Genomic DNA, 115,343 nt, shown 5'->3' with positions numbered 1-115,343 from the left:
ATCACCCAGCTCGCCGTGGCCACCGGCATCCCCAAGTCCACCGTCTCGCGTCTCGTGGCAGACCTGGTGCGGCAGCGGTACCTGGTGCGCGGCGAGAGCGGCGTGATGATCGGGATGCGGCTGTTCGAGCTGGGAGCACGCGCCAGCACGCCGAGGCGCCTCAGCGTCGCAGCTCTCCCCGTGCTGGCCGAGCTGTCCCACGCCACCGGCGAGCACCTCAACGTCGCCGTGCAGGAGGGCTGCGAGATGCTCTCGATCATCTCGGTGCGTGGACGGCTCCGGCCGGTGCCCTCGCGCGCCGGCGTCCGCGTGCCCTCGGTGACGACCGCGCTCGGCAAGGCGGTGCTCGCTCACACGACGGACGAGGACGTCCTTCGTGCCGTGCTGGCCGAGCTCGACCCGTCGACGCGGCACCGCTTCGAGCGGGAGCTGGTCGGCGTCCGGGCCGACGCGGTCGCGATCGACCGTTGCGAGACGTTCCCCGGGGTCGTCGGTGTCGCGAGCCCGATCCTCTCGCCGGACCGCCTCCCGGTCGCCGCGATCTCGGTGGCGGGGCCGGTCGCCGACATGGATCCGAGCCGGGTCGCGCCTCTCGTGCGTCACGCCGCCCTCGTGCTCACGCATCGGCTCGCGTCGCGGGTCGCCTGATCCATGAACGCGGCGAAGCCCTCGGACGCGATCGGCGTCCTCGACCGCGTGACATGCATCCTGGAGGCGTTCGACGAGGACGATCGCGGACTGGGACTGTCGGAACTGGCCGTGCGCGCGGGTCTTCCGAAGTCGACCGTCTCCCGGCTGGTCGCGACGCTCGTCCAGCAGCGATACCTCGAACGCGACGGGAAGCGGATCCACCTGGGTTTGCGGCTGTTCGAACTCGGTCAGCTCGCCGAGCAGCCGCGTGAGCTGCGGATCGCGGCCCTGCCCGTCCTGGCGGAGCTCCGCAACCGGACCGGCAGCAACGCCCAGCTCGCGATCCGCGACGGTGACGAGATGGTCTGCCTGGCCGCGATGCGCGCCCCCGGGGCGCCTCCGCTGATCCCGCGCACCGGCGGGCGGGTGCCCGTGCACACGACGGCGCTCGGCCGGGCTGTCGTCGAGGTCCGGGCGCCGGCGTCGCACACGACTCCGGGCTCGGCGGCGTCCGTGCGGTCGCCGTCGCGATCGTCGACTCGTCGGGGCGCGTGGTCGCGGCACTCGCGGTCTCGGGGTGGGCGGACGGACTCGACGTCGATCGCGCCGCCGGCGCCGTCGATGCGGCGGCGCTCGCCGTCGCCCGTCGCCTCCGGCTACGAGGGCGCGACGTCTGAGCCGGGCTTCATCTCACGGGGCGCAGGTGCGCTGCGGTCGGTCATCGTCGACACGACCAGGTCGCCGATGAGGCGGCGGTGCGAGTCCTGCAGCGCCGGATCCAGCATGTCCCGCCCGAAGATCGCGGCGAAGGTGTGCCGGTTGGCGACGTGGAAGCAGGCGTAGGCGCTGATCACCATATGCACGTCCAGCGCATCGACGTCGTCGCGGAAGATGCCATCGCGAACCCCTCGCTCGATGACCTCCTGCAGCACCGTGATGGCGGTGGCGTTCTCGCGCAGGATGGTCTGCGATCGGCGCAGGTGCTCGGCGCGGTGGATGTTCTCGATGCTCACGAGCTGGATGAACGCCTCGTGGGTCGTGTGGTGGTCGTACGTGGCCTCCGCGAGCGTGCGCAGGGCGTCGTCCGGTGACAGCTCGTCGATGTGTATGCCGCGCTCGACGCGTCGGATCTGCGCGTAGACCCGCTCCAGCACCGCAAGGTACAGTCCCTGCTTCGAGCCGAAGTAGTAGTAGATCATGCGCTTCGTGGTGCGCGTGCGCGCGGCGATCTCGTCGACCCGCGCGCCGGAGTACCCGTTCGCGGCGAACTCGGCGGTGGCCACCTCGAGGATGTCGTCCTGCGTCCGGGCGGCGCGCTCGGTCATGCCGCTGTCCCGCACCTCGCTCAGTCCACCCGTCATCGCAGGCTCCCTTCGCCGCCGGTGTCTTCCTCGGCACGGATGAGCGCACGGAAGTGTCGCTCCATCCGCTCACGATCGGGCACGGCCCCCGTGATGATTCGGAGACTAGCGCACGCCTGCCCCACGGCCATGCGACCGCCGTCGAGGACCGGGTGGCCCCGTTCGCGCGCCCGCCGGACGAGCTCGGTCTCCAGCGGCCGGTAGACGACGTCCGACACCCAGGCGCCGGCCGGCAGCAGCTCGAGGTCGAACGCGACACCGGGTCGGTGCAGCATGCCCAGCGGTGTGGCGTGCACGACCCCGGTCGCGCGGGCGATCGCGTCCGGAAGCTCGTCCGGCCCGAGGACGGCGACGTCCTGCGCGGGGAACAGGTCGCGCATGCGGACGGCGAGGTCCTCCGCCCGGGCCGGGTCGACGTCAGAGATGTCGAGTCTCGCCGCGCCGTGGGAGAGGAGGGCATACGCGGTCGCGGCGCCGGCACCCCCGCAGCCGATCTGCACGACACGGTCGAACGAGGCGCCGGGCAGGCCCGACTCGAGACCGTCGCGGTATCCCATCCAGTCGGTGTTGTGGCCGATCAGGCGACCGTCGGCGAACACCACGAGGTTCACCGCCCGCAGGTGCGCGGCATCCGTGTCCAATTCGTCCACGAGATCGATCACGAGCCGCTTGCACGGGTGCGTGATGTTCATCGCGGCGAAGCCCGCCGACCGCGTCTCGGCCAGGAGCGCGGCGAGGTCGGCGGGGCGCCGGCCGAGCACGATGAGATCCAGGATGCGGTACTCGTAGTCCAGTCCCAGCTCGCGGGCCTCGGTCTCATGCATGGCAGGCGTGAGGGATGCCGTGATCCCCTCGCCGATCAGGCCGACGAGGTAGCGGCGCGGTCGAGGCGGCTCGGGCGGATGCTGCACCACGTCGGTCACGAGGCTTCCGGGAGCTCGACGTCGACGGTCGCGAGGGACGCCTTCACGCGCGGAGAGATGCGGAGCGTCTCGGTGGGCTCCGGGACGAACCGGAACACGGCGACGCGGCGGATCACGCGCCGGCTCCCTGTCGCGCGGCCCGACGGTGCTGGTACTGAGCGGCCAGGCGCACGGGTGCGTTGAGCGCGCCGTACCCCGCGTACCCGCCGCGTCGCTCGACGACCTCGAGAAACACGGTGCCGATGGGGTGCGTGTAGAAGTGGAGGAACTCGCCGGACTCGTCCCGGTCGTACATGACGTTCAACTCCCTGAGCTCCGCGAGGAGGCCCGGCTCGATCTGGTATCGCGCCTCGATGTCGTCGTAGTAGTTCGCGGGGATGTCGAGGGGACGGAAGCCGCGCCCCCGCGCCGCGCGCGCCAGCGCGAGCACATCGGCGGAGGCGAACGCGACGTGCTGCGGCAGGATCGCGTCGCCGGCGGCGGCCGAGGGGACGAGGTTGAGCGCGATCCGCACCACTCCATCGGCGCTGCGCAGGACCTGGCTGCGCACCAGACCGACGGGTGCGGCGACCTCCACCGACGGGTCGGGGCGCAGATCCAGGACCGAGTGGAAGAACAGCACGGCCGCGTCGAAGTGCTGCCAGGGCTGGGCGAGGTTGACGTGATCGACCCGCTCGATCATGGGCGGCTCCCCATCGGCGGCGGCGCCGAACTCGCTCACCCATCTCGGCTCGGGCCCGCGCGCCGCGCCGAAGAAGACCTCCGAGCCGTCCGGTGCGCCGACACCGACGAGCGGCTCTTCGCCGACATCCTGCTGGCGCGGGATCTCGGGGGCGAACAGCTCCCTCGCCCGGCGCAGCGACGTCGCCGGATCGTCGACCGAGAGCCCGAGGCCGGCTACGGTCGGCCGTGGCCGGTCCGAGCCCGGTTCCCCGAGGACGACCCGTGCGTCGCCCTGCGACCACAGCTCGACCGTCTTGGTGCGGTGCTCGCCGTGCGAGCGGAAGCCCAGTTGCCCGAGGAGGCGCCGGAGCTCCGGCAGCTCCGTCGTCCTCAGCTCCACGTAGCCCACGTCGGCGGGCGGTTCGACCCGGGGCAGCGACGCGATGGGCATGCGGGCTGCACGGCCGCCCCCTGCCTCGGCGCCGAGCGACACCGCCGCCTCGTGCTCGAGCCAGCGCAACGAGCGCCTCGCGTCGATCGCGGTCTCGAGGGGGTCGGCTTGGCGGAACGTGTCGTTGAAGATCTCCAGCGAGACCGGACCGGTATACCCCGTGCGGGCGAGGTGCGCCATGAACGTGCCGAGGTCGAAGCCCCCCTCACCGGGGAACAGCCGATGATGCCGGCTCCACGAGAGGACGTCCATCGAGAGCAGCGGTGCGTCCGCCATCTGCACGAAGAAGATCTTCTCCGCCGGGATCGTCTCGATCGCTTCCGGGCTGTGGCCTTTGGAGAGGATGTGGAAGCTGTCGAGGCAGAGGCCGATGCGCGGGTGATCGGCGAGACGGACGATGCGCGCCGCCGTCTCGTAGCCGTCGACGAAACGACCCCACGCGAGGGCTTCGTAGGCGACGCGGACTCCGTGGCGTTCGGCGAGATCCCCGAGGAGGCGCAGTTGAGCGGCGGCGAGCTGTTCATCGCCGCTGCGCGCCGTCGCCACATTGCTGCACAGCAGCATCGTGTCGATGCCCAGCCGGTTCATGAGGCCGAACTTCGCTGCCGCGCGACGGAGGTTCTGGTCGAGAAGCTCGGGACCGACCCCTTCGAAATCCCGGAAGGGCTGGTACAGGTCGAGCGAGAGCCCGAGCCCTGCCGCCCGCGCGCGGATCTCCTCCGGGGAGCGGGGCGAGGCGATCAGATCCGGTTCGAAGATCTCGACGCCGTCGAAGCCGGCCTCGTGCGCCGCGACGAGCTTCTGATCCAGGGTGCCGCTCAAGCAGACCGTGGCGATCGATGTGCGCATGGCGCCTTTCTGGAGCACCGGCGCTGGTACTCGCATGATTCTCTGAACAGCATTGCAGGGTTGTGTACTAACTAGTACGTTCGAAGCAAAGGCGATCGATGACGATTCAAGCCGCTGGGAGGGGATGCTCGATGGGGAGTCTCGCCGAATGGAACACGTTTCCCGCTCGCACGGGCGGGCCGGTCTCGGTGCTCGATCGCATCGTCGCGATCCTGGACGCCGTGAAGGCGTCGGAGGGATCGCTCTCGGTCACCGATCTGGCACAGCAGACGGGTCTGCCGAAGTCCACCGTCTCGCGACTCGTCGCGGAGCTGGCCGCGCAGCGCTACCTCGAGCGCACGCAGGAAGGCGTGACCCTCGGGATGCGCCTGTTCGAGCTCGGCGCACGCGCGAGCCTGCCCCGCCGCCTCATCGGCGCGGCCGCGCCGGTCATCAGGCAGCTGCGCGAGATGACGGGCGAGCGCGTCGGGCTCTGGGTGCACCAGGGCACCGACATGGTGTCGGTGGCGGCGGTCGCCGGGCGGCTGCCGATGCTTCCGACGCGCGCCGGCATGCGTACGCCGGCCCTGACCACCGCGAGCGGCAAGGCCTATCTCGCGTTCTGCTCCGATCCCGGTGTGGTGGATCGCGTGAGTGCGTCGCTGGCCGATGCCGACGCCGACCACTTCCGCGACGAGCTCCTGCACGTCCGATCGGCCGTGGTCGCGACGGACATGGAGGACTCGTATCCCGGCATCCTCGCTGTCGCAAGCCCCGTCCTGTCCGGTGATCGCGTCGTCGTGGGCGCGATCTCGGTCGCGGGGCCCAGCGGCGGCATGGACCCCGATCGGATCGCACCGCTCGTGCGTGCCGCGGGCACCAACGTCACCCGCCGGCTCACGGCGGCGGCGTAGGCGATGCGCACCGCCGCCTGGACCGACTCGGTCAGCGTGCTCGACCGGGTGACGGCCGTCTTCGACGCCTTCGGGGAGGATGACGAAGGTCTCGGGATCTCGGAACTCGCCCGGCGCGCCCACCTTCCGAAGTCGACGGTCTCGAGGATCGCCGCCGACCTCGTCGCGCAGCGCTTCCTCGATCGCGACGGCGACCGGCTGTACCTCGGCGTGCGCCTCTTCGAACTGGCCGAGACCGTCCAGCTGCCGCGGCGGCTCCGCCACGTCGCTCTGCCCGTGATGAACGAACTGCGCGACGTCACCCGGCACAGCGTGCGGCTCGCCGTCCTCCAGGGATCGGACGTGCTGTTCATCGCGATCATCCGCGGCGAGGCGACCGCCGCACCGACGGCGAGGGTCGGCGGCCGTCTGCCGGCACACGCGACCGCGCTCGGGAAGGCGCTCCTGGCGTACTCGCCCCGTGGCGTCGTGGAGCAGCTCGTCCGCTCAGGACTGCCCTCGCGCACGCCCGCGACGATCTGCGATCCGGCCGGCCTCGCACGGGAGCTCGCCGACGTGCGCCGCCTCGGCGTGGCAGCCGACAACGAGGAGTGCCATGCCGGCCGCGCGTGCGTGGCGAGCCCGGTCCTCGGACCCCGCGGTGAGCCGGTCGCCGCGATCTCGGTGGCGGGCGCGGCGTCGGAGATCGTCGCGACCCGCCTCGGTCCGGCCGTCCGCGCCGCCGCGCTGACACTGAGCCGGCGCATGGACCCCGGTCCTCACGACTGACGCCGGACGCACGAACGGGGCGGATGCCTCAGCATCCGCCCCGTTCGCCGGCTTGCGGTCTCAGCCCGCGGTCTCGCGGATGGCCTGGTACGCCTCGAGGCTCTCGCCGGTGAAGTAGCCCTCGAAGAACTCCTCGGCCTGGCTGATGAAGGCATCCATGTCGATGTCCTCCTGCTCGACCACCGTGAAGGCGTCGTCCGCACGGTACTCGTCGAGGATCTCCTCGGTCGCCTCGTCGACGCAGTCGCGGTTCTCGGGCCGGATCTCGCGGATCGTCTCCTCCAGCAGCGCCGTCTGCTCCTCGCTCATCTTCTCGTACGTCTTGTCACTGACGAGGATCCAGTGGATGCCGACGTTGTGGTTGTTGAGGATGGCAGTGTTGAGCACCTCGTCGTAGCTCGACGAGTGGGTGGCGACGATGGGGTTCTCCTGCCCCACGGCGATCCCCTGCTGGAGGGCGGTGTAGACCTCCTCCACGGCGACCGACACCGGGTTGGTCACGCCGAGCGCCTCGGCGTTCGCGAGGAAGATCGGCGAGTTCGGGAACCGGATCGGGACGCCCGCGAGGTCGTCGGGGCTCGTCACCTCGACGTCCTTGGTCGTGAACGTGCGGTTGCCGAAGAACCAGCCATCGACGATGTTCACTCCGGTCGCCTCGTGGAAGTCCGTGAACAGCTCCTCCGAACTGTCGTCGATCCACTGGAACGCGTGCTCGACGTCGTCGAACGCGTACGCCGCGTCCACCACGCCGATCGGCTCGTAGGTGGCGCTGAGCGCGGACGCGCCCTGCAGGTCGATGTCGATGTCACCCGCCTGGACCTGCGGGAAGCGGTCCGCGTCGGGGCCCAGCTGGCTGGCCGGATACAGTTCGACGGTGAAGCCGATGTCGGCCTCCTCCAGGCGCTCCTTGAGCAGTTCGACGCCGCAGAAGTAGTTCGGCGTCTGCTCGTTCTGGCTGGTCGCGACGGTGAGGGTGACCGGATCGTTCTCGGACGCACCGCCGTCGTCGGTCGCGTCGGGGGTACCGCCGCCTCCGGCGCAGCCGGTGACGACGAGGGCGGTGGCGGCGAGCACCGACGCGGCGATTCGGCCTCGGCGCGTCGAGCGGGCTGTGCTCATGGGACTCTCCTCTGATTGTGCGCACGTCCTTGTGCAAGCGATGACGTGTCATTCGGTGGCCGGAGCGGGACATCCGGTCGAGGCGCTCGCTCGCGGCGAGATCGTCATCGACCACGCTGTCACGTCTCCGGTCCGGTGGCAGTGCCGACTCTTACCGAGATCGAACGGTTCGCAAAGCGATGTCCCGTCGAGTGGAACGCGCCGTGGCCCGCAGGTCTTCGCCGCTGAATGGAACGACCACCGTGCGCCGTTCCGCGGAGGCATACGCTCGGTGCCGATCGGCGTGGACGCCGCTCAGGCAGGGAGGCTCGGTGACCGCATCAGAAAGCGCCGCACTGCGCATGGGCGTGATCGGCGCCGGCTTCATGGGGCGCCAGCACATCGATCTCATCCGGGCGGCTCCGGGACTTTCGCTGGCCGCGGTCGCGGATCCGGTCGTGGCCGATGGTGCATTCGGCACCCGCACCTACGATGCGGCCGGACGGATGCTGGAGCACGAGCACCCGCACGCGGTCATCATCGCCAATCCGAACGCGCTGCACGTCGACACCGCCATCGAATGCCTCGAGGCCGGCGCGGCGGTCCTGCTCGAGAAGCCGGTGGCGCTGGACTACGCCGAGTCCCTCCGGCTCGTCGGGGCGGTGCAGCGTCTGGACGGACGGCTCCTCGTCGGTCACCACCGGCGTCACCATCCCGCCGTCGCCCGGGCCCGCGCCGCCGTGGACAGCGGCGCACTCGGGCAGGTCGTCGCCGTGAGCGGCCTGTGGTCTGCCCGCAAGGAGGACGCGTACTTCACCGAGATCCCCTGGCACCGCCTGCCCGGCGCGGGCGTGACCCTCCTCAACGTCGTGCACGACCTCGATCTGCTGCGCCACCTCTGCGGTGAGGTCGCCGAGATCCAGGCGATGCACAGCTCGCACGCCCGCGCCCTCGCGGTCGAAGACACCGTGTCGCTGAACCTGCGGTTCGAAAGCGGTGCGGTCGGCAGCTTCCTCGCGTCGGATGCCGGCGTGTCGCCGTGGGGCTGGGACCAGGCGACCGAGGAGACGGCGGCCTTCCCGTTCCTCCCGGACGGCGTCGCGTACCGCATCGTCGGCACCCGCGCGGCGCTGTCCGTGCCGAATCTCGCGAAGTACGCGTATGAGCAGGGCGTCCCTGCGGACTGGCACTCGCCTCTCTCGCGCACCTATCTCCCGGTCTCCCCGCGCGGGTCCTTCCAGGCGCAGCTCGACCACTTCGCCGACGTCGCGCGCGGCCTCGCCGACCCACTCGTCTCAGCGCAGGACGCCGCGCACACGCTGGCGCTGGTGGAGGCATCCGCGCTCGCCGCCCGGACGCGACGCAGCGTCGACGTGGCGCAGTTCCGCGCCGAGGTGGAGGCAGGGGAGCGGCCATGAACCGGACCGGCGGCGCAGCGGCGTCGTCCGGCCGGAGCGGTCGGGAGTACGACGCGATCGTCGTCGGGGGAGGCCTGGCCGGACTCGCGGCGGCGCGCACCCTCGCTGCGCAGGGGCGGCAGGTGGCCCTGGTCGAGAAGAACGAACGCCTCGGCGGCAGCTCGATGCTGAGCGGGGGTTGGTTCGCGCTGTCGGGCACCGCGCTCCAGCGCCGCGCGGGAGTGCACGACTCCGACGACCTCTTCCTCGCCGACATGCGGGAGACCGGCGGCGGGTACGCCGACGAGTCGCTGCTCCACGCGCTCGTCCGACGCCAGGGCGATGTGGTCCAGACGATCGAGCGAGCGGCCGCGTGGACGGACGAGCTGAAGGTGAGCGCGGGCATGACGGTCGCTCGGGCGCACCTCGTGCGCATCCGAGACCTGCTGGCGCACCTCGAGGCAGAGGCGCTCGCCGCAGGAGCGGTGATCCTCCCCGGTCGATCCGCGCGCGGGCTCGTCACCGACCGGAACCTCGTCGCCGGCATCCGCACGGACGAGGGGCCGCTGCTCGCGCGGTCGGGGGTCGTGCTGGCGAGCGGAGGATTCTCACGGTCGCGCGAGCTGCTCGAGCTCTTCGTGCCCGACCAGGCCGCGGCGATGCCGTACGGCGGCGTCGGCAACACGGGAGACGGCCTGCGCATGGCTTGGCTGCTGGGAGCCGGGCTCGCCGACATCGGACACGTCAGCGGCACCTACGGCCAGCACGCCGACACGACGGACGACGAGCACGAGCTGCTCACCGCCAACTACCTCGGCGCGATCCTCGTCAATGCGCTCGGCGAGCGCTTCGCCGACGAGTCCCAGTCCTACAAGGTGCTGGGCTCGGCGGTGATGAGCCAGCCGGGCGGGACGGCGTTCCAGATCTTCGACTCGGTGGTGCGGGCGCGTTCCAGGCCGGGGGTTCCGCTGTCCGACATGGAGCGCCTCGAGGAGCTCGGCCATCTGGTGAGCGCCCCCACGATCTCGGCGCTGGCGCGCCAGACCGGCATCCCCGCGGAGGCCCTCGAGCGCACCGTCGCGCAGTACAACGAGGCGGTGTCGTCCGGCCGCGACCCGCTCGGCCGGACCCGCCTCGTCGGCGCCGTCGGCGAGCTGACTCCGATCCGCACCGCCCCGTTCTACGCGTATGCCGCCATGACGGCGATGACATCCACCTTCGGCGGGCTCCGTGTCGCCGCCGACACGGCCGTGCTGCGCGTGGACGGCTCGCGTATCGACGGGCTGTACGCCGCCGGAGAGGTCGCGGGCGGCTTCCACGGCGCCTCCTACATGACCGGGACCGCCCTCACCAAGGCGCTGGCGTTCGGTGCAGCGGCGGCCGATGCCATCGCAGCCGGAGGGTGATGCCCCGCCGCGGGGCTCACGCCGCCGGGGACGCGAGCCGATCCGCAGCCCGGATCGCCAGCTCGTACCCGTAGACGCCGGCCCCCGCGATCACGACCTGCGCGACGGTCGAGGTCAGCGAGTCGCGGTGGACGGCGTCTCGGGCGTGGATGTTGGTGATGTGCACCTCGACGATCGGCGTGGTCAGCATGTGGAGCGCATCGAGGAGGGGCACCGAGCCGAAGCTGAATCCGGCCGGATTGATCACGACGACGGCCTGCTGGCGGAATGCCTCGTGCACCAGCTCGACGAGCTCGTGCTCGGCGTTGGACTGCGCGAACCGGAGGTCGAAGCCGCATTCGGCTGCGACCCGCTCGCAGTCCGCGCGAACATCCTCGAGGGTGGCGGTCCCGTAGATTCCGGGTTCGCGCACGCCCAGCATGTTGAGATTCGAACCGTTCAGCACGAACAGTCTGCGCGTCATCCCTCCTCCCCTCGCGTCACATCAGCCCGAGCAGCGTCGGCAGCATCGTGACGATCACCGGGAACAGCGTCAGCAGCAGCAGCACGATGCCCAGTGGAACCAGGAACGGCAGGATGCCGCGGAACAGCTCGCCCATCGGCCTTCGCGTGATGGAGCCCACGACGAAGAGCACAGCGCCCACCGGTGGCGTCAGCGAACCGATCATCAGGTTGATGATCATGATGACGCCCAACTGGACCGGTTCGATGCCGAACTGTGCGGTGATCGGCATCAGGATCGGCACGAGCACAAGGATCACCGGCGGCGCTTCGAGCGGGATGCCCAGCAGGATCAGGAGCAGGTTGAGCATCAGCAGGAACACCAGCGGGTTGTCGGTGAGGCCGGTGAGCCACTCGCCCAGCGCGCGCGACACCTGCTCCCGCGCCAGCACCTGGCCCATGAGATTGGAAGCGCCGAGGATCAGGAGGATGCCGCTCGAGATCACGACGGTCTCCTTCGCGGCCTTCCAGAACACCCGCCACGTGAGCGTGCGGTAGAACACCCCCAGGATCAGCATGTAGACGGCGGCGATGCCGGCGCTCTCGGTGGGTGTGAACCAGCCGCTGAAGATGCCGCCGAGGATGATCACAGGAAGCATCGCCGGCCCGATCACGCGGACGGCGGCCTTGGCGAGCATCGATCCGACGAACGGCTTGCCCACCGCGACGCCGGGATGGCGCCTCACCCAGAAGAAGGTGTAGACCGCCAGGCCCAGCGCCATGAGCATCGCCGGGATGATGGAGCCGGCGAAGAGCGCGCCGGTCGAGATGGACGCGGTCGCCGCGAACAGGACCGCGGGGATGCTCGGCGGCATCACGGTGCTCATGAGGGACCCCGACGCCGTCAGACCGGCGGAGAAGCCGTAGGGGTATCCCGCTTTGAGCATCTGCGGGATCTGCACCTTGCTCGTGGACGCGGCGTCGGCCAGCGCCGAGCCGCTGATCCACGAGAACCCGATCGCGGTGCCCAGGTTGACGTAGGCGAGGTTGCCGGGAAGCCGGGGGAGGAGCGCGCGGGCGAGATCGTAGAGCCGCGTCGCGATGCCCAGATTGTTCGCGATCGTGCCCACGAAGATGAACAGGGGAACGGCGAGCAGCGGGAAGCTGTTGATGCCGTTCACGACGGACGAGATCGCGTAGCCCGCCGACAGGCCATGGCTGTAGAAGTACAGCATGCTCGCGGCGATCATCGAGAACGCGACGGGAACGCGCAGCAGCAGGAAGACGACGAACAGCAGGATGTAGAGCCAGAGGTCCAAGGATCAGCCTTCCATCTCGCCGATGTCGAGCTTGCGTTCCGGCCGGTGGGCGAAGGGGATCTTGAATCCGGAGTGGATCGCCGCCGAGACGAAGCCGACGAGGGCGAAGGCGTACAGCATCCCGATGGGGAGGTTCATCGCGGCGCTGAGCCGGCCCCATTCGGCGTCCAGCTTCACGAACGCCTCGTAGGCGAGGGCGAGACTCGTGGCGACCATGATGACCGCCGAGATCACCCGCAGGGCGACGAACAGCTTCGTCCCGGCCAGAAGCTCATCGAAGATCTCGAGCACGATGTGGCCGTTGCGGCCGACGAGGTAGCCGGTCGTGATGAAGGTCATCGCGATCATCGACATGAGTGCGATCTCTCCGGCGCCGACCCACCCGACGGAGGGGAAGTAGCGTCCGAGCACCTGGTACATGACCCCGAACACGATCAAGGCGAACAGCGCGACGCCGATGGTGATCTCGATCGCCGAGAGCACACGGAGGAATGCCGGATCGGCCGGAACGCCCTGGTTGAGCTTGGGGGCCGTGTAGTAGGTGTTCGTGTGCGGGAAGATCGAGTCGCCGACGCCCGGCTCCGCCGGCTTCTCGGGGGCGTCTCCGGGTTCGCGGCCCTTCTCGGGCTCCGCGCCGGGCTGGTCCGTCATGGCGCCGCCGCCAGGGTGTCAGGGTGCATTGCCAACCTCTCTGTCGATGCCGGGCGGAGCGTGCACGCGTCGCCTCTGTGACTCTGGTCGCTGCACGTCTGCCTGCAAAGACGAGTCTCGCCGAATGGGACACGGCACAGGACACGAGTGCGGACGCCGTTCCGGACGCGCCGATCCGCCCCCGTCGGGTGGCGGGGACGGATCGGGCGGGGTGCGGTCCCGGCTACTTCGTGACCGTCACGGTCGCGGCCGAGGTGAGCTGCTCCTGGACTCCCGCCGCGTTCAGGACGTTCGCCCGCAGGGTGAGCGTCACCTCTCCGGTCGGCACGTTGTTGTCGACGGCGTCCGCCTCGAACTGGACGATGATGCGGTTCTTGTTGGCCGTCACCTTCGACGCCTCGATCGGAGTCGAGGAGAGCGGGGTGAGCAGCACGGCGCCGCTGTCGTACGTGTAACCGGCAGGCAGTTCGAACTTGGCCTTGACCTTGCCGTTCACGCCGGTGAACAAGCCGGTCCCCGAGCCGAGATCGAGCGTGCCGCGCTCGAACGACACCGCTCCCGGCTGGTCCTTCGGGGTGAGGTAGACCTCGATCTTGCCCGTCGGCCGGGGGTCGGTGCAGTCGTTGAAGAAGTACTCGCCGGCACGGTCGAACGTGTGCTGGTAGGTCTCTCCGGGCTGCAGCCTGGCGTTGAACTCTCCCTCGAAGAACTGCGTCGCGCAGTGCGGTTTCTGGTTGGGGAAGTTCGGGAAGGTCTCCGCCCCGGGGTTGCGGAAGGTCACGGTCGTGCCGACGGGCACGCGCAGATGGGTCGGCTGCATGGCGTTCTGGGCGACGCTGTCACGTGCCGCCGCGGTGTCGGCGGTGCGGCTGCTCCGGGCCAGAAGCACGGTGTTGCCGACCGTCGAGCCCTCGACCGCCGCGCCGCTCACGGGCCGGCGGATCGAGAGGGGCGCGGTCATCGGACCCTCCTGGCTCCCCGACTCGGTGATGTAGTCGCCCCCGAGCTTGAACGCCCACAGCGAGTCGCCCTGCGTGACCGAGCTGCCGTACGGGTTGGTCGAGCCGGCGGCGAAGATCGCGACGTACTGCTCGCCGTCGACCTCGTACGTCACCGGTGCCGCGGCGATGCCCGAGCCGGTCTGGAACTCCCACAGCACGTCGCCGGTCACGGCGTCCATCGCCAGAAGGCGCCCGTCGATCTGGCCGACGAACAGCAGATCGGATGCCGTGGTCAAGGGTCCCTGGCCGTGCGACATGTCCGTTCCCAGATGGTTCTGCCAGGCGACCTCGCCGGTCGAGGCGTCGTAGGCGAGGATGCCGCCCGTCTGGTACTGCCCCATGGCTCGCTGCCCGTTGGCCGCTGCGCCGTTCCAGTGCGCCACCGGGTTGGTGCCGTAGGGGAAGTACACGAGGTTCGTGCTGTGGCTGTACGAGTGGTTCGACCAGTCGCCGCCGCCGTTCTGGCTCGTCGTCGACAGGATCGGCACGTCCCACTGCGGGTCGTACATGCAGCCCTCGCGGTGGCCGACGTGACCGTCGGGGTACGTCAGGAACGGCTCGTCCACGGCGACGTAGCTGTCGGGGTTGAACACCAGGTCGCCGTCGGCGTCCGGCTGGTACCCGTTGTAGTTCGGCACCGCGCGCCACGGGTCGCCGGGGACGTTCGCGGGATCGAGCTTCTCCCAGACGAGGCACTCGGGCAGCAGACGCTGCTCGGGGAACGGCTGCGTCGCGGTGTGCGCCTGCCGCGAGTCGGTGATCATCTCCTTCTCGGTCACCGGCAGCACGGGCTTGCCGTTCGTCCGGTCGAGCACGAACTGGTGGCCCGACTTGCTGCCGTAGAACACGACCTTCCGCTCCTCACCGTCCACGACGATGTCGGCGAGGGTCGGCGGGTGCACGTTGTCCATGTCCCACACGTCGTGATGGATGGACTGGTAGTGCCACCGGTAGGCGCCGGTCGCGGCGTCGACGGCGACCAGGGTGCTCGAGAACAGGTTGTCGCCGGGGCGGAGGGATCCGTTCTGCGACGAGGTGCAGCTGCGCGCGTTGCCGAACGTCATGTAGTACGTGCTCAGATCGGGGTCGACGGCGCCATGGATCCACGACGTCGCGCCGCCTTCCTCGGAGCAGTCGGTGCCGTCGGGGAGGACGGGCCCCCAGGTCGCTGAGGCGTCGAAGGTCACGCCGTCGAGTCCGGTGAACAGCTCGCCGCGCTTCGGTCCGCCGAAGAAGTGCCACTTGTACGATCCATCGCTCGCGTCCAGCGCCACCACGGCTCCGCGGTCGCCATCGGCCGCGTGCGCATAGACGATGCCGTCGAAGTACACGGTCGCGACCTTTCCGACGCGGCCGAGGTCCTCGCCGTCCGGGCCCGTCGGCTGCACCGCCCAGACCTCCTGGCCCGTGGCCTGGTCGAGTGCGACGACGCGGTTGCCGCCGGCGAGCGTGTAGATGCGGCCGTCGCCGGCCGACACTCCGCGGCGCGTTCCCGACAGTCCGTAGACGGTGTTCTCCCATTTCCACACCGGGTCGCCCGTGACGCCGTCGACCGCGATCACTCCGCCGCTCGGGGTGTCGAGGTAGATGACGCCGTCGATGACGATGGGCGTCGTCTGCTGTCCGGTGTGGGAGCTGGCGGGCGCGACCGCCGAGACGTGCGTGCGCCAGGCCGGCGCCAGCCGGTCGAGGTTCTCCGGCGTGATCTGCGTCAGCCCGGAGTAGTGCTGGTTGCCCAGGTTTCCGCCGACCGTGGGCATGTTCGCCCCGGTCGGTTCGAGGCCGGTCAGCCCGGCGGGAGGAATCGGTTCGGCGGGTCGTGCGAGTGCATAGGCGGGTGAGGCGGCGACGGCGAGTGCCAGCGCGAGAGCACCGATTCCCGCAGCTCCCCACCTCGTGGTCAGTCGTTTGCGCATCCCTTGCTCCTTGATCATCTTCGATCCGGCGTGCCGCCCGTTGCGGCCGGCGCTCGGACGCTAACCCCGGGGGTCGGACCGGGCAACCGTGCGGCCCACCGAGTGGCACAACCCGGGCCGGCTCGTCCTCCGCCCCGGCCGGATCCCGACGGCCGAACTGCCCAGTGGGACACCCTTTGTCGGCGAAGACGGCGCATGCCTAGCATTCGGCAGTCGGCCCCACGCCCATGGACGGAGTTGTCATGGCTGCTTCAGCATCGAAATCCCTGTCGCTCGAACAGGAGCAGGAACTCGACGAGGTGTTCGCCCGTGCGCGGGCAGCGCTCGCGATCATCGAGACCTTCGACCAGGACCGCGTGGACCGCCTGATCCGGGCGGTCGCGTGGGCGGTGGCGAACCGCTCGACCTTCCACCGGCTGGTGCAGATGGGGATCGCGGAGTCCGGTCTCGGCGACTTCGAGAGCCGCATGAACAAGCGCATGAAGATCCGCGGGGTCCTCCGCGACGCGCTGCGCAGCCCCTCCGTGGGGATCATCGAAGAGGATGCCGAGAAAGGCCTCGTCAAGTACGGCAAGCCGGTCGGCATCATCGGCTGCATCGTGCCGACGACCAACCCCGATCTGACCCCCGCGGGCAATGCGATCTACGCCATCAAAGCCCGCGACGTGGTGGTCTTCTCGCCCCACCCGCGCTCGCAGCACACGACGTTCGAGACCGTCCGGCTGATGCGCGAGGCGCTGGAGGCCGAGGGCGCTCCCGCCGACATCCTGCAGTGCATCACCCGGCCGAGCCTGGCGGCGTCGCAGGAGATCATGCGCCGCGCGGATCTCGTCATCGCCACGGGCGGACAAGGCCTGGTGCGCGCCGCCTACAGTTCGGGGACGCCCGCCTACGGAGTGGGTGCGGGCAACGCCACCGAGTTCGTCGACGAGACCGCAGACATCCGGGAGACAGCGCGCAACTGCCGGATCTCGAAGACCTCGGACTTCGGCTCGGGCTGCTCCGCGGACGGGAACATCCTGGTCCCGGCGGCGCGGTACCGCGAGATGCTCGATGCGCTCCAGGCCGAAGGGGGCTACCTGGCGACGGCGGAGGAACGGAGCGCACTGCAACGGGCGATGTGGGACGAAGAGGGACACCGGCTGCCCGACACGGTGGCCGTGTCACCCCAGGTCCTCGCGGAGGCGGCGGGCTTCGGCATCCCGGCCGACGCGAGATTCATCGTCGTGGAAGGCGATGGCATCGCAGAGGACCGGCAGTTCTGCAAGGAGAAGCTCACGACGCTGATGGCGGTGCACGCCTACGAGGGCGGCTTCGAGGACGGCGTCGAGCTGGCCAAGCAGCTCTACGACATCGGAGGCAAGGGGCACTCGTGCGGCATCGCGTCGACAGACGATGCGCACATCGACTTCTTCGCGCGGCACATGCCCGTCTCGCGCATCATGGTCCGCCAGCCGAACTCGAAGGCCAACGCCGGCTCCTTCACGAACGGGATGCCGATGACCTCGTCGATGGGATGCGGCACGTGGGGCGGCAACATCACCTCGGAGAACGTGTCGCTGCGTCACTACCTGAACACGACATGGGTCTCGCGCACGATCGCGGAGGACCGGCCCTCCGACGAAGAGCTGTTCGGCGACTTCTACGACGCGGCGCTCGAGTCCGCCGACCCGACCCTGGCCACCGCGCCGTGAGCGCCGCCGAGGGGGCCGGCGGCCCGAATGCGCAAGAGTCGGCCGAAGAGCTCGTCGACGAGGCGCGGCGCTGGTGGCAGACCGACATCATCGACGTCCGCCCCGGCGAGATCTCGCTTCGCGGCTACCCCATCCAGGAGCTCATCGGCAACGCCGGGTTCGTCGAGACGGTGTGGCTCATGCTGCGGGGCGAGCTGCCGTCGCGGGCCCACGCCGAGCTCCTCGAGGCGGCGCTCGTGGCATCCGTCGACCACGGGCCGCACGCGCCGTCGATCGCGATCGCCCGGATGGCGACGACGTGCGGGTCGCCGATCAACGGCGCCATGGCATCGGCGATCAACGTGCTCGACGACGTCCACGGGGGCCCGGGGCAGCAGTGCATGCAGCTGTACCTCGAGATCGATGCGGAGCTCGATCGGACGGACGACCTCGGCGCGGCGACCCGGATCGTGCTGCAGCGGCACCGCGAGACCGGCATGCGCTACGTCCCGGGTTTCGGCCACCGGTTCCATCCGCTCGATCCGCGCACGCCGCGGCTGCTGTCGCTCGTCGACGCCGCAGCCGCCGACGGCACGGTGGACGGCCGGTTCGCCGCGATCGGGCGAGCCGTCGAGGAGGCGATCAGCGAGGGCAGGCCCCGCCGCATCCCGATGAACGTCGACGGCGTGACGGCTGTCATCTACTGCGAGCTGGGGCTGACGCCCGAACTCGGGCGCGGCGTCTTCATCCTCGCTCGCTCGGTGGGCATCCTCGCGCACGCCAGCGAGCAGATGACGCAGGGCGGCCGCATCAAGGGCCCGATGCCCAAATCCATCGGCTACACGTACACCGGACCGGGCCGCCGCCCGGTGCCGCCGGCAGACGAGAGAGGAACAACCTCATGAAGGACCTGGTGTCGAACCAGATCGTGCGGTACCTGGAGGCACGCGAGGTCGAGCATGTCTTCGGGCTGTGCGGACACACGAACATCGCTCTGCTCGCAGCGCTGGAGAAGAGCGAGCTCATCTCGTTCGTGAACGTGCGTCACGAGCAGATCGCCGCCCACGCGGCCGACGGCTACGCGCGGGTGACCCAGCGGGCGGGTGTCGTGCTCACCCACCTCGGCCCCGGGCTGACGAACGCGACGACCGGCGTGGCGAACGCGGCGCTGGACTCCATCCCCCTCGTCGTGATCGCCGGAGACGTGCCCACGCACTACTTCGGCAAGCACCCGCATCAGGAGATCAATCTCCACGCCGACGCCGCCCAGTACGAGATCTACCGCCCCTTCGTCAAGCGCGCCTGGCGAGTGGATCAGCCCCACCTCATCGCCGAGGTCCTCGACAAGGCCTTCACGCTCGCCGAGAGCGGACGCCCCGGTCCCGTCCTGGTCGACGTGCCGATGGACGTCTTCTCCGCAGAGGTCGATGTCGCGCTGTTCGACAAGGTGATGGGCAACACCCGTTCGCTCGCACGGCCTTCCCTCGACGAAGCGGTCGCGGAGCGCATCGTGCAGAACCTGCTGGATGCCGAGCGCCCGGTGCTCTACGTCGGAGGCGGCGTCGTCGCGGCCGACGCGGCGGAGGAGCTCGCCGAGTTCGCCGGGCTCCTGTCGATCCCGGTCGCGCACAGCCTGATGGGCAAGGGGGCGGTGCCGGACGACAGTCCGCTGGTCCTGGGGATGACGGGCTTCTGGGGGACGGCGTTCACCAACGAGACGACCCGCACCGCGGACTGGATCCTGGCGCTCGGCACCCGGTTCGCCGAGGCCGACTCGAGCTCGTGGTACCCCGAGTACACGTTCGACATCCCGGGCACCAAGCTCATGCAGATCGACATCGACCCCACCGAGCTCGGTCGCAACTACCCGCTCGAGATCGGCGCGCTCGCCGATCTCAAGGCAGCGCTGACCGTGCTCGTCCGTGTCGCGCGCCGACTGGCGCCGGCGGGAGTGGCGCGCAGCGAGCTGCTGTCGCAGATCGCGGCGAACCGCGCCACGGTCAAGCTGCACAACGCCGACGCGCAGGTCTCCGACGCCTGGCCGATGCGGCCCGAGCGCATCCTCTCCGAGACGCGCGAGGTGCTGCCGGCCGACGCGATCATCACGACCGATGTGGGCTGGAACAAGAACGGCGTCGGGCAGCAGTTCGACATCCTCACTCCCGGCACCTTCCTCACGCCGGGTGGCTTCGCCACGATGGGCTTCGGCGCGCCTGCCGCGGTGGGCGCGAAGATCGCGCGACCCGACCGCGTCGTCGTCTCGCTCGTGGGGGACGGCGGCTTCGGCCAGAACCCCGCCGTGCTCGCCACCGCGCGCGAGGAGGGCGTCCCCGTCGTGTGGGTCGTCATGAACAACAACGCCTTCGGCACGATCGCGGGGCTGGAGAAGGCGGCGTTCGACACGACCTACGGCACGGTGTTCGGCAAGGGCGACGACCCGATGTACACCGACTTCGCGGCGATCGCCGAGGCGTACGGGGTGACCGGAATCAAGGTCGAGACCGCCGCGGAGTTCAAGCCGGCCCTCGAGCGGGCGATCGCGCTGCAGGCTCCGGTCGTGATCGACGTGTCGATGGTGAACGTGCCGACGCCGACGACGGGGCACTGGAACATCCTCGACATCTACTCGCCGGGCGAGGCGATCGAGCACGTCGCCACTCCCTGACGGCCCGCACCGATCCTCCGAGATGGTCCAGTCATGAACCCCGCACCGGGCGCGCAGCGCATATCGATCTCGACGGTGTGCCTGTCGGGGACGCTCGAAGACAAGCTGCGGGCGGCCGCTGCCGCCGGGTTCGCGGGCGTCGAGATGCTCGAGTACGACCTCGTCATGTCGACGTGGTCCGCGCGGCGCCTCGCCGGTCAGGCGGCCGACCTGGGCCTGTCGCTCGAGGTCTACCAGCCCTTCCATGTCGAGACGGTGCCGCCTGATCTGTTCGGGGCGAGTCTGCGTCACGCCGAGCGGAAACTCGACCTGCTGTGCGAGCTGGGCGCGCGCGTCCTCGTCTGCTGCTCGTCGAAGACCGAGCACGGACTGGATGACGACGGTCGCGCGGCCGAGCAGCTGCGCACGCTCGCAGACCGGGCCGAGCAGCGCGGACTGCGCCTCGCGTACGAGGCGGTGCCGTGGGGACGCGTCCGCACCGTTCAGGATGCGTGGCGGCTGGTCCGGCAGGCCGATCATCCTGCGCTCGGGCTGTGCCTCGACAGCTTCCACGTGCTCTCGGCCGACAACGACGCCGCCGCCGTCACCGAGGTGGCCGTCGACAAGGTGTTCCACGTCCAGCTCGCCGATGCGCCGCGGCTGAACTTGGACGTCCGGGAGTGGAGTCTCCACTACCGGATGTTCCCCGGACAGGGCTCGCTCGATGTCGCGGGTTTCCTCCGGGAGATCCTGTCGATGGAGTACGCGGGCCCGATCGCTCTCGAGGTGTTCAACGACGTCTATCAGCAGGAGGACCCGCGGCACGCGGCCACCGATGCGATGCGCTCCACGCGCACCCTCGTCGAGGCGGTGGCCGCCGGCCTGCCGTCGGCGTCCGCGCTGCTCCCGGCCGGCGAGCTGCCTGCCGCTCCGGGACTCCGCGGATACGCGTTCGCCGAACTGGCTGTCGACGAGGTGTCGTCGCCGCTGGTGTCGCGCACGCTCGCCGGTCTCGGGTTCGTGCACGTGGGGCAGCATCATTCCAAGCCCGTTCAGCTGTGGGAGCAGGGGGATGCCCGGGTGCTCCTGAACCTCGCACCGGAGCGCTCCATCGATCCTGCGACGGCGGCGATCTGCGCGATCGCCGTGCAGACCTCGGACGCGGCCGCCTCGATGCGCAGGGCGGAGCGGCTCCTGGCACCGAAGCTCGCGCGGCGCCGCGGGCCGGACGAGAGCGACCTCGGTTCCGTGGCGACTCCGGACGGGACGGAACTGTTCTTCTGCGACTCGACCGCCGGGCCGCACTGGCTCGATGACTTCCGGCCGACCGGGGCGGTGGCCGGGCCCTCGCCGCTGGTGAGGGGCATCGACCACCTCTCGATCACCGAATCGCTCGACGACTTCGACCAGTCGGCGCTGTTCTTCCGCTCCGTGCTCGGTCTCGAGCCGGGGGAGTCGACCGAGATCACCGCTCCGTTCGGCCTGATCCGCAGCTGGTCGGCGACGGATCCGGCGGGGAGCGTCCGGATCGCTCTGAGCACCAACCCGCTGCGACGCGGCGACTGGGCGCCGGGGGTGTCGAGCCCGCAGCTCATCGCGTTCGCAGCCGAGGACGCGATCGCGTGCGCGAGGATCATGCGCGCGCACGGGGCGCCGATCCTGGAGATGCCCGCGAACTACTACGACGACCTCGACGCCAGACTCTCGCTGCCGCCCGAATTCGTGGCGAGCCTGCGCGAGAACTCGGTGCTGTACGACAGGGACGAGCAGGGCGAGTTCCTGCACTTCTTCACCGAGATGCTCGGGGCGCGGGTCTTCTTCGAAGTGGTTCAGCGTGTCGACGGCTACTCGGCGTTCGGAGACCCCCGGAGCGTGCCGCTGCGCATGGCGGCCCACCGCCGGCAGCGGCTGCGCACCCTGGCAAGCGATCCGGCCGAGGTCACGGCCGAGCACCGGCACGACTATTCGCTCGCCCACCTCACCGCCCTCAGCCTGTCACCGCCGGAGCTGGTGGATGCCGCGGCCGCGGGCGGGTACCGCTACGTCGGCCTGCGCATGACCAAGGTCACGGCGCAGGAGCCGCACTACCCACTGGCGTACGATCCGGCTCTGATGCGCGCGACGAAGACGCATCTCGCGGCGACCGGCATCGAGGTGCTCGACATCGAGCTCGCGCGCATCACGTCGGGCGACAGTCCCCGCGACTACCTGCGCTTCCTCGAGGCCGGTGCGGAACTGGGAGCGCGCCACGTCATCACGCAGCTGCCGGATTCGGACTTCTCGCGCAAGACCGACCGGTTCGCTGAGCTGTGCGAACTGGCACGGCCCCTGGGTCTGACGCTCGACCTCGAGTTCCCCTCGTGGACCGAGACGGGAAACCTCGACGAGGCCACGCGGGTGCTGCGAGCGGTGGATCAGCCCAATGCGGGGCTGCTCGTCGATCTGCTCCACTTCGCCCGATCGCACTCCCGCATCGAAGATCTGCGGGGTCTTCCGCCGGAGTGGTTCCACTACGCGCACGTCTGCGACGCGCCGCCGGAGGCTCCTGCGACCACCGCCGGAGTGATCCACGCGGCGCGTTTCGAGCGGCTCTTCCCCGGCGAGGGCGGCCTCGACATCGCCGGCGTCCTCAGCGCCCTGCCCTCCGGCATCCCCTATGCCCTCGAGATCCCGCGCGCGACGCTCGTGGCGCAGGTCGGCCCGAAAGAGCACGCGAGGCTCGCGATCGACGCGACCCGTCGCCACCTCGATCTCAGCGCTGTGCACGCCCGATAGTGCGCGACGCTCTCCACTTATCGGTCCGCTGCCCGGAATTCACTCATCTGAGTGACTCGCGGTCCAAATGGTTGCGAGCGCCCCACAGGGCGAGTTGCGTGCGATCCTCGAGGTCGAGCTTCTTCAGCGCGGACTGCATGTGCGAGCGCACCGTGTGGACCGACACCCTCAGTCGTTCCGCGATGCTCTCGTTGCTGGTGGTGCCGCCGCAGAGCACGGACACGACGCGCCGTTCTGCAGTCGAGAGCCGGTCGAGCCCGTCAGGGTCGGCGGCTCCGCGCCGAACGAACTCGCGCAGAACGGGGGTGGCGATGCGACCGGAGAGGAGGGCCTCCCCGCGCATCGCGGAGTGAATCGCCGCGAGCAGCTGATCCGAGTCGTGGCTCTTCAGCAGGTATCCGATCGCCCCAGCGTCGAGAGCCTCGGTGACGTAGCCGTCGATGGCGTAACTGGTCATCACGATCACCGGGATGGGCGGTTCGGTGGTCGATTGGGCCAGTTCCCGGGTTGCCTTCACGCCGTTCATCCCGGGCATCTGCAGATCCATGAGCACGACATCGGCTCGTTCGCGGCGGGCGACGGTGACCGCGTCCAGTCCGTTGGCGACTTCACCGATCACACGCACGCCGCCTGCTGCTTCGAGTTGCAGCCGGAGACCTTTACGGACGGACCGGTTGTCGTCGGCGATCAGCACTCGGATCGGCGAGGGTCGGGGCGTCATCGTCTCACTCTCCGTCGGGTTGGGCGACCGGGATGACGAACCGCACCGTCCAGCCGCCCTCCGGAGTCGCACCGAACACCAGTGTGCCTCTCAGCAGGTCGATGCGACGGCGGATCCCGCTGAGACCCCAACCCAGACCGAGGCCGGTGACGGGGAGACTTCCCGGCGGTGACGCCGCGTTCGCGATGGTCACATCGAGCCGGTGGGACCGTGCGATCTGCACGTCGACCTCGGAGCCGGGTGCGTGTGTGGCGGCGTTGGTGAGGGCTTCCTGAATGCACCGGTACGCGGTGGCCGAGACGACGGCAGGGAGCTCTTCGACGGGCCCGCTCGTGACGAGCCGGATGTTCATCCCGCGCTTCTGCCAGAAGTCGACGAGGTGGTCCGCCTCTCGCAGATCTCGCGTCGACTCCCGTGGCGTCGCGCCGACTGCGCGAAGATCGGCGAGAGCTCCTGCGAGGCTCGCGGCCGCGAAGCGCCCCTCGTCGCGGACCTCTTCGACGAGTTCCAGCGCGTCGTCAGGACGAGCGGGCGCGATCGTCAGAGCGGCGTCCGCCAACGTGATCAGGCCCGCCAGATGCTGTCCGGCCACATCGTGCAGTTCCTGGGCGATCCGCGTTCTCTCGTTCTGTTCGGCCTCCTCCACGCGCTTGTCGTGTTCCCGCTTCGCGGTCTCGGCCTGCAGCCGGGCCAGTGTGACGCGGCGTGTCTGCTTCCGCCACCACGCGCCGAGCGCGGTTCCGGCGATCGCGGGCGCGGCGATCCGGACCGCCTCGGCCGTCGCGAACGTGACCGCGACACTCACCGTCAACCCGAGCGTCATCGTCCAGAGGAACAGCACGCCGGTCGTGATCAGCACGACAGCGGCCAACCAGACGATCGACACGGTGAGCGATCTCCGCGTCGCGAGCAGGAACAACGCAAGTGCCATCACGAGATACATGCCGATCAGCCACGTCGGCACCGAAAGCCCCGTCGCCAGACCGATGTAGACCCCTGCGCTGATCAGCACCGTGACTTCGCGCCACTGATCGCTGAGCAAGAAGGCAGCCGCTTGCACCGCGCACCCGAGTACGAGGACCGACATCATCAGCGGCGGTGGGAGTGCGAGTGTCCACTCCACCCGGCCATCGGCAAGGGCCGCAAGCGGCTGGACGAGGACCTGGATCGTCGTCGTCACGAAGACGGTGAGGGCGAGCACCACCGCGGATCGTCGCGTGCTGAGAATCCGGTCATCGTCGAGCGGACGTTCGGGTGGGAGTGTCGGACGGCTGTTCTTGCGCGTCGGAGCGGTGTCGGGTGTGGTCACGCTCACGCGAATGACACTAGTTGGTCGTTCGAGGCGGCTGGCTGGATGCCGTGCGTGCGATGGCGCGTACGAGGCGTCGTCTCGTCCTTTCGGATGAACTCTCTCGATGAGGGTTCGGCCGAACGTCCGAACGCACTCTCGTGGTGCCGCACGTTCGTGGTGCGCGACGCTCTCCACAGCCCCGCTCGTCCATACACCGGCGATATGTCGCGATGCGTAGTTTTAGGCACATGGCCTTGCCCCTCGCCCCCGCCCTGCCACGACATCGCGCACCATCGGCGGTCACCGTCTCGGCCGCGGCGATCGCGGCGAACACCGCACTTCTCCGGGAGCACTGCCGCACCCCGCTCATGGCGGTCGTGAAGGCGGACGGCTTCGGGCTCGGCGCCGAGGCCGTCGCCCGGGCCGCTCTCGCCGGGGGCGCGAGCGAGCTCGGCGTCGCCACGTGCGATGAGGCTCTCGCGCTGCGGACGGCGGGGATCTCGGCTCCGATCCTCGTCTGGATGCTCCACGCCGGGGCGCCGCTCGGCGAAGCGATCCGCGACGACATCACTCTCTCGTGCGCTTCGGTGCGGATGCTCGAGCTGGTCGTCGCGGCCGCCGAGGAGGCCGGCATCCGAGCGCGTGTCGAGCTGGAGGTCGAGACCGGGATGCATCGCTCCGGATGCGCGGTGGCGGACTGGGGCGCGCTGTGTGCCGCGGCGCGGAAGGCCGAGCACGACGGCCACGTCCAGGTGGTGGGGGTCTGGACGCACTTCGGTGGCACCGACGACGATCCGGCCGTCTTCGCCGAGCCTCTCGCGCGGCTCGAATCCGCGTGGTCCGCAGCGCACGGCGCCGGGTTGCGACCGCGACGGCGGCACGCCGCATCGTCTCTCGCCGCCGTCGTCAGCCCGGCGGCGCGGCTCGACCTCGTCCGCGTCGGCGCAGCGCTGTTCGGCATCGAGCCGGTGCCGTCGCGAGGGCTGGGGCTCGCGACGGCGGCGCGATGGGAGACCACCGTGGTCCAGGTGCGCGACGTCGCCGCGGGCGAGGCGGTCGGCTACGGGCAGCAGTACCGCACCGCGCGCGCCGGGCGGCTCGCGCTGCTGCCCGTCGGGTACGCCGACGGCGTGCCGCGGTCGGCGTGGCCCGGGGTGACCGTCTCGGTGAACGGGTTGCGGCATCCGCTCGTGGGAGCCGTCTCGATGGATCAATGCGTCGTCGACGTCGGCGGGTCGGATGTCGAGGTCGGCGACCGGGTCGTGCTGGTGGGTGACGCCGGCCTCGGCGAGCCGAGCCTTCGGGAATGGTCGCTCATCCTCGGCACCATCCCGCAGGAGGTGCTCACCGGCCTCGGATCGCGTGTAGCGCGTGTGGTCGGGCAGGAGGCCGAAGCATGATGCGGCGGGTCGTGGTCGTCTCGGGCGGTGCGAGCACCGAGCACGACGTGTCGGTCGCGTCGGGGAGGGACGTGTCGGCCGCCCTCGCAGGACTGGCAGGACACTCGGTCCTCGACGTGCATGTCGATCGCGAGGGCTGGTGGCACGTCGGATCGGAGACCGCGCCGGCGCTGCGATTCGACGAGGTGCTCGACGAGACGCCGCGGGACTGCGTCGTCTTTCCCGCGCTCCACGGCGGCTGGGGAGAAGGGGGCGGCCTGCAGGGTGAGCTCGAGAGCCGCGGCATCCCGTTCGTGGGGAGCGGATCGGATGCCTCCGCACGAGCGCTGTCGAAGATCGAGTGCCTGCGGCTGTGCGCAGCGGCCGGGGTCGGCGTGATCCCCACGGCCTCGGTGAGCCGCGCGCGCTACGTCGCCGATCCGGACCTGGTCGCCGGGATGGTGCGCCGGTCGTTCGACGGCGACCTCGTGGTGAAGCCCGACACCGGCGGGTCGAGCATCGGCGTCCGGATGGTGGGGCGCGGCGAGTCGCTGCGGGGTGCGTTCGCCGAGGCGTTCGAGCACGCGGATCTCGCGCTGGTGCAGCCGCGGATGACGGGGGATGAGGTCAGCGTCGGCGTGTGGGGCGACGGGGAGGCCGCCCGGGCGACGGGTGCGTCGCGCCTGCACTACCCCGAGGGCGGCGACGCCGGCGGATTCACGTACGCCCACAAGTACGAAGGGGCGGGGGCGGTCCTCGAGATCCCGGCACCCTTCCCCGGGCCCGTTCTCGCGGCACTGCGCGACGCCGCGCTGCGCTGCTTCGCCGCGCTCGGATGCCGCGGCCTCGCCCGGATCGACTTCTTCGTCGACGCGACGGGACGCATCCTGCTCAACGAGGTCAACACGATTCCCGGACTGCGCCGCGAGTCGCACTTCCCGCGCCTCGTGGCGGCGGCGGGCACGCCGTACGAGCGGCTCGTCGAGCTTCTCGTCGAGGATGCCGTGGCCACCTCGTCGCGCGAGCGCGCGGCGAGGCGGCGCCAGGCCGTCGCCTCCTAACCCGAGGCGCCCGCGATCCGGACCGGGGCGGGTCCGGTGCTTCCTCTCACCACGAACTCCACGGGCGGAAGCGGGCTCGGCGCGGGCGGGGTTCCCTCGACGATCGCGACGAGGGTGCGCGCGCAGACGGCACCCCATGCGAACACGTCCTGCCGGACGGTGGTGAGGGGAGGGACGATGTAGGGCGCCAGCGGGATGTCGTCGAATCCCACGATCGAGAGATCCGCCGGGACCCGCAGGCCGCGGTCGGACGCCGCCGACATCCCCGCGATCGCCATGAGGTCGTTGGCGTAGACGATCGCGGTCGGCGGGTCGGCGAGGTCGAGCAGCTCATGAGTCGCTCGCGCGCCGGAGGCCCCCGTGAAGTCGGCGTCGATGATCGGCCCGGGCTCGAGGCCGAGGTCCGACATCTCGGCGATCCACGCGCGGCGGCGGACGCTCGAATGAACGTATCGTCGCGCTCCGGCGACGTGAGCGATGCGCCGATGGCCCAGCGCGTAGAGGTGCCGGACGGCTCGACGGACGCCGGCTTCGTCGTCGACGCCGATCGGATCCAGCCCGGTGCCCTGGGGTGTGGTGGGTCCGACGAGGACGAACGGCAGCCCGAGCGCGTCGAGCTCGGACGGCCGGGTGTCGGTCGTGCGCAGATCGGTGAGGAAGACGCCGTCGACGCGCGCCCCGTGCGCGAACCTCACGTACGCGTCGCGCTCGCTCTGCTCGCCGTCCACGACCTGGAGGACGAGGGCGTAGTCGACCTCGGACAGTCCGCTCTCGACCCCCGCCACGAACTGCGGGAAGAACGGGTCGGTGCTCAGCAGCTCCGGCTCGCGGCGGACCACGAGGCCCAGGGCCTGGGCGCGGCTGCGGGAAAGAGCCCGGGCGCGGGCGTCCGGGCGCCAGCCCAGCTCTTCGGCGGCCTGCAGAATGCGCGCGCGCGCCGCCTCGCCGACGCCGGAACGACCGTTGAACACGAAAGACACCGCGCTCTTGGACACCTGCGCTCGCGCCGCGACATCGCCGATGGTCGCGCGACGCTCCGACCGCGGGCTGCCTGTCTCCGTCGACGCAGGAGGGGACGGAGGTTCACCGGCGCGTGCGTTCACATCGCCGATCCTAGCGCACTGTTTAGCGCGATTTAGAGGCGCGGACCCGTGCAGGTTGCGCGGATTGTCCACGGAAGAGTCGGCCCAGGTCGCTCAGTTGACGATCGAGACCAAAACCGGTTTACTAGGGTCGCCGTCCCGGGGTGAGCCACAGGCGCCACCCGAGTTGAAGCGACGTGCAGACAGGGGCCCGAGCAGATGAACGCGATGGTGCGTGCCGGAGTGGAGAGTCCAGCGGAGCGCGTGAGCGCCGACGCCTCGACCACACCCCCCGAGCGCACGCGGCGACGCCGCCTGAGGCTGTGGCTCGGGGAGAGCCCCCTGGGCCTGCTGCTCAGTTCCCCGTATGCCGCATTCGTCCTCGTGATCTTCATCGTCCCGTTCGGCTACGGCATCTGGATGTCGTTCCACGACTTCTACTTCACGGCGCCCGGCGTCGAGGTCCCGCATCCGTTCGTGGGCCTCGAGAACTACGTGACGATCTTCGAGGACCCGGCGGTGCGTCAGGCGTTCCTCAACCTCGGCATCTTCCTCGTCATCAACGTCCCGCTCACCGTCGGGTTCGGGCTTCTGCTCGCGTCGGGGCTCGATGCGGTGGTGCATTGGAAGGGCTTCTTCCGTGTCGCGTACTACATCCCCTATGTGACGGCTTCCGTCGCGACGATCGCGGTGTGGATCTTCCTGTTCAGCGGCAACGGGGTGGTCAACACGCTGCTGGGCGACCTCGCGCCGGTGCCCTCGTGGCTTGCGAACCCGGTGCTGATCATGCCGCTGATCGCCGTCTACGTGACGTGGAAGAACCTGGGGTTCTACATCCTCCTCTACCTCGCCGCCCTTCAGAACGTGCCGAAAGAGCTCCACGAGGCGGCACAGCTCGACGGAGCGGGGCGGTGGGATCGGTTCCGGTCGGTCACGCTCCCGGCAGTGCGACCCGTCACCTCGCTCGTGATCCTGCTCTCGATCATCACGACGGGCCAGATCTTCACGGAGCCGTATCTGCTCACCGGCGGCGGGCCCAACGGCGCCTCGATGACGCCGGCGCTGCTCATGTACCAGAAGGGCATCCAGCAGGGTCAGCCCGACATCGCCGCCGCGATCGGCATGGTCCTGGTGCTGGCCGTCATGATCCTGTCGCTGATCGCCCGCCGCATCACGGAAGGCAAGAACTCATGACCGCCTCCCTCCGAGTGCCGACACGACCCGACGCGAAGCGGGGGAGGGCGCCGGCCGCAGGCGGACCTCTGGCCGGGCTCCGGTTCGCGCTGCTGTTCGCCGGCGCGCTCGTCGCACTCGTGCCGTTCTACTACATGGTCATCGGCGCGCTGCAGAAGGAGCGCGACACGAGCCTCGTCGGTCTGCTCCCGCTGCCCGGCACTCTCACGCTCGACAACTTCGGCGAGATCAACGAGTCGATCAACCTGCTGCAGTCGCTGCTGAACTCCCTCATCATGACCGCCGGCGTGGTGGCGTGCACCCTCGTCTTCGGGCTCCTCGTCGGGTACGCCCTGGCCGTGCTCTCGTTCCGGGGCCGGGGTCTCGTCTTCGCCCTCGTCCTGCTCGTGCAGGCCATCCCGTTCCAGCTGCTCATGATCCCGCTGTACGTGATGATCGTGCGCTACTTCAACCTCGCCGACACGTTCGTGGGAATGATCCTGCCGTTCGCGATCAACTCGGTCGCCGTCCTCGTCTTCCGCCAGTACTTCCTCCAGATCCCGCGGGATGTCTTCGACGCGGCCCGCATCGACGGCGCGAGCGAGGTGCGCATCCTGGTGTCGATCGCGGTGCCGCTGGCACGCCCTGCCGTGCTCACGGCGATGCTCGTCACGTTCATCGGTCCATGGAACGAGTTCCTCTGGCCGTTCCTCGTCACGAAGCAGGCAGCCATGCAGCCGCTCGCCGTGAGCCTGGCGAACTTCTCGCAGTCGAACGGCTCGTTCCTCGCGAACCCGACGGGTGCCGTGCTCGCCGGGGCGTGCGTGCTGGCCGTGCCCGTCGTCGTGCTGTTCCTGCTGTTCCAGCGCCACTTCACGTCCGCCAACCTGGGCTCGGCCATCAAAGGCTGAGCCCGACATCCATCGATCCGGGCCGCACCCTGCCCACGACCACCGAGGTATCCGCATGACCACGTACGACACCGTCCCTCCGACCGCGACCCTCCCGTACACGCTGGACCGGATCGGAACGCTCATGACGGCGGACGTCGACGACCCCTTCGAGGCGGAGGGCGTGCTCAATCCGGCGACCGCGTGGGGCGGCGACGGTGAGCTGTACCTGTTCCCGCGCGTGGTCGCCGCGGGGAACGTCTCGCGGATCGCCCGCGCCCGCGTGATCCTGCGCGACGGGGTCCCGGTCGGAGTGGAGCGACTGGGCATCGTGCTGTCTCCGGACGAGGGGTGGGAGCACGGGCGACGCAACGCCGGGGTGGAGGACCCGAGGATCACGTTCCTCGAACCCCTCGGCGTGCACGTCATGTCGTACATCGCGTACGGTCCGCTCGGCCCGAAGCCCGCGATCGCCGTCTCGCACGACACGGTCTCCTGGCGGCGCCTGGGCCCGCTGCGGTTCGCGTACCAGCCCGAGCTCGACACCGATCTGAACCTGTTCCCGAACAAGGACATCGTGTTCTTCCCGGAGGTCGTGCCCGGACCGGATGGTGCGCCCAGGCTCGCCCTGCTGCACCGGCCGATGTGGGACCTGGATTGGCTGCGCCCCGGCGAGGGCGCTCGCACTCCCGCCGGGATCGACGACGGCCGGCTGTCCATCTGGATCGGGTACGTCGATCTGGAGGCCGCGAGGCGAGACCTGTCCGCGCTGACCTTCGTCGAGGACTCGTCGATGATCGCCGCACCGGAAGCGCCGTACGAATCCGCGAAGATCGGCGCGGGGCCCGCCCCGCTTCGCGTGCCCGAGGGGTGGCTGCTGCTGCATCACGGAGTCTCGGGCCCCGTTCCGAAGGGGTTCGAACTCGCCCACGGCTCGCGCTACTCCGCCGGTGCCATGCTGCTCGACGCGGATGACCCGCGCCGCGTGCTCGCGCGGTCTCCCGCGCCGCTGCTCGAGCCCGAGACGGAGCACGAGGTGAAAGGAACGCTCGGCAACGTGGTGTTCCCCACCGCGATCGAGACGATCGGGGATCGTCGCTTCGTCTTCTACGGGATGGCGGACTCGTCCATCGGCGTCGCGGAGCTCGTCCGGGGCTGAGCGGTCGGGGCGGTCGCCCTTGCCGACTGCCGAGTTTAGTGGGATTTAGTGGGCGGTTGATCTCCGGAACTGGCGGAAAATCAAGGCGGAATCACGCTCGACGCCTCAGTTTCCCAGAACCATTGACACAGTTGACCAGAACCGGTTTACTACTGGTGATCGGTGCATCCCGATGCTGATCACCCGTGCGAAGTGACACACGGACAAGAAGTGCCATGAAACAGCAGAAGGCTCGCCGAGGCGGCTTTCGGACGAAGGAGTTCCTTGCAATGAAGCGTTTTGCGGGCGTCGCAGCACTCGCCGTGATCGCACTGCCGCTGGCGGCGTGCGGATCGGCCGGACAGGCCGACGCCGGGGGGTCTGGGCTCAGCTCCGGGCCGATCAAGATCTGGTACTCGACCAACGAGCAGGAGATGGCGTGGGCGGAGGCCGTCGTCGAGGCATGGAACGCCGAGAACCCCGACGAGCAGGTCACCGCCGAGGCGATCCCGTCCGGCAAGTCGTCGGAGGACGCGATCTCGGCGGCGATCACCGCCGGCAACACCCCCTGCCTCGTCTACAACACCGCGCCGGCAGCGGTCCCCGCCTTCCAGAAGCAGGGCGGGCTGGTGAACATCTCGACGACCTTCGACGACGGTGAGTCGTTCATCGCCGAGCGCTCCGGCGACGCGGCCGAGGGATTCCGCTCGCCCGACGGTGACCTCTACCAGGTGCCGTGGAAGGCGAACCCGTTCATGCTCTACTACAGCAAGGATGCGTTCGCGCAGGCGGGCTTGGATGCCGAGGACCCGCAGCTCGAGACGTATGACGACGTGCTGGCAGCGGCCGCGGCGATCAAGGAGGCCGGCGCCGCCGACTTCATCCTCTACCCGCCGGCGTCGAGCGACTACACGAACGCGCTGTTCGACTTCTACCCGTTCTTCCTCGCCAACTCCGGGGGAACGCAGCTGGTGGAGGACGACGCCGCCGCCTTCACCGGCGCCGAGGGCATGGAGACGCTGGAGTTCTGGCAGACGCTGTATGCCGAGGGTTACTCGTCGGCCGAGGCGTACAGCGGCGACGCCTGGGCCGGTCCGTTCGCCGACGGTGTCGCGGCGATGGGCATCGCCGGGCCGTGGGGAGCGGGGCAGTTCGACGGCAAGGTCGACTACGGCATCGTCCCCCTTCCGACGGCGAACGGCACCGCGCCCGAAGACACCTACACGTTCGGGGACTCCAAGAACGTCGGTCTGTACACATCGTGCGAGAACAAGCAGACCGCGTGGGACTTCGTCAAGTTCACGATGAACGCCGAGAACGACCTCGCGCTGCTCGAGACGACCGGCCAGTTCCCGATCCGCTCCGACATCTCCGACATCGCCGCGGACTACCTGGCCGCCAACCCGGTGCTCGAGACGTTCTCGGAGTCCGTGCCGCTCACCGTCGACGTTCCCAACATCGCCGGCGCCACCGAGATCTGGCAGACGTTCCGCGACGCCTGGAGCGAAGCGGTCATGTCGGGCCAGGGCGACCTCGCCGAGGTCATGCAGCAGGCCGCCGACGAGATCGACGCGCTCGCCGCGCAGAACTGACGCATCATGAAGAACCTCAAGGCGATGACGGGGATCGTGCTCGCCCTGGCGCTCGTCTTCTCGGCCGTCGTCGCCGCGCCCGCGGCGGCGGCGACGCCGGAAGAGGACGTCCGGACGATCGAATCGCGGCTGCAGGAGTACTACCTCAGCCAGGGCGATGAGATCCTCCTGGCCAACGGCATCTATCTGGCCCGCACGTCGGAGGCGCTGGACTACGTCCAGTCGCAGAACGCCGACGGGTCCTGGTCGGACGTCGACTATGCCGATCGCACGAGTTCTGCGAACGGGTCGACCTGGTCGGCCTACATCGCGCTGTACCGCATGCTCGCACTGACGCAGGCGTACCGGGATGCCGATGCGCAGGGATACGGCGATCCCGCGGTGCTCGCTGCCGTCGAGCGGGCGCTCGTGCACTGGGACGCGGTGAACCCGGGCAACCAGAACTGGTGGGAGACCGAGATCGGCGAATCCATCGCCATGGGGCGGATCTCGATCTTCCTCGGCGAGGAGCTGAGCGAGGAGGCGTTCGCCGTCACGCTCCAGCACAACACCGGCAAGCTCGATCCCGTCGGGGCCAACGGCGCGTGGCGCACGTCGAACTACATCTTCGAAGCACTCGCGACCCGCGACATCGCCCGCATCCAGACCGGCTTCCAGACCATCGTGGCGACGATCGCCGTCGACGACTCGGGAGCGGTGAACGAAGCGGTGCAGCCGGATGCCAGCTTCTGGGCGCACGGAGCCCAGCTGTACAGCGAGGGCTACGGAATGGTGCTCTTCACGTACGCGGCGCTGTGGGCGGACGTGGCGAGGGGCACGAGCCTGGCGTTCTCGCGGGATCAGCTGGACTCGATCGCGTTCTACATCGTCAACGGCACCCGGTGGCTGATCCGCGGCGAGATCGGGATGCTGTACCTGAACTACCGGCCCCCGAAGACGATCGCCGGCGTGACCAGCCATGCCTCCGAGTTCATCGAGCCGCTCGAGCGGATGGTGCGCACCGATGCCCTCTACGCCACGAGCTACCAGGCGGTGCTGGACGGCATCCTCGGCAACACGCGCAGCAACGGCATCACCGGCGACAAGTACTTCTGGCGGTCCGAGTTCAGCTCTCACCTCCGCGACGAGTACGGCATCTTCACCCGGCTGAACTCGTCGCGCACCTTCGGCGGCGAGCTCCGCACCGCCTACCGCCCGGAGCTGGGCAACCCGGTCTACTGGAACTCGATGGGGGCGACCGCGATCCAGGTCACCAACCGCGAGTACCTCGACCTCGGCCCCGCCTTCGACTGGTGGCACTACCCCGGCGTGACCGCGCCCTACGAGAAGCGGACCGAGCGCGGGTTCGAGAACCGCACCCGCAACGGCGACGGGGCCGGGTTCACCGGCGGCGTCTCGAACGGAGAGTACGGCGCGAACGTCCTGACGCTCGACACGGCGGCGACGACCGCGCAGAAGAGCTACTTCCTGTTCGACGACGAGATGGTCGCCCTCGGCGCCGGCATCCGCTCGTCGAGCGACGCCGCGGTGCACACGACGATCAACCAGGCAGCGGCCAAGCCGAACGCCGCGGTGGGCGGGAACGCCCTCGAACCGGCCGACGCGCAGGGTATCGGCGACGCGACGTGGGCGTACAACGATGAGGTCGGGTACGTCTTCGCGCCCGGCCAGGACGTGAAGGTGTCGAACAAGCCCCAGACCGGCAACTGGATCGACGAGGACGCGGTCACCCGCGATGCCTTCACGCTGTACGTCGATCACGGGAACCGTCCGGACTCGGCGAGCTACGACTACACGGTGCTGCCCGCCGCGACCTCGGCCGAGGTCGAGGCGTACGCGGCCGACCCCGCCGTGCGGACCATCCGGAACGACACCGAGGTGCAGGCGGTCCGTCACGACGAGCGGGAACTGACCATGGCCGCGTTCTACCGTGCCGGCTCGCTCGAGGTCGGCGGCGGCCGGACTCTGACGGTCGACCAGCCGAGCATCGTCCTCGTGGACGAGCGCGGCGAGACCCCCGAGGTCAGCGTCGCCAACCCGGATCGACCGGGGCTCACCGTGACGGTCGGGCTGACGGGCCCTCGTGCGGACTGGCACGGCACGTTCCTGCTCGGTTCGGGTGCGAACCTCGGCAGGACCGTCACCGCGGACCTCGTCGCGGGCAGCGCGCCCGAGGCATCCGTCTACTCCGCCGGCGCCACCGCCGACGGAGGGTCGGTGGCCGCGCTCGGCGACGGTGACGCCGACACGGTGTGGGCCGCCGACGCCGAGGGCCCGGTGTGGGTCTCGAAGCGACTCGCCCGTGGTTCGTGGGTGACGAAGGTCACGGTCGACTGGGCCGACGCCTACGCGCGGGACTTCCTCATCCAGACGTCGCAGGACGGCGCCGCCTGGACGGATCACACCCATGTCGTCGACGGGACCGGCGGGACCACCGAGGTCGCGATCACCCCGACCCCCGCGACGTTCGTGCGCATCCTGCTGCTCGAAAGCGACGCCGAGGCGTTCGCGATCCGCGAGTTCGGTGTCGAGGCCGGGGTGAACCTGGCCGCCGACAGCGCCACGCGCGCCTCCGGGTACTCGGGGTACAACCTCGTGCACCTGCTCGCCGACGGCGACCCCGCCACGCGGTGGCGGGGGAACAACTCCGATGGAGCCTGGGCCCAGGTCGACCTCGGTCGCCCGCAGACCGTCGCGGCGGTGCGCCTGTCGTGGGAGGCCGCCTTCGCGAAGTCGTACAAGATCCAGCTGTCGGACGACGGCACGAACTGGCGCGACGCCTATGCCACGCCGAGCGCGGGAAGCGACGGCGGCATCGACGTGATCACCTTCGACGAGACGAGCGCCCGCTTCGTCCGGATGCAGACCCTCAAGCGAGCGCTCAACTACGGCCCTTCGCTGTGGGAGTTCGAGGTCTTCGCCGACACGTCCGTGGTGGACGCGCCGACGGTGGCGACGGGCGTGGAGAATCTGGCGCTGAACCGCCCCGCCACCGCCGACAGCGTGTACAACGGCAACGCGACGATCGTCGCGTCCAAGGCCAACGACGGGTCGATGGCGACGAAGTGGTCGTCGGCGCGGGCGAGGGCTGAGCACTGGCTGCAGATCGATCTCGAGAGCGTCCGCTCGGTGTCTCGCGCGATCGTCCACTGGGAGACCGGGACGTCGAACGACTACCGCATCGAGGGATCCGCGGACGGGACGACCTGGATGCAGCTGGCCAGGGTCGAGGCGGCGCAGCCGACGCTGACGCACACCCACGACTTCTCGCCGGTCGACATCCGCTTCGTCCGGGTGGCCGGCCTGCCGGCGACTCAGTACGGGCTGAACATCTGGGAGATCGAGCTCTACGGGGGCTTCACGCTCGAGTGCGCCGCCGCGGTCAGCACGCCCGCGGGCAGCACCGCCACGATCTCGGCGAACGTCAGGCCCGTGCCCGGCGACGCGGAGTTCCGCGCGTACTCGCTGGATGACGAGGTGGTCCGCGTCTCCGGCGCCGGACGCGCCGGCGACGGAGGCCGCATCGACGTCGAGGGCAGCGCCGGACGCGCGGGCGCCACGTCGGTGCTCATCACGCACAGCGCGGGAGACGAACTCGCATGGTGTCCGGTGACCGTGACCGCCGACAAGGCCGGCCTCGTGCAGGCGGTCGAGCAGGCGAACGGGCTGAACAGCGCCGACTACACGCTCGAGAGCATGTCGGCGGTGCTGTCCGCGCTGGAGAGCGCCAAGTCGACCTTCCGCACGGAATCGGCCACGCAGGAGACCGTCGACCAGCGGACAGCCGCCCTTGTCGCCGCGATGGGCGGGCTCGTCGCAGCGCACTCGCCGGTGCTGGCCGTCTCGGTGGAGGCGACGCCCGAGACGCGGGGCAAGAAGGTGCGCCTCTCGGTCTCGGTCACCAACGACGACAGCGTGCGGATGGATGTCGTCGTGGTCACGCCGTACGGCGAGAAGACGATCGAGGACGTCAAGCCCGGCAAGACCGTTCGCGCCTCCTTCAACACGAAGCTCGCCGCGGTGGAGGCCGGTGAGGCGATCGTCACGGCGACCGCGACGGTGGACGGCGAATCCGTGACCGAGACCACGACGGTTCCCTACGAGGCGTTCGCGACGGGGCGCTAGCGGGCAGGGCGCGTCACGCGACCGTCCCCGGTGCCGGACCTGCACAGTCCGGTGCCGGGGCGGCGCGCGTGTCAGGCCCCCGTGGACTCCCGCACGATCAGCTCAGGCTGGAACCTCACGGTGCGCTCGTGCTCGCCGTCCGGATCGTCGAGGTCCTTCAGCAGCAGGTCGACGGCGGTGTAGCCGATGAGGTGCGCGGGCTGGCGGATCGAGCTCAGCGGCACGACCGTCGCAGAGGCGAAGTCGATGTCGTCGTAGCCGATGAGGGCGATGTCGCGCGGCACCTGTACGTCCGACATGAGCGTGAAGGCCTGCAGCGCGCCGACGGCGAGCAGGTCGTTCGCGGCGAAGACGGCATCGGGGCGTTCCGCCGCCGGCCGGGCGCGGATCGCCTCGCCGGCCGCGCGCCCCTGCAGCACCGACAGCGCCGGCATCTCGATCACTTCGAGCGTTGCGCCGGCGACCTCGTCCACCGCCCGCCGCGCCCCCTCCAGGCGATCGGCGACCTGACGGAGGCTGAGCGGCCCGCTCACGAACGCGAGGCGCCGACGGCCCGTCGAGAGCAGGTGCGACGCGGCGAGGCGGCCGCCTTCGACGTCGTCGACCGAGACCGACGCGAAGACGTGCCCGGCGTCCTCGTGGTCGACCAGGATCACCGGCACGCCGCCGTCGTGCAGACGCTGCAGCCGTGCCAGGTCTCCGCCGACGGGGGTCACCAGCACACCGTTGACCCGCTGCTCGCGGAACAGGTCGAGGTAGGCTCCCTCGCGGTCGCTGCGCTCGTCGCTGTTGCCGATCAGCACGCTCATCCCCGACTCCGCAGCCCGGTCCTCGGCGCCGCGGGAGACTTCGGCGAAGAACGGGTTGCCGGCATCCAGCACGATCAGCGCGATGCTGCGGCTGCGTCCGGCGCGCAGCTGCCGGGCGGCGTCGTTGCGCACGAAGCCGAGCTCCTCGATGGCCTGCATCACCCGCTCCACCGTCGCCGGAGACACCTTCGACGGCCGGTTGAGCACGTTCGACACGGTGCCCACCGAGACGGATGCCGCAGCCGCGACGTCCCGCACGCTCACCGTCATCCGAGCCACCTCCTCGCGCGAAACGCTACCGCGTCCTCGCGTCACGCGGCGTATCCGACGAGCAAGCGCTGTCTCGTTGCGCGACCGGGGGCGATCGTTTATGCTTTGAAACGATTCACGCACCACCACTGAGACCGAGGACGATCCCATGACGAGTGAGACCGCGACGACGCGGGTCTGCTTCGAGCTGCAGGTCAAGCCCGAGCTGCTCGACGAGTACCTCGCCCGGCACACGCCGGTGCGGCCCGAGATGCTCGCCGAGATCGCCGCCGCCGGGCGGCGCAACTACTCACTGTTCCTCGGCGAGGGCGGCCGCCTCCTCGGCTACTACGAGACCGACGACGACGCCGCGGCGCAGGCGTATCTCGCGGCATCCCCCGTCGCCGCCCGGTGGGAGGACGAGATGAGCCGCTTCTTCGTGGGGCTCGACGGCCGCCCCGACCAGGCCGCCACCCCGCTCACCGAGATCTTCCACCTCGAAGACCAGATCGCGGATGCCGAGGCATCCGCCCGCGAAGAAAGCACCGCACCATGACGACGCTGTCTCCCCAGATCCTCTCCGCGCTCGAAGGCCAGGGCATCGAGCTGCCCTCGTGGGCCTTCGGCAACTCGGGCACGCGGTTCCGCGTCTTCACGACGGCCGGGACGCCGCGCGATCCGTACGAGAAGATCGCCGACGCCGCACAGGTGAACGCCTACACGAAGCTGGCGCCGAGCGTCGCCCTGCACATCCCGTGGGACAAGGTCGACGACTACGCCGCGCTGCGCCGCCACGCAGAAGACCTCGGCGTGCAGCTCGGCACGATCAACTCGAACACGTTCCAGGACGAGGACTACAAGTTCGGCGCGCTCACCCACCACGACGACCGCATCCGCCAGAAGGCGATCGACCACCACTTCGAGTGCATCGACATCATGAGCCAGACCGGGTCGCGCGACCTCAAGGTCTGGCTCGCCGAGGGCTCCAACTACCCCGGCCAGAACGACATGCGCGCCCGCCAGGACCGTCTGCAGGACTCGCTGCAGCAGATCTACGCGCGCCTGTCCGACGAGCAGCGCCTCGTGCTCGAGTACAAGTTCTTCGAGCCGGCGTTCTACCACACCGACGTGCCGGACTGGGGCACGTCGTACGCGCAGGTCGCGGCGCTCGGCGACCGCGCCGTGGTGTGCCTCGACACCGGCCACCACGCGCCCGGCACGAACATCGAGTTCATCGTGATGCAGCTGCTGCGGCTCGGAAAGCTCGGCTCGTTCGACTTCAACTCGCGCTTCTACGCCGACGACGATCTGATCGTGGGCGCGGCCGACCCGTTCCAGCTGTTCCGCATCATCTTCGAGGTGGTCCGCGGCGGCGGCCTCGGCAACCCCGACGTGGCGTTCATGCTCGACCAGTGCCACAACATCGAAGACAAGATCCCCGGGCAGATCCGCTCGGTGCTGAACGTCCAGGAGATGACGGCGCGCGCGCTGCTCGTCGACCGCGACGCCCTCGCCGCGGCGCAGCAGTCCAACGACGTGCTCGCCGCCAACGCGATCTTCATGGACGCGTTCTACAGCGACGTGCGCCCCGCGCTGGCTGAGTGGCGCGAGTCGCGCGGGCTCGCCGCCGACCCGATGGCCGCATACGCGGCATCCGGCCACCAGCAGCGGATCGCCGCCGACCGCGTCGGCGGCACCCAGGCCGGCTGGGGCGCGTAGGTCCGCCGCCCCCGCCCCGACCCGCCCCGCGCCACTCCCACCCAACCCCCACTCCTACCCCGACCCCGATCCGCCCCCCCGCCCCGACCCCGACCCGCCCCCGCCGTTCCGCAGTCACTTTCTGCGGGACAACACGACCCTGAGACCGCAGAAAGTGACTGCGGAGCATCCGATCCGGAGGAGCACGAGATGAGCGAGCCGTACGCCGGGGCCGACGGGCTCGTGCGCGTGTACCCCGCGCGCGAGCCCAACGGCACCGGCCTGGTGTGGGTGCACGGCGGGGCCTTCGCGTTCGGCGAGCTCGACATGCCCGAGTCCGACTGGGTCGCGCGCGAGCTGGCGGCGCGCGGCACGACGGTCGTGGCGGTCGACTACCGCCTCGCGCCGGTGCCGGAGGGGTGGGAGGATGCCGCGCGCCCGGCGCGCGGCGAACACCACTACCCTGCGGCATCCGACGACGTGCTCGCGGCGTGGTCGTGGACGGTCGACAACGCCGCCCGGCTGCGGATCGCACCCGAGCGTCTCGCGCTCGGCGGCGCGAGCGCGGGCGGCAACCTCGCCGCGGGCGCGACGTTGCGACTGCTCGAGGCCGGGCTCTCGACGCTCCCGGCGCTCGTGATCCTGGCCTACCCGACGCTCCTCGCCGTGCAGCCCGCGCCCGACCCGGCGCTGCGGGCCGCGCTCGACGCCAACCCCGACGCCGACCGGTTCGGCCCGGCAGTCGTGCGCGCGATGTACGCGAACTACCTCGGAACACCTCTCGACGGCGGCTTCGACGGTGCGCCGCTCGGCGCGATCCCCGGGCTCGCCACCCCGGGCGAGGTCGCCGGCTTCCCGCCCACGCTCATCGTCAACAGCGACGTCGACGAGCTCCGCGTCTCGGCCGAGGCGTTCGCCGCGACGCTGCGCGATGCCGGGCGCCCCGTCGAGGTCGTCGCCGAGCCCGGGACGCATCACGGTCACCTCAACCGTCCGCAGGAGGCCGCGGCATCCGTCACCCTCGCCCGCTTCGAGGCCCGCCTCGCGTCGCTTCTCCCCGCCACCCCCACCGTACGCCACGCCTCGGGTCCGCAGTCACTTTCTGCGCCTGAAGCCGCACCCGATCCGCAGAACGTGACTGCGGAGCGGAGGGCCGATCCGCTCCGCAGTCGCGAAACGCGCGCTGCGACCCCCTGACACCGCAGAACGTGACTGCGGAGCATCCGAACCACGAAGGACACGCCATGAAGAACGAGACCGTCGCGCAGCTGATCGAGCGGTCGAACCGCCTCGGCGCCGACCCGAAGAACACGAACTACGCCGGCGGCAACACGTCGGCGAAGGGCACCGACACCGATCCGGTGACGGGTGAGCCCGTCGAGCTGCTGTGGGTCAAGGGCTCGGGCGGCGACCTCGGCACGCTCAAGCCCGAAGGACTCGCGGTGCTGCGCCTGGACCGCATGCGCGCGCTCGTGGACGTGTACCCGGGGGTCGAGCGCGAGGACGAGATGGTCGCCGCGTTCGACTACTGCCTGCACGGCAAGGGCGGCGCCGCGCCGTCGATCGACACCGCCATGCACGGCCTGGTCGACGCCGCGCACGTCGACCACCTCCACCCCGACTCCGGCATCGCGATCGCCACCGCCGCCGACGGTGAGGAGCTCACCGCCGAGATCTTCGGCGACAGAGTGGTGTGGGTGCCGTGGCGCCGCCCGGGCTTCCAGCTGGGCCTCGACATCGCCGAGATCAAGGCGCAGAACCCGCAGGCGATCGGCTGCATCCTCGGCGGGCACGGCATCACCGCGTGGGGCGACACGTCCGAGGAGGCCGAGCGCCACTCGCTGTGGATCATCGAGACGGCGCAGGCGTACCTCGTCGAGAACGGCCGGAAGGATCCGTTCGGCGGCGTGCGGGCCGGCTACGAGGCGCTTCCGGATGCCGAGCGCCGCGCCCGCGCGGCGGCCCTGGCCCCCACGATCCGCGGTCTCGCGTCGACCGACAAGCCGATGGTCGGCCACTTCACCGACTCCGCCGAGGTGCTCGACTTCCTCGCGTCCGAGAAGGCGCCCGCGCTCGCAGAGCTCGGCACCAGCTGCCCCGACCACTTCCTGCGCACGAAGGTCAAGCCGATGCTGCTCGACCTGCCCGCCGACGCCACGGTCGAGGCATCCGTCGCCCGCCTGCAGGAGCTGCACGCGCAGTACCGCGCCGACTACCAGGCCTACTACGACGCCCACGCGACCGCCGACAGCCCCGCGATCCGCGGCGCCGACCCGCTCATCGTGCTCGTGCCGGGCGTCGGCATGTTCTCGTACGGCGCCAACAAGCAGACCGCGCGCGTGGCGGGCGAGTTCTACGTCAACGCGATCAACGTGATGCGCGGCGCCGAAGCGCTGTCGACGTACACTCCAATCTCGGACGCCGAGAAGTTCCGCATCGAGTACTGGGCCCTCGAAGAGGCCAAGCTGCAGCGGATGCCGAAGCCGAAGTCGCACCAGGGCCGCATCGCGTTCGTCACGGGCGCGGCATCCGGCATCGGCAAGGCCATCGCGACGCGCCTGGCCGCCGAGGGGGCGTGCGTCGTCGTCGCCGACCTCGACCTCGAGAAGGCGCAGGCGGCTGCAGCAGAGCTGGGCACCACGGATGTCGCGATCGGCGTCGCCGCGAACGTCGCCGACGAGGCCGCGGTGCAGGCGGCGCTCGACGAGGCCGTGCTCGCGTTCGGCGGGGTCGACCTCGTGGTGAACAACGCCGGGCTGTCGCTGTCGAAACCGCTGCTGGAGACCACCGAGAAGGACTGGGACCTGCAGCACGACGTCATGGCCAAGGGCTCGTTCCTGGTGTCGAAGGCGGCCGCGAGGATCCTCATCGACCAGCGCCTCGGCGGCGACATCGTCTACATCGCGTCGAAGAACTCGCTGTTCGCCGGCCCGAACAACATCGCGTACTCGGCGACCAAGGCCGACCAGGCTCACCAGGTGCGCCTGCTCGCGGTCGAGCTCGGCGAGCACGGCGTGCGCGTGAACGGCATCAACCCCGACGGCGTCGTGCGCGGCTCGGGCATCTTCGCGTCGGGCTGGGGCGCGAACCGCGCCGCGACCTACGGCGTCAAGGAAGAGGACCTCGGCCAGTTCTACGCCAACCGCACGATCCTCAAGCGCGAGGTCGTGCCCGAGAACGTCGCCGACGCCGTGTTCGTGCTCACCGGCCCCGAGCTCTCGCGCACGACGGGCCTGCACATCCCGGTCGACTCGGGCGTCGCGGCGGCGTTCCTGCGATGAAGGGCGGCTCGATGCGTTTCGTCTCGCTTCGCTCGCTCAACGACCGGGGGGTCTCGCTTCGCTCGCTCAACGACCGGGGGGTCTCGCTTCGCTCGCTCGACGACCGGGGGGTTTCACTCCGCGGGCTCGACGACCGGGGGGTTTCGATTCGCTCGCTCAACGACCGGGGGGTCTCGCTCCGCGGGCTCGACGACCGGAGCCCAGCGGTCGTTGAGCGAGGGAGCGCCAGCGACCGAGACGAAACGCGCGGAGTCCTGCGATGACCCGCGGGGTGGTGGCGGCCGTCGACCTCGGGGCGACGAGCGGTCGCGTCATGCTCGGGTACGTCGGCGACGGGATGCTGCGCCTCGAGGCGGTCGCACGGTTCCCCAACGGTCCGGTGGCCGGCGCCGACGGACTGCACTGGGACTTCACCGCGCTGTACCGTCACATCCTCGAGGGGCTCGCCGAAGCAGTCCGGCGCGAACCCGGCATCGCGAGCGTCGGCATCGACTCCTGGGCGGTCGACTACGGGCTGGTGCACGGCGACGAGCTGCTCGGTGAGCCGTTCCACTACCGCGACGACCGCGCCGCGCGTGGTGTCGAAGCCACGCACGCAGTGACGCCGTTCGAGGAGCTGTACCGCCGCAACGGCCTGCAGTTCCTGCCGTTCAACACCCTCTACCAGTACGCCGTCGAACTGCGACTCGCCGACGCCGAAGCCTCCCTGCTCATCCCCGACCTCGTGGCGTTCCTCCTCACCGGGGCGCGCGCGGCCGAACGCACCAACGCATCCACGACCGGCCTCGTCGACGTCCGCACGGGGGAGTGGGATGCCGAGCTCATCGCACGGCTGGGGGTCCCGGCATCCGTCCTTCCCCCGCTCGTCGACCCCGGCGAACGGCTCGGCGCCCTCCGCGGCGAGGCGCGCGAGCGCGTCGGCGCGCCGCTCGAGGTGATCGCGGTCGGCTCGCACGACACCGCCTCGGCCGTCGTGGCCGTGCCGCTCAGCACGCCGAACGCGGCCTACATCTCGTGCGGCACGTGGGGCCTCGTCGGCGTCGAACTCGACGAGCCGGTGGTGACGGACGAGGCGCGCGAAGCGAACTTCACCAACGAGGGCGGCGTCGACGGCCGTGTGCGGTTCCTGCACAACGTGACGGGACTGTGGCTGCTGAGCGAGTCGGTGCGCACGTGGGAGGCCGAGGACGGCGCGCCCATCGACCTTCCGGGATTGCTGGATGCCGCGGCATCCGTCACCGGCGACATCGCGCTGTTCGACGCGAACGACGCGCGCCTGTCGGCCCCCGGCGACATGCCCGCGCGCATCGCCGCGGTGCTCGACGAGGCCGGCGCCCCCGTCCCCGCGACGCGCGAGGCCTTCGCGCGGACGATCGTCGAGAGCATCGCGCAGGCCTTCGCCGACGCGGTCGCGACCGCCGGGCGCCTCACGGGGCGCGAGATCGACGTCGTGCACATCGTCGGCGGGGGAGCGCTCAACCGCCTGCTCTGCCAGGCGACGGCCGACCGCTGCGGGCTGCCGGTGCTCGCCGGTCCGGTCGAGGCGACCGCTCTCGGCAACGTGCTCGTGCAGGCCCGCGCCCACGGCTGGTTCGGGCCCGGCGCGACGCTCGAGGACCTGCGGCGCGCGGTCGCGGCATCCGTCTCTCTCGTACGATACGAACCGCGCAGATGATCGCGCGGCGCCAGAATCCTGTCGTGGCGCACCAGATCTGCTGCGCCACGACAGAGAACTGCCGCCGCACCGGACTGCCGCTGCGCCGGGACAACGGAGGGAACGGATGACCCCGTACGGAGCCGCATTCGACTGGGCGCGACGGCACGTCGACGCGGGACGGCTGCCCACCGCCGTGCTCGGCATCGCGACGGCCGACGGCGTGGTCGCTCTGGACGCGTTCGGGGCGACCGACGGCCGGCCGGCGCGGGTGGACGACCCGTACTGGCTGTTCTCGATCACCAAGGTGCTGACCGGGCTCACGGCCGCGCGCGCCGTCGAGCGGGGCCTCCTCACCACCGAGACGCCGCTGTCGGACGCGATCCCCGAGTTCGGGGCGGCTCGCGACGATGTCGTGCGCCTGCGGCATCTGGTGAGCCACACCTCCGGCATCCCCGAGCCCGGTCTCGACCCGGCACAGGGCCTGCGTGCCGCGCTGCTCGCGCCCGGTCGCGACTTCGCCGCCGGCACGGCGTCGCGCTACTCGACGGTGGCGTTCGACGGCATCGCCGCGCTCGTGCACCACGCCACCGGGCGGGAGTGGGATGCCGACCTCGCGGCGTGGGCGGGGGCTGCCGGGGCGACCGGGCTGACCCTCGACGCGTCCGTCGAACCGCACGCCGTGGTCGACGCCGCCGAGCAGGGCCTCGACCTGCGGAGCTTCGCGCGCCTGCGCAACCCGGGCGCCGGCATGATCGGCACCGCCTCCGACCTCCTCGCGCTCGGCTCGGCCCTGCTGCGCATCGGGCAGGGGGAGACCGGCGGGATCGTGCAGCCGGCGACGCTCGCGATGATGCGGCGGCCGCTGACGGGCGACATCCCCAGGCTCGAGCCGTACGTCGCCGAACGGGGGCAGGACTGGGGCTTCACCTTCAACCTCCGCACCCGCGCGCCCGGCCTCATCGACCGCGACGTGTACGGGCACGGCGGCTGGGCCGGCACCGAGTTCTGGGTGCACCCGTCGGCCGGAGTCGCGTTCGTGCTGATGACGAACCGGGCCGAGCGCCCCGGCGTCGACCTCGACGAGCTCGACAACGCCGTGGTCGCAGCGCTCTGACGTTCCGCAACGACGAAGGCGCGGTCAGCGTCACGCCGGCCGGGAGCAGACTCTTGCGGCTCTTCTGCTGTGACCGCTAACATCCAGATTGATCGATAAACCTCCGGCGCGGGGGCGGTCCCTCCGGACGGCGACGCGCCGGATCCGCGACAGCCAGATACGAATCAGATACGAAGGAGTATCCCTTCCCATGCTCAGTCCACTCACCCGTCGCACGCGCCGGCGCGGCGCCACCGCGTCCCTCGCCGCAGCCGCCCTGTGCGTCGGCGTCGTCGTCGCCGCACCGATCGCGGCACAGGCCGAGGACCAGGACGTCGTCGACGGCCTCGTCCACCACTTCGCCCTCGATGAGACGTCCGGCACCGTCGTGTCGAACACCGGCTCGGCCGGGAGCGCGGCCGACGCCGTGCTCGTCAACCCCGACAAGGCCGCGCGCGACGGCGCAGGCATCCGCTTCAACCCCGACGACTACGCCGACGCGCTGAGCGGCGCCTACGTGCGGCTGCCGAGCGACCTGACGGCCGGGATGCAGGCGATCACCATCGACTACGACATCTGGATCGACCCGGCCAACGTCGGTGAGCACCAGATCTGGAGCCTCGGCAACAAGGTGTCGTGCGACGCCGCCGGCGGCCAGCAGGGGCAGCTCTTCTCGTCCAACACGCAGCGACTGCGGGTCGCCGCCGGCTCGGTGAACGTGCAGCAGAACCGCGTGCGTCTTCCGGAGGGCGTGTGGAAGCACGTCACCTACACGCAGACGCCGAACGCGAACGGCACGACGTGGACCGGCACGCTGTACGTCGACGGCGTGCAGCACGCGCAGTCGACCGCCATCACGACGCCGCCGTCGGTCAACGCCGCGGGCACGAACTGCAACTTCCTCGGTCGCTCGCAGGTGCCCGGCAACTACTCGTTCCGCGGCTCGCTGACCGACTTCCGCGTGTACGACCGGGGCCTCGACCCGGCGGAGGTCGCGTTGCGCGCGGCGCCGGGCAACGCCGAAGGCGTGCAGGCGGATGCCGCGGCCATCGACCTCGGACTGACGAGCGCCGTCGTGGAAGACCTCGTGCTCCCGAAGCTCGGCACGGTCGCGGGCTCGACGATCACCTGGGCGTCGTCCGACTCCTCCGTCATCGAGGTGGTGAACCCGCCCGCGGTGACGAGCGCACGCAAGGTGCCGATCCGAGGCGTGATCAGCCGGCCCGCGCTGGGCGAGCCCGACGCGACGGCGGTGCTGACCGCGACCCTGCGCAAGGGCGGTCAGTCCGTCGCCGTGCGCGAGATCGCGATCACCGTGCCCGCCGAGTTCGACGCGGCCCACTCCGTCGACCGCGACGCGCTCGACCTCGACCTGTACGAGACCGACGACGTGCGCGGCCACATCACGCTGCCCACCGAGGGACGCTGGGGCTCGCAGATCACGTGGGAGTCGAGCTCGGAGCTCATCTCGCCGACCGGCGAGGTGACCCGCCCGGCGTACGGGCACCCCGAGGTCGAGGCCACGCTGACGGCGACCATCGCCCAGGGCGGAGCGTCGGTCGAGAGGGCGTTCGACGTCGTGGTCAAGCCGCTGCCGCGCCACGAGGAGAACGAGCGCTACTTCCTCGGCTACTTCAAGGGCGAGGGCATGGCCGACGGCGAGCAGATCATGTTCGCCACGTCCAACGGCAACAACGCGCTGGAGTGGACCGGTCTCACCGGCGGCTGGCCGTCGCTGGTCTCGCAGCTGGGCGACCAGGGGCTGCGCGACCCGCACATCGTGCGGTCGCCCGACGGCGACACGTTCTACATGATCGCCACCGACCTGAACTGGTACGACCAGGGCGGATACGCGATCAACGACACCCAGTACATCGAGGTGTTCGAGTCCAACGACCTGGTCAACTGGACCCCGCAGCGCCACGTCAAGGTCGCACCCGATAACGCCGGCAACGCGTTCGCGCCGGAGTCGCTGTGGGTCGACGAGATCGGCGCGTACGCGGTGTTCTGGGCGCAGTCGCTGTGGAACGATCCGCTGAACCGCACCGGGCAGGGGAATGCGCAGATGTGGTACAACATCACGCGCGACTTCCAGACGTTCTCCGAGCCGCAGGTCTGGCAGGACCCCGCCCCGCAGTCGCGCATCGACACGACGGCGATCAAGGTCGGCGACCAGTACTACCGGGTGACGAAGAACGAGGCCGGCAACGCCGGGTCCGACCTCTTCTCGGAGAAGCACACCGACTTCCTCGACAGCGACATCCACGCCTGGCAGCTCATCGCGCCGGCCCTCGGCCGGACGACGTGGCAGCCGAACGCGGGGTACGAGGGTCCGGTGATCTTCGAGGCGAACCCCGGCGACACCGCGTGCCCCGGCCAGTTCTACCTGTGGGGAGACCGGTACACCAACGGCGGCGGATACCAGGCGGCGTGCGAGGCCGACATCGAGGCGCCGACCTGGCAGCCGAAGACGATCACCATGACCAACGCGGGCGTGCCGCGGCCGCGGCACGGCACCGTCATCCCGATCACCCTCCGCGAGTGGAACAGCATCCGCGGGATCGAGAACGAGGATGTCGCGACCACCGTCGAGGTCTCGGTCGACGACGTCGTCGAGAACGAGGAGGGGCAGGTCACGGCATCCGTCACCGCCGCCGACGGGTTCGAGACCGGCGGGCAGGTGCGCTTCAGCGTCGGCGACTGGTCCGACACCGTCCTCCTCGAGGACGGCCGGGCTTCGGCCACGATCCCGGCGGGACTCGAGCGGGGCGCGCAGACAGTCACGGCCGAGTTCCTCGGCTTCGACATCCTGCTCCCCGCCCAGGCCGCGGCGTCGTTCGACGTGCTGGCCGCGGTGAACGCGACCGCAGCGGTGACCGAACGCTGCGCGGGCAAGAAGGTCGCGCTCTCCGTCGAGGTGGTCAACACCGACGAGCGCACCGTCCAGGTGCGCATCGAGACCGCGTACGGGACGAAGGACGTCGCGTCGCTCGCACCGGGTGAGCGCGTGTCGCCGTCCTTCGTCACCCGCGAGGCGTCGGTGCCTGCCGGGTCCGCCACCGTGACGGTGTGGGCCGACGACGCAGGGGAGCGCGAGCACTCGGTGTACGACGCCGCGTACGGGGCGCTGTCGTGTAGCCGCTGAACGTACGGGTGGGGGATGCCGCGCGGGCGCCCCCACCCGTGCCCCACGGTGTCAGCGGGTCGATTCCCGCACGATGAGCCTCGTCGGCATGACGCGTCGCACGGGCTCCTCGCCGGCGACGCCGGCAGCGGCGCCTCCGGGGCCCGGAGTGCGGGCCTGCAGACGGGCGAGCATGATCCGGACGATCTCGTCGGCCATCGCGTCGTTGTCGGGGTCGACCGTCGTCAGCCGGGGCACGCTGTACGCGCTCTCGCGGACGTCGTCGAATCCCACCACCTGCACGTCGTGGGGCACACGGATGCCGTGATCGGCGAGCGCGCGCAGCGCGCCGAGTGCGCTGGCATCGGTGAAGGCGAAGACCGCGTCGAACTCGGTGCCGTCGGCGATGACCCGCGACATCGCCTCGTAGCCGTCCGGGAGGTGGAGCCCGGCGTTCACGATGAGGTCGGATCGCACCGGTGCCCCGCGCTCGCGGTGCGCCGTGACGTAACCCTGTGTGCGCAGCGTCTGCACCGAGGGGCTCCCGGCGTTCGATCCGCCCAGCGCGACGACGGCGCGGGCGCCGCGGTCGAGCAGGTGCCCCGTCGCCAGGGCCCCGCCGCCGATGTTGTCCATCAGCACGTGGTCGAACCGCGTCGGCACGGCGCGCTCGCCGAGGAGCACGATCGGCGTCGTCGGGTGGAAACGGTCGAGATCGGCCGACTCGCTCGCGGCGATCGCGAGGATGAACCCGTCGTACGTCTCGAGGTGCGATGCTGCGAGCGACTCGACCTCGGCGGTCATCGCGCCGCCGGTGTTCTCGGTCACGAGACGGATGCCGCTCTCTCGGAACCGGTGCGACAGGCGCTCGGCGAGCTCGCCGTAGTACTCCGACGCGAGGACCGGCACCCCGAGTCCGACGATCCCGGTCGTGCCCCTGCGGAGCGAGCGGGCCGCCTGGTTGAGGCGGTACCCGAGCTCGTCGATGACCTTCGTGACGCGGTCGATGGTCTCGGCGCCGACGCGTTCGGTGCGTCCGTTGACGACGTTCGACACGGTCTGCGCCGAGACGCCTGCCTTCTGGGCGACGTCCTGCATCGTGACGTGCGTGCGGGCGTGCGGGATCTGTGGTCGTTCCATCCGCGTCTGTTCGATCTGAGCCGGTGGGCTACAGCGACTCTATCCGCGGGGGAGGGTCCCGCATGCGGCACAGAGTGCGGCGTGCACACGCGGTGCTGTCGTGATAGCGCGAACAGGACTTGGGCGAGATCTCTTGCGGGCTCATTCTGTGACCGCTAACATGCAAGCGTCCGCCCATCGGATGCCGTGCACGCAGCCGTGCTCACGCACGCCGAAAGCTCGGGTCGCCCATCGGCCCACTCGCTTCCCATGTCTGTACGTGGTGCAGGCGGACCAAGGTTGATCGATCAATGAGGAGGAACCTTGACCAAGGAGATGATCCGTCCCGCGGCCAGACGCCGCCGGATGGCCGGCGTGCTGGGCGCCGCGGTGACCGCCACGGCGCTCATCGTCAGCGGGCTCGCGATGCCGGCGACAGCCGCCGACGAAGAGCTCATCGTGAACGGCGGCTTCGAGAGCGGACTGGAAGGCTGGTTCGTGAACAACGGCAACGCCGCCGACGGGGGCACGCTCTCGATCGTGGACGACGCGTACGCCGGCGCGTCCGCGGTGAAGGTCACCGGCCGCACCACGACCGGCTCCGGCCCCATGCAGGATCTGACCGGCAAGGTGCAGTCCGGCCAGACCTACACGATCAAGGCGCGGGTGAAGTACGACAACGCGAGCAGCCCGGCCACCAAGCAGTTCTTCGCGACCATGCACTACGGGGGCGGCACCTACACGAACCTCGGCAGCACCACGCCCGCCCGCGGTCAGTGGGGCTACATCAACTCGACCTTCACGATCCCCGCCGGCCAGAGCACCGCGACGGCCCGACTGTTCATCGAGACGCCGTGGACGAGCACTCCTTCGGCCGATCCGAACACGCACCTCATGGACTTCGTCGTCGACGACGTGTCGCTCGTCGGAGCGCCGCCGCCCCCGCCGCCGTCGAAGACCATCGAGGTCGTCGGCAAGCTGCCCGGCGAGCACAACCCGCTGATCGGCCACAAGTTCGGCGCCGACGGGTTCGGCTACGCCGAGGACGGCCGCGTCTACATGTTCATGACGAACGACACGCAGGGGTACATGCCCGACCCCGTGACGGGCGTCTCGCCGCAGATCAACTACGGCAATATCAACCAGATCACGCTGATCTCATCCGAGGACCTCGTGAACTGGACCGACCACGGCGAGATCCAGGTGGCCGGACCCCAGGGCATCGCCCCGTTCACGAGCAACTCGTGGGCTCCGGGCTTCGCGAAGAAGGTCGTGAACGGCGAGGAGAAGTACTTCCTCTACTACGCCAACGGCGGCGGTTCGAGCAACGTCATCACGGGTGAGAGCCCGCTGGGACCGTGGAAGAGCGAGCGCACGAGCACGCTCATCAACGGCTCCACGCCGGGCGCCGAGGCCGTCGCGTGGAAGTTCGACCCCGCCCCGTTCGTCGACACGGACGGCACGCCCTACCTCTACTTCGGTGGCGGTCCGGCCTCGACGAGCATGCCGGCGGCCGAGCGGTACAACAACCCGAAGAACATCCGCGTCATCGAGCTCGCCGACGACATGGTGAACACGCAGGGCTCGGCGATGGTCGTCGACACCCCCGTCTCGTTCGAGGCCGCGCACGTCTTCGAGCGCGAGGGCAGGTACTACCTCAGCTACTCGTCGCACTTCGGCGGGAACGACTTCGGAGGCAACCAGACGCCGCTTCCCGGATACCCCGGTGGCGGGCAGATCCCGTACCTGATGTCGGACAGCCCCACGAACTTCCCGAAGGAGAAGTACGTCGGTCTGCTCTTCCCGAACCAGTCGCAGTTCTTCGGCGCGGGCACGGGCGGCAACAACCACCAGTCGGTGTTCGAGTTCGAGGGCAAGTACTACTTCACCTACCACGCCCCGACCCTGAACAAGCGCATCAACGGGAACACCACGCAGGGCTACCGCAGCCCGCACATCCAGGAGATGACGTTCAACGAGGACGGCACCATCCAGCAGGTCGTCGGCGACTACGCCGGCGTGGACCAGGTGCGCGACTTCGATCCGTTCCGCACGTTCGAGGCCGAGACGTTCGGCTGGAGCAAGGGCATCGCGACGCAGAAGATCGACGGCGGCTCGACGCAGTTCGGTCCGGCCGCTGCGAACCTCGTCGTGAAGGACATCGACAACGGTGACTGGACCGGGCTGTCGGCCGTGGCCTTCGGCGACGCCGGTGCGGCATCCGTCACGGTGAAGGTCAAGCCGCTGCAGGCCGGCGGCGCGATCGACGTCCGCACGGGGAGCGAGACCGGTGCGGTCATCGGCACGATCCCGGTGAGCGGAACCGTCGGGGAGTGGACCGAGCTGACCGGCGCGCTGAACGGCGCGACGGGCACGCAGGACCTCTTCTTCACGTACCGCGGCGGCAGCGGCGACCTGTTCGAGCTCGACACGTGGTCGTTCGCCCAGGCGAGCGCGCCGACGCTCGACGTGACCGCCGAGGCCGCGTCGCGGTGCGTCGCCGGCAAGTCGGTGCTCACGGTGAAGGTCTCCAACGGCGAGGACGTGCCGGTCTCGGTCTCGGTCTCGACCGCCTACGGCACGAAGACGTCGGTGACGGTCGGTGCGGGCAAGTCCGTGTCGAACGCCTTCACGACGCGTCTCACCGCCGCTCCGGCAGGAGCCGCGGAGGTGACGGCGACCGCCACGGTCGCCGGCGAGCAGGTCTCGGCTGTCGTGCCCGCGCCGTACGCGGCGCACAGCTGCGGCTGAGAACACCCGCCCGGGGTGGCGGTCCGCAGCGCGGACCGCCACCCCGGGCCCCCGAACCGATGACGGCCGGATGGTCCGGCTGCACAGCGATACGGCGCGGCGACGTCGCCCGCCGGGAAGAGAGAAGAACGCATGAAGACCAACGGAACCCTCGTCCGCACGGCAGCGGGCGTGCTCGGCGGGATGCTGCTGCTGGGCGCCGCCGGTGCCGCGGTCGCCGACGAGCTCGGCGACGACGACGTCCAGGTGAGCGTCGACATCGAGGCGCTGCCGCCCGTGGGCGCCCTGACGATGTCGGTCGCGGCGAACGCGACCGGCCTCACCGAGGTCGACTCCACGGACCCGGAGCTCCGAGAGTTCACGGGACTGCTCCCGACGGTGACGGTCTCGGACGACCGCGAGGAGGTGCCGTCCGACCTGTCGTGGTACATCACGGGTCAGTCGTCGTCGTTCTCGGCGCCCGGGGTGCCCGAGATCGGACCGGAGCACCTGGGCTGGGTCCCGCGTCTGCTCACCGTGGACGACGGACAGGTCGCCGAAGGGCCGGAGGTCGGCACCGTCTTCGACGAGGGCCCCAACAACGTGGGACTCGCCGGCGAGGAACTCCTCTCGCTGGCGCTCGACTCCGGTCAGGCGCGCGCCGTCGGCACCTGGAACGCCAACGCCGACCTGTACCTGAAGACCCCGCGCGACGTCGCACCCGGCAGCTACTCCGCGACGCTCACCCTGACCCTGTGGGAAGACGCACAGTGACCGGCGGTCCGAGGGACTGAGGAGGAACCGTGCCTACGACATCCGCCCTCCGCGCGATGCGGCCGCTCGCCCTGGCGAGCGCGGCCGCCGTCGCCGCCGCGCTGCTGCTCGCCGCCCCGCCCTCGCAGGCGGCTGAGACGTGGCAGCCCGACTCGGGCTTCACGTCGACCGACAAGGGTGACGGCACGTACACCGTGCCGCTGCTGAACGCCGATGTCCCCGACGTGTCGGTGGAGCGCGTGCCTGCGTCCGACAACGACGAGGGGCGCGACCTCTACTACATGATCAGCACGACGATGCACTTGAGCCCGGGTGCGCCGATCATGAAGTCGTACGACCTGGTGAACTGGGAGATCGTCAACTACGTGTTCGATCGGGCCGACATCAGCGACGCGTTCTCGCTGCGCAACGGGCAGAGCTCGTACGGGCAGGGTCAGTGGGCGTCGTCGTTGCGGTACCACGACGGGAAGTGGTACGTCGCGTTCAACACGAACAACCTCGGCGGCTCCTACATCTACGTGACGGACGACATCGACGAAGGCTCCTGGGAGCGGATCCCGCTGGGACGCGCGTTCCATGACCCTTCGCTGTTCTTCGACGTCGACGGGACGCCGTACATCTTCTACGGGTCCGGGTCGACCAGCGCCGTGAAGCTGAGCAGCGACATGAAGACCGTGGTGGCCGAGTACCCGCAGATCCTGCGGACCTCCGACTATCCCGGGTCGCCGTTCCTCGGCGGGCTCTTCGAGGGCGCGCAGGTGCAGTACATCGACGGCAAGTACTACATCGTCATCATCACGTGGCCGTCGGGCCAGGGGCGCCAGGTCGTGCTCTTCCGCTCCGACGAGCTGCTCGGGCGTCACGCGACGGGCGACGGCAGCAACCCGTACGAGGCGCGCGGCGTGCTGAACTCCAACGGGTTCGCGCAGGGGAGCCTGGTGCCGATCGCCCGCGAGGACGGCGGCACCGACTGGTGGGGCATGTTCTTCCGCGACACCTTCCCGATCGGGCGCATCCCGGCGCTGATCCCGGCCACGTGGTCGGACGGCTGGCCGACGTTCGGCAATGCCGGCTCGGTGCCCGTGAACGGCGCGTTCGACAACCCCATCCGGCTCAGCCCCGAGCAGGAGCTGTACGAGCGGCAGAAGAGCGTGGTGGTCTCGGACGACTTCGACAACGACGCTCCGCACCGCGCGTACATGGACGAGCAGTGGACGATCCCGGCTCCGCCGGACGTCGACGAGTCGTTGCTGGGTGTCGAGCTGCTCGCCAACCCCGGGTTCGAGAACGGCACCGAGGGCTGGACGGTGAACGACACGGCGACGCTGACGGCGTCGACGGATGCCGCGACCGGCGCCGGCTCGCTGCTCGCGTCGGGCCGCACCACGACCGGATCGGGTCCTGCGCAGGACGTCACCGGCAAGGTGCAGCACCACGTCACCTATGACATCTCCGCCAAGGTGAAGTACGTCAACCCCGCGAGCCCGGCGACGAAGCAGTTCCTCGTCACCGCGCGGTACGGCAGCAGCACGTTCACGAACCTCGCCAGCGTCACCGCGACCCGGGGCCAGTGGGCGACGATCACGGGCAGCTTCACGGTCCCGGCTTCGCAGAGCCTGTCGTCGATGAGGATCTTCGTCGAGACGCCGTGGACGAGCAATGCCAACGCGCAGGCCGCCCCCGACACGCACCTCATGGACTTCCTCGTCGATGACGTCTCGCTGAAAGGGCGTCCGCTCACCACCGAGCTGGCGCATCCCGACGAGATCGCCCCGAACGGCTCGCGTCTCGCGCTGCCGTGGGAGTGGAACCACGCGCCCGACAACCGGTACTGGTCGCTGACCGACCGGGACGGGTGGCTGCGGCTCACCTCGGGCAAGGTGGTCACCGGGACGTACAAGCATCTCAAGCTCGCGAACGACGACGAGGTCACGTTCCTCGAGGAGGCGCGCAACACGCTGTCGCAGCGCACCTTCGGGCCGCGGCAGTCCGCCGAGACGAAGCTCGACATCTCGGGCATGAAGGACGGCGACGTGGCGGGCCTCGCGGCCTACAACCGCGGCTTCTCCTACGTCGCGGTCAAGCGGGTGAACGGGGTCGACACGGTCGGCGTCGTCAACCGCGTCCAGCCGTTCCCCGCGACGATCGACCAGGCGGCGGTCGAGACGTTCCTCCCGGGGACGACGGCCGACCTGGGCGGTGCGACGGAGGTGCATCTGAAGGCGGATCTCGACTTCGCGAGCCCGGCCGGGCAGCTGTGGACGACCTTCTTCTACAGCCTCGACGGCGTGACGTGGCAGCAGCTCGGCAACCGGGTCGGGCCGCAGACCCTGGACGGCACGCTGACCCACTTCATGGGGCACCGTGTCGGGCTGTTCTCGTACGCGACGCAGCAGACGGGCGGGCACGTCGACTTCGACCACTACCTGCTCAGCGACACGCTGACGTCGCAGGGCCTCCCGCTCGACAAGAGCGACCTGGATGCCGCGATCGCGCACGCCGGCACGCTCGAGGCGGCCGACTACCCCGAGGCGGAGTGGGCGGAGCTCGAAGAGCTGCTCGCCGATGCCGAAGCGGTGAGCGCCGGGGCCGTCGGGACGCAGAACCAGATCGACGCGCCCGAGCGTGCGCTCAGCCTGCAGCTGGCACGCCTCGGGGTGCTGAAGGCGCCGGAACCGACGCTGGACGTGTCGATCACGACCGGCGCGCGGTGCGTCGTGGGCAAGACGGTGCTGACGGTCCGGGTCTCGAACGACGAGGACGTGCCGGTGTCGCTGACCCTGGCCACCCCGTTCGGCACCAAGACGGTCTCCGCTCTCGCGGCCGACACGTCGGCGTCGTACGCGTTCACGACGCGTCAGGCGTCGATCGCGGCGGGCGCGGTGACCGGCGAGGCGACCGCGACGGTGTCCGGCGAACCGGTGTCGGCCCCGCTGGATGCGGAGTTCGCGGCGCACTCCTGCGGCTGACTCGATGATGCGGTGGCCCGACTGCCGGGCCACCGCATCGTCGCGCGATGGCACCGTGGTACGACGTCGGCGCCGGCGAAGATCGGTCTCCGCTCCGACGCGGACGACGGGTGCCTCTTCCTAGCGTGGAACGCATGATCACCGTGCAGAACCTGACCAAGCGCTTCGGCGCCAAGACGGCGGTCGACGACATCAGCTTCGAGGTGCGTCCCGGCGCCGTGACGGGCTTTCTCGGCCCCAACGGCGCCGGCAAGTCCACCACGATGCGCATGATCGTGGGCCTCGACCGCCCCGACGCGGGCGCCGCGACCGTCGGCGGCCGCCCGTACCGCGAGCTGACCGCGCCGCTCACCGAGGTGGGCGTGCTGCTGGACGCGAAGGCGGTGCACCCGGGCCGCTCGGCGCGGGCCCACCTGCGCGCGCTCGCCGCGACCCACGGCATCCCGAACTCCCGCGTGCAGGCCGTGATCGACCTCACCGGTCTCGGCTCGGTGGCCGATCGTCGCGTGGGCGGCTTCTCGCTCGGCATGGGACAGCGCCTCGGCATCGCGGCGGCGCTCCTCGGCGACCCGCACACGCTGATCCTCGACGAGCCGGTCAACGGCCTCGACCCCGAGGGCGTGCTGTGGGTGCGTCAGCTGGTGCGCGCGCTCGCCGCGGAGGGGCGGACCATCTTCCTCTCGTCGCACCTCATGAGCGAGATGGCGCAGACGGCCGACGACGTCATCGTGCTGGGCCGTGGCCGGGTGCTCGCCCACACGCCGATCGGCGAGCTGGTCGACGGCGCGTCGCGGCAGACCGTGCGGGTGCGGGTGACGGATGCCTCGGCCCTGAGCCCGCTGCTGCAGGCCGAGGGTGCGACGGTCGTCGCGCTCGAGCACGACCTCGCCGAGGTCACCGGCCTCGCTGCCGCCCGGATCGCCGAGCTCGCCGTGGGCTCCGGCATCCCCCTGCATGAACTGACCCCACAGCGCGCGTCGCTCGAGGAGGCCTACATGGCCCTCACCGTCGACGCCGTCGAGTACCGGACGGAGACCACGCGATGACCGCCACGACCCTCACCCCCACCCGGCTGGGCCGCGATGTTGCCTTCGGCGGCGTGCTGCGCTCGGAGTGGATCAAGTTCTGGAGCCTGCGCTCCACCTACTGGTCGCTGGGCGCGGCGTTCGTGCTGTCGGTGGGCATCAGCCTGCTCGCGGCCCTCGCGATCGGCGGTCTCACGAGTCCCGACGAGCTCGCGATGACCATCACGGTCGGCCAGCTCGGCACGTTCGGCATCTTCCTGACGCAGCTGGTGTTCGGCGTGCTGGGCGCGATCTTCATCACCGGCGAATACAGCACCGGCATGATCCGCTCGACGTTCGCGGCCGTGCCGAGGCGTCTGCCCGCGCTGTTCGCGAAGGCGGTCGTCCTCTTCACGACCGCGTTCGTGGTGGGCCTCGCGATCATCGTCGCGGCCACGGTCACGGGCTCGATGGCGTTCGCGAGCATGGGCCAGTCCGTCGAGTTCACCGAGTTCGGCACGGAGGTGGCGCTGCCGATCCTGGGCGGTGCTCTCTTCCTGGCGCTCCTGAGCGTCTTCGCGCTCGCCGTCGGGGCGATCGTGCGCGCCGGCGCCGGTGCGATCGCGATCGTGCTCGGCCTCCTGCTCGTGGTGCCGATGGTGCTCGGCGCGATCCCGGTCGAGTGGGTGCAGGACGTCAGCCTGTACACGCTCGCGTCGTCGGGTCCGGGCCTGGCCGCGGCGCAGGCGGTCGACGCCGACTTCTGGCGCGACCTGCTCGTGACGATCGCGTGGCCGGCTGTCGCGATGGCGGGCGCCGCGGCGGTGGTCCTCCGGCGCGACGCATAGGGTCGCTGTATGACCGGCGCGTCCTCGATCCCCGGCTCCCCGATGGGGGGAGCCGGGGATCGGCGCACGCGGGAGGACGCGGTGGACGCCGCCGAGGAGGCACCCGAACTCGCGCTCCCGCGCCCGCCGGGCGTTCTCCGCAGGTTCTGGGCGGCGCATCCCCGGCTCGTCGACATCCTGGTCGTGGTCGTCACGGGGCTCCCCGCGCTCGTCGCGAGCATCGCTCTCGGCCCGCTCGCCCAGGTGCCGTGGTGGGCGGCGGCGGGTCTCGTGGCCGCGGCGGCCGCGGCATCCGTCTCGCTGCTGTGGCGACGCCGGTGGCCGCTGCTGCCGGTGGTCGTGGCATCCGTCGTCTCGGCACTGCCGTCGCCGATGAGCGGCGGCGGCGTGCTGCCGCTGGTCGCCGCCCTTTACGCGCTCGGCGCGTACGCGGCCGGCCGCACGGTGTGGATCGGGTTCGGCATCGCCGCTGCCTCCGGCGTGATCGCGAACCTCGTGAGCACGGCGCCCGACGACGTGGGCCTCGCCGGCCGGATCACCTCGGCGGTGCTCGCGGTGCTGTTCGCACTGGTCGCGGTGCTGATCGGCGTGTCGGTCGGGGGGCGCCGCCGCTACGTCGACTCGCTCGTCGCCCGCGCGCGCGATCTCGCCCGGGAGCGCGACCAGGAGGCCCAGCTCGTCGCGGCCGCCGAGCGCGCCCGCATCGCCCGCGAGATGCACGACATCGTCTCGCACGGGCTCACCGTCGTGGTCACCCTCGCCGAGGGGGCGGCAGCCGTGACGCCGAGCGACCCCGAGCGGGGTGCCGAGACGATGCGACGCGTGGCCGACACCGGCCGCAGCGCCCTTGCCGAGATGCGGCGGCTGCTGGGCGTGCTGGCAGAGCCGGGCGACTCGTCGCCGCTGACGCCGCAGCCGGGCGTCGGCGACCTCAACGACCTCGTGCAGCGCTTCCGCGAGACGGGCATGCCGGTGCGACTGGCGACCTCGGGCACGGTCCCCGCCGACCCCGGGCTCGGACTCGCGGTGCATCGCATCGTGCAGGAGTCGCTCACGAACGTGCTGCGCCACGCCCCCGCCGCGACACGGGTCGATGTGACGGTGACGTGCACCGACCACGAGGTGGCCATCACCGTCGACGACGACGCCGTCGCCCACGCGGCGCCGCGCACCACCGGGTCGGGCCGGGGGCTCATCGGCATGCGGGAGCGGGCGCTCATGTACGGCGGGACCGTGGACGCCGGCCCCCGCCCGAGCGGCGGATGGCGTGTGCACGCGGTGCTGCACGGAGAGGACGACGGATGACGCAGCCCATCAGGATCGGGATCGTGGACGACCAGGAGCTCGTGCGGCTGGGCCTGAGGCTCGTGCTCGACGCCGAGGACGAACTCGAGGTCGTCGCCGAGGCGCCCGACGGCGACGGGGCGATCGCGATCGCGCAGCGCGGCGACGTCGACGTGCTGCTGATGGACGTGCGGATGCCGGGAACCGACGGCATCGCCGCGACGGAGCAGATCACCGGGCAGATCGCGGACCCGGGGGGTGCGCCGCGCATCATCGTGCTGACCACCTTCGACCTCGACGAGTACGCCTTCGCCGCGCTGCGCGCCGGCGCGAGCGGGTTCCTGCTCAAGGACGCACGCCCCGCCGAGCTCGTCGGCGCGATCCGCGCCGTCCACCGCGGCGACGCGGCGCTCGCGCCGAGCGTGACCAGGCGCATGCTCGCGCAGTTCGCGCAGGGCAGGGACGAGACGTATGCCGCCGCCGAGGCATCCGCCGTGCTCGAGGTGCTGACCCCGCGCGAGCGGGAGTTCCTGGTCGCCGTGGCCGAGGGCCTCACCAACGACGAGCTCGCCGCCCGCTTCGTGCTGTCGGAGTCCACGGTCAAGACCCACGTCGGGCGGCTGCTGCAGAAGCTCGGCGCCCGCGATCGCGTGCAGCTCGTGATCCTCGCCTACCGGCTCGGCCTCGTGCGCTGACGAGGGCTAGTACAACCTCTGGCCTGCCGCAATGGCCTGTGGCCCCGGCATCCGTCGTCGTAGCGTCGGCACCATGTCGCGCAACGTGAGGGTCCTGAAATGCGCGCCCGAGGACGTCTTCCGGGTGCTGCGCGATGGCTGGCTGTACCCGTCGTGGGTGGTCGGTGCGTCGCGCATGCGGGAGGTCGACGAGGCGTGGCCGTCCGCGGGTGCGAGGCTGCATCACTCGGTCGGGACGTGGCCGGCGCTCATCGACGACTCGACGGCCGTCGAGGCGTGCGATCCGCCGCGCCGCATCGTCATGAAGGCGCGAGGGTGGCCGCTGGGCGAGGCCCGTGTGACGATCGATGTGAAGGCGCGAGGGGACGGCAGCGTGGTGCGCATGCAGGAGGAGGCGGTGGCGGGGCCGGCGGCCTACGTGCCCGCCCCGTTGATGGACGTGGTGCTGCACTGGCGCAACGCCGAGACGCTGCACCGGCTGGCGTATCTCGCCGAGGGAATGGCGGCCACGCAGTCCCGCGCCACGACGGCGCAGCGCGAGATGGCGCAGAGCGGCGAACAGGCGCGGGGCGGCGAGCCGGTCGCGGGGGACGAGCCCGGGCCCGATGAGATGGTGCCATGACGACACCCCGCCCTGAGCTCGACGCCGTCGTCGTCGGCGCCGGACCCAACGGCCTCGCCGCGGCGGTCACGCTCGCGCGCGCCGGGCTGCGGGTGCACGTGTACGAGCGCGCCGACCAGGCGGGCGGCGGTGCGGCCACCAAGGAGCTGACGCTGCCGGGCTTCCGGCACGACGTGTGCTCGGCGGTGCATCCGCTCGCCTTCGAGTCGCGGTTCTTCCGAGAGTTCGGCCTGCCCTCGCGCGTCGAGTTCGCCGTCCCGGAGGTGTCGTTCGCGCAGCCGCTGGACGGCGGGCGCGCCGGCATCGCGTACCGCGACCTCGCCCGCACGCGCGATGGGCTCGGCGTCGACGGCCGTGCGTACGAGCGGCTGATGCGCCCGCTCGTCGAGCGGGCGTCGGGCGTCGCCGACTTCACCGGATCGTCGCTGCTCCGCCTGCCGCGCGATCCGATCGCCGCGGCGCTGTTCGGGCTGCGGGCGCTCGAGCAGGGGAGCGCGGTGTGGAACGCGAGGTTCCGCGAGGACGCCGCTCCCGCCCTGCTCACCGGGGTCGCCGCGCACACGATCCTGTCGCAGCCGAGCATCGCGGCGGCCGGGGCAGGGCTCTCGCTCGGGACCTACGCGCACGCGCGGGGCTGGCCCATCCCGATCGGCGGCAGCCAGGCCATCGTCGACGCGATGGTCGACGACCTGCGCGCGCACGGCGGCGAGGTCGTGCTCGGGCGCGACATCGTGTCGCTCGACGAACTGCCGTCGGCGCGGGCCACGCTCCTGGACGTCACGCCGCGTGCGCTCCTCCGCCTCGCAGGCGAACGGATGCCGTGGCCCTACCGGCGGGCCCTCGAGGGCTTCCGCTACGGCGGCGGTGTCGCCAAGGTCGACTTCGCGCTCAGCGAGCCGGTGCCGTGGACGCATCCGGCGGTGCGGCAGGCGGGCACCGTGCACGTCGGCGGCACCCGCGCCGAGATGGCCGCGGCCGAGAACGAGGTGAACCGCGGGCGGCTGCCCGAGCGCCCGTACGTGCTCGTGGGGCAGCAGTCGCTGTTCGACCCCGGACGCGCGCCCGAGGGCCGGCACACGCTGTGGACGTACACGCACGTCCCCGCCGGGAGTCCCGCCGACCGCGAGGAGGCGGTGATCGCGCAGATCGAGCGGTTCGCCCCGGGATTCCGCGACACGATCCTCGCCACGAGCTCGCGTACGGCGGTCGACGTCGAGCGGCACAACCCGAACTACCCGGGAGGCGACATCGCGGCGGGAGCGCCGATGCTGCGTCAGCTGGTGCGGCGCCCCGTCCTCAGCCCCGACCCCTGGCGCACGCCCGTGCCGGGGCTCTATCTGGCCTCGGCCTCCGCGGCCCCCGGCCCCGGCGTCCACGGGCTCGTCGGCTGGTTCGCCGCTCTGAGCGCGCTGCGCCACGAGTTCGGCACATCGGCGCTGCCCGATCTCTCGCCTCGGCCCTGACCCGGCCCTAACCCGGCGCGCCGCGCGGCGGGCCACCGGTCGGGCCGCCCACGCCGCTACAGTGCAATCACCGCGACCGCCGCCGATTCGCGGCCCGACCTGGGAGATGTCATGGAAGCAGCCCTCACCGACGTCACGACCCTCCTCCTCTCGAACTTCACCGTCACCCTCTTCGTGCTCGGGCTCATCACGGCGGGGATCGGCATGCTGCGGGCACGGCGCCGCGCCCGGCTCACGGCATCCGTCGTCTGGGGAAGGCTCCTCGATCACTTCCTGCTGCTGTCGGTGGGCGTCAGCTACCTCTACAACTTCGTCATGCACAGCGTGTTCGGCGACTTCACCGCCGAGATCATCGGGTGGGACCAGAGTCCGTTCCAGCTCGAGGTGGCCTTCGCGAGCCTCGGGTTCGCGGCTGTGGGGTTCCTGGCGTTCCCGCGCCGGCAGGGGTGGATGGTGAAGCTCGCGGCACTCGTCGGTCCCGCGCTGTTCCTGTGGGGCGCCGCGGGCGGGCACATCCATCAGCTGATCACGGCGGGCAACGAGGCGCAGGGCAACGCAGGCAGCATCCTCTACACCGACATCCTGATGCCGCTGGCCGGGTTCCTCTTCCTGTGGCGCTTCGTGGTGGCGACGCGGCGCGAGCGGGCGGCGGGCGAAGTCGGCGACGCGGTGGCGGCCGAGACCATCGGCGCCTGAGCGCGCGGGCGTCGGGGCCGACGGCTACTGTGCATCGCATGACCACGGACCGGCGTCTGCTCGACTGGCTGCTCGACTCCGACCCCGCCCTGCGGTGGCAGGTCGAGCGCGACCTCCTCGGGGCGCCGCCCCAGACGTGGCAGGCGACCCGTGCCCGCGTCGCAACCGAGGGATTCGGTGCCGCCCTGCTGGCGGAGCAGGACGACGACGGCCAGTGGGCGGGCGGCGCGTTCTTCCCCGCCGGGTTCTTCGGCAGCCCCGAGGCCGACGAGCCGGGTCAGCCGTGGACGGCCACCACGTGGGTGCTGAAGGACCTCCGGGAGTGGGGGCTGGACGCCGGCGCCCTCGAAGGCACCGCCGAACGACTGGCCCGCCACAGCCGGTGGGAGTACGACGACCTCCCGTACTGGGGCGGCGAGGTCGACGTCTGCATCAACTCCTACACGCTCGCCTCCGGCGCGTGGCTCGGCGCCGACGTCTCGAGACTGGTCGAGTGGTTCCCGGCGCATCGCCTGGCCGACGGCGGCTGGAACTGCGAGGCCGAGGAGGGCGACTCCGTGCGGTCCTCGTTCCACTCGACGCTCAACGCCGTGCGCGGCCTGCTCGCCTACGAGCGGATCACGGGCGACACGCGCATGCGCGCCGCCCGCCACGGCGGCGAGGAGTACCTGCTGTCGCGCCGGCTGATGTACCGCGCGTCGACCGGCGAGGTGGTGGGGGACTTCGTCACGAGGTTCGTCCACCCGAATCGGCATCGCTACAGCGCGCTCGCCGCACTCGACCATTTCCGCGACGCCGCGCTGCTCGAGGGAACCGCGCCGGATCCGCGTCTCGCCGACGCCGTCGACGCGGTGCGCGCCGCCCGGCAGCCCGACGGCACGTGGCTGCAGACGACGCCGCTGCGGGGTCGCACGTGGTTCGGCGTCGATGCCGGCGAGGGCGAGCCCTCGCGTTGGCTCACGCTGTTCGGCACGCGCGTCCTGGAGTGGTGGGACGCCGCCCGCTGACACCCCCGTCCCTCTCTTCGTGGTGCGCCGAAGAAGCTCGCTTCGCGGTGCGCCGAAAAAACTCACTATTCAGTGTTGCCAAGTACCGGTACCTAGTGTTACCGTTTAGTGGTACTCAGCAACACCGAGTAGTTAGGAGGAGGTGATCACGATGGCGAATCAGCTGACCGAGATGCTCAAGGGCACGCTCGAAGGCATCGTGCTGGCGACGCTCGCGGCACGACCCGCGTACGGATACGAGATCACGGCACGACTTCGAGAGCTGGGCTTCTCGGAGATCGTCGAGGGGACGGTTTACGCGCTGCTGGTCAGGATCGAGCAGAGGGGCCTGGTGGACGTGGAGAAGGTCCCGTCCGAGAAGGGTCCACCGCGAAAGGTGTACTCCCTCAACGCACAGGGACAGGACCAGCTCGCCGAGTTCTGGAGGACATGGAGCTTCCTCGCAGGACGCATCGAACAGCTCCACACCGACACCGCACCAGGCACCGAAGAAGGAGAGAACTGATGGCCGCCAAGTGGATCGAGACCCTCACCGGGTCGCTCGAGCAGAAGAAGCAGTACAAGCAGACCATGGCCCGCATCGAGGGCCTTCCCGAACCGTACCGCACCGCGGCGAAGGCGCTCCACCGGTACTTCATGTACTACGGCGGCGTCACCGACGGCGACACGATGGTCACCATGTTCGGCGATCTCGCCGACCTGTGGGACCGCGCGGCCGCCGACGGCACTCCCGTCCGCGAGATCGTCGGCGACGACCCCATCGAGTTCGCCGAGACCTTCGCCCAGTCGTACAGCGGGCGTCACTGGATCGACAAGGAGCGCGAGCGCCTCATCAAGGCGATCGACGCCGCAGAGCGTGAGGAGACGAAATGACCACCGCAACAGCACCCGCGATCCAGGTGAAGGGCCTGGAGAAGGCGTACAAGGACGTGAAGGTTCTGCGGGGCGTCGACTTCGACGTCGCGCGGGGCAGCATCTTCGCCCTGCTCGGCTCGAACGGCGCCGGCAAGACCACCGCGGTCCGCATCCTCTCGACGCTGCTGAAGGCCGACGCGGGCGCCGCCCGTGTGAACGGGTTCGATGTCGCGTCGCAGTCGCAGAGCGTGCGGGAGTCGATCAGCCTGACCGGGCAGTTCGCCGCCGTCGACGAGGTCCTCAGCGGCCGCGAGAACCTGGTGCTGGTGGCGAAGCTGCGCCATCTGCGCAACCCCGGCAAGATCGCCGACGACCTGCTCGCCCGGTTCTCGCTGACCGAGGCCGGCGCCCGCAAGGCCGCGACGTACTCCGGCGGCATGCGCCGCCGGCTCGACATCGCGATGAGCCTCATCGGCAACCCGCCGGTGATCTTCCTCGACGAGCCCACCACGGGCCTGGACCCTCAGGCGCGCATCGAGGTGTGGCAGACCGTCAAGGAGCTCGCGAACAACGGCACCACGGTGCTGCTGACCACGCAGTACCTCGACGAGGCCGAGCAGCTGGCCGACCGGATCGCGATCCTGCACAAGGGCCGCATCATCGTCAACGGCACCCTCGCGGAGCTGAAGCAGCTGCTGCCGGCCGCGAAGGTCGAGTACGTCGAGAAGCAGCCCACCCTCGAGGAGGTCTTCCTCGCCATCACCGGAGACGACGGCGCCACCGATGAGGCCGCCGTTCCCGCTCAGACCACGAAGGAGCGATGATGTCCACCACGCATTTCTTCGGCGACACCGCCATCCTCACCGGCCGTTCGCTGCGCCACATCCTGCGCAGCCCCGACACCATCATCACCACCGCCGTCACCCCGGTCGCCCTGATGCTGCTGTTCACGTACGTGTTCGGCGGCGCCATCGACCTCGGCTCGAAGACGTCGTACATCGACTACATGCTTCCGGGCATCCTGCTCATCACGATCGCGTCGGGCATCGCGTACACCGCGTACCGGCTGTTCCTCGACCTGCAGGGCGGGATCTTCGAGCGGTTCCAGTCCATGCCGATCGCCCGTTCGAGCTCGTTGTGGGCGCACGTGCTGACCTCGCTCGTGGCGAACCTCGTGTCGCTCGCGATCGTCGTGGGCGTGGCGCTGCTCATGGGGTTCCGCACCGGAGCGAGCGTGCTGGACTGGCTCGCCGTGATCGGCATCCTGGCACTGTTCACGCTGGCGCTGACGTGGGTCGCGGTGATCGCGGGCCTCGCAGCGAAGACGGTCGACGGTGCGAGCGCGTTCTCGTACCCGCTCATCTTCCTGCCGTTCATCAGCTCGGCGTTCGTCCCGACGAACTCGATGCCGGCGCCCGTGCAGTGGTTCGCCGACAACCAGCCGGTCACCTCGATCGTCAACTCGCTGCGAGCCATCTTCAGCGGGCAGCCGGTGGGCTCCGACCTGTGGGTGGCGCTCGCCTGGTGCGTCGGCATCCTCGTCGTCGCGTACTTCATCGCGATGTCGATCTACCGGAAGAAGATCAGCTGACGTGACGCTTCACGACACGGACGAAAGCCCCGCGTTCCCTGGCAGCCGCCAGAGAACGTGGGGCTTCCGTGCGTGCCGCGCGGCCGCAGGGGAGTCGCAACCGCCCGACGCGATGCCCGCCCCTCAGCCACGCGCGGCGAGGACACCACCTCGTCGTATGCCGCGCGTGTCACGTGCGATGCGCCGTCGCTCATTCGAGCATCTTCGCGGCCGCGGCGCCCGCGCCGAGAGCGCAACGCCGCAGCGGGTGCGTCTCGGGGCAACACCTCGCAAGCCGGCTCGTCGACACAGGACCTCGCCTCAGATCGAATGTCGGTGCGTGCCCATAGCCTGTGAAGCATGAAGTCTGCTCGCCTCGCTCGCATCGACTCCAAGCTGCCCCGGCGCGGCTTCGCGATGGTCACGATCACCGTCGTCGACGAGCACGGGTTCACGCACCACTACGCGCCGGTCGAGACGCCCACGGGCGCGCTCCGCGATGCCGTCACGCTCATGCACCTTCACTCGACGGCCTCGGACGCCGCCGCGGCGCCGACCGAGGTCGAGGCCGGCTGACACGCGCGCGTGTGCCGCGTCGCACGCTGAAGCGTCCAGCGTCCGTCCGCTCCGCTGCCTCTGGTCACTCCGGTCAGGGGCCCCGATCGAAGTCCAGGTCCACCGGGGGCGCCGGATCGACCACGGCCACCGGGTGCAGGCGCCGCGTGCGCGCATCCAGTTCCGCCAGCACGCCGGGATCGACCAGCTCCGTCACGCCTCGCGCGGCCGGAACCGCCACGATCTGACTGGCCGGTCCGACCAGCATGTCGACGGAGCCGATCGCGCCGTCCTCGTCGAGAGCGGGAATCGTCACGGTCTCGGCTTCCCCGACTTCCGCCAATGCCGCGCTGTATCGCAACAGCGCGATGGCGATCTCGTCCCCCGTCAGAAACTCGCTGCCCGCGTAGATGATCCTCTTCACACGTCCAGTCCTACCCCTCGCCCTCCCAGTGGCACACGGGGTTGCAGCGCGTCCGCGAAAGGGCTACGCAGCGGCGCCCTGCGCCGGTGCCCCGGAGTGCAGGACGACGAGGCGCTCGGTCGCCCGGGTCATCGCGACGTACCGGTCGACGGCCCCTTCGATGCCGTCGCCGAAGCGCTCGGGCTCCACGAGCACGACGAGGTCGAACTCGAGTCCCTTCGCCAGTTCCGGGGTGAGCGAGCGCACGCGGTCGCGCGGCTCGAACGAGGGGTCGCCGATCACGACCGCCGTGCCGTCGGGGTGAGCGGCGAGCCACTCGTCGACGACGCTGTCGCGCTCGGAGACGAGGGCGTGCCGCACCGGTACGCCGCTCGACCGGATCGAGAGGGGCACGTTCGCGTCGGGGATCGCGGCACGGATCACCGGCTCCGCCTCGGTCATCACCTCGCTGGGCGTCCGGTAGTTGACGCTCAGCGACGCGATCGAGACGTCCGCGAGGCCGGCGCGCTCGAGCCGTTCCTGCCACGACTCGCCGAATCCGTGCCGTGCCTGGGCGCGGTCGCCGACGATCGTGAAGCTGCGCGACGGGCACCGCGACAGCAGCATCCGCCAGTCGGCGTCGGTGAGCTCCTGCGCCTCGTCGACGATGATGTGGGCGAACGGGCCGGCGAGCAGGTCGGGGTCGAGCGTCGCGACCACCGCCTCGTCGACGAGGCTGTTGCGCAGATCCTCTCCGTCGAGCCACTGCATCATCTCGTCGCCCGCCTCTTTGAGCCGGTCCACCACCTGCGCCATGTAGGCGCGCTCCGCGGCGAGCGTCGCCTCGCGTCGCCTCCTCCGTCGCGACGCCTCGGGGTCGCCGAGGCGGGTGCGCGCGGCGTCGAGCAGCGGCAGGTCCGACACGGTCCACGCGTCGGGGACGGCCCGCTGCAGCGCCGCCACCTCGCCGGCGGTGAGCCACGGCGCGCAGCGCCGCAGATACGCCGGCAGCGACCAGAGGTCGGCGACGACGACGGATGCCTCGACCAGCGGCCATGCCTTCGCGAAAGCGCGCGTCAGCTCGTCGTGGCCTGCGAGCGCCCGGCGCAGCTGGTGCGGCGGCACCTCGTCGGGGTCGACCTGGTCGACGAGGATGTCGAGCACGGTCTCCCAGATCTGGTCGCGCGCCTCGTTGTGCGGGGTTCCCGGCTCGGCCGAGGCGAACGCCTCGGCCCAGTCGTCGGGGCTCAGCCACAGGTCGGCCCACGGCGTCTCGACGAGCAGCGCCTGTGCGGGCGGCTCCTCGTAGAGGGCGACGGCCGGCTCGATCGCCTCGACCAGTCGCGTATCGGACTTGAGCCGCGCGACCGCCGGATCGGGCTCGGGGAGCGCTTGCGCCCCCTCGGCCACGAGATCGCGCAGCGTGCACGTCTGCACCGACTCCTCGCCGAGGCTCGGCAGGACGTCCTCGACGTAGGACAGGTACGCAGGACTCGGCCCGACGAACAGGACGCCGCCGCGACCGGTGCCCAGTCGCGGGTCGGAGTACACGAGGTACGCCGCGCGATGCAGCGCGACCACCGTCTTGCCGGTGCCGGGCCCGCCGTCGACGACGAGGGCACCGCGCGAGTCCGCCCGGATGATGGCGTCCTGATCGGCCTGGATCGTCCCCAGCACGTCACGCATGCGCGGGGATCGGCTCGCGCCGAGGCTCGCGATGAACGCGGACTGATCGTCGAGCGCGGCGCCGCGCTCGAGCCCTTCGAGGGTGAAAGCCTCGTCCCAGTAGTCGGTCACCCGACCGCCGGTCCAGCGATACCGTCGCCGGCTCGCGAGCCCCATCGGGTTCGCGTGGGTCGCGGCGAAGAACGGCTCGGCAGCCGGTGTGCGCCAGTCCACGAGGAGTCGCCGGTGTGCTGCCTCGGCGTCGAGCCCGTCGCCCGGATCGGCGCTGAGGCCGAAGCGTCCGATGTAGATCGGCGCGGAGCCGTCGGCAGGCACCATGCGCCCCAGACACGCATCGAGCGAGAAGCGGCGCAGCGCGCGCAGCCGCGCCGACAGCCGGTGCACCTCGAGATCGCGGTCGAGGGCTGCTTGACCGCGGCCGCCGGCCTGGCGCCGGACGTCGTCGAGACGCGCGGTGAGCGCCGCGATGGAGCGGTCGAGTGCCTCGGCGACGGCGGTGAAGTGGCGCTCGTCATCGCTGATGAGAGCGGGGTCGGCCTTCTCAGCGAGGCGTTCGGGCAGATGGAAAGGGCTGGTCTCGACGGGATTCACGGCATCGGCTCCTGACATCATCGCGACGTGCGGCGCGTCGCGACCGACAAGTATGCGCCGTCGAGGGGGCCTTGCCGCAAGGCCCCCTGCCCCCGTTATCCTGGAAGTGGCAGGGGAACGCAGGAGGTTCGGGGGTGCGCCCGAGCGACACCATCCAGCGCTAGGATGCCCACGTGCCCCGCGAAACGGTCCTGGGGGGACCGGACCTCCAAGCGGTGCTTCTCGGCAGCAAGACCCACATCCCACCCGTACAGGATGGTGCTGTCAGCAGGCACCGGCTGATCGAGGGTGCCCGCGCGAGCGGGGCGCGGATCGTGGCGGTCACCGCTCCCGCCGGCTACGGCAAGTCGACGATGCTCGCCGAATGGGCAGCCCGAGAGTCCCGGAACGTCGCCTGGGTCTCGCTGGACCGGACCGACGACGACCCGGCCTCGCTGCTGTCGGCGATCGCCGCCGCGAGCTCGCCGCTGTCGCCGGCCGCGGCATCCGTCGTCGCCGACATGCGGGGCATCGGAGCCTCGGCGCTGGGCCGCGCGGCGCCCCTCCTCGCGGCGGCGCTGGCCGCCGCTCCCTCGGACTTCGTGCTGTTCATCGACGACCTGCACCGCGCGTCCTCGGCGGACTGCCAGGACGTGCTCGAGGTGCTGCTCGCGCGCGTGCCGCGCGGCTCTCAGATCGTGGTGGCGAGCCGCAGCGAAGCGCCCCTGCTCGCCCGCCTGCGCGCGGCGGGCGAGGTCTGGGAGGTGGGCGTGGCCGACCTGTCGCTCGATCACGCCGGAGCGCGGGCGATCTTCGACCGGGCCGGTGTCGAACGCGTCGATGATGCCGAGCTCGAGAGCATCCTCGAGAAGTGCGAGGGCTGGCCCACCGGCCTGTACCTCTGCGCGCTGGTCGCCCGCAGCGGCGGGGACGCGGCATCCGTCACCGGCGACGATCGCTATCTCGCGGACTATCTGTACCGCGAGTGCCTGGAACGGCTTCCCGCCGACATGCAGGACTTCCTGCGACGGACCTCGGTGCTGGACGCGATGTCGCCGTCGGCGTGCAATGCCGTGCTCGGCATCGAGGACTCGCGAGCGCGTCTGCACGAGGTCGAGATCGCGAACCTCTTCCTCATCCCGATGGACCGCAACCGCGGGCTGTTCCGCTACCACGCGCTCTTCCGCGAGTTCCTGCAGACCGACCTGGAACGGGCCGAGGGGGCCGGCGCGGTGGCGGCGCTGCACCGGCAGGCGGCGGCGTGGCACGAGGAGCACGGCGCGCCGGCCGTGGCGGTGGAGCACCTGCTGCAGGCGGGCGAGACCGAGGCCGCAGCCGAGCGCATCGCCGATCTCGCGCTCTCCCTCTACGGGCAGGGCCAGGTCTCCACGGTGCGCCGGTGGTTCACGGTGCTCGGTGAGGACGTCGTGCGCGCCAGTCCCGCCCTGGTGGTGTCGATCACGTGGACGGCCGTGCTGCTCGGCGACGTGGCGGCGGGCGAACGCTGGGCGCGCGCGCTCGACGACATCGACGCGAGCGGCTTCCCCGACGCGGACCGCGTGCTGTTCGAGTCGGCTCGCGCGATGGTGCGCGCCGCGATGTGCGTCGACGGGTACGAGAGCGCGGCGGAGGATGCCTCGTACGCGATCGAGCACGAGCCCGCCTCGAGCCCGTGGCGCGACCAGGCCCTGCATCTGTGGGGGTCCGTGCGTCTCCTCGCGGACGACGCCGCCGGAGCCCGCGCCGCGTTCGAGGAGGCCGTGGAGGTGGCGACCGTGATGGGCAATCCCGACACGGTCATCCTCAGCGAACCCGAGCTCGCCCTCCTCGCCATCGACCGCGGCGACTGGTCTCTCGCCGGTACGCACGCCCGGCGGGGAGTCGCCATGATCGACGCGAGCCACATGGACGGCTACGCGACGACGGCCCTGGCGCTCGCCGTCGCGGCGCGCGTCGCGATCCGCGAGGGCGATCGCGAGACCGGGGAGCGACTGCTCGCGCGGGGCATGCGTGCGCGCGTCGGGTGCACCCACCTGCTGCCGTACCTCTCGGTGAGCGTGCGCCTCCAGCTCGCCAAGGCGCACGTCGCATCCGGCGATCGCTCGGCGGCGTGGCATCTGCTGCGCGAGATCGACGATCTGCTGCACAAGCGCCCGGACGTCGGTGCGTTGTCGACGCAGGTCGAGGAGTTCCGGACGTCGATGCAGGGGCAGCCCTCGGCCGGCGGTTCGGTGCCGCTCACTCCCGCCGAGCTGCGGCTGCTGCCGTACCTGCAGACGCATCTGACCATCGCCGAGATCGGCCAGCGGCTGTTCATCTCGCGCAACACGGTGAGCTCGGAGGTCGGCTCGATCTACCGCAAGCTGGGCGTCACCACGCGTGGCGCCGCCGTCGAGCGGTCGATCTCGCTCGGGCTCCTCGGCGGCTGAGCTGGCGCCCGGTCACAGGTCGTCCGGGCTGAGCTCCTCGTCGTAGCCCAGGGCCGCGGCGATGCGCGGCGCGGCCGCGACGACGCGCGGCAGCCCTGCGATCGCGACCATTCCGTCGAGCACTCCGATGATCTCGCCGACCGAGACACCTGCCGTGATCGCGTCGTCGACGGCGGACCGCATCGATGCCGTGGGAGCGGATGCCGTGATGAGCGCGCCGAGCCGCACCAGGGCAGCCGTGCGCGAATCGAGGGCCTGCGCCCATGCCCCTCCCGATGTGCCTTCGACGCGTGGATCGTCGATGCAGAAGCGCCGAAGGAGTTCCATCGCGTCGACCTCGCCGCCGTTGCGGTCGGATCGCGCCGTCATGCACCGAGCAGACCACTTCGAGCGGTGTCCGCGCACCATGCAGATCGCGTGATACGTGATGGTATCGACGCGTCGCAGGGCCCGTGGCGGCCCGTCGCCGGAGGCGTGGAGCGCTTCACGCGATTCGCACGATGCCGCTGTTTCGCGCGCGGCGATATCGTGGCCGCAGCGCGGTCGGGACCTCGACGTTCTCGTCGAGGGCGAATCCAGGCCGTGTGGCGGCCTGCTCGGGGGACCCGGAGCAGAGGACGACAGGAGACGCGCATGCCGGACGGAACTTCGAATTCGATCGTGGGAGCGCCGCTGCCGCCGGCGCGGACGCTCCCGTTCCCGCCGAAGCCCTCGGGGAGCTTCGCCGGGCGCACCCTCGGCGAGTCCACGTACTCGCCGCTGCCGCCGGAGAGTCATCTGAACGAAGGCGCGCCCAACATCCTCGTCATCCTCATCGACGACGCCGGCCCCGCGCTGCCGGCGCCGCTCGGCGGAGCGGTCGCGACGCCCACCCTCGAGCGCCTCCGCGGCGAAGGCATCGGCTTCAACCGGTTCCACACGACCGCGATGTGCTCGCCGACCCGCGGGTCGCTGCTCACCGGGCGCAATCACCACCGCATCGGCCAGGGGCAGATCGCCGAGCTGGCGAACGACTGGGACGGCTACTCGGGCCACATCCCCAAGACGAGCGCCACGATCGCCGAGGTGCTGCGCAACTACGGCTACTCGACCGGCGCGTGGGGCAAGTGGCACAACACCCCCGCCGAGGAGACGACGAAGGCCGGCCCCTTCGACCGCTGGCCCACCGGGTACGGCTTCGAGTACTTCTACGGCTTCCTCGCCGGCGAGGCCTCGCAGTACGAGCCCAACCTGGTGCGCAACACGACGTCGGTGCTGCCGCCCAAGTCGCCCGAAGAGGGCTACCACCTGAGCGAGGACATCGCCGACGACGCGATCGGGTGGCTGCGCAACCACAAGGCGCTCACGCCTGACAAGCCGTTCTTCATGTACTGGGCCACCGGCGCCATCCACGGGCCGCACCACATCATGAAGGAGTGGTCCGACAAGTACAAGGGCACCTTCGACGACGGCTGGGACGTCTACCGCGAGCGGGCGCTCGAGGGCGCCAAGGCCGCCGGATGGGTGCCGCAGGACGCCGTGCTGACGCCGCGTCCCGAGAGCCTGCAGGGCTGGGACGACATCCCCGACCACCAGAAGCCGTTCCAGGCGCGTCTCATGGAGGTGTGCGCGGGCTTCGGCGAGCACGCCGACGTGCAGGCGGGCCGCCTGGTCGACACGCTCGACGAGCTCGGCTACGCCGACAACACGCTCGTCGTCTACATCTGGGGCGACAACGGCTCGTCGGGTGAGGGACAGAACGGCACCATCAGCGAGCTGCTCGCGCAGAACATGATCCCGACCACGATCGACCAGCACATCGCTGCGCTCGAGGAGCTCGGCGGTCTGGACGCGCTCGGCACTCCCGCGACCGACAACCAGTACCACGCCGCGTGGGCCTGGGCCGGTTCGTCGCCGTACCAGGGCATGAAGCTCATGGCCTCGCACCTGGGCGGCACGCGCAACCCGATGTTCCTGCGCTGGCCGGGGCACATCGAGCACGACCCGGAGCCTCGCACGCAGTTCCACCACGTGATCGATCTGGCGCCGACGATCTACGAGGTCCTCGGCATCTCGCACCCCGAAGAGGTCAACGGCATCCACCAGGATCCGATCGACGGGACGAGCTTCGCCTACGCCGTCGAGGATGCCACGGCCGAGGGCCGTCACCGCACGCAGTACTTCGAGATCATGGCGAGCCGCTCCATCTACGCCGACGGGTGGATGGCGTCGACGACCGGTCCGCGACTGCCGTGGGTGCCCGGGGTGCCCCCCGGGATCGCGACGTGGACGCCCGACGCCGACAAGTGGGAGCTCTACAACCTCGACGAGGACTGGAGCCAGGCGCACGACCTCGCCGCGGAGAACCCCGAGAAGCTCGCCGAGATGAAGGAGCTCTTCGCGATGGAGGCCGCGAAGAACGAGGTGCTCCCGGTCGGCGCCGGCCTGTGGGTGCCCGTCTACCACCCCGAGTACCGCATCTCGGTGCCGTACACCCAGTGGGAGATGGGCGGCGACACGGTGCGGGTGCCCGAGTTCTGTGCGCCGGCGCTCGGAAACAAGCCGAACGTCGTGACGATCCAGGCGAACGTGGGCGAGAGCGCGAACGGCGTGCTCTACAAGCTCGGCGGCGCCGGCGGTGGTCTCACGGCTTTCGTTGAGGACGGCGTCCTCAAGTACGAGTACAACCTGTTCCTCGTGCAGCGGACCAAGATCGAGGCATCCGCCCCGCTCCCGGCGGGCGACGTGCAGATCGAGATCGAGACGACGTACGTCGAGCCGAAGCCGGGCGGTCCGCTGAACGTGACGCTGCGCGTGAACGGCGACGAGGTGGCCTCGGGTGTCGTCCCGGTCAGCGCCCCGCTGCTGTTCTCGGCGAACGACTGCCTCGACATCGGCCGCGCGTACGGCGGCGCCGTCTCTCGCGCCTATGTCGACAAGATGCCGTTCGCGTTCGACGGCACGATCGAGCGCGTGAACATCGCGTACAAGCTGCCGCAGCACGCCTAGCCTGCCGCGGTGCACGGCCCCCACGGGATCCTCCCGTGGGGGCCGTGCCGCGTGCACAGGGTAGTTTCGTACGGGGCCGTCATAGCCGCGCACGACAGGAGACGACGACGATGCCGGATCGCGATCCTCACTCGGCGCGCGCCGAGGGGCGAGAGGCGACGATCGAGCGCGTCGCGATCGTCGGGGACGGCCGCGTCGGCCGGGCCGTCGCCGCCGCGCTGACGGATGCCGGCATCGAGGTGTGCGGACCCCTCAGGCGTGACGCGAGCACCCACGGCGAGGCCGTCGTCCTGCTGGCGGTCCCGGATGCCGAGATCGCGGCGGCCGCCGCGCTCGTCGCTCCGGCGACCCTCGTCGGCCATTTCTCGGGCGCCACGACACTCGAGCCGCTCGCGGAGCACGACGGGTTCAGCATCCATCCCCTCACGACCATCACCGGGGCCGGCGCCGCGTTCGACGGCCTGCCGGCGGCGGTGGCGGGGTCGAGCGACCGCGCCCTTGCCGCCGCGACCGCACTCGCCCGCGCAGTGGGGATGCGGCCCTTCGAGGTCGCAGACGACGACCGCGCTGCCTATCACGCGGCCGCGTCGATCGCGTCGAACTTCCTGCTGACGCTCGAGTCGTTCGCCGAGGACCTCGCGGCCTCGGCGGGCGTGAGGCGCGATGCCTTCGCGACGCTGGTCCGGGCGACGGTCGACAACTGGCAGCGCGACGGCGCCGCGGCCTCGCTGACGGGTCCGATCGCGCGCGGCGACGAGGCCACGGTCGCGCGCCAGCGCGCAGCCGTGGCCGAACGCACGCCCGACCGGCTGGGACTGTTCGACGCGCTCGCCGCAGCGACGCGAGAGCTGGCCGCGCGTCCGGCGTCGCGCGCGGGCGCGGACGAGACTCGGTCGGAGGTGCCGTCATGATCGTCGTCCGCACGGTCGCCGACCTGCGTGCCGCGCTGCGCGACCGCCGCACCGGCACGATCGGCTTCGTCCCGACCATGGGCGCGCTGCACGAGGGGCACGTGTCGCTGCTGCGTGCCGCCCGTGGCGGCAACGACACCCTCGTGCTCTCGATCTTCGTGAACCCGACACAGTTCGACGAGCAGTCCGACCTCGCCGCCTACCCGCGCACCGAGGCGGCCGATCTGGCCGTCGCCGAGGGCGCCGGCGTCGACGTCGTCTTCGCGCCCGACGCCGCCGAGATGTACCCGCGCGGGTTCTCGACCGTGGTGAGCGTCAGCGGCCCGGTCGCCGAGACGCTCGAGGGCGCGCAGCGCGGCAGGGCGCACTTCGACGGCGTCGCCACGGTGGTGTGCAAGCTGCTGCTGTCGGTGCTGCCCGATTCGGCGTACTTCGGCGCGAAGGACGCCCAGCAGGTCGCGGTGGTCCGCCGCCTCGTGGCGGACCTCTCGATCCCGGTGCGCGTGGTCGTGTGCCCGACGTCTCGCGATGATGACGGCCTCGCGCGTTCGAGCCGCAACGCGCGTCTTGCACCCGACGAGCGTGCCCGGGCGATCGCGATTCCGCGGGCGCTGTCGGCGGTGACGGATGCCGCGGCCGCCGGTGTCACCGATACCGCGGCGCTGCGTGCCGAGGCGCGGGCCGTGCTTGCCGGCGCAGGCGTCGAGCCCGAGTACGTGGCGCTGGTCGACCCGGTGTCGTTCGAGCCCGTCGTCGTGCGGGAGGGCCCGGTGCTCGTGGCGATCGCCGCGCGCGTCGGCCGCACGCGGCTCATCGACAACGTCGTGCTCGAGCCGGTGCGGCAGCCGGCGCATTCGGGGCGTCCGGCAGATTCGGCACACGAGGGAGGCGCGTGATGCGCAAGAAGGTCACGCTGCGACGGCTCGCCGAGATGAAGGCCGGGCGCGAGCCGATCGTGATGGTCACGGCATACGACTTCCCGACGGCGCGTGTCGCCGAGCGCGCGGAGGTCGACGTCGTGCTCGTCGGCGACTCGGGCGCCCAGGTGGTGCTCGGGCACGACTCGACGGTCGCGGTGACGGTCGACGAGATGCTGGTGCTCGCGGGGGCGGTCCGCCGCGGCGTGCAGTCGGCGTTCGTCGTGTGCGACCTGCCGTTCGGCTCGACCGAGATCTCGGATGAGCAGGCCGTCGCGACCGCCATGCGCTTCGTGAAGGAGGCGGGCGCCGACGCCGTCAAGATCGAAGGCGGCGGGCGGGCTCGCCTCAGCCGCGTGCGGGCGATCGCGGATGCCGGCATCCCGGTCGTCGCACATGTCGGGCTGACTCCGCAGACGGCGGTGGCGCTCGGAGGTCTGCGGGCGCAGGGCCGCACGGCCGACTCGGCCGCGAGGTTCGTGCGCGAAGCACTGGCCGTGCAGGACGCCGGTGCCGCGCTGCTGGTGATCGAAGCGGTGCCGGCGGAGGTCGTGGACGTCGTGCTGCCCGAGATCGGCATCCCCGTCATCGGGATCGGCGCCGGCCGCGCGGACGGACAGGTGCTCGTCCTGCACGACCTGCTCGGCATCACGGAAGGGAAGGCCGCGACGTTCGTCAAGCGCTATGCGCGCATCGGCGACGACATGGTCGAGGGAGTGCAGGCGTATGCCCGCGAGGTGCGCGGCGGCGCATTCCCTGCGCCCGAGCACGGCTACTCGGCCAACGAGGAGGCGCTCGCCGCGGCCCGCGCGGAGCTCGAGGCGCGCGACGGCTCGTCGACCGCGTGGTGAGCGAAGCTCGGTCAGTGAGCTGATCGAGGCTCCGTCAGAGGCCGACCGATGCGCGGTCAGAAGGGTGGTTCGCCCGTCGAGGGTGGGTCGTCGACCGGGAACAGCCAGGGTTCTCGCAGGATGCGGCGGCGGTCGATGAGGTCGGGATCGGGGACGAACCGTACCGTCGGCTCGGGGCGATCGGTGTGCCTGCGGCCCGCGGGACTGGTCCAGACCAGCACACCGGGCGTGGTCTGCTGAACCGTCCATGCGGTGCTGTGCTTGAGGACGTGGTGTCGCCGGCACAGGTGGGCGAGGTTCCGGTGGCTGGTGGGGCCGCCGCGGGCGTGATCGATCGTGTGGTCGAGGTCGCACCGCCGCACCGGCATGCGGCAGCCCGGGAAGCGGCAGTGTTCGTCGCGTGCGCCGAGATACCGGCTCAGGGACGCGCCGGGCCGGTAGCGGTCGACCGCGAGCACGTTGCCGGTGACGGGGGAGGTCATCACGCGCTCCCAGCGGGGCTCGGCGGCGGTCAGAGCGCGGGCCGTGCCGGGGTCGATGGGCCCGTATCCGGCGAGCAGGCACGGCTCGTCGGAGACGCCGGTCATGGTGAGCACGGGGACGGTGACCTGCACCGTGGCCCGAATCGCCGCGAGGCCCGTCCCGGCGACGCAGTCGTCGGGACCGGCGGTGAGCAGCAGGTCAGTGGCGATGTCGGCGCGGAGCTGGTCCATCGTGCGGGTGTCGGCGCCGGTGTCCGTACTGCCGGGCGCGCCGGCCCCGGGTGAGGCGTCGCTCGTGATCGAGGCGCTGGCCCCGCCGGCGGCGCCGTCCCCGCCGGCCGCGCATTCACTGCCGGCCGCGCTGTCGCTCGCGGCCGCGTCGATCCCGCCGGCCCCACCGTAGCTGCCGGCCGCACTGTCGCTGTTCGCGGCGCGGGCGGCGAGGATGGAGTGGCCCTGCGCGGTGAGGCGGTCATGGATGCCGTGGATGAGGACGGCTTCGTGGGTGACGGCGAGGGTCGCCATCCCGTCCGCCAGGTCGATGACACGAACGTCCCGGGTGGCGACGGCGTCGGCGTGCCGTCGTTCGACGGGCCGCTCGATGAACCGTTCCGCGATGGCCGTGAGTGCGGGGGCGAGACGTCTGGGGGTGAGTGCCTCGGCCCGGTCGATCGCGATCCGCACGAACTGGTCGCGGGCGTGCTCGTCGTCGATCGGGTCTCCGACGTCGTGGATCACCGTGAGGTGCTCCCGCGAGATCCTGCCGTGCTCCAGCGCGTCGACCGCGAGCGCGAACCGCGCGCACAGGTCGGCCGACTCCGACAGCAGCCGCGCGACCGTCCACTCCGACACGCGCGTCGATGTGGCGAGCTCGGCGATCAGTGCCCGACGATCCCACTCGAGCCGGCACCGGAGCTCGATGCTCGCTCCCGCCGGGGTCGAGACCCCCGCCGCGGCGTGCGCCAGCAGCCGGATCTCGGCGGCGTCCTCGGCGGCGCGGCGCGCCCGGCCGACCTCGAACGCGTCGACGATGCGGCCGGCAGGCGTGGATTCCGAAGCGGATCCGGGCGAGGGATGCGATGACATGGACGCTCACAGAGGACAGGACGGCACGAACGGTAGGAGACTCCTGCGCGCATTCCGCGCCAGCACCCGCTCATCACTCCGCGGCGCAATCGCCGCACTTGTTCTCGTTCCCCGTCGGAGGGGACTGCCTCAGCATCGAATCTCTGTACGACAGACTATCGGGCGCAACAACTGAAAACAAGAACAAAATCACGCTCAATGGATCGAACGCTCCGGTGCCCGGTTCAGGGGGCGAAGACGCGCCGCGTCATCCGGCGACGCTCGGGTCGCAGGCCCGCGACCAGTTCGCGACGATACAGCTCGGCGAGCCCGTCGACACCGGCCGCGCCGACAGTCCGTTGCCTCTCGGCGCTTGAGCCGTCGCGCAGCAGCCGCTCGAGCAGCTCGTCGACGAGCTCCCGCTCGGTCCCGTCGGCCAGGTGGGGCCGGGTGAAGGAGCGCAGCGCGTCCAGGGCCTCGCGCGCGGGCACGAGCCGGGAGGACAGCGGGTGCACGAGAGTCTCGCGCACCCCGTAGCGTGCGGCGTGCCAGAGTGCGGCATCCGTGATGTCGATGTCGCCCTCGCCGCCCGTCGGCGCCTCTTCGGCGGCCGCCACGATCGCGCGCGTCAGGAGCGCGAGCGCCACGCTCGACCGGCCGTCCAGCTGGGCGTCGAAGACCCGCACCTCGACGGTGGGGTAGCGGGCCGACAGGCGCACGTTCCAGTTGATCGTCCCCGGGTCGGAGGTCGCGCCGACCCCGCTCAGCGCCGCGCGGACGCGATCGTGCTCGTCGGCATCGGCGAAGCGCGGCGGCACCCCGTACGTCGTCCAGCGGCGCCCGTGGATGGAGCGCCAGCTGTCGAAGCCGGTGTCGACACCGTGCCAGAACGGCGAGTCGACCGACACCGCGAGAAGCGTCGGCAGCCAGTCGCGCAGCAGATTGGACGCCCGGATGCCGTACTCGCGGTCGGGGATCCCCACATGCACGTGCAGCCCGTTGATCTGATGATCGGGCGTCACCCCGGCGATGTCGCCGGCGATGTGGGCGTAACGCGCGTCCGCGCTGATCCCGGCGCGCGGCTGCGTGCGGAACGGGGTGCCGGCACCGGCGGCGACCAGGCCCGCGGCATCCGCCCACGAGCGCAGCCGCGCACGGAATCCGAGCACCGCGTCCAGGCCCTCCGCCGCCGACGACAGCACGGGTGAGCCGAACTCGAGCTGCGAGGGGAAGAACTCCTTGCCCACGGCTCCGCCGCCGTGCGCGTGAAGGGCCTCGATCGCCTCCGGTGCGCGGTCGGTCGCGGTGAGCGTGGCGGGGTCGAGAAGCACGAACTCCTCCTCGATGCCGAACGTCGGCTGCATGTCGTCCTCCGTCCGTCGCGATCCCGAGGCGTCCGTCGCAACCCCCCAGGTTCCGGTCGCGACCCTGACGCCGATTCTCGACGTGCGGAGCCCGTCGCGGAAGCGGGTTGACAGCGTCGGGATGGCTGCGGCACTTCCCAATCGCAGCGAGTCGGGGTAGGACGGAGAAGGACCAGAGGGAGTGACGATGGCCGAGAACGGACCGAACGACGCCGAGAGCGACGAGGTGACCGGGGCGCCCGTGGCAGAACCCGCGGGCGCCGTCGAGCACATGCCGACCGCGGAATGCTGGCGACTGCTGGAAGAGACGCCGCTCGGACGGCTCGCCCTCGTGCGCGCCGACGGCACGCCCGACATCTTTCCCGTGAACTACCTCACGCACGAGGGCTCGCTGTACATCCGCACCGCTCGCGACAGCAAGCTGCTGCACATCGCGCATCACCCGGTCGCGGCGTTCGAGATCGACGGCGAGACCGAGGCGACCCGATGGAGCGTCGTCGTGCGGGGTCCGATCGGACGCGTCGACGACGATGCGGAGCTGCGCGAGAGCGGCGTTCGCCGCCTGCGCTCGTGGAGCCCGACGCACAAGCTCTTCGCCATCAAGCTCACGGCCCAGACGGTGACGGGGCGCCGCTTCGCGAAGACGGGCGGACGTGCGGGCCCCGCGCTCGCGTTCGAGTCGTCCGCCGCGCCGCCCGTGCCGCCGAATCCGTCCCGCGAGCAGGCACGCGCCGAGCGGCCGACACCCATCCCGCATCGCACGCCGGCGGCCGACGGGCCGGCCGGCGACGGGCCGGCCGCCGACGGGCCGGCCGGCGACGCGCCGGCGGGCTGAGCGCCCGGCCGAAGCCGTGCGAGCCCCGCGGCTCGGTGTCAGAGGGTCGCGGCCAGCGGGTCGAAGCCCTCGGGCAGCGAGCCCACCGCGTCGAGGGTGCTCGAGACCGCGACGAAGCTGCGCGACTCGGCGGCCTCCTCGATCGAGAGCAGCGTGTCGAGCACGTGGTAGCCGAACTCGCCGGTCGCCACATGCGGGCGACCCTCCCGGATCGCGCGCGCCATGTCGAGCAGGCCGAGGCCTCGGCCGGCGACCACGCCCTCCTGCGGAACCTGGATGATCTCCTGCTCGCGCACCGAGACGTCGGTGAGCGGCCGCGTGATCGTGATGTCGCCGCCGAACGTGTTCGGGTCGGGGATCACGAGAGTCCCCTCGGTGCCGTTGATCTCGACGATGCCGTGGCGCAGGAGCGGGGAGTCCGTGCTGTACAGGCTCTGCGCCTGACCGCCCTGCTCGAACTCCATCAGCACCGACAGCGTCGAGGGGATCTCGACGGGGAACTCCTGGCCGGCGAGCTCGCCGGCCTTCACGGTGCGCGTGGGAACCCCCTGCAGGCCGAGCGCCGCGACCGCGGCGACCGGACCGAACACGTGCAGCAGCGTCGACACGTAGTACGGGCCCATGTCCAGGAGCGGGCCGGCGCCCTTCGCATAGAGGAACGCGGGGTTCGGGTGCCAGAGCTCCGGTCCCTGCCACTGGAACGTCGTGGTCGCGAACAGCGGACGCCCGATGTCGCCGCGCGCGATCGCGCGCTTGGCGGTCTGCACGCCCGGGCCGAGCACGGTGTCGGGCGCGACGCCGACGCGCAGGCCTGCGGCATCCGCCGTCGAGAGCAGGCGCTGCGATTCCTCGCGGTCGATCCCGATGGGCTTCTCGGTCCACACGTGCTTGCCGGCGGCGATGATCGCTTCCGACACCTCGACGTGCACGGCCGGGATGGTCAGGTTGACGACGATCTCGATGTCGGGGTCGTCGAGGACGACGCCGACTCCTCCGGCGCGCGGCACGCCGTACTTCTCGGCCTGGGCGCGTGCGCGATCCTCGAGCACGTCGCCGACGGCGAGCACCCGCACGTCGGGGAAGCTCGTGAGGTGCGTGAGGTACTGGTCGCTGATGTTGCCGGCGCCGATGAGCCCGACGCCGACGGGCGCGCCCGCCATCAGCGGACCGCCTTCTCGGCGAGCTGCGCGTCGACGAAGAGACGGCTCTGCTCGATCGCGTCGTACAGATCGCCGGGGTAGTGGTCGAACTCGACGATGGCCACTTCGAGGGCGGATGCCGCGGCCAGCGCCTCCTCGAGGGGCACGACTCCGTGGCCCGCCGGCACCTGATCGGCGGGCGGGTAGGCGGCGACGGCCTCGGGGTCGAGCGTGCCGTCCTTGACATGGACGGCGATCACACGGTCGCCGAGCGTGCGCAGCAGCGTCGGGGAGTCGACCCCGGCGCGCGCGACCCAGTACAGGTCCACCTCGAGCACGACGCGCTCGTCGAGCAGGTCGGCGAGCACCTCGAGACCGGTCTTCCCGTCGAACGTCGCCTCGAGCTCGTGGGCGTGGTTGTGATAGCCGACACGGATGCCGTGCCCGGCGCCGATCTCGGCGGCGGCGTTCAGCAGGCGGGCGGTCTGTTCGATCTGCTCGATGCTCTGCCAGCGCGCGGGCTCGGTGTACGGGTCGATGACGGTGGTCATGCCGAGGGTCTTCGCGGCCTCGAAGACGACGTCGGGTGCGGGGACGGGGACCGTCGTGCCGCTGCCGTCGGGGTTCACGAACGAGGTCGACGCGAGGAACGCGTGGCCGGTCGGGGCAGCGAGGCCGTGCGCCGTCAGGGCGGCGGCGAGGGCGTCCGCGCGCCGGACGAAGTCGTAGGGCTCGACGGCGGTGAACCCGCGGGCCGCGACCTCGGCGAGCGTGCCGTCGAGATCGGCCTCGAGCGCGGTCTTGACGGTGAACAGCTGGATGGATGTCTGGACCGGCATCGGTCGCGCTCCTTCGTGTCTTCGGCGACGGTGGGGACGGTGGCGCAGGTCTGCCGTCCGTCGTGGCACGACGATAGCATAAAACCTCCACGCGGAGGTTTTTGTCCGGATCGGCCGGATAGGATGGCGCGCATGCCGGAGGAGCGCCCCCCAGCCGCACGCGGCTCATACCCGAAGGGCGTCGCACGCCGCCAGGAGATCCTCGACCGCGCGATCGAGGTCTTCGCCCGCCGGGGGTCCGACAAGACGAGCCTGCGGGCGATCGCCGAGGCGGTCGGCGTCACGCACGCCGCACTGAAGCACTACTTCGGATCGCTCGAGGAGCTGCTGGTCGCCGTCTACCGCGAGTCCGAGCGTCATGAGGCGCCGGGGAAGCCGAAGGATCCCGAGGCGACCCCGGTCGAGCTCATGCGCGACTGGACCGAGGCCAACCACGAGGTGCCCGGACTCGTGCAGCTGTACTCGACCCTCGTGGCCACCGCCCTCGAGGAGGGCCACCCCGCCGCCCGCGAGTTCGCGACCGAGCGCTTCGCCCGCAGCCGCCGCGAACTCGCGGCGCGCGTACGGCACAATCAGCAGTCCGGCCGGATCCGCGCCGACGTCGACCCCGAAGCCGTCGCCGCCCTCGTGATCGCGGCTTCCGACGGCCTGCAGACCCAGTGGCTGCTCGACGCGGACGCGCCGCAGGACGCCGCGCTGGAACTGCTCGAGCGACTGCTGACGCCGCGTCCCGCCGCAGGGCCCGAGGGGCTCACGCGGGATCGAACAGATCCGCCGACCCCATCACCGTGACCGGGTCGATGCGGATGACGACGCGCTTCGGGTTGACCCGCGGCGGGCGGTAGCGGTCGGAGTACAGCGCGACGGCACGGGCGACCGCGTCGGGATCGCGCTCGACGGTCGCGAGACCCGCCACGCTCAGCCACCGCGGCCCCGCGACCTGCGCCACGGTCGCGCGAGGGTCTCGCTCGACGTTGCGCACCTTCTGACTGCGATCGGACGTGATGATGCGTACGACGCCGGCGTCGACGGTGAACCCGACGGCCACCACGTGGATGCCGCCGTCCCGCGCCATCGTCGACAGGGTCGCCAGGTGGTAGTCCGAGATGAACCGGGCACCGTCGTCGTTCAGGGAGGCGAGGCTGCGCATGCGTCCATCCTCCCCTCTGGCGGCGCCGGGTGGGTCACGTCACCGAACAGGAGGACAGGACGTCGAGCACCACCGTGGCGAACGACACCGACCCTGTCTTGGCGACGGATCGCCAGCCGCCGGGACCGACGGCGTACAGCGAGAAGGTGCCCGATCCGATGCCGAGCAGACCGGTGGTCAGGGTCACGCTCGTCGCGCCGGCCGTCAGGGTGCCCGAGCCGTTGATGCCGCCGGTCACGGTCCACTGGTATCCCGACCGGGGCAGCCCTCCGGTGGGCGCCGTCCAGTTGAACGTCACCGGCTGGAGCAGGCCGGCGGAGCAGGTCATCTGCGTCACCGGCGTCACCGTCCCCGCCGTCAGCGTCGCGGCGCTCGCGACCTCGCGGTCGACCCACGCGGCCTCCGTCGAGCCCGGAGCGAGCGCGCCCGCGCACAGCACTCCCACCAGCAGCAGCGACGCCGCCGCAGCGCGCCCCCGGCGGTTCACGAGCGCCTCCGCACGCGCAGGAGCATCTCCGACGCCCGTCGCCGCGAGGAGGGCGCCCGCGCCCACGAGCGCCCAGCGCGGGCCCGCGCCGGTGACCGCGAGCCCGCCGCCGGGCTCCGCCGAGACGTCGTCGCCGACACCCGTGGCCCGCACCACCAGGCGCACATCGGACTCGGCTGTCCCGGCATCCTGCGGCATCGTCACGGCCAGACGCAGCCACAGCTGCTCGTCGTCGCGCAGGGTGCCGAGCGTGCTCGCGACGCCGTCGACGCGGATCGGCCCGGCGGGGACGAGGAGCTCGGGCGCGGGACATGTCCCGGCTGCCCAGCGCCGCGCGCAGCCCTGCACCTCGAGCAGCAGGCCGGCCGCATCGGCGCCGGTGCCCGCGAGCGTGACGGTGATGGTGCCGGGGGTCGAGGCATCCGCCGTCACACCCACCTGCCATACCGCGGTACGCCCCGGCACGAGCGAGCGCATCGCCGGTTCCTCGATCGACACCAGGCGGATCACCGAACCCTGGATCACCGTCTCGGCGACGCCCGTCGCGGCGCGCGCCGGCTGGGGCGTGCCGGCCGCCGCCGCGGCCGTCAGCACGAGCGCCACCGCTGCCCCCACGCCCGCGGTGCGACGCGCGCGACGCGAGCCCGGCGGCGGCGCGCCGTCGCGCGACTCGCCGGCGTCGGGCTCGCCGCGATCCCGTCGACGCCGAGGCCAGAACACCACGACGATCAGCGCGGTCGCGGCGAGGGTCAGCCCTCCCATCACCCACGGCGAGCCGAGCGCCACGAGCACCGGCGCGACGCCCGGCAGAGCGAGAACGACCCGGCGCACCTCGGTCACGCGGTACGGCTCCGGGTCGTCGACCGCGTTCGCATCGCCGCGCATCCGGATGCTTCGCGCGTCGTCCGCGCCGGGGACGCGGTCGACGCCGACCACGCGGTGGGTCACCGGCAGCTGTCCTGCCCGCTCCACCATGACGACGTCGCCGATCCGGACCTCGGGGGCCGGGATGCCATGGACGACGGCCGCCGACCCGGCCGGGATCGTCGGAGACATCGACCCGGTGCGGAACAGCACGATCCGCACGTCGAACAGCACCGCCGCGACGGCGAGCACGATGCACACCGCGCCGAGCGTCGCCGCGACGGCGAGACCGGCATCCGCCGCGCTCGCCCATCGCCGTCGCGCCACCCGGTCGTGCGTCATGTCAGCCGGCCGAGGTCGCCGTGAGAGTCCAGGTGACCGAACCCGTCTGGCCCTGGAAGGAGTCCGCGCTTCCCGGGGCTATCCGCACCTCGAAGCAGAACCCGAGCTCCGCGCCGGCAGCGCCGATGGGGCTCGCGACGGGGGTGGCGGGCACCTGCGACACCGGAAGGTACGACGCGGCGGCGCCCGCGACGAACACCGGCGTCCCGGTGAACGCGGCCGCGTTGCACGTCGACGAGGGGGTGGCCCCCGGCATCCGCACCGCCCGGTATTGGAGCGCGGACGCGAGACCGCCCGACGGGGCGATCGATGTCAGGCTCACCGTGCCGCCCACCGTGGACGCCGGCGTGGTGCGGACGTTGAGCCATGCGTAGAACGACGTGCCGGGCGACATCGCGGTCGCGTTGAACGTCAGCGTCGCGCCGGGCGCCGTCGTCTGGCTCGCGTACGTCGGCGAACCCTGCGACTGCGACTCGGTGCCGAACACGCTCGAACCGAAGCCGCCCGTGGCGTTCTCGGTGTCGGTCCACGCCGCGAGCGTCACCGCCGTTCCGGCGCCCAGCACGATCCCGGCGGCCAGCACGGCCTGGAGACGGCGGCGGTGCATGCGCGCGCGCCGCGCGCGCCTGGTCTGCATCACGGCCGCCCTCAGGGCAGCGTCGCGCCCGACGTCCCTGCGAACTCCCACGTGATGGTGCCGGTGGCCCCCTGCGGCAGGTCGCTGCCGGCCGTCACGACGAAGCACAGGTTCACCGGCGTCGCGGCCGCGGTCAGCTCGAAGGCGTCGACGGTGCCCGGCGCGGTCGCGGCACGATCGGCGACGAGCGCCGTGCCCGACGGCGGCGACGCCGCGGAGCACGTGGCGCCGAACGTGCCGACGTCGTACACCGAGTAGCTGAGGTCTGCGCCGATCGTCCCGCCGATCTCCTGTGCGAGGGTGACGGATGCCGAATAGTCCGAGTCGCTCGACAGCTGCACCGCGAACGGCGCGTACACGACGGCGTCCGGCGACAGCGCGTCGGCGTCGAGCTCGAAGGTCAGTGTCTTGCCCGGCGCGGTGGGGGAGCTGTCGAAGGTCGAGCCGTCGGTGCTTCCTTCGAGGTCGAACTGGCCCGACGAGAAGGTGCCGGTGGCGAACTCGGAGTCGTTCCAGACCGCGAGCGTGATCGCGGTGCCGACGCCGAGCACGACGCCGCCCGCGATGACGGCGAGCAGCATGCGGCGGCGGTCGGATCGAGCGCGCGGGGTGGCGGATGCGGGAGTGTTCATGGGCCTGCCATTCCTTGGAGATCGGTGGTGCACAACGGTCCCCAGCGGCATGGAACTCCCCAGCCATGTGCCGCCAGACTAGGCAGTCGCCTCGGGCACCACAACCGGGTTGACAAAAGCTCAGGAGAAGCTCGGGTCCTCGTCCCCCCGCGCCCCGCGGCGTCGGCGCTCCTCCGCGCGGGTTCCTGCGGCCCCGGGTGCCTCCGCCGCCGGGTGCCTCCGCCGCCGGTGCTCCTCCGCGCGGGTGCCTCCGACGCCGGTGCCCCCCAGTCCAGGCGCTCCGCCGCCCGGGTGCCTCCGCCGCCGGTGCCCCCAGTCCAGGCGCCTGCGGCGCCGGTGCTCCGCAGTCAGTTTCTGCGCGTGGGACGGCACGCGGATCAGCAGAAAGCGACTGCGGAGCACCCGGGACCTCACGCGAGCGGGTACACGCGGCGCAGGGCGAGACGCTGGCCGAGCGTCCACGTGACCGTCACCGCCAGGTAGAGCGCGGCCGCCAGCGGCACGAACATCGCGACGATCGCGGTGGTGAACTGCAGCGCGCCGGCGAGCCGTGCCAACCCGGCGCCCACCGGCAGCGAGGCATCCGCGGAGTCGTTCACCGGCGGGCGGAAGGCGCGCCGCGTGGCCTCCGCGACGCCCGCAATGGCGGCGAGCACGCCCGCGAACACGGCGACCGTGGCAACGGTGACGGTGCCCGACACCGCCGCACCGGCCAGGCTCGTGCCGAGCGCGACGCCGAACAGCTGCTCGGTCAGCAGCGAATTCGCGTGCCCGGCGATCGAGGCGTGCAGGAACAGCGCGTAGACGATCGCCACGACCGGTGCCTGCGCGAGCATCGGCAGGCACCCCGCGAACGGCGAGGTCTTCTCGTCGGCGTAGAGCTTCATCGTCTCGCGCTGCAGGCGCTCGGGGTTGCGCTTGTAGCGCTGCCGCAGTTCGTTGAGCTTCGGTGCGAGGCGGCTGCGCGTCTGCTCCGCCTTCGCCTGCGCGATGCCGGCGGGGATCAGCACGGCCCGCACGATCAGCGTGAGGACGATGACGGATGCCGCGGCCGCCGCCGATCCGGCGACAGGCTTGAGCAGGGCGGTGAGGCCCATGAGGAGGGAGTAGGCCGCGTCGAGGATCGCGGCGATGGGTGGGAAGGCGGAGAGGTCCATGGGTGTCCGTTCGTCGGTGCGGTCGTGGCGTCTGGCCACGAGCGCACGCGGACACGGAGGCACCCGCTCGCAGGAGCGGGGCGCCGGGTGCGGCGGGGCTACGCGGCCGAGGCCGCGTACCCGGGTGCGCGCGGACGAGAATGACCCGGGGCGTCGGGATGGGTCTCGGTGAGCCGCGTCGCATCGTCGATCGCCCGGCGCGGGTGCGGGGCGCTCGCCAGCGCGAGCGCCGGCCGCGCCGACACGGTGATCGCCACGGCGAGAAGTGCGAGGGCGGCCAGCGCGGCGGTGGCGGCGGATGCCGCGGCGATCGCCACCACGCCGGAGCCCGGCGCGGCGACCGTGCCCGCCAGCTCGAACAGCGGGCGCAGGGCGAGGCCCGCGAACTCCGCGATGAGGCGCAGCATCAGGCCGATCGACTCGAGCACGCGCGCCTCCTTCCGCCGCGATCACGCTAACACGCCCGCTCCGACGGGTGCCGGGCCCGCGGCGCCGACCCGTCCCGCCGCGCGGGGCCCGCGGCGCCGGTCCTGCGGCGCGGGTCCTGCGGCGCGGGTCCTGCGGCGCGGGTCCTGCGGCGCGGGCGCTCCGCAGTCAGCTTCTGCGCGTGGGAGGTGCGGGGAGCAGCGGAATGTGACTGCGGAGCAACCGGGGCGCCGCGCCGTGGAGCAACCGGGGCGCCGCGCGTCCGTTGCGCCGGGCGCGGGGCCTGCGGCGCGGGCACTCCGCCGCGCCCGGCCCGCGGCGCGGGCGCTCCGCAGTCAGCTTCTGCGCGTGAGAGGTGCGGGGAGCGGCGGAATGTGACTGCGGAGCAACCGGCGCCGCGCAGCAACGGGGGCGCCGCGCCGCGGAGCAACCGGGGCGCCGGGCGCGGGGCGCCGCGCGGGGCGGGGTGTCGGGGGGATGGGGCAAGGTGGAGGGCGTGACCGAGACCCGCACCGAAGCCCTCGACGTGCTGCGCGCTCTCGTCGGCCGTGACGACGCCGCCTTCCACGACGGGCAGTTCGAGGCGATCGAGGCGCTGGTCGACGGCCGCCGCCGGGCACTCGTCGTGCAGCGGACCGGCTGGGGCAAGTCCGCGGTGTACTTCGTCGCCACACTGCTGCTGCGCCGTCGCGGGGCGGGGCCGACCGTGCTCGTGTCGCCGCTGCTCGCCCTCATGCGCGACCAGATCGCGGCCGCGTCGCGTGCGGGCGTGCGCGCCGTCAAGATCGACTCGACGAACGCCCACGAGTGGAGCGACGTGCTCGCGCAGCTGGACCGCGACGAGGTCGACGTGCTGCTCGTCTCGCCCGAGCGGCTGAACAATCCGTCGTTCCGCGACGAGCAGCTTCCCGAGCTCGTGCGGCGCCTGGGTCTGCTCGTCGTCGACGAGGCGCACTGCATCAGCGACTGGGGTCACGACTTCCGCCCCGACTACCGACGGCTCCGCGACCTCATCGCACGCATGCCCGACGGCGTGCCCGTGCTCGCCACCACCGCGACCGCGAACAGCAGAGTGGTCGCCGATGTGGCCGAGCAGCTCGAGGCCGGCGGCGACACGTCGGCGGCGGCATCCGGAGTCCTCACGATCAGGGGTCCGCTCGCCCGCACCTCGCTGCGGCTGGGCGTGCTGCGGCTGCCCGACGCACCGAGCCGCCTCGCGTGGCTCATCTCTCACCTCGGCGACCTTCCCGGCTCGGGCATCGTCTACACGCTCACCGTCGCCGCGGCGAACGACACCGCGCGCCTGCTGCGGGAGCGGGGCTACGACGTCCGCGCCTACACCGGGCAGACCGACACCGACGAGCGCGAGGAGTCCGAGGCGCTGCTGAAGGAGAACCGCGTCAAGGCTCTCGTGGCCACGAGCGCGTTGGGCATGGGCTTCGACAAGCCCGACCTCGGCTTCGTCGTGCACCTCGGCGCCCCCTCGTCGCCGGTCTCGTACTACCAGCAGGTCGGGCGCGCGGGCCGTGCCACCGAGTCGGCCGACGTGCTGCTGCTGCCCGGCGTCGAGGACCGCGAGATCTGGCACTACTTCGCGACCGCGTCGATGCCCGACCGCGAACGCGCCGAGCGCGTGCTCGCCGCGCTCACGGCTGCGGCTTCCCCGCTGTCGACACCCGCGCTCGAGGCCGTGGTCGACATCCGCCGCACACCGCTCGAGCTGCTGCTGAAGGTGCTCGACGTCGACGGCGCCGTGGAGCGCGTGCGGGGCGGCTGGATCGCGACCGGCGAGCCGTGGGTCTACGACGAAGAGCGCTATCGGCGCATCGCCGCCGCCCGGGTGGCCGAGCAGCAGCACATGATCGAGTACGAAGAGACCGCGGACTGCCGCATGGAGTTCCTGCAGCGCGCGCTCGACGACGAGTCCGCCGCACCGTGCGGGCGCTGCGACAATTGCGCGGGCACGTGGTTCGCGACCGAGATCGCGGCGGGGGCGACGGATGCCGCGACCACGGCACTCGATCGCGTCGGGGTCCCGATCGACCCGCGGCGGCAGTGGCCGACCGGCGCCGATCGGCTCGGCGTGCCGGTCAAGGGCCGCATCACCGCCGACGAACAGGCCGCCGAGGGCCGGGCGCTCGCGCGACTGACCGATCTCGGCTGGGGCGGGCCGCTGCGCGAGCTCTTCGCGGCCGGCGCCGCCGACGGACCGGTGCCCGCCGACCTGCTCGGGGCATGCGTGCGCGTGCTCGCCGGCTGGGGCTGGGAGCGGCGCCCGGTCGCGGTCGTCGCGATGCCCTCGCGTTCCCGGCCGCTGCTGGTGGACTCGCTCGCACGAGGCATCGCCGACATCGGACGCCTGTCGTTCCTGGGCAGTCTCGACCTGGTCGACGGCGGCCCGGCCGGGCGTCCCGGAGGCAACAGCGCGTTCCGGCTGGCGGGCGTGTGGCAGCGGTTCTCGGCTGCGGGCCTGACGCTTCCGGAAGGGCCGGTCCTGCTCGTGGACGACCGCGTCGACAGCGGCTGGACGCTCACCGTGGCCGCGCGCGAGCTCCGGCGCGGCGGCGCCACCGAGGTGCTGCCGTTCGTCCTCGCGCTGCGAGGCTGAATCCGCTCAGCCCTGCGGGGGAGTCGTGCCGGGCCGCCGCGGACGGCGCACCACGAGGAACGTCACGGCACCGGCGGCGAGCACGCCGAGCCCGATGATCCACGGCGCCCACGAGGCCGCCGAGACGTCGGTGTCGCCCGCCGCAGCCGTGGGTGTGGGCGTAGCCGTGGGCGAGGGGGTGGCCGACGCGCTCGCCGTCGGGGTCGGCGTCGGCTCCACGGTCGGCGTCGGCGTCGGGGTGGGATCCGGCTCCGGCGGGGTCGTGGGGTCGGGCGCCTCGGTGGGCACCGGCTGCGGCGTCGTCGGCTCGGGCTCGGGGGATGGCGCCGGCGGACGCGTGGGCAGACCGGTTGGCAGCGAGGTCGGCAGTCCGCTCGGCAGAGCGGTCGGCAGCCCGCTCGGCAGCGACGTCGGAAGTCCACTGGGCAGCGAGGTCGGCAGCCCGCTCGGCAGGGAGGTCGGCAGCCCGCTGGGCAGCGACGTCGGCAGGGATGTCGGAAGGGTGATCGTGCCGTCGCCGCAGCCGGCGAGGAGCAGCGCCGCCGCCGCGATCGCGGCGGCGGCCAGCATGCGCGGGGCCCGGCGGCGCGGGACCGCGCGGGAGGGGCGAGGGTGCGGCATCCGGTCTCCTGTCGTCGCGTCTGACGGCATCGTATGGCTCGCGTTCGACGGGGGAATCATGCGATCCGCGTGGAGTCGGAGCCGCACGGGAAGAATTCTCCACCCGCGCGTCATGAAACGCTGGTGCCTGCGTCTTGACTGGTGTGAGCATCGACACCACCCCCACGCGTCGCGGAAGCGGCGGGTCGCCCTTCCTGACCGTCGGGGCTGCGGCGCGGCTCGCCGGCCTCACCCCGGCCACTCTCCTGCGGCGACTCGGCAGCGGCGATCTGCCCGGCTACCGGCTGGGCCGGCGCTGGTTCGTGCCGGAGGCCGAGTTCCGCCGTCACCTGCGCCGCCGGGCATGGATGGCGCAGACGGATGCCGCGCCCGAGCTCGCCCGTGAGCTCACGCGCGCGCTGCCGACGCGGCTCGGCATCGACGACCTCGAGCGGTTCTTCGGCCTGCGCCGGCCGGTCCTGTACGAGGTGCTGGGGGTCCCGCACTTCGGGGGTATCGGCCCGCGCAAGGACGTCATGACGATCGGGGTGCTGCAGCAGCTGCTGCGGGGAGCGCGCAACGCGTGCGCGCCCTGCCCCGAGCCGGCCACCCTCACCGCGTCGGCGGTGGCGTAGCCCACAAGACCAGCGGTCCGGCCGCGGCACCGGGGGGCGCCGCGGCCGGACCGCTTCGATCTCAGCCCACCGTCTTCTTGTTGTAGTTCTTGCCCGTGCCGTCGGGCTTGTAGTTCTTCTCGACGTTGCCCGCCGCGTCGACCGAGAACCAGCGGATGGTGGTTCCGGCCGGGACGGTGAGCACCTCCGCGCCCTCGCGGATGCCCGCGGACGCGTAGAGCGTCGAGTCGAACGTCGGTGTCGAGCCGTCGAGCGTGTAGAACACCGAGGCCGGCTCGGTGACGTGGAAGGTCACCTCGACCGTCCCGGGCACGCCGCCCCGCGCCGTTACGACCGTGCTCTCCGGGCGCTGCGAGTCCTTGTCGAAGTCGTACGCCACCTGCATCAGCTCGATGAGGCCGTTGGCGTACTCCTGCGACTCGGCATGGGCCGAAGCGCCGTTCGGGTTGGAGTTCTGGAACGGAGGCTGGAACTGGGTTCCGACCTCGAAGTTCCAGGCGTAGATGCCGTACTTGTACCACAGCATGTCGCCGGAGTTGCCGGCGGCCGAGTACAGCACGTCCGAGATCGGGCCGGTGCGCGCCGGGGTCACCGACATGCCGCGGTAACGCTTGATCTCGGTGAGGATGCGCGAGGACGCCCCCCAGAAGTACGCCTCGTCCTCAAGACTCGGGCGGGGTGCCGAGATGCGGCCCGGCGTCTGGTAGGAGCCGGGCGACCACATGAAGTAGTTGCCCGAGCTGTGCAGGTTCATCGAGAACCTGATGTGCGGGTTGTTCGCCGCGATCCAGTCGATGTTGGCGCTCTCGGGCTCGCTCAGCTCGCCCGGGCCCGCGTAGACGTCGCTGGTGCAGATGTCGGAAGCACCGCTGTACCCGTCGGCCAGGCTGAACATGTCGTAGTTGCGGTTGTTGTCGACACCCCACGACGTGCGAGCGAGGTAGTCCGCGTTGCCCGTCAGCGGACAGTGGTTGGTCATGTTCCGTCGCTGCGAGGCGAAGTCGTAGAAGGAGAAGTGACCGCCATCGGGGTTCACCGAGGGCACGATCCAGATGTCGAGGTTGTTCACCAGCTTCTTGCTGCCGGCATCCTGGGCGTAGTTGCGCAGCAGGCGCTCGGCGGCCTCGATCGTCACCAGGGGCGGCACCCACTCGCGGGCGTGCTCCTGGGCGTAGGCGAGGACGCCCGGCTTCGAGCCGTCGCGAGTCTTGCCGATGCGCAGTGCGTACACCGTGTGCGGGTCGCGTGAGACGCCGGCAGGCGCCGACAGACCGTCGGTCAGCGTGATGCTGCCGGCGGCGACCACGCCTGCGCCCGGGTTGCCCCGATAGGTGTAGGCGACGACGAGCGCGGATGCCGCAGGTTCGGCGTTGATCGCGGCGACGACCTCCGCGGCCGTGCTGGTCACCGCCCCGGCTGCGTTCGTCGCGAGCGACACCCGGATGTCGGTTCCGGACACGGTCACCGACAGCGGCGAGTCCGTAGCGCCCGGGGCGGCAGCGGTGACGGTGATGCCGTTGCCGCCTTCGTGGCCCCACGCGCGGGAGTCGACTCCGACGCGGCTCGCGTTCGCCGTGCCCAGGACACCCTGGGCGAGCCGGCGGTAGCCGTTCGTCTGGTGCGGCAGCTCGACGATCTCCGACAGCTCGGGATACTCCGCCGCGAGGAGCTCGATGCGGTCGTAGAGCTCGGTCGGCGTGAGGTACGACGTGATGAAGTCCGTCTGGTAGGCCGGTCCGCCGGCGCCTTCTCCTTCGAGCGGGAGCCAGTCGACGACCTTCGCGGTCGCGGTGTCGCCGCTCGGGCTGGTGATCCGGACGTAGTCCGGGCGCGTCGGCACGACCGCGGCGCCGCGGTGGTAAAGGTATACGCCGGCGTCGACGAACCGTGAGATGTTCTGGCTGCCGCCGCTTCCGATCTCGGTGCCCGGCCCGCTGTCGCGCTGGACGGTCAGCGCCGAGCCGGCGGTCTGCCCGTTGGCCCACTTCGCCTCGACGGACAGGTAGCCCACGCCGAACGACGTGTAGTAGTCGGCGCGGATGATCTTCACATCCGACACCGTGGCGGCCTCGGCGGCCTCGAGGAACGCCTCGTTCTCGGCGACGGCGGAGGCGATGCCCGCTTCGCGCTCTTGGAGCACCTGCACGGTGTCGTCCTCCTCGTGCACCGTGTCGCCGATCGTGAAGCCGCGGGCGTTCAGCCCGGCGACCTGCGAGGGGGTCGCGACCGCGTGAGCGGTGATGGTGCCGTCGGGGTTCAGATGGGCGGCGTGGTCGAGGTCGATGCCTGTCGCGACGAGACGATCGAGCTCGGTGTGGTCCGGCAGCTGGACCTCGACGACGCTGACCTCTTCGTCAGCGGACCGCGTGAGGTCGGGCATCGGCTCGGACCCGACGGCGCTGCCGATGGGCGAGATCGTCGTGAGCGTGAGCCCGAGGAGCGCGGCGGTGATCGCCGTTCCCCCGAGCAGCTTCCTGCGTTTCGTGGTGGACATGTGCCTGTTGCTCCCTTGCATAGCGGACCCGTGCTGTGGTGACCGTGTGATGCGCGCTCACTCTGCGTGTGCGAAGCGCCGGGGTCAGGGAGGTGATGCGGCAGGAAGAGGACTCCGGCGGTGCCGGCACTTACCCGCTGGTGCGTTCAAGAGCCGTCACGTGCCCCCGTTCTAGCGGTAACACCGGCGCGCGGTCAATGGCCCGTCCTCGAATCACTGTGTGCATCCTGCGCAGACCCGGTTCTGCAGAGGCTCACAATTGCCAGATGATCCGGCACATCGCTGTGCGCTGTGACCTAGGCTCGATGACGGCTGTCCGGTCGCCCGGTCGCGGCGCGCTCCGGGCCGTGCGCGCGGGGGAGCCTCGCGCGATCCTGCGTCGACCCTCTAGACTGGCCCGCGTGTTGACCTGTCGCTGTTGTCGCCGCTCCTGCTGAAGCACCCCTTCGCAGCCATCTCCGACCCCTGACAGATCTCCCCGCGCACCCGCGCGGCAACACCGAGGACACATCCGTGCGTTACGCCAAGAGCGTGGCCGACCTCGTCGGCAACACCCCTCTCGTCCAGCTGACCCGCGTCACCGACGGCATCGCCGCCACGGTGCTCGCGAAGGTCGAGTACTTCAATCCCGGCGGTTCGGCCAAGGACCGCATCGCCGCCCGCATCATCGACGCCGCCGAGCGCGACGGCCTGCTGAAACCGGGTGGCACGATCGTCGAGCCGACCAGCGGCAACACCGGAGTCGGGCTCGCGCTCGTGGCCCTGCAGCGCGGCTACCGCATGGTCTTCGTCGTGCCCGACAAGTTCGCCGGTCCCAAGGTCGATGTGCTGCGGGCGTACGGCGCCGAGGTCGTCGTCACCGACACGAGCGTGCCGCCCGATGACCCGCGTTCGTACTACAGCGTGTCGGACCGGCTCGTCCGCGAGATCCCCGGAGCGTTCAAGCCCAACCAGTTCGCGAACCCGAACGGCCCGCTCGCTCACTACGAGACGACCGGCCCTGAGATCTGGCGCGACACCGACGGCCGCGTGACCCACTTCGTCGCGGGCATCGGCACCGGAGGGACGATCACCGGCACCGGCCGCTACCTGCACGAGGTGTCGAACGGCGCCGTGCGCGTGGTCGGCGCCGACCCGGAGGGCTCGATCTACTCGGGAGGGCCGATCCACGGCTACCTCGTCGAGGGCGTCGGCGAGGACTTCTGGCCCGAGTCGTACGACCACTCGGTCCCCAACGAGATCCACCGCATCCCCGATGCCGAGTCCTTCGACATGGCCCGGCGCCTGGCGCGCGAAGAGGGCCTGCTCGTCGGCGGCTCGAGCGGCATGGCCGTCGCCGCGGCGCTGCGCACCGCGCGCGGCCTCGGCGCCGACGATCTCGTGGTGGTGCTGCTTCCCGATCACGGACGCGGATATCTGAACCGCTTCTACGACGACCAGTGGATGCACGACCACGGCTTCGCCGCGCCCGAGCCCCCGGTCGTCGACCGAGCCGAGCCCCCGGTCGTTGAGCGAGCGCAGCCCACGGTCGTCGACCGAGCGCAGCCCCCGGTCGTTGAGCGAGCGCAGCGAGACGAAACGCCCGCACCCGGCGCACAGCCCGCCGCCGAGGCCGCCGGATCGAGTGCGCGCTCCGCGCGCGCATCGAGATCATCCCGAACCACCGACGAAGGAGCATCCGCGTGACCGAGCCCACGAGCGACCGAGGTTTCGAGACTGCGGCGGTGCACGCCGGCCAGGCGTTCGACCCGACGACCGGGGCGGTGATCCCGCCGGTGCACTTCTCGACGACCTACGCGCAGGACGGCATCGGCGGGCTGCGCGAGGGGTACGAGTACGGCCGCAGCGGCAACCCGACGCGCACCGCGCTCGAGACGCAGCTGGCCGCGCTCGAAGGCGGCGCGCACGCGCTCTCGTTCGCGTCGGGCCTCGCCGCCGAGGACGCGCTGCTGCGCGCCGCGCTCCAGCCCGGCGACGAGGTGCTCCTCGGCAACGACGTGTACGGCGGAACGTACCGGCTCATCGCCCGCGTGCTCGGCGGGTGGGGCATCGGCGTGCGCGTCGTCGACATGAGCGACCTCGACCAGGTGCGCGCGGCGCTCGAGGAGCGCCCGGCGCGCATCGTGTGGGTCGAGACGCCCAGCAACCCGCTGCTGCGCATCACCGACATCGCCGGCCTCGCCCGGCTCGGCCATGACGCCGGCGCGCTCGTGGTGGTCGACAACACGTTCGCCTCGCCCGCGCTGCAGCAGCCCCTGGCCCTCGGCGCCGACGTCGTCGTGCACTCGACCACGAAGTACCTCGGTGGTCACTCCGACGTCGTCGGCGGGGCACTCGTGCTGAACGACGACGCGCTGTACGAGCAGGTGAAGTTCCTGCAGTTCGCCGTCGGCGCCGTCTCGGGTCCTCTCGATGCGTGGCTCACGACCCGCGGCATCAAGACCCTCGCGCTGCGCATGCAGCGGCACAGTGAGAACGCGCAGGCCGTCGCGGAGTTCCTCGACGGGCACGATGCCGTCGCCCGCGTGTACTACCCGGGGCTGGCCTCGCACCCCGGTCACGAGCTCGCGGCACGTCAGATGTCGCGATTCGGCGGCATCGTGTCGGTGGCGCTCGCCGATGCGGCGTCCGCGCGCCGCTTCGCCGAGTCGACGCGCCTGTTCCAGCTCGCCGAGTCGCTCGGCGGCGTCGAGTCGCTCATGAACTACCCCGACGAGATGACGCACGCGTCGGTGCGCGGCACCGAGCTCGCCGTCCCGCCGGAGGTCGTGCGCCTCTCGGTCGGCATCGAGACCGCCGCCGACCTCCTCGCCGACCTCGACCAGGCGCTCGCGCGGCTCTGAGACGAAACGCGGCGGGCCGAGTCCTAGGCTCGGAGGATGACCGCGAGCACCGGCATCCGTTCGTCCGTCCTCGCGCAGCCGCTGCGCATCGGTGCCGTCGAGGTGCCCAACCGGATCATGCAGACGGCGCACTCGAAGCAGTACTCCGACCGCGTCGAGTCGGAGCGCGAGACGGCCTACTACGTGCGGCGGGCGCGGGGCGGGTGCGGGCTGTTCGTCGCGGGCAACCACTTCGTGCATCCGACCGGCTCGATCCGAGGGTTCCAGGACGCGTTCCGCCCCGAGTCGGTCGCGGCGGCGAAGCGCATGACGGATGCCGTCCACGAGGCCGGCGCGCGTATCTTCGTGCAGCTCAACCACCACGGCGCGCAAGCGCAGCCCGACGGACCTGACGGCCCCCGCGCGGTATATGCCCCCTCCCGCATGCTCTCGCCGTCGACCGCGCACGCGACGCGCGAGATGGACCACGACGACATCGCCGCGTTCATCGAGGGGTGGGCGGTCTCGGCCGACAACGCGCGCCGTGGCGGGTTCGACGGCGTCGAGATCCATATGGCGCACGGCTACCTGCTGCACCAGTTCCTCTCGCCCCTCTACAACGCGCGCGAAGACGAGTACGGCGGCGATCTCGAGGGCCGCACGCGGTTCCCGCGCGAGGTGCTGCGGGCCGTGCGGGCGCGTGTGGGCGACGACTTCACGGTCGGCATCCGCATCGTCGCGAACGAGTTCCATCCCGACGGCCTCGACGGCGCCGCGATGCGCGACGTGATCGCGCGGCTGCGCGCCGAGGCCCGCATCGACTTCCTCGATCTCGCGGCCGGCGGCTACCACAACGTGCACTACGTCTTCCCGTCGTCGCCCATGCCGTATGCCTGGCTGCGCGACGACGTCGCCGCGGTGAAGGCGGCGAACCCCGACGTGCCGGTGTTCGGCGTGGGCGCGGCCCGGTCCGTCGAAGACGCCGAGGAGGTCGTCGCGTCGGGTGTGGCCGACATGGTCGCGCTGACCCGTGCGCAGATCGCCGACCCCGACCTCGGCCGCAAGCTGCTCGGCCTCGACTCTGCCGACGGCGCCGGGCGAGGCATCCGTCATTGCATCCGCCTGAATCAAGGATGCCTCGGCCGCGGCAGCCGCGGACTCGCGATGTCGTGCACCGTCAACCCGCTGGCCGGGCGCGAGCTCGAGCGAGGTGAGCGACCCCCCGCCGCGACGCCGCAGCGCTGGATCGTCGTGGGCGGCGGGCCCGCCGGCATGCGCGCGGCCGTCGAGCTCGCGACGGACGGGCACTCCGTGACATTGATCGAGCGGCAGGACCGACTCGGCGGACAGCTGCTGCTCGCGGCGCGCGTTCCCGGACGAGAGAGCGTCGGGCTCCTCGTCGACGACCTCGTGCGCGATCTGGCGGCGGTGGGCGTCGACGTGCGCCTGGGCGTCCTGGCGACGGCGGAGCTCCTGGCCGCAGAACGAGCCGACGGCATCGTCGTCGCGACCGGGGCGGTCGCGCCCGCCACGACCTCGCTCGCGCTCGGCGGCGCCGACGCCGGCGGGATGCCCGCCGGGGCGACCGTCGACGCGTTCGCCGCGGCATCCGATCCCGCCTCGCTCGGGCGGCGTATCGCCGTGGTGGACGCCGACGGCACCGCGTATGCGGCAGGCATCGTGCTGACGCTGCTGCCGCACGTCGACGCGCTCGAGCTCGTGACCCCGTTCGAGACCGCCTTCCCCCACATCGGCGCCGGGTACGACCGCCCGCTGCTGCTCGAGCGGCTCGCCGCGCACGGCGGGCTCGGACGGCGCGCGGCGCACCGCGTCGAGCGCGTCGGCGTGCGCGAGCTGGAGGTCTGCGACGCACTGACCGGCGAGACGGCCGTGCTCCAAGGGCTCGACGCCGTCGTCGCGATCGAGCCGCGCGCGTCGGTGCGCATCGCCGGGCTCGCGGGCGCCGGAGCAGTCGGGGCCGCCGGAACCCCGGCATCCCGTGTCGTCACGATCGGCGACGCGTTCGCACCCCGCACGATCGACGCCGCGATCTTCGAGGCCGTGGAGCTCGCCTACGACGTCGCGGGCCTCACCGCGCTGCGCGGCTGACCGCCCCGCCGCAGTCACTGGCTACGCTGTGTGCGTGGACCCCGTCGCCGCAACGCTCGTCATCCTGGTCCTCGCGGTCGTGGCGTTCATGAGCAATCGCGTGCCGATCGCGGTGGTCGCGATCGGCGTCGCGCTGGCGCTCTTCTTCACCGGCGTGCTCACCCTGCCGGAGGCGCTCGCCGGCTTCGGCGATCCCACGGTGCTGTTCATCGCCGCGCTCTTCGTGGTGAGCGAGTCGCTCGACGCGACCGGCGTGACGGCGTGGGCCGGGCAGCAGGTGATCGGCCGTTCCGGCACCAAGCCCGCGCGGCTCGTCGTCGTCATCGCGCTGCTCGTGGCGGTGCTGACAGCTCTCATCAGCATCAACGGCGCCGTCGCCGCCCTGCTGCCGCTCGTGGTCGTGGTGGCCGCCCGTGCGGGCGTCGCAGCGTCGAAGCTGCTCCTGCCGCTGGCGTTCGCGGCGTCGGCCGGGTCGCTGCTGCTGCTCACCGGGACCCCGGTGAACATCCTCGTCTCGGACTTCGCAGCCTCAGCGGGAGGACGCCCGTTCGGGTTCTTCGAGTTCGCGCTGGTCGGCATCCCGGTCGTCGCCGGGACGGTCGCGATCCTGCTGCTCGGCGGACGGCTGATCCCCGAGCGCACCGGAGCGCTCATGCCGGTGGATCTCGTGCGGCACGCACGGCTGCTGCGTCAGCAGTACTCGCTGACGCTCGACACCGGCACCCTGCTCGGGCCCGTCAGCGGCGTCACCGAGGTGGTCGTCGCGCCGCGCTCGCCGCTGATCGGCCAGCGCGTCTGCGCCGGGATGACCACGCCCGACGGCGACCTCGTCGTGCTCGCCGCGCGCCGAGGCGAAGAGCACCTCACGGGTCCGGAGTTCCTGGTCCAGGCGGGAGACGCGCTGCTGCTGCAGGGCACGTGGGACGACCTTTCGCGTCACTCGACCGATGCCGGCATGCTCGTCGTCGACGACCCGCAGCGGCTTCGCCGGTCGATTCCGCTCGGTCGCGGCGCGAAGCGCTCGATCGGCATCCTGATCGCGATGATCGTGCTGCTGGCGACGGGTGCCGTGCCGCCCGCGGTCGCAGCCCTCCTCGCCGCCGGCGCGCTGGTGCTGACCCGCACGGTGTCGGTCACGCAGGCCTACCACTCCATCTCGTGGAACACGATCGTGCTCATCGCCGGCATGATCCCGCTCTCGACCGCGTTCATCAGCACCGGCACCGCCGATCTGGTCGCGGGAGGGATGCTGGGGCTGCTGGGCGGTGCGGGGCCGCACGTCGCCCTGCTCGCGCTGTGCGTGCTGGCGATCGTGCTGGGTCAGCTGATCAGCAACACCGCGACCGTGCTCATCGTCGCTCCGATCGCGATCGCGGTCGCGCAGGCGCTCGCCCTGTCGGTTCAGCCGTTCATGATGGCGCTCACGGTCGTCGGTGCAGCGGCGTTCCTCACGCCGATCGCGACGCCGGCGAACCTCATGGTGATGGAGCCGGCAGGCCTCCGCTTCGGCGACTACTGGCGGCTCGGGCTGCCGCTCGCGCTCTTCTTCCTCGCGGTGGCGGTGCTCTACGTGCCGCTGATCTGGCCGTTCTGACGCGGCTGCGCGAAGCCCCGGCCGTTCGGGTCGGCCGGGGCTTCGCGGTGCGGGTCAGGCGGCCGACCAGCCGCCGTCGCTCGCGAGGATGACGCCGTTGACGTTCACGCCGTCGTCGCTGAGGAGGAACGTGATCGACGCGGCGAGCGCATCGGCCTCGACGGGGTCGGGCATGACCGCCATCGCGGTCTGCACGCGCTCCGCGCCCAGCGGCGACGCGAACGCGGCCTCGATGTTGGTGATGGTCGGGCCGGGAGCGACGGCGTTCACGCGGATGCCGCTGGGACCGTACATGAAGGCGCTCGACTTCGTGAGGCCGGCGACCGCGTGCTTGGACGCGGTGTAGGCGACGCCGGCTGCCGACCCGCGGAGCGCGGCCTCCGACGCGGTGTTGACGATCGAGCCGCCGCCCTGGGCGAGCATGACCGGGATGACTGCGCGCATGAGCTTCATCGTGCCGTCCACGTTCACGCGGAAGACGCGCTGCCACACGGCATCCGTCACCTCGCCGACGGGCGTCATGTCGTCCATGATCCCGGCGATGTTGGCGAGGCCGTCGATGGTGTCACCGGCCGCCTCGACGATGCGTGCGACGCCCGCGTCGTCGGTGATGTCGGCGGTGAGGGCGACCACTCCGAGGCCCGGGTGCTCCGCCACGAACTCGTCGAGGCGCTCCTGGCTGACGTCGACAGCGATCACGCGGCCGCCCTCGCGCGCCACGCGCGACGCGGTGGCGCGGCCGATGCCCGAGCCAGCGCCGGTGACGATGACGGTCCGGCCGTCGAAGCGGCCCCGGTCGAGGCGTTCGGTCCATTCGCGCGGCTCGACGGCGGCACCCGCGTCGCCGGCGGCGGTGTCGGTCACGGATGCCTCGCCCGACGGCCCGGCGGCGGCTGCGGGTGCGCTCCCCGGGGCGTCGGCTGCGGCGGCGCGGCGCACCAGGTCGTCGAGCATCTCCTGCGTGAACGCGCCGCGGCTGAGCTTCACGAGACGCTTGATCGCGAAGCGGCGCACCGGCTTGAAGACGTCGGGGGTCTGGCCGGACTGCGCGAGCAGCTCGGTGAGGATGGCGTTGCCCGCGGGATCGGCGAGCCAGTCGGCGATCGAGGAGTCGCCGGTGAGGGGTGTGGTGCGCATGCTGGATCCTTTCTACCGGACACCTGTGTCCGGTATTAGGCTACACCCGTGCCGAGCATCGCTGCCCCTGGCGCGGAGGCCGCCGCGCGAACCAACCGCGGCCCCGCCGCGGCCGCCGAGAATCGTCGTGCCCTGATCGCCGCCGCGCGCGAGGTGTACGCCCAGGGCGGGCTGGGCGCGCCGTTCAGCGCCGTCGCCAAGCGAGCCGGAGTCGGTCAGGGCAGCCTGTACCGGCACTTCCCCGACCGCACCGCTCTGGCGGTCGCGGTGTTCGAAGACAACGTCCGCGAGCTCGAGGAGTACACCTCGGCCCCCGACCGCACGATCGACGACCTCCTCGACCGCGTCGTGGAGCAGGCCGTTGTCTCGACCGCGTTCATCGAGCTCATCACCGCCGACCTGTCCGATCCCCGCGTGGCGCATCTGGGCGAGCGCTACTTCGCGCTCGTGGAGCGCCTCGTCGCGCGCGACCGCGACGCCGGCCGGGTCGGCGCGCACATCCACACCGAGGACGTCACGATGGCGACCGGGATGCTGGCGACCGAGCTCGCACGCACCGATGCCGCCTCCCGGCCCGCCGTGGCGGCACGCGCGCGCGCCCTGTTCCATGCGGCGTTCGCGCCGCGCCGAGCGGGATAAGCTCCTGCCATGGGCAGGTTCATCTATGACGCGTCAAGCACGTCCGTCGACATCGACGACCGCACTCTCGCACACCTGAGAATCGTCATGATGAACAAGCTCCGCCGCTCGGAGCCGTTCATGTTCGACGTGGAGATCGGCGACGGCAGCGGTCGTCGCAGCTTCTGGATCCACCCCTCGGTGGCGCTGCAGTTCCACTTCTTCGGCAGCCGTCAGCCGCGCATCAACCGGCTCTGGATCGAGGAGCTGATGCTCGCCGCGAGCGGACCCAGCGGCCTCAGCATCGTCCCGGAGCCCGCCGACGACGAGACGCCGCCCGTCGAGGGCTGACCGGGCTCAGTTCGAGTTCGAGAGCTCGGCGGACCCGACGTCGTTGCCCGCGACCGTCAGCTTGTCGATCTCGAGGGTCTCCACCTCGACCGAGCCGAGTGTCACCTTGTCGGTCTCGGTCTCGGCGTCGCCCTCGCTCACGGGCACCGGCACCGGCCCGGTGTCGAAGTGCTCGGCGATGAGCATGATGCCACCGGTCGAGTTGGCCGAGTTCGCGAGCTCCTCGATCCACTCGCGGCTGAGATCGGCCGGCTCGGGGTCGTCGAAGACGAAGCGCAGCGGGATCGACGGGTGCAGCCAGAGGGTGCTGCGGCCCCGCGGCTGGTCGTCGGGGTGACGCCACGACACCGTGAAGCTCTCGTCGCGCCGGAGCTTCGTCGCGATCACGACCTTGAGGTGCGCCAGTGCCCGGTCTTCGATATGGATCGGCATCGCGCCGCCGCCGTAATAGATCGTTCCCACGGGGCAACCCTAACTCTCGTGCGGCGGTTTCCCCACCGAGGATTTCCGGGCTACAGCCGGCTCCAGGCCTCGGTGAGCACGCTGCGGAGGATCTGCTCGATCTCGTCGAACTCGGCCGGGCCGATCGTGAGCGGCGGCGCGAGCTGGATCACGGGGTCGCCGCGGTCGTCGGCGCGGCAGTAGAGGCCGGCGTCGAAGAGCGCCTTCGAGAGGAACCCGCGCAGGAGCCGCTCGGACTCGTCGTCGTCGAAGGTCTCTTTCGTGGCCTTGTCCTTCACGAGCTCGATGCCGAAGAAGTAGCCGTCGCCGCGCACGTCGCCGACGATCGGCAGGTCGGTGAGCTTCTCGAGCGTCGAGCGGAACAGCGGCGAGTACTCCCGCACGCGTTCGTTGAGACCCTCCTCCTCGAAGATGTCGAGGTTCTCGAGGGCCACCGCCGCCGACACCGGGTGCCCGCCGAAGGTGTAGCCGTGATAGAAAGCGCGGTCGCCGTGCGCGAACGGCTCGTAGATGCGGTCGCTCACGATCGTCGCGCCGATGGGGGAGTAGCCGCTGGTCATGGCCTTGGCGCACGTGATCATGTCGGGCACGTAGCCGTACGCGTCGCACGCGAACATGTGCCCGACGCGGCCGAAGGCGCAGATGACCTCGTCCGAGACCAGCAGCACGTCGTACTTGTCGCAGATCTGGCGGACGCGCTGGAAGTATCCGGGCGGCGGCGGGAAGCAGCCGCCGGAGTTCTGCACCGGCTCGAGGAAGACCGCGGCGACGGTGTCGGGGCCCTCGAAGAGGATCATCTCCTCGATGCGGTCGGCCGCCCAGACGCCGAACTCCTCGAGGCTGCTCGTGGGCGCCCCCATGTCGGCCGCGCGATAGAAGTTGGTGTTCGGCACGCGGAATCCGCCTGGGGTGACCGGCTCGAACATCGACTTCATGGCGGGGATGCCGGTGATCGCGAGCGCACCCTGCGGGGTGCCGTGGTAGGCGACCGAGCGCGAGATGACCTTGTGCTTGGTGGGCTGGCCCTGGATCTTCCAGTAGTACTTCGCCAGCTTGAACGCCGTCTCGACGGCCTCGCCGCCTCCGGTCGAGAAGAACACCTTGTTGAGGTCGCCGGGGGCGTAGTCCGCGAGCCGGTCGGCGAGCTCGATCGCGGCCGGGTGGGCGTACGACCAGATCGGGAAGAACGCCAGCTCCTCCGCCTGCTTGGCCGCGACCTCGGCCAGGCGCTTGCGGCCGTGCCCGGCGGCGACCACGAAGAGGCCGGCGAGCCCGTCGATGTACCGCTTGCCCTGCGAGTCCCAGATGTGATGGCCCTCGCCCTTGACGATGATCGGCACGCCGGGCCCGTCGGTCATCACGGACTGGCGGGCGAAGTGCATCCAGAGGTGGTCCTTCGCCATCTGCTGCAGCTCGGCTTCGCTCCTCGCGGGGCGCTCGGTGCGGGGGTGGCGTTCGGTCGCGATCGACATGTGTGGCCTTCCGTCGGGACGTGCTCCCACGCTACTCGCGTGCCCCGTGGCGCGTGGTGCGACGGTTCGTCCTGTTCGGATGCCGCAGGCACCGGTCCGTCCGGATGCCGCGGTCGCGGCATCCGGACGGGACGACGGTCGGGTGGACCCTCGTTCAGGTTGAGCCGCGGACGACCAGCGCCGTGGGCAGCACGATCGGCTTCGCGGCGAGCGGACCCCCGGCGGCGGCGTCCGCCAGGGCGGCCACCGCAGCCGCTGCCATCTCGCGGATCGGCTGGTGCACGGTGGTGAGTCCCGGGGTGAGCCACCGGGCGCCGCGCACGTCGTCGAACCCGACGACGAGGACGTCGCCGGGGATCGCCCGGCGTGCGAGCGCGGCCGCGGCGTAGACGCCCGCCGCCATCTCGTCGGAGCACGCGAAGACCCCGAGGCGCTCGCCGCGGCCGAGGCCGCGCAGCAGCGGCAGCACCGCCTCGCGGGCGCCGGACGCGCTCCAGTCGGCCTTCACCACGGCGGGCTCCGCTCCGGGCCGCGTCGCGCGGACGCCCTCGAGGAAGCCCTCGCGGCGGGCCCGGCCGTAGCGGTACGACGGGGTGCCGACGACGACGGCGAAGCGCGTCGCGCCGCGTTCGGACAGGTGCACGGCGGCGTCCGAGCCCCCGTCGCGGTCGGTCGTGCGGACGCTGGCGAGGCCGTGGGTGGACTCGGACCGCGGATCGGTGAGGACTGCCGGGATGCCGGCATCCGTCAGCACCGCCAGCTGGGACGCGGTCGGCGAGATGAGTCCCAGCACCACTCCGGCCGAGCCCCGGCGGCGGATCCGCAGCGGCCAGTCGTCGCCCGGATCGTCGCGCTCCTCGGTCAGCACGAGGTCGTACCCCGCCGCTGCGGCGGCGCTGCGGGCGCCGGCGGTCACCTCGTCGGAGTACGCGTTGTGGTACCCGCTCAGCACCAGGTCGAGAAGGCCCGCCGACCGCGGCCGTCGCCCGCCCGAAGCCGGGTCGCGCCGATAGCCGAGGGTGCGCGCGGCCGCCAGTACGCGGCGCCGCGTCGCGGGGGCCAGGTCGCCGCGACCGCTCAGCGCGCGCGACGCGGTCGCGACGCTGACGCCGGCCCGGGCGGCGACGGCGGCGAGCGTGGCGGGCCGGTGCATGCGACCAGTTTTGCGCAAGTTCATCGACGCCCGCACCCCGCGCTGGCATCCTCGAACCCCGGGAACTCACCCCCATCACCGTCGAAGGGATTCGCGCATGCCCCGCACCGCTCTCGTCGTCCGCGGCGGATGGGAGGGCCACCACCCCGTCGAAGCCACCGACCTGTTCGTGCCGTTCCTGCACGAGAGCGGGTTCGAGGTCGCCATCGAGAGCAGCCCCGAGGTGTACGCCGACGCGTCCCGCATGGCGGCGACCGACCTCGTGCTGCAGTGCGTGACGATGTCGGAGATCTCGGCCGACGCCCTGCGCGGCCTGCGTGACGCCGTCTCGGCGGGCACCGGTCTCGCCGGCTGGCACGGCGGCATCGCCGACTCGTTCCGCGCCAGCTCGGACTACCTGCAGCTGGTCGGCGGGCAGTTCGCGACGCATCCGTCGAAGGCCCCCGGCGAGGTCCACGGCGACGAGACCGACAACTACCTCGACTACACCGTCGAGATCACCGCCCTCGGCCGCCGCCACGAGATCACCGCCGGCCTCGACGACTTCACCCTGCGCACCGAGCAGTACTGGGTGCTCCACGACGACCTCGTCGACGTGCTCGCCACCACCACCCATCCGGTGCAGCCCTACCACCCGTGGCACCGGCCGATCGTCTCGCCCGCCGTGTGGACGCGCGAGTGGGGTGAGGGCCGCATCTTCGTCGCGACGCCGGGCCACAGTCTCGACGTCCTGCAGGATCACAACGTCCGCACCATCATCGAACGGGGGCTGCTGTGGGCGGCACGGTGACAGACATCGGCATCGTCGGACTCGGCGTCATCTCGGGCCAGTACCTCGACACGCTCCTCGCGGCGCCGCGCGTGCGCATCGCCGCCGTCGCCGACCTCGACGCCTCGCGCGCCCAGGCCGCTGCGGCGCGCATCCCCGGCTGCCGCGCGCTCACGACCGACGAGCTGATCGCCGACCCCGGCATCGGCGTCGTCCTCAACCTGACGATCCCCGCCGCGCACGCCGACATCGCCCTGGCCGCGATCGCCCACGGCAAGGACGTGTACGGCGAGAAGCCGCTCGCGGCGTCGCTGGCCGACGCGGAGCGGATGACGGATGCCGCAGCCGCCGCAGGCGTCCGCCTCGGGTGCGCGCCCGACACGGTGCTGGGCACCGGCGTGCAGACCGCGCGTGCAGCGATCGTCGACGGCCTCATCGGCCGGCCCGTGTCGGCGGCGGCGATGTGGGTGTCACCGGGCCACGAGTCGTGGCATCCGAATCCCGATTTCTATTACCGCACCGGCGGCGGACCGCTGCTGGACATGGGCCCGTACTACATCACGTCGCTCGTGCAGCTGCTCGGGCCGGTGCGGGCGGTCTCGGGCGCCGCGTCGCGGTCGCGCGACGAGCGCGTGATCCAGTCGGGGCCGCGCGCGGGCGAGAGGGTCGGCGTCGAGGTCGACACGCACCTCACCGGCATCCTGCATCACGAGTCGGGCGCGATCTCGACCGTGACCATGAGCTTCGACGGCGTCGCTTCGACCGCGGCGCCGATCGAGGTGCACGGCGTGGAGGGCTCGCTGATCGTGCCCGACCCGAACCAGTTCGCCGGCGACGTGCGGCTGCATCGCCGCGGCGGCGCGTGGGAGGTGCTCGAGCCGTCCGCCGGGTACGTGAGTGCGGGCCGCGGCGTCGGGCTCGTGGACTTCGCCGCCGGCGCCGGCCGCGCGAGCGGAGCGATGGCGCTGCACGTGCTCGAGATCATGACCCGGCTGCAGCAGTCGGCGGCGTCGGGCGTGCAGGAGCCTCTCACGACCACGGTCGCCCGGCCCGCCCTCGTACCCCTCACGCCCGCGTCGGAGTGGCGCACGGGCTGAACGGCGTGCGCGCGCGTGCTGTCGGCGCCTCGGGTGTGTCACAACACGCGGAATGGGTTCACATACCCCGCGTGTCGCGCCACATGAATGTGGGGCCGGCGGTGCGGCGGAGCGGGGTGCGGCGTGCGGTCGGCAGCTCGGGTGTCGCAACACGCGGAATGGGTTCACGCACTCCGCGTGTTGCGCCACATGAATGTGGGGCTGGCGGTGCGGCGGAGCGGTCGGCAGCTCGGGTGTCACAACACGCGGAATGGGTTCACGCACTCCGCGTGTCGCGCCACATGAATGTGGGGCCGGGTGCGGCGCTGCGGCGGAGCGGACGGCAGTTCGGGTGTCACAACACGCGGAATGGGTTCGCGTACCCCGCGTGTTGCGCCACATGAATGTGGGGCCGGGCGGTGCGGGGTGCGGGGTGCGGTCGGCAGTTCGGGTGTCACAACACGCGGAATGGGTTCACGCACCCCGCGTGTCGCGCCACATGAACCTGAGACGACACGCGTGCGTCAGGCGGTGGGGTCGCGCAGCAGGTCGGCGAACGCGGCCTCGGCGGCGCCGATGAGCAGACGGTCCTCGGCGAGCGAGGCGACCCTGATCTCGAGTTCGTCACCGTTGGCCGCCATCGACTGGGCGCGCACGAGCGCGGTGAGCCCGTCGATGTCGGAGTCGGCGATCGTCGCGAGGAACCCGCCCAGCACCACGACCGACGGGTTGAGCACGTTGACGGCGTTGGCGAGCGCGGTCGAGAGGATGCGGCGCTGCCGGGCGACCTCGTCGGCCGCGGCATCGCCCGCCGCCGCCAGCGCGGTCGCGAGCGTCGGCTCGTCGGCGGAGTGCAGCCCGACGGCCTCGAGGAGGCGGGCGCGGCTCACCTCGTCCTCGAGCACGCCGTGGTCGGCGCGGCGGTCCGCCTCCGCGGCGATGCCGGGGCGGTTCTGCCCGAATTCGCCCGCGTAGCCGCCGGCGCCCGAGACCGGCATCCCGTGCACGACCAGCCCGCCGCCGATGCCGCTCGCGCCGCCGTTGAGGTACACGACATGGTCGATGCCCTGCGCGGCGCCGAACAGATGCTCGGCCATCGTGCCGAGTGTGGCGTCGTTGCCCACGGCCGTGGGCAGGCCCGTTGCGTCGGCGACGAGGTCGCGCACCGGCGCGTCGGTCCAGCGCAGGTGCGGCGCGTTGCGCACGAGCCCGTCGGCGGCGCGGACGAGGCCGGGAACGGCGAGCCCGACGGCGACGATGCGCGCGTCGGCGAGGTCGCCGCCGCGCCACTGCGCGATGCGCTCGGCGATGAGCCGCGCGGTCTCGTCGGGCGTGAGCAGGTGGTCGACCTCGAGCCGCTCGCGCAGACGGATGCCGCGGTCCAGGCCCACCGCGGCGATCGTGAGCGCGTCGACCTCGGGGTTGGCGGCGATCGCGACCACCGCGGGATCCGCGACGACGACGGGGGAGGGACGGCCGACGCGCCGTGAGGGGTCGGGGGCGCGCTCGATCACGAGCCCTTCGCGCACGAGCTCGCCGACGAGGTCGGCGATCGTCGAGCGGTTCAGGCCGGTCGCCTCGGTGAGCGCGGCCCGCGAGACCGGGCCCTCGACGTGGACGAGCCGGAGAAGGCGGGCGAGGTTTCGCTGGCGGATGCCTTCGGCGGGGGTCGGATCGCTCACGACTCTCACCATACGGGCTGGAGTGTGACCGAATCGGTATTTGTTGCTCTTGACCTCAAATCACGTCGCGTCGTACTCTTGCCACGTCCACATCACTTTCGACGTTGACGTCGAAACTTTCGAGAGGTTCGAAGATGAACACACGCAGCACCATGCGCGTCTTCGCCGGCATCGCCGCCGCAGGCATCGCGGCCGGCGCGCTCGCCGGATGCTCCGCCGGCGGCGGAGGAGAAGACGGCGACGGCGACGAGGTGACGATCACCTGGTGGCACAACGCCACGAACGGCCCGCTCCCGGACGTCTGGGAAGAGGTCGCGGCCGAGTTCGAAGAGGCCAACCCCGGCGTGAACGTCGAGCAGACCGGCTACCAGAACGAGGAGCTGCAGCGCACCCTGATCCCCAACGCGCTCGCGGCGGGCGACCCGCCGGACCTCTTCCAGGTGTGGCCGGGCGGCGAGCTGCGCGACCAGGTCGAGAACGGCTACCTCATGCCCCTCGACGACGCGATCCCCGACACGATCGAGAGCGTCGGCGCCACGGTGAACCCGTGGCAGGTCGGCGGCGCGACCTACGCGATCCCCTTCACCTTCGGCATCGAGGGCTTCTGGTACAACACCGACATGTTCGACGAGGCGGGCGTCGAGGTGCCCGAGACGTTCGACGACCTCGTCGACGCCGTCGGCGCGCTGCGCGAGTCGGGTGTCGTGCCGATCGCGGTCGGCGCCGGCGCCGGCTGGCCCGCCGCGCACTGGTGGTACCAGTTCGCGCTCAAGTCCTGCTCGCCCGAGACCCTCGCGGCGGCCGAGACCGACTACGACTTCAGCGACCCGTGCTGGGTCGAAGCCGGAGAGCAGCTACAGGACTTCCTCGGCATCGAGCCGTTCCAGGACGGCTTCCTCGGCACCGTGCCGCAGGAGGGCGCGGGCAGCTCGGCGGGCATGCTCGCGAACGGTCAGGCCGCCATGGAGCTCATGGGCCACTGGAACGCCGGCACCGTCGGCGGTCTCACCCCCGACGAGCAGGTCCCGGAGTTCCTCGGCTGGTTCCCGGTCCCCGGCATCTCCGGCGCCGCCGGCGACCCGACCGCCGCACTCGGCGGCGGCGACGGCTTCGGCTGCTCGGCGGAGGCACCGCCGCAGTGCGCGGACCTGCTCGCGTACATCATGAGCGAGGACGTGCAGAAGCGCTTCGCCGAGAGCGGCTCCGGCATCCCGACGGTTCCCGCCGCGCAGGCCTCGCTCGAAGACCAGAACCTGAAGGCCGTCGCGGAGGGCCTCGCCGAGGCATCCTTCGTGCAGCTCTGGCTCGACACCGCGTTCGGCACCACCGTCGGCAACGCGATGAACGAGGGCATCGTCAACCTGTTCGCCGGCACCGGCTCGCCCGAGGACATCGTTCAGCGGATGCAGGACGCGGCAGCGACCCTGTAGGCCATGACCACTCTCACCACTCCCGGGCCCGCGGTCACCGCGGGCCCGGGCCCTGCACCCGTGCGCCGGTCCCGGCGCGGCGAGTCGCGCAAGCGCCTCGAGATCGTCCTCTTCGTCACGCCCGCCCTCGTGCTGTTCCTCGGCTTCGTGATCCTGCCGGTGATCCTCGCCGCGGTGTACAGCCTCTACAACCTGCCGCCCGCCTTCCAGTGGTCGCACCTCGCCGACTCGGCGCGCTTCATCGGCCTCGACAACTACGTACGCGCGCTCACCACGCCCGAGTTCCAGCGCGCGATCGGCAACACGTTCTTCATCCTGATCATGTCGCTGCTGGTGCAGGGGCCCATCGCGATCGGCATCGCCCTCCTCCTGAACCGGCGCCTGCGCGGCCGCAGCGTCTTCCGCCTGCTGATCTTCGTGCCCTACGTGCTCGCCGAGGTGATCGCCGGTCTCTCGTGGCGGCTCATCCTGCAGCCCGCCGGCGCCGTCAACACGACACTCGAGGCGATCGGTCTGGGCGCCCTCGCCCAGAACTGGCTCGCCGACCCCACGCTCGCGCTGTGGACGATCTTCTTCATCCTCACGTGGAAGTACATCGGCTTCGCGATCCTGCTGATGCTCGCGGGCCTGCAGGGGGTTCCCGACGAACTCGCCGAGGCCGCCGCGATCGACGGCGCCAGCTGGTGGCAGATCCAGCGGTACATCACGCTCCCGCTGCTCGGACCCACCATCCGCATCTGGGCCTTCCTGTCGATCATCGGTTCGCTGCAGGTCTTCGACATGATCTGGGTCACCGTCTCGCCGGCGGTGCGGCGGATCGGCACCGAGTCCATGGCGACCTACATGGTGCAGCAGGGGCAGTTCGCCGGGCAGCCCGGCTACGGCAGCGCGATCGCCGTGATCCTGTTCGTCATCTCGCTCGTCATCGCGCTGGTGTACCAGCGCTTCGCACTGCACCGCGACCTCGCGGGATCGATCACCGGGTCCCGTGCACCTCGCCGGCGAGAGCTGGGCGCCCGCCGCAAGAGAGAGGTGCGTTGACATGTCGGCCACCACCACCATCGTCACCGGCAGCCCCGCGCCGCGCGAGGTCCAGCCGGTCCGCCGCGGGTTCGACTGGGGCCAGCCGTTCGTCTACCTCGTCGCGCTCGTCATCGCCGCGATCGCCGTCGGTCCCGTCCTCTACGTCTTCCTCGGCGGCCTGCGCACCACGGCCGACATCAACGCGAACCCGGCAGGGCTGCCCGACCCCTGGACGCTGCAGAACTGGGCGGACGTCCTCGGCGCGCCCCGGTTCTGGGGCAACGTCTTCGCGAGCACGGTGCTGGCGGTCTCGACCACCGTCGGCGTCGTGATCGCCGGCATCATGGCCGCCTTCGTCCTGGCACGCTACGAGTTCCGCGGACGCCAGGGTCTGTACACGCTGTTCGCCGCCGGCCTCATGTTCCCGCTCACCGTCGCCGCGCTGCCGCTGACCCTGCTGCTGCGCACCCTCGGCCTGCACGGCACGTATCTCGGCGTGATCATCCCGGGCATCGCGTTCGCGCTGCCCACGACGATCATCATCCTGGTGCCGTTCCTGCGGGCGATCCCGGCCGAGCTCGAGGAGGCGGCGATGATCGACGGCGCGACGCGTATCGGGTTCTTCTGGCGCATCATGCTGCCGCTGGCCAAGCCCGGCCTCATCACCGTCGGGATCCTCGCGTTCGTCGCCAGCTGGAACGGCTACCTGCTGCCGCTGCTCGTGATCAGCACCGGCAGCCTCCCGCAGGAGCTGTGGCCGCTCCCGCTCGGGGTGACGCAGTTCTCCAGCCAGTACTCGCAGAACACCGGCGCGATCCTCGCCTACACCTCTCTGGCGATGATCCCGGCGCTGGCGTTCTTCCTCCTCGCCGAGAAGCGCATCGTCGGCGGACTGACCGGAGCGGTGAAGGGATGACCGTGGAACAGAGCGTAGAGACCCTCGCGACGGTGACGGCGGAGACGGATGTCGACGGCCTCATCGAGCGGATGACGCTGCCGGAGAAGATCGCACAGCTGTACGGCGTGTGGGTCGGCGCCGACGATGCCGGCGGCGACGTCGCTCCGCACCAGCACGACATGGATCAGGACATCGACTTCGACGGCCTGATCCCGCAGGGCCTCGGTCAGCTCACGCGGCCGTTCGGCACGAAGCCGATCGACCCGGCGATGGGCGCGCTCAGCCTCCTGCGCACGCAGCAGCGGATCCGTGCGGCATCCCGTCACGGCATCCCGGCCGTCGCGCACGAGGAGTGCCTCGCGGGCTTCGCGGCGTGGGGCGCCACGGCGTACCCGGTGCCGCTCGGGTGGGGCGCCACGTTCGATCCGGCTCTGGTCGGCGAGATGGCGCGCCGCATCGGAGACGACATGCGGTCGGTCGGCGTGCACCAGGGTCTCGCGCCCGTCCTCGACGTGGTGCGCGACCTGCGCTGGGGTCGCGTGGAAGAGACCATCGGCGAGGACCCCCACCTGGTCGCCACGGTCGCGACCGCGTACGTCGAGGGTCTCGAGTCCGCGGGCATCGTCGCGACCCTGAAGCACTTCGTCGGCTACTCCGCCTCGAAGGCCGGCCGCAACCTCGCCCCCGTATCGGTCGGCCGCCGCGAGCTGGACGACGTGCTGCTTCCGCCGTTCGAGATGGCGGTGCGCGACGGCCGCGTGCGCAGCGTCATGAACTCGTACGCCGACATCGACGGCATCCCCACCGCCGCCGACCGGACCCT

Annotated in this window: 92 protein-coding genes and 2 pseudogenes (2 of these 94 running past the window's edge); 61 read left to right on the top strand and 33 right to left on the bottom strand. The window is 71.2% G+C overall.

The window, feature by feature from the left end; genetic code table 11:
* Both IM778_RS14830 and IM778_RS18010 read left to right on the top strand, forming a co-directional pair.
* Positions 1-648 carry the 3' portion of an IclR family transcriptional regulator gene (locus IM778_RS14830; protein ID WP_194409593.1) on the top strand. 93 nt of this gene lie to the left of the window's left edge, so 648 of the gene's 741 nt are visible here — the last part of the coding sequence; the start codon falls outside the window, past its left edge; the stop codon is at positions 646-648.
* A 3-nt stretch (positions 649-651) separates the two neighbouring features.
* A pseudogene (locus IM778_RS18010) lies at positions 652-1,101 on the top strand (IclR family transcriptional regulator); the annotation flags it as partial.
* Between the two features lie 185 nt (positions 1,102-1,286).
* Here IM778_RS18010 and IM778_RS14820 read toward each other — a convergent pair.
* The 3 genes from IM778_RS14820 to IM778_RS14810 form a co-directional block, all read right to left on the bottom strand.
* Positions 1,287-1,991, bottom strand: a complete 705-nt coding sequence (locus tag IM778_RS14820; protein WP_228484583.1) for a TetR/AcrR family transcriptional regulator — start codon at positions 1,989-1,991, stop codon at positions 1,287-1,289.
* Positions 1,988-2,914 carry a shikimate dehydrogenase gene (locus tag IM778_RS14815; RefSeq protein WP_228484582.1) on the bottom strand — a complete coding sequence of 309 codons (927 nt, stop codon included), beginning with the start codon at positions 2,912-2,914 and terminating at the stop codon, positions 1,988-1,990. The genes IM778_RS14820 and IM778_RS14815 overlap by 4 nt, the downstream gene beginning before the upstream one ends.
* Before the next feature lie 112 nt (positions 2,915-3,026).
* Positions 3,027-4,877, bottom strand: a complete 1,851-nt coding sequence (locus IM778_RS14810; RefSeq protein WP_194409592.1) for a bifunctional sugar phosphate isomerase/epimerase/4-hydroxyphenylpyruvate dioxygenase family protein — start codon at positions 4,875-4,877, stop codon at positions 3,027-3,029.
* Between the two features lie 131 nt (positions 4,878-5,008).
* Here IM778_RS14810 and IM778_RS14805 point away from each other — a divergent pair, with 131 nt between their 5' ends.
* Positions 5,009-5,770, top strand: a complete 762-nt coding sequence (locus IM778_RS14805) for an IclR family transcriptional regulator (protein ID WP_194409591.1) — start codon at positions 5,009-5,011, stop codon at positions 5,768-5,770.
* Positions 5,771-5,773: 3 nt separating this feature from the next.
* A complete protein-coding gene (locus IM778_RS14800) occupies positions 5,774-6,538 on the top strand; it encodes an IclR family transcriptional regulator (RefSeq protein ID WP_194409590.1) in 765 nt (254 codons plus the stop codon).
* Positions 6,539-6,598: 60 nt separating this feature from the next.
* Here IM778_RS14800 and dctP read toward each other — a convergent pair whose 3' ends face one another.
* Complete coding sequence (gene dctP / locus IM778_RS14795; protein WP_194409589.1) at positions 6,599-7,657, bottom strand: TRAP transporter substrate-binding protein DctP; 1,059 nt, start codon at positions 7,655-7,657, stop codon at positions 6,599-6,601.
* A 311-nt stretch (positions 7,658-7,968) separates the two neighbouring features.
* Here dctP and IM778_RS14790 point away from each other — a divergent pair, with 311 nt between their 5' ends.
* Positions 7,969-9,054 (top strand): Gfo/Idh/MocA family protein, encoded by a 1,086-nt coding sequence (locus IM778_RS14790; protein WP_194409588.1) that lies wholly within the window; start codon positions 7,969-7,971, stop codon positions 9,052-9,054.
* Entirely contained in the window at positions 9,051-10,439 is a 1,389-nt protein-coding gene (locus IM778_RS14785) for an FAD-dependent oxidoreductase (RefSeq protein ID WP_194409587.1), read from the top strand. The genes IM778_RS14790 and IM778_RS14785 overlap by 4 nt, the downstream gene beginning before the upstream one ends.
* A 16-nt stretch (positions 10,440-10,455) precedes the next feature.
* On the opposite strand, the gene IM778_RS14780 is transcribed toward IM778_RS14785, so the two are convergent.
* From IM778_RS14780 to IM778_RS14765, 4 genes are all read right to left on the bottom strand, one after another.
* Positions 10,456-10,902 carry a type II 3-dehydroquinate dehydratase gene (locus IM778_RS14780; RefSeq protein ID WP_194409586.1) on the bottom strand — a complete coding sequence of 149 codons (447 nt, stop codon included), beginning with the start codon at positions 10,900-10,902 and terminating at the stop codon, positions 10,456-10,458.
* Positions 10,903-10,918: 16 nt separating this feature from the next.
* A complete protein-coding gene (locus IM778_RS14775; RefSeq protein ID WP_194409585.1) occupies positions 10,919-12,199 on the bottom strand; it encodes a TRAP transporter large permease in 1,281 nt (426 codons plus the stop codon).
* Between the two features lie 3 nt (positions 12,200-12,202).
* Positions 12,203-12,850: a TRAP transporter small permease gene (locus IM778_RS14770; RefSeq protein WP_194409584.1), complete on the bottom strand. Its 648-nt coding sequence runs from the start codon at positions 12,848-12,850 to the stop codon at positions 12,203-12,205.
* A 223-nt stretch (positions 12,851-13,073) separates the two neighbouring features.
* Positions 13,074-15,767: an outer membrane protein assembly factor BamB family protein gene (locus tag IM778_RS14765; protein ID WP_194409583.1), complete on the bottom strand. Its 2,694-nt coding sequence runs from the start codon at positions 15,765-15,767 to the stop codon at positions 13,074-13,076.
* Between the two features lie 242 nt (positions 15,768-16,009).
* Between IM778_RS14765 and IM778_RS14760 the strand changes: the two genes are divergently transcribed.
* The 4 genes from IM778_RS14760 to IM778_RS14745 are packed head-to-tail and all read left to right on the top strand — an operon-like array spanning position 16,010 to position 22,859.
* A complete protein-coding gene (locus IM778_RS14760) occupies positions 16,010-17,461 on the top strand; it encodes an aldehyde dehydrogenase family protein (RefSeq protein ID WP_194409582.1) in 1,452 nt (483 codons plus the stop codon).
* Positions 17,458-18,345 (top strand): citryl-CoA lyase, encoded by an 888-nt coding sequence (locus IM778_RS14755; protein ID WP_228484581.1) that lies wholly within the window; start codon positions 17,458-17,460, stop codon positions 18,343-18,345. Before IM778_RS14760 ends, IM778_RS14755 begins: the two co-directional genes overlap by 4 nt.
* The gene (locus IM778_RS14750; protein ID WP_194409580.1) at positions 18,342-20,105 is read left to right on the top strand and encodes a thiamine pyrophosphate-binding protein; all 1,764 of its coding nucleotides are present in this window, start codon (positions 18,342-18,344) and stop codon (positions 20,103-20,105) included. The genes IM778_RS14755 and IM778_RS14750 overlap by 4 nt, the downstream gene beginning before the upstream one ends.
* 33 nt (positions 20,106-20,138) lie before the next feature.
* Positions 20,139-22,859, top strand: a complete 2,721-nt coding sequence (locus IM778_RS14745) for a TIM barrel protein (protein ID WP_194409579.1) — start codon at positions 20,139-20,141, stop codon at positions 22,857-22,859.
* A gap of 43 nt (positions 22,860-22,902) precedes the next feature.
* Here IM778_RS14745 and IM778_RS14740 read toward each other — a convergent pair whose 3' ends face one another.
* Positions 22,903-23,553: a response regulator transcription factor gene (locus IM778_RS14740; protein WP_228484580.1), complete on the bottom strand. Its 651-nt coding sequence runs from the start codon at positions 23,551-23,553 to the stop codon at positions 22,903-22,905.
* A gap of 31 nt (positions 23,554-23,584) precedes the next feature.
* Complete coding sequence (locus IM778_RS14735; protein ID WP_194409577.1) at positions 23,585-25,066, bottom strand: sensor histidine kinase; 1,482 nt, start codon at positions 25,064-25,066, stop codon at positions 23,585-23,587.
* A gap of 53 nt (positions 25,067-25,119) precedes the next feature.
* Between IM778_RS14735 and alr the strand changes: the two genes are divergently transcribed.
* Both alr and IM778_RS14725 read left to right on the top strand, forming a co-directional pair.
* Positions 25,120-26,271 (top strand): alanine racemase, encoded by a 1,152-nt coding sequence (gene alr, locus IM778_RS14730; RefSeq protein ID WP_194409576.1) that lies wholly within the window; start codon positions 25,120-25,122, stop codon positions 26,269-26,271.
* Positions 26,268-27,311 (top strand): D-alanine--D-alanine ligase family protein, encoded by a 1,044-nt coding sequence (locus IM778_RS14725; RefSeq protein ID WP_194409575.1) that lies wholly within the window; start codon positions 26,268-26,270, stop codon positions 27,309-27,311. The genes alr and IM778_RS14725 overlap by 4 nt, the downstream gene beginning before the upstream one ends.
* On the opposite strand, the gene IM778_RS14720 is transcribed toward IM778_RS14725, so the two are convergent.
* Positions 27,308-28,414, bottom strand: coding sequence for a LacI family DNA-binding transcriptional regulator (locus IM778_RS14720; protein WP_228484579.1), 1,107 nt, complete (start codon positions 28,412-28,414; stop codon positions 27,308-27,310). The genes IM778_RS14725 and IM778_RS14720 overlap by 4 nt on opposite strands.
* 243 nt (positions 28,415-28,657) lie before the next feature.
* Here IM778_RS14720 and IM778_RS14715 point away from each other — a divergent pair, with 243 nt between their 5' ends.
* From IM778_RS14715 to IM778_RS14695, 5 genes are all read left to right on the top strand, one after another.
* Positions 28,658-29,587 carry a carbohydrate ABC transporter permease gene (locus IM778_RS14715; RefSeq protein ID WP_228484578.1) on the top strand — a complete coding sequence of 310 codons (930 nt, stop codon included), beginning with the start codon at positions 28,658-28,660 and terminating at the stop codon, positions 29,585-29,587.
* The gene (locus tag IM778_RS14710; protein WP_194409573.1) at positions 29,584-30,477 is read left to right on the top strand and encodes a carbohydrate ABC transporter permease; all 894 of its coding nucleotides are present in this window, start codon (positions 29,584-29,586) and stop codon (positions 30,475-30,477) included. The genes IM778_RS14715 and IM778_RS14710 overlap by 4 nt, the downstream gene beginning before the upstream one ends.
* 55 nt (positions 30,478-30,532) lie before the next feature.
* Positions 30,533-31,615, top strand: a complete 1,083-nt coding sequence (locus IM778_RS14705; RefSeq protein ID WP_194409572.1) for a glycoside hydrolase family 130 protein — start codon at positions 30,533-30,535, stop codon at positions 31,613-31,615.
* A 269-nt stretch (positions 31,616-31,884) separates the two neighbouring features.
* Positions 31,885-33,186 (top strand): sugar ABC transporter substrate-binding protein, encoded by a 1,302-nt coding sequence (locus tag IM778_RS14700; RefSeq protein WP_194409571.1) that lies wholly within the window; start codon positions 31,885-31,887, stop codon positions 33,184-33,186.
* Between the two features lie 6 nt (positions 33,187-33,192).
* Positions 33,193-37,311 carry a discoidin domain-containing protein gene (locus IM778_RS14695; protein ID WP_194409570.1) on the top strand — a complete coding sequence of 1,373 codons (4,119 nt, stop codon included), beginning with the start codon at positions 33,193-33,195 and terminating at the stop codon, positions 37,309-37,311.
* 71 nt (positions 37,312-37,382) lie between these two features.
* Here the strand turns inward: IM778_RS14695 and IM778_RS14690 are convergent, their stop codons facing one another.
* Positions 37,383-38,390 (bottom strand): LacI family DNA-binding transcriptional regulator, encoded by a 1,008-nt coding sequence (locus IM778_RS14690; protein WP_194409569.1) that lies wholly within the window; start codon positions 38,388-38,390, stop codon positions 37,383-37,385.
* A 148-nt stretch (positions 38,391-38,538) separates the two neighbouring features.
* On the opposite strand from IM778_RS14690, the gene IM778_RS14685 reads away from it, so the two are divergent.
* The 7 genes from IM778_RS14685 to IM778_RS14655 all read left to right on the top strand — a co-directional run bounded on the left by IM778_RS14685 (position 38,539) and on the right by IM778_RS14655 (position 49,243).
* Positions 38,539-38,925, top strand: a complete 387-nt coding sequence (locus IM778_RS14685) for an L-rhamnose mutarotase (RefSeq protein WP_194409568.1) — start codon at positions 38,539-38,541, stop codon at positions 38,923-38,925.
* On the top strand, positions 38,922-40,088 hold the full coding sequence (gene rhaI, locus IM778_RS14680; protein ID WP_194409567.1) for an L-rhamnose isomerase: 1,167 nt from the start codon (positions 38,922-38,924) through the stop codon (positions 40,086-40,088). Before IM778_RS14685 ends, rhaI begins: the two co-directional genes overlap by 4 nt.
* A 189-nt stretch (positions 40,089-40,277) precedes the next feature.
* Positions 40,278-41,264 carry an alpha/beta hydrolase fold domain-containing protein gene (locus IM778_RS14675; RefSeq protein ID WP_194409566.1) on the top strand — a complete coding sequence of 329 codons (987 nt, stop codon included), beginning with the start codon at positions 40,278-40,280 and terminating at the stop codon, positions 41,262-41,264.
* Between the two features lie 47 nt (positions 41,265-41,311).
* Positions 41,312-43,348 carry a bifunctional aldolase/short-chain dehydrogenase gene (locus tag IM778_RS14670; RefSeq protein WP_194409565.1) on the top strand — a complete coding sequence of 679 codons (2,037 nt, stop codon included), beginning with the start codon at positions 41,312-41,314 and terminating at the stop codon, positions 43,346-43,348.
* 259 nt (positions 43,349-43,607) lie between these two features.
* Positions 43,608-45,023: a rhamnulokinase gene (locus IM778_RS14665; RefSeq protein WP_194409564.1), complete on the top strand. Its 1,416-nt coding sequence runs from the start codon at positions 43,608-43,610 to the stop codon at positions 45,021-45,023.
* A gap of 106 nt (positions 45,024-45,129) precedes the next feature.
* Positions 45,130-46,119: a serine hydrolase domain-containing protein gene (locus IM778_RS14660; protein WP_194409563.1), complete on the top strand. Its 990-nt coding sequence runs from the start codon at positions 45,130-45,132 to the stop codon at positions 46,117-46,119.
* 190 nt (positions 46,120-46,309) lie between these two features.
* Complete coding sequence (locus IM778_RS14655) at positions 46,310-49,243, top strand: immunoglobulin-like domain-containing protein (protein WP_194409562.1); 2,934 nt, start codon at positions 46,310-46,312, stop codon at positions 49,241-49,243.
* 51 nt (positions 49,244-49,294) lie between these two features.
* Here IM778_RS14655 and IM778_RS14650 read toward each other — a convergent pair whose 3' ends face one another.
* On the bottom strand, positions 49,295-50,362 hold the full coding sequence (locus IM778_RS14650; RefSeq protein ID WP_194409561.1) for a LacI family DNA-binding transcriptional regulator: 1,068 nt from the start codon (positions 50,360-50,362) through the stop codon (positions 49,295-49,297).
* Positions 50,363-50,665: 303 nt separating this feature from the next.
* Here IM778_RS14650 and IM778_RS14645 point away from each other — a divergent pair, with 303 nt between their 5' ends.
* The 16 genes from IM778_RS14645 to IM778_RS14570 all read left to right on the top strand — a co-directional run bounded on the left by IM778_RS14645 (position 50,666) and on the right by IM778_RS14570 (position 67,434).
* On the top strand, positions 50,666-53,092 hold the full coding sequence (locus tag IM778_RS14645; protein WP_228484577.1) for a family 43 glycosylhydrolase: 2,427 nt from the start codon (positions 50,666-50,668) through the stop codon (positions 53,090-53,092).
* A 132-nt stretch (positions 53,093-53,224) separates the two neighbouring features.
* A complete protein-coding gene (locus tag IM778_RS14640; protein ID WP_194409560.1) occupies positions 53,225-53,845 on the top strand; it encodes a hypothetical protein in 621 nt (206 codons plus the stop codon).
* A 29-nt stretch (positions 53,846-53,874) separates the two neighbouring features.
* Positions 53,875-56,814, top strand: coding sequence for a family 43 glycosylhydrolase (locus tag IM778_RS14635; RefSeq protein ID WP_228484576.1), 2,940 nt, complete (start codon positions 53,875-53,877; stop codon positions 56,812-56,814).
* Positions 56,815-56,948: 134 nt separating this feature from the next.
* Positions 56,949-57,860: an ATP-binding cassette domain-containing protein gene (locus IM778_RS14630; protein ID WP_194409559.1), complete on the top strand. Its 912-nt coding sequence runs from the start codon at positions 56,949-56,951 to the stop codon at positions 57,858-57,860.
* The gene (locus IM778_RS14625; RefSeq protein ID WP_194409558.1) at positions 57,857-58,666 is read left to right on the top strand and encodes an ABC transporter permease; all 810 of its coding nucleotides are present in this window, start codon (positions 57,857-57,859) and stop codon (positions 58,664-58,666) included. The genes IM778_RS14630 and IM778_RS14625 overlap by 4 nt, the downstream gene beginning before the upstream one ends.
* 9 nt (positions 58,667-58,675) lie before the next feature.
* Positions 58,676-59,971: a sensor histidine kinase gene (locus IM778_RS14620; RefSeq protein WP_194409557.1), complete on the top strand. Its 1,296-nt coding sequence runs from the start codon at positions 58,676-58,678 to the stop codon at positions 59,969-59,971.
* Positions 59,968-60,645, top strand: a complete 678-nt coding sequence (locus IM778_RS14615) for a response regulator (RefSeq protein WP_194409556.1) — start codon at positions 59,968-59,970, stop codon at positions 60,643-60,645. Before IM778_RS14620 ends, IM778_RS14615 begins: the two co-directional genes overlap by 4 nt.
* Before the next feature lie 73 nt (positions 60,646-60,718).
* Complete coding sequence (locus IM778_RS14610; protein ID WP_194409555.1) at positions 60,719-61,267, top strand: SRPBCC family protein; 549 nt, start codon at positions 60,719-60,721, stop codon at positions 61,265-61,267.
* Positions 61,264-62,730 (top strand): phytoene desaturase family protein, encoded by a 1,467-nt coding sequence (locus tag IM778_RS14605; protein WP_194409554.1) that lies wholly within the window; start codon positions 61,264-61,266, stop codon positions 62,728-62,730. The genes IM778_RS14610 and IM778_RS14605 overlap by 4 nt, the downstream gene beginning before the upstream one ends.
* A 111-nt stretch (positions 62,731-62,841) precedes the next feature.
* Complete coding sequence (locus tag IM778_RS14600; protein ID WP_194409553.1) at positions 62,842-63,426, top strand: DUF6790 family protein; 585 nt, start codon at positions 62,842-62,844, stop codon at positions 63,424-63,426.
* 38 nt (positions 63,427-63,464) lie between these two features.
* Positions 63,465-64,433: a squalene cyclase gene (locus IM778_RS14595; RefSeq protein ID WP_194409552.1), complete on the top strand. Its 969-nt coding sequence runs from the start codon at positions 63,465-63,467 to the stop codon at positions 64,431-64,433.
* Between the two features lie 151 nt (positions 64,434-64,584).
* Entirely contained in the window at positions 64,585-64,938 is a 354-nt protein-coding gene (locus IM778_RS14590; RefSeq protein ID WP_194409551.1) for a PadR family transcriptional regulator, read from the top strand.
* Positions 64,938-65,306 (top strand): DUF1048 domain-containing protein, encoded by a 369-nt coding sequence (locus IM778_RS14585; protein WP_194409550.1) that lies wholly within the window; start codon positions 64,938-64,940, stop codon positions 65,304-65,306. The genes IM778_RS14590 and IM778_RS14585 overlap by 1 nt, the downstream gene beginning before the upstream one ends.
* Entirely contained in the window at positions 65,303-66,112 is an 810-nt protein-coding gene (locus tag IM778_RS14580) for an ABC transporter ATP-binding protein (RefSeq protein WP_194409549.1), read from the top strand. The genes IM778_RS14585 and IM778_RS14580 overlap by 4 nt, the downstream gene beginning before the upstream one ends.
* Positions 66,112-66,879 carry an ABC transporter permease gene (locus tag IM778_RS14575; protein WP_194409548.1) on the top strand — a complete coding sequence of 256 codons (768 nt, stop codon included), beginning with the start codon at positions 66,112-66,114 and terminating at the stop codon, positions 66,877-66,879. Before IM778_RS14580 ends, IM778_RS14575 begins: the two co-directional genes overlap by 1 nt.
* Before the next feature lie 339 nt (positions 66,880-67,218).
* Complete coding sequence (locus IM778_RS14570) at positions 67,219-67,434, top strand: hypothetical protein (protein WP_194409547.1); 216 nt, start codon at positions 67,219-67,221, stop codon at positions 67,432-67,434.
* Between the two features lie 73 nt (positions 67,435-67,507).
* Here the strand turns inward: IM778_RS14570 and IM778_RS14565 are convergent, their stop codons facing one another.
* The gene (locus tag IM778_RS14565) at positions 67,508-67,837 is read right to left on the bottom strand and encodes a hypothetical protein (RefSeq protein ID WP_194409546.1); all 330 of its coding nucleotides are present in this window, start codon (positions 67,835-67,837) and stop codon (positions 67,508-67,510) included.
* A 63-nt stretch (positions 67,838-67,900) separates the two neighbouring features.
* A complete protein-coding gene (helR, locus tag IM778_RS14560; RefSeq protein ID WP_228484575.1) occupies positions 67,901-70,093 on the bottom strand; it encodes an RNA polymerase recycling motor ATPase HelR in 2,193 nt (730 codons plus the stop codon).
* A gap of 173 nt (positions 70,094-70,266) precedes the next feature.
* Here helR and IM778_RS14555 point away from each other — a divergent pair, with 173 nt between their 5' ends.
* Entirely contained in the window at positions 70,267-72,501 is a 2,235-nt protein-coding gene (locus tag IM778_RS14555) for a LuxR family transcriptional regulator (RefSeq protein WP_194409545.1), read from the top strand.
* Positions 72,502-72,513: 12 nt separating this feature from the next.
* On the opposite strand, the gene IM778_RS14550 is transcribed toward IM778_RS14555, so the two are convergent.
* The gene (locus tag IM778_RS14550) at positions 72,514-72,870 is read right to left on the bottom strand and encodes a carboxymuconolactone decarboxylase family protein (protein WP_194409544.1); all 357 of its coding nucleotides are present in this window, start codon (positions 72,868-72,870) and stop codon (positions 72,514-72,516) included.
* A gap of 264 nt (positions 72,871-73,134) precedes the next feature.
* Between IM778_RS14550 and IM778_RS14545 the strand changes: the two genes are divergently transcribed.
* From IM778_RS14545 to panB, 4 genes are all read left to right on the top strand, one after another.
* A complete protein-coding gene (locus IM778_RS14545) occupies positions 73,135-75,489 on the top strand; it encodes an arylsulfatase (RefSeq protein ID WP_194409543.1) in 2,355 nt (784 codons plus the stop codon).
* Positions 75,490-75,599: 110 nt separating this feature from the next.
* On the top strand, positions 75,600-76,400 hold the full coding sequence (locus IM778_RS14540; RefSeq protein WP_194409542.1) for a Rossmann-like and DUF2520 domain-containing protein: 801 nt from the start codon (positions 75,600-75,602) through the stop codon (positions 76,398-76,400).
* Positions 76,397-77,296 carry a pantoate--beta-alanine ligase gene (gene panC / locus IM778_RS14535; protein ID WP_194409541.1) on the top strand — a complete coding sequence of 300 codons (900 nt, stop codon included), beginning with the start codon at positions 76,397-76,399 and terminating at the stop codon, positions 77,294-77,296. The genes IM778_RS14540 and panC overlap by 4 nt, the downstream gene beginning before the upstream one ends.
* Positions 77,296-78,168 (top strand): 3-methyl-2-oxobutanoate hydroxymethyltransferase, encoded by an 873-nt coding sequence (gene panB, locus IM778_RS14530; protein WP_194409540.1) that lies wholly within the window; start codon positions 77,296-77,298, stop codon positions 78,166-78,168. Before panC ends, panB begins: the two co-directional genes overlap by 1 nt.
* A gap of 56 nt (positions 78,169-78,224) precedes the next feature.
* Here the strand turns inward: panB and IM778_RS14525 are convergent, their stop codons facing one another.
* Both IM778_RS14525 and IM778_RS14520 read right to left on the bottom strand, forming a co-directional pair.
* Positions 78,225-79,736: an HNH endonuclease signature motif containing protein gene (locus tag IM778_RS14525; RefSeq protein ID WP_194409539.1), complete on the bottom strand. Its 1,512-nt coding sequence runs from the start codon at positions 79,734-79,736 to the stop codon at positions 78,225-78,227.
* 224 nt (positions 79,737-79,960) lie between these two features.
* Positions 79,961-81,079 carry a carboxylate-amine ligase gene (locus IM778_RS14520; protein WP_194409538.1) on the bottom strand — a complete coding sequence of 373 codons (1,119 nt, stop codon included), beginning with the start codon at positions 81,077-81,079 and terminating at the stop codon, positions 79,961-79,963.
* Positions 81,080-81,266: 187 nt separating this feature from the next.
* Between IM778_RS14520 and IM778_RS14515 the strand changes: the two genes are divergently transcribed.
* The gene (locus tag IM778_RS14515; RefSeq protein ID WP_194409537.1) at positions 81,267-81,914 is read left to right on the top strand and encodes a pyridoxamine 5'-phosphate oxidase family protein; all 648 of its coding nucleotides are present in this window, start codon (positions 81,267-81,269) and stop codon (positions 81,912-81,914) included.
* A 38-nt stretch (positions 81,915-81,952) separates the two neighbouring features.
* On the opposite strand, the gene IM778_RS14510 is transcribed toward IM778_RS14515, so the two are convergent.
* Together IM778_RS14510 and IM778_RS14505 are read right to left on the bottom strand one after the other, a co-directional pair.
* The gene (locus IM778_RS14510; RefSeq protein ID WP_194409536.1) at positions 81,953-83,074 is read right to left on the bottom strand and encodes a Gfo/Idh/MocA family protein; all 1,122 of its coding nucleotides are present in this window, start codon (positions 83,072-83,074) and stop codon (positions 81,953-81,955) included.
* Complete coding sequence (locus IM778_RS14505) at positions 83,074-83,892, bottom strand: sugar phosphate isomerase/epimerase family protein (RefSeq protein WP_194409535.1); 819 nt, start codon at positions 83,890-83,892, stop codon at positions 83,074-83,076. The genes IM778_RS14510 and IM778_RS14505 overlap by 1 nt, the downstream gene beginning before the upstream one ends.
* 132 nt (positions 83,893-84,024) lie before the next feature.
* On the opposite strand from IM778_RS14505, the gene IM778_RS14500 reads away from it, so the two are divergent.
* Positions 84,025-84,684 carry a TetR/AcrR family transcriptional regulator gene (locus tag IM778_RS14500; RefSeq protein ID WP_194409534.1) on the top strand — a complete coding sequence of 220 codons (660 nt, stop codon included), beginning with the start codon at positions 84,025-84,027 and terminating at the stop codon, positions 84,682-84,684.
* On the opposite strand, the gene IM778_RS14495 is transcribed toward IM778_RS14500, so the two are convergent.
* The 6 genes from IM778_RS14495 to IM778_RS14470 form a co-directional block, all read right to left on the bottom strand.
* Positions 84,644-85,042, bottom strand: a complete 399-nt coding sequence (locus tag IM778_RS14495; RefSeq protein ID WP_194409533.1) for a TIGR03618 family F420-dependent PPOX class oxidoreductase — start codon at positions 85,040-85,042, stop codon at positions 84,644-84,646. The genes IM778_RS14500 and IM778_RS14495 overlap by 41 nt on opposite strands.
* A 34-nt stretch (positions 85,043-85,076) precedes the next feature.
* Complete coding sequence (locus IM778_RS14490; protein WP_194409532.1) at positions 85,077-86,735, bottom strand: S24/S26 family peptidase; 1,659 nt, start codon at positions 86,733-86,735, stop codon at positions 85,077-85,079.
* 1 nt (position 86,736) lies between these two features.
* Positions 86,737-87,372, bottom strand: a complete 636-nt coding sequence (locus IM778_RS14485; protein WP_228484574.1) for a SipW-dependent-type signal peptide-containing protein — start codon at positions 87,370-87,372, stop codon at positions 86,737-86,739.
* An 11-nt stretch (positions 87,373-87,383) separates the two neighbouring features.
* Positions 87,384-88,004 (bottom strand): SipW-dependent-type signal peptide-containing protein, encoded by a 621-nt coding sequence (locus tag IM778_RS14480; protein WP_194409531.1) that lies wholly within the window; start codon positions 88,002-88,004, stop codon positions 87,384-87,386.
* A 410-nt stretch (positions 88,005-88,414) separates the two neighbouring features.
* Positions 88,415-89,161 carry a YidC/Oxa1 family membrane protein insertase gene (locus IM778_RS14475; protein ID WP_194409530.1) on the bottom strand — a complete coding sequence of 249 codons (747 nt, stop codon included), beginning with the start codon at positions 89,159-89,161 and terminating at the stop codon, positions 88,415-88,417.
* 98 nt (positions 89,162-89,259) lie between these two features.
* Positions 89,260-89,589, bottom strand: coding sequence for a DUF6412 domain-containing protein (locus IM778_RS14470; protein WP_228484573.1), 330 nt, complete (start codon positions 89,587-89,589; stop codon positions 89,260-89,262).
* Positions 89,590-90,083: 494 nt separating this feature from the next.
* Between IM778_RS14470 and IM778_RS14465 the strand changes: the two genes are divergently transcribed.
* Positions 90,084-92,195 (top strand): RecQ family ATP-dependent DNA helicase, encoded by a 2,112-nt coding sequence (locus IM778_RS14465; protein ID WP_194409529.1) that lies wholly within the window; start codon positions 90,084-90,086, stop codon positions 92,193-92,195.
* A 6-nt stretch (positions 92,196-92,201) separates the two neighbouring features.
* Here the strand turns inward: IM778_RS14465 and IM778_RS14460 are convergent, their stop codons facing one another.
* Positions 92,202-92,816: a hypothetical protein gene (locus IM778_RS14460; protein WP_194409528.1), complete on the bottom strand. Its 615-nt coding sequence runs from the start codon at positions 92,814-92,816 to the stop codon at positions 92,202-92,204.
* A gap of 143 nt (positions 92,817-92,959) precedes the next feature.
* Between IM778_RS14460 and IM778_RS14455 the strand changes: the two genes are divergently transcribed.
* Positions 92,960-93,430, top strand: a complete 471-nt coding sequence (locus IM778_RS14455) for a helix-turn-helix domain-containing protein (RefSeq protein WP_194409527.1) — start codon at positions 92,960-92,962, stop codon at positions 93,428-93,430.
* A 61-nt stretch (positions 93,431-93,491) separates the two neighbouring features.
* On the opposite strand, the gene IM778_RS14450 is transcribed toward IM778_RS14455, so the two are convergent.
* Positions 93,492-95,924: a M14 family metallopeptidase gene (locus IM778_RS14450; protein ID WP_228484572.1), complete on the bottom strand. Its 2,433-nt coding sequence runs from the start codon at positions 95,922-95,924 to the stop codon at positions 93,492-93,494.
* A gap of 513 nt (positions 95,925-96,437) precedes the next feature.
* On the opposite strand from IM778_RS14450, the gene IM778_RS14445 reads away from it, so the two are divergent.
* From IM778_RS14445 to IM778_RS14430, 4 genes are read left to right on the top strand one after another with little or no spacing between them, the layout of a single operon-like run.
* Positions 96,438-97,610 carry a pyridoxal-phosphate dependent enzyme gene (locus IM778_RS14445; protein WP_228484571.1) on the top strand — a complete coding sequence of 391 codons (1,173 nt, stop codon included), beginning with the start codon at positions 96,438-96,440 and terminating at the stop codon, positions 97,608-97,610.
* On the top strand, positions 97,607-98,767 hold the full coding sequence (locus IM778_RS14440) for a cystathionine gamma-synthase (RefSeq protein WP_194409525.1): 1,161 nt from the start codon (positions 97,607-97,609) through the stop codon (positions 98,765-98,767). Before IM778_RS14445 ends, IM778_RS14440 begins: the two co-directional genes overlap by 4 nt.
* A gap of 36 nt (positions 98,768-98,803) precedes the next feature.
* On the top strand, positions 98,804-100,855 hold the full coding sequence (locus IM778_RS14435; protein ID WP_194409524.1) for an oxidoreductase: 2,052 nt from the start codon (positions 98,804-98,806) through the stop codon (positions 100,853-100,855).
* A 34-nt stretch (positions 100,856-100,889) separates the two neighbouring features.
* The gene (locus tag IM778_RS14430) at positions 100,890-102,449 is read left to right on the top strand and encodes an SLC13 family permease (protein WP_194409523.1); all 1,560 of its coding nucleotides are present in this window, start codon (positions 100,890-100,892) and stop codon (positions 102,447-102,449) included.
* 54 nt (positions 102,450-102,503) lie between these two features.
* On the opposite strand, the gene IM778_RS14425 is transcribed toward IM778_RS14430, so the two are convergent.
* Positions 102,504-103,586 carry an SDR family NAD(P)-dependent oxidoreductase gene (locus tag IM778_RS14425; protein WP_194409522.1) on the bottom strand — a complete coding sequence of 361 codons (1,083 nt, stop codon included), beginning with the start codon at positions 103,584-103,586 and terminating at the stop codon, positions 102,504-102,506.
* 48 nt (positions 103,587-103,634) lie between these two features.
* On the opposite strand from IM778_RS14425, the gene IM778_RS14420 reads away from it, so the two are divergent.
* A complete protein-coding gene (locus IM778_RS14420; protein ID WP_194409521.1) occupies positions 103,635-104,225 on the top strand; it encodes a TetR/AcrR family transcriptional regulator in 591 nt (196 codons plus the stop codon).
* A 9-nt stretch (positions 104,226-104,234) separates the two neighbouring features.
* Positions 104,235-104,555, top strand: coding sequence for a DUF7882 family protein (locus tag IM778_RS14415; RefSeq protein WP_194409520.1), 321 nt, complete (start codon positions 104,235-104,237; stop codon positions 104,553-104,555).
* 159 nt (positions 104,556-104,714) lie between these two features.
* Here IM778_RS14415 and IM778_RS14410 read toward each other — a convergent pair.
* From IM778_RS14410 to IM778_RS14400, 3 genes and pseudogenes are all read right to left on the bottom strand, one after another.
* Positions 104,715-105,017 (bottom strand): annotated as a pseudogene (locus IM778_RS14410) (DUF7882 family protein); the annotation flags it as partial.
* Positions 105,018-105,067: 50 nt separating this feature from the next.
* Positions 105,068-106,489 (bottom strand): aspartate aminotransferase family protein, encoded by a 1,422-nt coding sequence (locus IM778_RS14405; RefSeq protein WP_194409519.1) that lies wholly within the window; start codon positions 106,487-106,489, stop codon positions 105,068-105,070.
* A gap of 154 nt (positions 106,490-106,643) precedes the next feature.
* Complete coding sequence (locus IM778_RS14400; protein WP_194409518.1) at positions 106,644-107,642, bottom strand: LacI family DNA-binding transcriptional regulator; 999 nt, start codon at positions 107,640-107,642, stop codon at positions 106,644-106,646.
* A 97-nt stretch (positions 107,643-107,739) separates the two neighbouring features.
* On the opposite strand from IM778_RS14400, the gene IM778_RS14395 reads away from it, so the two are divergent.
* Positions 107,740-108,432 carry a ThuA domain-containing protein gene (locus tag IM778_RS14395; protein WP_194409517.1) on the top strand — a complete coding sequence of 231 codons (693 nt, stop codon included), beginning with the start codon at positions 107,740-107,742 and terminating at the stop codon, positions 108,430-108,432.
* On the top strand, positions 108,429-109,508 hold the full coding sequence (locus IM778_RS14390) for a Gfo/Idh/MocA family protein (RefSeq protein ID WP_194409516.1): 1,080 nt from the start codon (positions 108,429-108,431) through the stop codon (positions 109,506-109,508). The genes IM778_RS14395 and IM778_RS14390 overlap by 4 nt, the downstream gene beginning before the upstream one ends.
* Before the next feature lie 503 nt (positions 109,509-110,011).
* Here the strand turns inward: IM778_RS14390 and IM778_RS14385 are convergent.
* A complete protein-coding gene (locus tag IM778_RS14385) occupies positions 110,012-111,181 on the bottom strand; it encodes an ROK family transcriptional regulator (RefSeq protein WP_194409515.1) in 1,170 nt (389 codons plus the stop codon).
* Positions 111,182-111,303: 122 nt separating this feature from the next.
* Here IM778_RS14385 and IM778_RS14380 point away from each other — a divergent pair, with 122 nt between their 5' ends.
* The 4 genes in view from IM778_RS14380 to IM778_RS14365 are tightly spaced (at most 3 nt apart) and all read left to right on the top strand, a layout consistent with a single transcriptional unit that may run on beyond the window.
* Positions 111,304-112,599: an ABC transporter substrate-binding protein gene (locus IM778_RS14380; protein ID WP_194409514.1), complete on the top strand. Its 1,296-nt coding sequence runs from the start codon at positions 111,304-111,306 to the stop codon at positions 112,597-112,599.
* Between the two features lie 3 nt (positions 112,600-112,602).
* A complete protein-coding gene (locus tag IM778_RS14375; protein ID WP_194409513.1) occupies positions 112,603-113,640 on the top strand; it encodes a carbohydrate ABC transporter permease in 1,038 nt (345 codons plus the stop codon).
* Between the two features lies 1 nt (position 113,641).
* The gene (locus IM778_RS14370) at positions 113,642-114,538 is read left to right on the top strand and encodes a carbohydrate ABC transporter permease (protein WP_194409512.1); all 897 of its coding nucleotides are present in this window, start codon (positions 113,642-113,644) and stop codon (positions 114,536-114,538) included.
* On the top strand, positions 114,535-115,343 hold the start of the coding sequence (locus IM778_RS14365; protein ID WP_194409511.1) for a beta-xylosidase/alpha-l-arabinosidase. Its footprint extends 1,537 nt past the window's final position; only the first 809 of its 2,346 coding nucleotides appear in the window; its start codon is at positions 114,535-114,537; its stop codon lies beyond the right edge, outside the window. The genes IM778_RS14370 and IM778_RS14365 overlap by 4 nt, the downstream gene beginning before the upstream one ends.

It is taken from the genome of Microbacterium cremeum (genome assembly GCF_015277855.1).
GTDB lineage: Bacteria > Actinomycetota > Actinomycetes > Actinomycetales > Microbacteriaceae > Microbacterium > Microbacterium cremeum.
The sequence above is the reverse complement of the archived record's forward strand: the minus strand, read 5'-3'. Positions and strand labels throughout refer to the sequence as shown.

Bases quoted from the DNA above. Each gene is read 5' to 3' on its own strand.
- IM778_RS14820 (WP_228484583.1), bottom strand. From the start codon at position 1,991: ATGACGGGTGGACTGAGCGAGGTGCGGGACAGCGGCATGACCGAGCGC.
- IM778_RS14810 (WP_194409592.1), bottom strand. From the start codon at position 4,877: ATGCGCACATCGATCGCCACGGTCTGCTTGAGCGGCACCCTGGATCAG.
- IM778_RS14805 (WP_194409591.1), top strand. From the start codon at position 5,009: ATGGGGAGTCTCGCCGAATGGAACACGTTTCCCGCTCGCACGGGCGGG.
- IM778_RS14800 (WP_194409590.1), top strand. From the start codon at position 5,774: ATGCGCACCGCCGCCTGGACCGACTCGGTCAGCGTGCTCGACCGGGTG.
- dctP (WP_194409589.1), bottom strand. From the start codon at position 7,657: ATGAGCACAGCCCGCTCGACGCGCCGAGGCCGAATCGCCGCGTCGGTG.
- IM778_RS14785 (WP_194409587.1), top strand. From the start codon at position 9,051: ATGAACCGGACCGGCGGCGCAGCGGCGTCGTCCGGCCGGAGCGGTCGG.
- IM778_RS14780 (WP_194409586.1), bottom strand. From the start codon at position 10,902: ATGACGCGCAGACTGTTCGTGCTGAACGGTTCGAATCTCAACATGCTG.
- IM778_RS14770 (WP_194409584.1), bottom strand. From the start codon at position 12,850: ATGACGGACCAGCCCGGCGCGGAGCCCGAGAAGGGCCGCGAACCCGGA.
- IM778_RS14765 (WP_194409583.1), bottom strand. From the start codon at position 15,767: ATGCGCAAACGACTGACCACGAGGTGGGGAGCTGCGGGAATCGGTGCT.
- IM778_RS14760 (WP_194409582.1), top strand. From the start codon at position 16,010: ATGGCTGCTTCAGCATCGAAATCCCTGTCGCTCGAACAGGAGCAGGAA.
- IM778_RS14750 (WP_194409580.1), top strand. From the start codon at position 18,342: ATGAAGGACCTGGTGTCGAACCAGATCGTGCGGTACCTGGAGGCACGC.
- IM778_RS14745 (WP_194409579.1), top strand. From the start codon at position 20,139: ATGAACCCCGCACCGGGCGCGCAGCGCATATCGATCTCGACGGTGTGC.
- alr (WP_194409576.1), top strand. From the start codon at position 25,120: ATGGCCTTGCCCCTCGCCCCCGCCCTGCCACGACATCGCGCACCATCG.
- IM778_RS14725 (WP_194409575.1), top strand. From the start codon at position 26,268: ATGATGCGGCGGGTCGTGGTCGTCTCGGGCGGTGCGAGCACCGAGCAC.
- IM778_RS14710 (WP_194409573.1), top strand. From the start codon at position 29,584: ATGACCGCCTCCCTCCGAGTGCCGACACGACCCGACGCGAAGCGGGGG.
- IM778_RS14705 (WP_194409572.1), top strand. From the start codon at position 30,533: ATGACCACGTACGACACCGTCCCTCCGACCGCGACCCTCCCGTACACG.
- IM778_RS14700 (WP_194409571.1), top strand. From the start codon at position 31,885: ATGAAGCGTTTTGCGGGCGTCGCAGCACTCGCCGTGATCGCACTGCCG.
- IM778_RS14695 (WP_194409570.1), top strand. From the start codon at position 33,193: ATGAAGAACCTCAAGGCGATGACGGGGATCGTGCTCGCCCTGGCGCTC.
- IM778_RS14690 (WP_194409569.1), bottom strand. From the start codon at position 38,390: ATGACGGTGAGCGTGCGGGACGTCGCGGCTGCGGCATCCGTCTCGGTG.
- IM778_RS14685 (WP_194409568.1), top strand. From the start codon at position 38,539: ATGACGAGTGAGACCGCGACGACGCGGGTCTGCTTCGAGCTGCAGGTC.
- rhaI (WP_194409567.1), top strand. From the start codon at position 38,922: ATGACGACGCTGTCTCCCCAGATCCTCTCCGCGCTCGAAGGCCAGGGC.
- IM778_RS14675 (WP_194409566.1), top strand. From the start codon at position 40,278: ATGAGCGAGCCGTACGCCGGGGCCGACGGGCTCGTGCGCGTGTACCCC.
- IM778_RS14670 (WP_194409565.1), top strand. From the start codon at position 41,312: ATGAAGAACGAGACCGTCGCGCAGCTGATCGAGCGGTCGAACCGCCTC.
- IM778_RS14665 (WP_194409564.1), top strand. From the start codon at position 43,608: ATGACCCGCGGGGTGGTGGCGGCCGTCGACCTCGGGGCGACGAGCGGT.
- IM778_RS14660 (WP_194409563.1), top strand. From the start codon at position 45,130: ATGACCCCGTACGGAGCCGCATTCGACTGGGCGCGACGGCACGTCGAC.
- IM778_RS14655 (WP_194409562.1), top strand. From the start codon at position 46,310: ATGCTCAGTCCACTCACCCGTCGCACGCGCCGGCGCGGCGCCACCGCG.
- IM778_RS14650 (WP_194409561.1), bottom strand. From the start codon at position 50,362: ATGGAACGACCACAGATCCCGCACGCCCGCACGCACGTCACGATGCAG.
- IM778_RS14640 (WP_194409560.1), top strand. From the start codon at position 53,225: ATGAAGACCAACGGAACCCTCGTCCGCACGGCAGCGGGCGTGCTCGGC.
- IM778_RS14630 (WP_194409559.1), top strand. From the start codon at position 56,949: ATGATCACCGTGCAGAACCTGACCAAGCGCTTCGGCGCCAAGACGGCG.
- IM778_RS14625 (WP_194409558.1), top strand. From the start codon at position 57,857: ATGACCGCCACGACCCTCACCCCCACCCGGCTGGGCCGCGATGTTGCC.
- IM778_RS14620 (WP_194409557.1), top strand. From the start codon at position 58,676: ATGACCGGCGCGTCCTCGATCCCCGGCTCCCCGATGGGGGGAGCCGGG.
- IM778_RS14615 (WP_194409556.1), top strand. From the start codon at position 59,968: ATGACGCAGCCCATCAGGATCGGGATCGTGGACGACCAGGAGCTCGTG.
- IM778_RS14610 (WP_194409555.1), top strand. From the start codon at position 60,719: ATGTCGCGCAACGTGAGGGTCCTGAAATGCGCGCCCGAGGACGTCTTC.
- IM778_RS14605 (WP_194409554.1), top strand. From the start codon at position 61,264: ATGACGACACCCCGCCCTGAGCTCGACGCCGTCGTCGTCGGCGCCGGA.
- IM778_RS14600 (WP_194409553.1), top strand. From the start codon at position 62,842: ATGGAAGCAGCCCTCACCGACGTCACGACCCTCCTCCTCTCGAACTTC.
- IM778_RS14595 (WP_194409552.1), top strand. From the start codon at position 63,465: ATGACCACGGACCGGCGTCTGCTCGACTGGCTGCTCGACTCCGACCCC.
- IM778_RS14590 (WP_194409551.1), top strand. From the start codon at position 64,585: ATGGCGAATCAGCTGACCGAGATGCTCAAGGGCACGCTCGAAGGCATC.
- IM778_RS14585 (WP_194409550.1), top strand. From the start codon at position 64,938: ATGGCCGCCAAGTGGATCGAGACCCTCACCGGGTCGCTCGAGCAGAAG.
- IM778_RS14580 (WP_194409549.1), top strand. From the start codon at position 65,303: ATGACCACCGCAACAGCACCCGCGATCCAGGTGAAGGGCCTGGAGAAG.
- IM778_RS14575 (WP_194409548.1), top strand. From the start codon at position 66,112: ATGTCCACCACGCATTTCTTCGGCGACACCGCCATCCTCACCGGCCGT.
- IM778_RS14570 (WP_194409547.1), top strand. From the start codon at position 67,219: ATGAAGTCTGCTCGCCTCGCTCGCATCGACTCCAAGCTGCCCCGGCGC.
- IM778_RS14550 (WP_194409544.1), bottom strand. From the start codon at position 72,870: ATGACGGCGCGATCCGACCGCAACGGCGGCGAGGTCGACGCGATGGAA.
- IM778_RS14545 (WP_194409543.1), top strand. From the start codon at position 73,135: ATGCCGGACGGAACTTCGAATTCGATCGTGGGAGCGCCGCTGCCGCCG.
- IM778_RS14540 (WP_194409542.1), top strand. From the start codon at position 75,600: ATGCCGGATCGCGATCCTCACTCGGCGCGCGCCGAGGGGCGAGAGGCG.
- panC (WP_194409541.1), top strand. From the start codon at position 76,397: ATGATCGTCGTCCGCACGGTCGCCGACCTGCGTGCCGCGCTGCGCGAC.
- panB (WP_194409540.1), top strand. From the start codon at position 77,296: ATGCGCAAGAAGGTCACGCTGCGACGGCTCGCCGAGATGAAGGCCGGG.
- IM778_RS14525 (WP_194409539.1), bottom strand. From the start codon at position 79,736: ATGTCATCGCATCCCTCGCCCGGATCCGCTTCGGAATCCACGCCTGCC.
- IM778_RS14520 (WP_194409538.1), bottom strand. From the start codon at position 81,079: ATGCAGCCGACGTTCGGCATCGAGGAGGAGTTCGTGCTTCTCGACCCC.
- IM778_RS14515 (WP_194409537.1), top strand. From the start codon at position 81,267: ATGGCCGAGAACGGACCGAACGACGCCGAGAGCGACGAGGTGACCGGG.
- IM778_RS14510 (WP_194409536.1), bottom strand. From the start codon at position 83,074: ATGGCGGGCGCGCCCGTCGGCGTCGGGCTCATCGGCGCCGGCAACATC.
- IM778_RS14505 (WP_194409535.1), bottom strand. From the start codon at position 83,892: ATGCCGGTCCAGACATCCATCCAGCTGTTCACCGTCAAGACCGCGCTC.
- IM778_RS14500 (WP_194409534.1), top strand. From the start codon at position 84,025: ATGCCGGAGGAGCGCCCCCCAGCCGCACGCGGCTCATACCCGAAGGGC.
- IM778_RS14495 (WP_194409533.1), bottom strand. From the start codon at position 85,042: ATGCGCAGCCTCGCCTCCCTGAACGACGACGGTGCCCGGTTCATCTCG.
- IM778_RS14490 (WP_194409532.1), bottom strand. From the start codon at position 86,735: ATGACGCACGACCGGGTGGCGCGACGGCGATGGGCGAGCGCGGCGGAT.
- IM778_RS14485 (WP_228484574.1), bottom strand. From the start codon at position 87,372: ATGCAGACCAGGCGCGCGCGGCGCGCGCGCATGCACCGCCGCCGTCTC.
- IM778_RS14480 (WP_194409531.1), bottom strand. From the start codon at position 88,004: ATGAACACTCCCGCATCCGCCACCCCGCGCGCTCGATCCGACCGCCGC.
- IM778_RS14475 (WP_194409530.1), bottom strand. From the start codon at position 89,161: ATGGACCTCTCCGCCTTCCCACCCATCGCCGCGATCCTCGACGCGGCC.
- IM778_RS14460 (WP_194409528.1), bottom strand. From the start codon at position 92,816: ATGCCGCACCCTCGCCCCTCCCGCGCGGTCCCGCGCCGCCGGGCCCCG.
- IM778_RS14450 (WP_228484572.1), bottom strand. From the start codon at position 95,924: ATGTCCACCACGAAACGCAGGAAGCTGCTCGGGGGAACGGCGATCACC.
- IM778_RS14435 (WP_194409524.1), top strand. From the start codon at position 98,804: ATGACCGCGAGCACCGGCATCCGTTCGTCCGTCCTCGCGCAGCCGCTG.
- IM778_RS14425 (WP_194409522.1), bottom strand. From the start codon at position 103,586: ATGCGCACCACACCCCTCACCGGCGACTCCTCGATCGCCGACTGGCTC.
- IM778_RS14415 (WP_194409520.1), top strand. From the start codon at position 104,235: ATGGGCAGGTTCATCTATGACGCGTCAAGCACGTCCGTCGACATCGAC.
- IM778_RS14405 (WP_194409519.1), bottom strand. From the start codon at position 106,489: ATGTCGATCGCGACCGAACGCCACCCCCGCACCGAGCGCCCCGCGAGG.
- IM778_RS14400 (WP_194409518.1), bottom strand. From the start codon at position 107,642: ATGCACCGGCCCGCCACGCTCGCCGCCGTCGCCGCCCGGGCCGGCGTC.
- IM778_RS14395 (WP_194409517.1), top strand. From the start codon at position 107,740: ATGCCCCGCACCGCTCTCGTCGTCCGCGGCGGATGGGAGGGCCACCAC.
- IM778_RS14385 (WP_194409515.1), bottom strand. From the start codon at position 111,181: ATGGTGAGAGTCGTGAGCGATCCGACCCCCGCCGAAGGCATCCGCCAG.
- IM778_RS14380 (WP_194409514.1), top strand. From the start codon at position 111,304: ATGAACACACGCAGCACCATGCGCGTCTTCGCCGGCATCGCCGCCGCA.
- IM778_RS14375 (WP_194409513.1), top strand. From the start codon at position 112,603: ATGACCACTCTCACCACTCCCGGGCCCGCGGTCACCGCGGGCCCGGGC.
- IM778_RS14370 (WP_194409512.1), top strand. From the start codon at position 113,642: ATGTCGGCCACCACCACCATCGTCACCGGCAGCCCCGCGCCGCGCGAG.